Origin of the sequence: Paenibacillus sp. 1011MAR3C5, from assembly GCF_003591485.1 — a bacterium.
Classification (GTDB): domain Bacteria; phylum Bacillota; class Bacilli; order Paenibacillales; family Paenibacillaceae; genus Pristimantibacillus.
The window spans coordinates 230,171-345,513 of sequence record NZ_QZCF01000005.1 but is presented as its reverse complement, the minus strand read 5'-3'; the positions used below and the strand labels follow the sequence as shown (position 1 = coordinate 345,513).

The following is a 115,343-nucleotide window of genomic DNA, read 5'->3' as shown; positions in this document are numbered from 1 at the left end:
ACTCCTTCTATACGTACTCCGGCCTAGTAGCCGCCTTATCATCTTTCCCTGCATTCACCAATACCGGCAGCGACACGATCAAGAAACGGGAAGCAGCCGCCTTCCTGGGCAATGTCGCTCAAGAAACAGGCCATCTCCAGTACATCGTCGAGATTGACACAAACAACTATCCATTATACTGCGCCTCGAATGCGCAATATCCTTGTGCTCCAGGCAAGCAATACTATGGACGCGGCCCGATCCAGCTGAGCTGGAACTATAACTATGGCGCTGCGGGCGCGGCACTCGGCTTGCCGCTGCTGAGCAACCCGGATCTGGTAGCTCAAGATGCGTCTGTAGCATGGAAAACCGCACTTTGGTTCTGGGTAACGCAAACAGGCGCCGGCTCGATGACTTCACATAGCGCGATCGTCAATGGTGCAGGCTTCGGCGAGACGATCCGCACGATCAACGGATCGCAGGAATGTAATGGCGCCAGACCGGATGCCGTCAACAACCGGGTCAGCTATTTTACGAATTTCGCCAACATACTTGGCGTCTCCACGGGCAATAATCTTACCTGCTAATGTATGATGAGGAAATCCTTCATGAAGTTTGAAGAAATATCTAGGTTAGTGTGGTCTGCGTATATGTTTCTCCGCATATAGAAATGAAGTTTAAGTCGGACAGGCGCGCGGTCACTCGCTCAGCCGCATGCCTGTCTCTTTGTATGAAGTAACGAGGAAATCTGCAGTTTAATATGGGGGATTCTTCCTTCCCTTCTATAGAATATACAATATAAACAGAGGTTCTGTAAAACCATTGCCGGTTGAATAGAAATTAGAGGCTATCCCAAACAAACTACCCGGACTACGACTCCATGCTCTCATTTTCGAATAAGCTGGCTTCCCTGTAGTTGATGAACATACGCAATTTCCCGGTCATGGAGCGGTCGATCTCGCCTTGCTCATATAGCGATTGAATAACGTTGCGCTCGCTCTGAATAGCCTTCGCCTGCAGCTCCTTTTTCTGCTCCTGCAGCGCTTCATTCATAGAGGGCCTCACTTGATCGGATCTGAGCATCTCTTCAATCTGCCGGTAATGGGCAATGACGGACATCGCCGCTGTGCGATTGTGGTCATTGGTGCAGGCTTTAACTTTCTCTACTGCCTCATGTATGGATTGAAGCTTGAGCTCCTTGTATTGCTCGAGCTCTTCCCTGGTCCATTTGTGCTTGTACCCGGGATACAGGCTTTTCTTGATCAAATGGCGAACGGTCAGCAGCACTGCTGAAAACATGAACTTGAGCCGGTTCGTGAGCGCAACCTCCGTCTGCTTGAGCGCATATTTACAAGCAGCGGCAACTTCCTCATTAATCTCCCCTTGTTCCAGCTCCCGGCGCACGGTTTTCGCTTCCGCTCGCAGGGCCATCAGCCTGATCTCAACGGTTTTCTTCTGAATATCTTCGATCCTTCCCTGTTCCTTGCTCTTGAGCCAATGCAGCTCTTGCTGGTACTGAGACATAATGGACAACGCAGCCGCTCTATTGTCATCGTTCATTTGATCGCGCACGGTCTTCAGTCCCGCCTTCAGCACTTTGATCTGTGCCTGGTTCTCCGAGAAGCCATCTTCCGCCGCGACCTCTGCCACAGGCTCGCGAGATAAGACAGGGAGCAAGGCGCTGGCCAGAACGAGCGTCAGCAGAATGACGCCCGCGGACAGGCAAATAATCAAATCGCGCTGCGGAAAGGGCATACCGCCTGAGATAATCAACGGAATAGAGAATGCCCCTGCAAGCGTTACTGCGCCTCGTACCCCCGATAACGATGTCAGCAGCGCAGCCCGCAATTGCCGATCAGATGCGAACAAGTACACCCAAACGAATCTCAGTAGAAGCAGGACCGCCGTAATGAGCAGGATATACCCGATGACGATGCCATTCCGGTACGCTTCATCCTCTATAATGACGGACACCACGCTAGGAACCTCAAGACCCAAGATGACGAACACCAAGCCGTTCAGAATGAACAGAATTACGGTCCAGGTGCTTTCCGAAACAATTCTAAGCTCGGCCGACGCCGCCTGGATGCGATCCCGTTCAATGGCATGGACGATACCTGCCGCCACGACAGCCAGGATCCCGGATACACCTATCTCTTCTGAGACCAAATAGATCAAGAACGGCGTCATGATCATGATCAGCATATGGACAGTTACGTCTTCCATACCCAATCGCCGCAGGTAGACACGCAGCCATATGATCAAGAAGGCCATAATAGCCCCCGCTGCCAGACCTCCGACCGCAATAAGGAAGAAGCTCACCGTCGCGCCCATGGCAGAGAATTCCCCCGTAACGGCAGCCGCTATCGCAAACTTGAAAGCAACCAGGCCCGACGCGTCATTCATAAGCGCCTCTCCCTCCAGCAGCCTCATTATGGAGGAAGGAAGCCGGATGCGACCTGCCAACGAACCGACCGCTACCGCGTCGGTAGGCGAGAGTATCGCGGCGAGCGCAAACGCAGCAGCAAGCGGAATCTCCGGAATGAGCCAATGAATGAACGGGCCTGCGACAAGTACGGTTGCAAGGACGAGTCCCAGCGCCATCAGCAGAATTGGCGCCCGCAGCTGCCACAGCTCATTGCGCGGCGTTCGTCTGCCGTCGTTGAACAGTAGAGGCGCAATAAACAACACAAAGAACAGCTCCGGATTCAGCTCCAGATTCTCTACAACTGGAGAAATCGCGATTACCATACCAAGCGCAATCTGGATTAGCGGAATAGGTATAAAGGGAACGAAGCGATTCAGCACATTCGATAATCCGATCAAACCAAGCATGATGAATACGAGCAAAAACAGTTCCATATACCTGCTCCTTTGTATAGCAATCCCAACGCCGTATGTCCGAGATGGTTATTATTTGATATCCTGCCGTAATTATGCCTGTATTAAGCATCTCACATAAGCGAAGAGCCCCCGCTCCTCCTGACGGAGAATCGGGGGCCCTTCTTATTCATGAAGACAATTAAGGCTGCAGCTGCCACAGAGCCGGTACATTGCTTGGCTCCCACCCTGTCAGCGAAGTATGCCCCTGAATACATTTGTAGACATTGCCGTTATAAGAGACGAGAGCATTCACCGCATAAGACGTATTCGGCGCCCATGGCGTAGCGCTTGGACCTTGAGCCGTCGTTGTGGTAATGGCATTGCTGTTGCCGGATTCATTGTTCGACGGATCGTACGCTCTGACCGTGAACGTATATTGCGTGTTCGGCGACAAGCCCGTAACGAGCTTCTCCGTAGCTGTTCCCGTTACAGTAGCGATCACCGTGTTGCCGGAGTAGATCCGGTAGCCTGCAATACCGTTGGCATCCGTGGATGCATTCCACATGAGCGTTACCGAGTTGGAGCCCGGCGTACCCATCACATGCAGACCTGTCGGATTGGTCGGCGGTGTATTGTCGATCGGCTGCGCAACCGTCGTCACCGTAACGCTATTGCTCGCTGGTGAGCGGTTGCCTGATCCGTCGAAGGCCTTCACCGTGAAATTATACGTTGTGCCGGCGAGCAGATTGGTCAGATTCACGCTGGTCTGATTGCCCGGAACAGTAGCAATCGGTGACGAGTTAGAGCCGGAGTAGATCTCGTAGCCGGCTACGCTGTTGTTATCCGTGGAAGCTCCCCACGAAAGTGCAGCAGTCGTAATGCCCACTGTACCCGCTGTCAGGTTGGAAGGCGTTGTTGGAGCGATGTTGTCCGAAGCGCCGAATTGTGCGTCAATGGCGATATACCATGCGTTTGGCGTATCGGCAATATCCCATACCGCAAGAATAATATGATAGCCAGTTCTCGCAGGAACGTTACAAGTATGCGACAGCGTCGCCGGCGGCTGCTGTCCATTGCCGTTAACCGTACAGAACGGCGTCAGATCCAACTGCGCGCGAGTCAGAGGCGCATTCGGATTCCAGTCCGGCTTTGTGATGAAGTAACGGTAGCTCGTCGTTGCGTGACGGGCTGTGAACTTCCAAGTGAACGTATTCGTGCCGCTTGTCATATTGACTTTGTTCCAGCGTGTTGCCGATTGCTGGTCGAGGGCGGCGAAGCCAGCCAGCCCTGCGCTGGCAATTTTGCCGTCCGCCGGTCCTGCAGCCGGGAAGCCTTTTAGCCCTTCAAGGCTTTGCGGCTCATAGATAATCGGACCGCAATTCGTATTCAGACCGTTCTTGCACTGAATGGCCCGGCTCGCCGGATCATCCACATAACCATGGGCAGATACAGACTTGGCAAAAGCAAGCATACAGGCGAATAACAGCAAGAGACCACCGCTTACCATCAGAACGCGCTTTATGAGTGTCGAATTCATACGGACTTGAACCATCATCACATTACCTCCTTGGGTTTAGGTTGGTATGGGTGTCCACCTATCTCCTACACATCATGGAGTGCTTATTGCGGGCTGCCTCCTCTCTATGTCGCGGCCAAACCTAGCGGGAAAACATAACGAAATAGACCAACCCCCTTTTGCAACCGATTTATATAAACTCATGAAGAGCCTATATACGCATAGAAACCTCTGCACAATCGAGTTGAGACGGGTTCATCGCACGTACGCTTAAAGGTAAGCGAGGGTAGCTGTATGTAGCGGTGACGGGATGAACAATGCGCTATTCGAGTTGAAGGATACGTTGATGTGTCAATGATCACGATCATCTCTTGTAAACGCTATCATTCTAGTGCCGGTGTGAATATAGCGGAGCTGGGTACGGCAAAAAACGGAGTTGGTAGAATAGCTGCCTGCTTGTTGAGCAATATAGTCAGTGTCATAACAAGGGCTTGTCGAGAGTAAGGTCAGATGCTGGAGTGTTGATCGGTTCAAATGAAGTGGGACTGATGCATAGTCGCGGAAAAGAATGGGGTCGAAACTAGCTGAATCTAACCGGATTAAAGTAGGTTCCCGTTTGGATTTCGGCTGAGGATTAGAATAATTCTATTATAATGCAAATTCTACTATTTGTGTACTATTATTTTTGAAAAAATTTGGATATGCCCGAAAAGCTGACAAACTACCCTATAGCCCGACCAAATCAATCAAAAGCGCAATGACTTTGCTCGACTTGAATTTATGTCCCAGAAGGATGCTCATCCAATCCGCAAAGCCGAGCAGCATCAAGCTCGTCACTAGCACGATCTCTCTCTTTGCGGCGCGCTGCCGGATCATCATCGTCAGGCTGCCGCTCAATAGGACGATAAACATGAGGATAAACCAAATCATGAGGCAGACTCCTCCCGCCGCTTGCCCCTGCCCTTCCGTATCCATGACACAAGCAGCAGCAGGCACGGGATGAACACGCTGTACAGCAGGGTATATTCAAAATCATATCTTTGGCTGAATTCGATATTCTCGACCACATTATCATAACCGAGCGCAAGTCCAGAAATAAGCAGGATCAAGGCAAGCGTCACCCAAAACCGGCTTGTAATGCGGAACAGCTGGCATAAGCCCAGCACCGAGCAATAATAGGCGATGGAGAGCTTGATGAAGATCGCGGCAAGCAAGATTAACGCAACCGTCGATTCCAGATGCTCGAAGAACGTCCCAATATGCACCTCCTGCGCAATCACGAACAGCGGGTAGGTATCATGGGAAGCGCGAGTTACGCCCAATACTCCAATGGTAAAAAACGTTGTAATGCTGAGCATGGCTATTGCCGCTACAATCGCCAGAATAAAACTGCGTTTCACTTTGGATGGCACGAATGGGAACAGCATTAAAAACACCACAGACTCCAGAAATGGAAAGCCGAAGATATAACGTGTCTCCTTCACGGTCTCCCATATATTCAGGCGAAAGCTGCCCTGGAACCGATTCCAGTCCCACTCGATCAGCGCCATGCAGAAGATTAATATAAAGGTAAGCGCCATAATGATGAACAGCAATTCGGACGATCTGGCAATCGTATCAATTCCCTTCATGACGGCATAAGCCGTAATGATCAAAAACATGAGATGAAAAACCGTGAGCGGCGTAATCGGCATCAAGGTCTGCTTCATGAAGTCGCCCACATTGCGGGTTATGAACACGGTCAGCTGAATGAAATAAGAGATATACATAATTGCGAGCAGGCTGCCGATCGGCTTGCCTGCAACCTTGGTGCAAATCTGAATAATGGACATGCCCGGATACTGACGGGCAAGCTTCAGCCAGAGCAAAGCCGCGATAATGCCTACGGCGCCGGCCCATATCGGAACCATCCAGGCATCCTGCTTGGCTACGGCAATCAAGCCGCCTGGCACGAAGAAGAAGGAGGTCCCCGCAAGAAAGGATAGCGTCAGGACAAAAAACTGCCATACCGTCATACTATTCTTTTCCACTTGCCAGTCCCCCCTCGTACGGATTGATTATCTCCCCGACATTGTTCACCGAGCTGTTGACGGTCAGATTAAGTTTGGTCTCCTTCCAGGCCTCTGCTTTCCCCTGGATGGCCTTCCACGCCTTCCCTCGCTTGTTCTTGATTTTGTCCTCCAGACCGAACAAATCCCATCCCTTCTTCAGCGCCTTCTGATAGAGCTGCCCGGCGGTATCGCTGACCTCGCGATTGAATTCATCCGTTAGTCGGGACAGGTTCTCCCATGTCAGCTTCTCCGTCTGCTCGTTGTTATGAATGGCCAGATTGGCGGTGATCGTCACATTCCATACGGGAGCGCCGCCCGTCGTCGACAAGCTTTGCGTCACCTTGATTTTATTAGCGGACAAATCGATGTCCATATTGTCCAAAGTGATGGATTGAAAGAAGCTGCTGGTCTCGCCTTTTAATAAATTGTAATACCCGTTCTCCCGCAGCCCGATTTTCCCGATCATCCGATCCTGCTTGAACACGGCGGCTCCGCTTAATATCAAATTGCTGCGATTCGCTTCAATGGTCTCGAAGCGCTTCGTTGTCAGGAACGGCTTGGAATCCCGCAAGCTGATAATCGGGAGCACGGTACAGGTGGTAGACTCCATATTTTCCACAAGATCCTTTACCCTGGACTTCAGGCTGATTCGCCCTGTGGATTTATTCGTGTTATACACTAGTGATCTAAGCGTGCGTCCCGGCAGCTGCTCCAGCGGCGTATAGGTCATCATGACATCGGATAATTCGGAATCCGTGATGAACAGCAGCAGACTGGAACGCCGGTTATATTGCCGTTCATAGAAGTTGACGAACGGCCGCAGCCCCTTGCGGGCAAGCGACTCCGTAATAACATGAGTTTGATAATGATCGGTGAACAGCTTGCGAGGCAAGCTTTCGGCAGACTTATGTCCCATCTCGCCTCTTGATTTGCCTTCTACCTTATAGGTGTAGACCGGGGAAGTCCCGCCTCTCCCCGATTCTTGGGAGAAGGCTGCCGGATTGACGATTTGATAGTACACGATAGTGCTGCCGGTATCCTTATTCTCTTCTGAGCCGACCAGACCGACAATTGCCAGCTCGTTAATCTCTGTCCGGTCCCAGCATCCCGTCAGACAGCATGCCGCAAGTCCGGTCAGCGCCAGCTTCCGGAGCGCCGGTCTCATGGCCCCCTCCTTCTTTTCTTCGTCTGATTCGTTTGCGGATAGCTTTTCATCCACGGACGAGGCACACGGACGAGCACATCTTTCCAATCCGACAATACCGCCGGCGCCACGGGAGACAGATACGGGACATGAAAGGATTTGATCGAAGCCAAATGAACAACGGTGAATAACACACCGCATAATACGCCGAACAATCCCATAGCACCGGCCAACGTCAGATAGAAAAATTGAAGCAGTCTCTGTGTAATGCCGAAGCTGTATGATGGCGCGACAAAATTTGAAATTGCCGTGATCGCCACGACGATTACCATTGCCGTAGACACTAGTCCGGCTGTGACAGCCGCTTGTCCGAGCACCAGCGCACCGACGATCGAAATGGCCTGTCCGGCTATGCGCGGCATCCGAAGCCCGGCCTCCCGTAACACCTCGAAGGTGACCATCATAATGGTCGCTTCTACGAAGGCCGGGAAAGGAACGCCCTCCCGCTGTCCGGCTATGCTGATCAACAGAGAGGTCGGCAGCAGCTCCTGGTGATAAGACACGACAGCGACATACAAGGCCGGGACGAAAATCGAAAGCAAAAACGATAGAATGCGCACCCACCGAAGCAGCGTCGCGATATCGGCTCGCTGATAGTAATCTTCAGGGGCAATAAAAAATTGAAACAGAGTAATCGGCCCCACCAGGGCAATCGGACTGCCGTCCACTAACACCGCCACGCCGCCCTCCAACAAATGGGCTGTTACAATATCCGGTCTTTCGGTGCTTAGAAGTGTAGAGAAAGGCGAGAACGTGCGGTCCTGTATCCATTCTTCCACATAGGCACTATCAAGCACGCTATCTGCGTCAATGGCAAGCAGCCGATTGCGGAATTCCTCTATCACCTCATCAGAAGCCAGATTGTCTAGGAAAAGCAGCGCAACCTGATTTTCCGTCTCCGTTCCGACAATGATTTTCTCAATATGCAGATGCACGGTTTTAATTCGTTTGCGCAGCAAAGACAGATTGCTGGACAGCTCTTCGGTAAAGCCAAGCTGGGGCCCGCGTACAGTGGATTCCGTAAGAGGCTCCGATATGTCCCGGTGGCTGCTTTGCGACACCTTGATCATCATGATTTCCGATGCGCCGGATAAGGCGACTAGACAGAATCCTTTGAGCAGGCTATCCACACATTGCTTGAGATCGGCGGTGCAGGTAATCGAGCTGAACGGAATCCGGTTCTTCAGGATATCCAGTCTGTCATCCGGGGAAGGTGCATCTTCGAGAGAAGCTTTTTCGGTCAAAAAAGTCAGCAATTCCTGTTCAATCTTGTTCTTATCAGTCAACGTATCCAGAAATACGCAGTAGCAAAAAATATCCGGACTAACGACTAGCGAATGAATCGTGAGATCCGGCGGATGATGCAGTGTATCCTTTAGCCAATCGACAAGTGCAGACGGGTCATGGCGGTCATAGCAAGGTTCCTGTACCTGGCGCGGATCTTGATTGGACATACGCGAAGCTCCCATTCATTAACAGTAATCTTCTTCCAGTATGTCCAACCGGGTTCGGGATATGCACGCATGAGGGGCTCCTCCCCATACAGTGATATACCTGCTTATTTATGCTGATCGACTGATTGTATCCGCGGAAAATGGGTAAATTAGGTTTGACTTCTCCACGGCAGTATCATAATATATGAGTAAGTATTCATATATTGTTTATTGAAAGAAGGTTGCCTAATGAATGAATATCGAATTAAAGGACTTTCATGCGCCGGCTGCGCCCAGCGGATTGAAGATGAAATTAAAGGACTACAGCACGGCCAAGACGCCAAGCTAAGCTATAATTCCGGGAAGCTGACCCTCTCCTCCGACGTGTCCATGGCTGAAGTGAAGCGGATATTGAAGTCGGACGGCGCTTATATCGCAAACGCGCATGACCACGATCACTCGGGGGAGCATGGCGATCATCACGGACATGATCATAGCCATGCAGAGGGCAATTCGAGAATGCTCATGCTGCTAATCGGCTCTGGCGTAATCTATGCTGCCGCCTTGTTGCTGGAAGGTGTGTTGGATCAACAGGCTCTTATTCTGCTCTTCCTGCTTGCTACCGTCATCAGCGGTTATACGACCTTCATTCGCGGACTGAAGAATCTGTTCAAGCTTGTCTTTAATATCGATACCTTAATGACCATTGCCCTGATTGGCGCAATCGCGATCGGCGAGTGGAAGGAAGCTACATTAGTCGCTATCCTGTTCGGCCTGAACGAATTGCTTGAAGGCTATGGCATGGAGAAAGCCAGACGGTCCATGGAAACCTTGCTTCAGGTCGCGCCCAAGGAGGCCATCAAGCTGGAGCAAGGGCAAGAGCTGATCGTCCCGATCGCTTCGTTGCAGGTTGGCGATCTGGTGAAAATCAAGCCCGGAGAGAAGATTCCTTCCGACGGAGTGGTATCGGACGGCAGAAGCTCGGTGAACGAAGCCGCCATTACAGGTGAATCCTTGCCCGTTGAGAAAGAATCAGGCGAACCTGTTTACGGGGGCAGCATTAACAATGAAGGGATGCTTATTGTTCGTATCGAGAAGGCTTACAAGGACTCCTCTCTCGCCAAAATACTTCATCTTGTACAAGAAGCTCAAGAAACGAAGACACCGACCGAGCTGTTCATCAATAAATTCGCGAAATACTATACGCCGCTGATTATGCTCATCGCTGCGATTGTTATGGTCGTGCCGCCCCTCTTCTTCCAGGGTGAATGGATGGGCTCGCTCTATCAGGGTCTGTCCGTTCTCATTGTCGGCTGCCCATGTGCCTTGATCCTCTCCTCGCCGATCGCCATCGTATCCGGCATTACGCGAACCGCTCGCAACGGCATACTCGTGAAAGGCGGCGTCTTTCTGGAACAGCTTGGCAAGATCGATACGCTAGCCTTCGACAAGACGGGAACATTGACCAAAGGGGAGCCGCATGTTGCACAAATCGAAGTTTATGATGAGAAGCGCTTTTTCTCCATTGCCGGGGCTATCGAAAGCACCTCTTCCCACCCGTTAGCGAAAGCGATCATGAAGGAAGTCAAGCGTAAAGGAGTGACCCTTCCGGTTACGGACGAGATTAAGACCTTATCCGGCAGCGGCATACAAGCACGTATCGACGGACAGCCCTATTGGCTGGGTAATGAAAAAAGCATTGGCCATCTGTCCATACCGGATTCCGTTCAGGCTCGGATTAACCAGATGAAAGAAGACGGTCTGACGCTCGTGCTTGTCGCAGACGATCAGTATGTACTGGGTTTGTTCGGCATCGCTGACGAGATTCGGGAGGAGAGCCGCGCTGTTATTGCATCGCTGCATCAGCTTGGCATAAAACATACAGTTATGCTGACAGGCGACCACCCGAAGACAGCGGAGAAGGTTGCCGCAGCAGTCGGCGTATCCGACTATTACGGAGGGCTGCTTCCGGAGGACAAGGTCAATCGGGTGAAGGAGCTGTCGACACAAGGCACCGTCGCCATGATCGGCGACGGCATTAATGACGCCCCTGCGCTTGCATCCGCACAGCTTGGCATTGCGATGGGCAAAGGCACGGACAGTGCGATTGAAACAGCGGATATCGTCTTGATGCAGGATCACTTGGGCAAGCTGCCGGAAGCGGTATCGGTCGCCAAGCGCGTGAATCGGATTATCAAATTCAACATCATCGTTGCGCTGGGCTTGAAGGTGATCGCGTTGCTCTTGACCATTCCGGGCTGGCTGACGCTGTGGATCGCTATTCTATCCGACATGGGCGCTACCATCTTTGTCACTTTAGTCAGCTTGACGATCTTGATCGACAGCAAATCGCTTCGCAAGAATTAGCGATTCCATCCCCCTGCATTTGAATTAGACAAAATCACCAAAGAACCTTCAACGCCTGCGTAGGCTGTTGAAGGTTCTTTGGTCTGATACACGCCTCTTTCTAGTGATCCCGGCTCACCATGTAATGCAGCAGCTGCTTCAAGAATTCGCTGGGCCGCCCCATCTCGCTGAGCGCATCCATAGCCTCGCAATAATGCTCCCACATCTCTCTTCTGGCGGCATCCAGGCCAAGGACGGCCACGAAGGAAGATATATTGTTGTCTGTATCCTTCCCGGCAGGCTTGCCAAGCGTAAGCGTATCTCCCTCCGCATCCAGCAAGTCGTCCTTGATCTGGAAGGCGATTCCCGCATGATAGGCGAAGGCCTTCAGTCTCTCCATCTCAGTGTCATCTGCCTGTGCCAGAATAGCCGGCATGACCAGACAAGCTTCGAAGGCGATGCCCGTCTTGTAATAGGACACGGCCCGGAGCTGTTCCAGCGTCAGCGCCATGCCTTTGTACTGCAGGTCCATCGCTTGGCCCATGCTCATCTCTCCCGCCTTCTGGGAGGAGTATCTCATCAGGGACAATACCGCCTTCGGATCGAAATCCGTAAGAGACGCCTGCTCCTGCGTTGCTCTCTGAATCAGATACAATCCCGTCAACTCCGCTGTCGCACTGTCGTGCACCTGATGGAGGGTTGGCTTCCCTCTTCGCATCGACGCGTTATCCTGCGACGGAAGATCGTCGAAGATCAAAGATGCAGTATGCATATATTCAAGCGAACGTATAAGCGGCGTAAGAGAAGATGGCGGCAGCCCATACACTTGTACGCCCATCACCCAGGCTAATACGGGACGCAGACGCTTGCCGTCTCCCTCAAGGCTGTGGTTGGCAGCATCAATAAGAGAAATCTTCATCGGCGGAATAGCTGTGTCGGCGGGAATGAGAAGATGGTGGTTGATCCCCTCCCGCACGGATTCGAATGTATCGTAGAAAGCCTCTTTCTCCTGGCGATTGCGCTTCAACACATCAATCAACCGATCTCGTAGCAGCTTATCATAGAAATCCACGTCATCCGCTTTTTGTACCATGTGCTGAATTAGGCGGTTGAATTCCGGATGGCCGGATGTCAAGATGTCCATCATTTCATTATACTTATCCATGCCAATCCGTTCCTTGCAGCGCTTCAGCCCGTTAATCGCCCGATCCAGCATGACATCCCTCGTCTTGCTGTTGCCCTGGTAGACATGATGGATCAGATGAGCAGTGACGGTCCAATACAATTCGAACGGATTGATCAGATCCGGTCGCTGATCACGATACTTGAGGTAATACGTATATGGTGTGACAGCACCGTCTCGCATATCATCGAATACATCGGCAAAATCATCCGCCAGCTGATTATAGATGCCGTAGTAAAAGGTATGATGGTCGAAGCCTTCATCCTCGGAGGCACTCAGAACGGTTCTGACAATTAAGCGTGAGGAAGCGGATTTCAGAATGATGGGGTAATACAGCTCCTCATTCGTATAGGCCGGGTTGGTCAGCACCTTGCTTCTATCCATGTCCTGGGATTGAAAAAACACATAAGACTGTTCATAGAACGTCTGCAATCTCTCTGGCTTCTGATAATATTTAATGTAGTTAAATGCTTCGCGAAGCTCCGCATGAACGTATCGAACAAGCTCCCGGTTCGAGCCTGACCAGTCGCAGTGCTCAGGCACCGCTCCTTGCAGAAGCGAGACGCGAATCATCTCCGAGTACTGCTGCTTCTCCTTCGCATCAAGAAGACCGCAATCCAGCAAATCATCGATAAAGGGGTAGGTCAGGCCATAGGAATAGCCTATCCTGATCGCTTCATCAAGCCTTCTGGAACGTTCAACCGGATCCTCCTCCTCGTCCAGTTCATCCGTAACATGCAGGACGACTCCGACGATGATCTTGATCAGCTTGCGCAAGGCATGATCAGCGTTCATCTCCTCCGGCAATCTCGAGGATACGGTCTTCAGCTTATCCATGACCCAAATCGCGGCATCCTCGACACCTTCCTTCTGAGCCCAGCGATACAAGCTTGCCAAGCTTAACTCATCAGCTTGACCTCCCTCGCCCTGCTTCGAGGATCTGATCAGTTTTTCCTTAACCTCATTAACTACCTTGCGTATCTTCTGCTGGGTCCTCGGAGCATCAAGCGCCTGGCCCAAATCTCTCATATAAATATAAGAAACGCTTCGATCCAAATAATCATCCAGCTTGCCCGTGTACTTCAGCCACTGGATATAACGGTCATAATGACGGGAGTCCGGCTTGCGTGCGCTTCGCGCCATCAGCGACAGCACTGTTTGGTGGATCGGATTTCTTTTCCATTGGCGAATATCTTCTGTAAGTGCAGGTACATACGACTTGCCGGTCATCTGCCTGTGCAATTCAGCAAAGTAGTGAGCGGCTTTCTGTTCCGCCCGCCGATACCATGCATCGGCATCATCCATAATCGTCTCATTCATACAGTGGGTTCCCTCAACTTCTATTATGATAATTTGATCAACATGTTCCATTCGGACAGATGAGGTCGCCCCATAGACGGCCGGTCACGGCTATTCTGCCTTGACCGATCCGTCGGATCATGCTCACCACTATATACGTGAAGGAATCACTTGGGTTACGAACATATCAAGAGGGAATGAAAGGGCATTGCCGCTAACCCTCCATAATAAGGTTCCTTCTGTTACTTCAACATACAATTCTAATCGATGGATGTAAATACAGACTTCAAACTCTAATGGAATCACCGTCAAATATGCTCCAATACACGGAATGCCGCAATTGTCATCATTTACAATTGGAGTTATGAGAGCCTTGAGTGGCTCATTAGTATACATAGCTTCATCTTTTATATATAATATAGATGATGTAGGTTTACGTGGATAAGGTCTAAGGACTCTATTTCAATCTCCCTACTCTTTTTTATGTTGGGGCCTATTCTTATGCGGGAGGTGAAGTGTAGTGAAAGAGGATCTAGAACTATCCACACGAGAAATCATTATGAAAATGCTCAAAACCCAAAGCGAATTAAGTGCCAAAGATATTACCGAACAGCTTGGCATTACCGGAATGGCCGTCCGCAGGCATCTCGCCGTGCTGGAGAAGGAAGAGCTGATCGAATATACGACAGTCCGGCAGCCGATGGGACGCCCCGTATCCGTCTATCGCTTGACGGAGAAAGCCGAGGATTTTTTCCCGAAGCGGTATCATGCCGTTGCGCTTGATTTGCTGTCCGAGCTCAAGGAAGAAGCCGGCGAAGAGATGGTCAATCATCTGTTCGATCTAAGGCAAGTATCTATGCAGAAGCGATATCTGCCCAATCTGGACGGCAAGGACCTGGAGAGCCGGATTGCAGCCTTGGCCCAGATTCAGAGCAACAACGGATACATGGCCACCTGGGAGAAAACCTCGGATGATGTATACGAGTTAACGGAATACAATTGCCCGATCTATCAAGTAGCCAACAACTACAATCATGCCTGCACATGCGAGCTTCGGCTGTTCGAATCGCTGCTCGGCGCCGAGGTGAAACGGACGGAGTGCCTGGCCAAGCAAGGCAAGAAATGCGTATACCGCATTCGGAAGAAATCTCCATCCGATCATGTGCAATAGATGGACCACACCGGTTCCTGCGCATCTACTTTATATATAATAGTATTCACTATGTTGATTATATAGATTCGCAGCTCTGCTTAGTGCGACCTGGTTATTTACAACGAATGAAACGCTGCAATCCATCTGTTGGATCATGCGGGCGTCAACTTATGAGGAGTGTACAGAACATGGAATCAAACCAGCCTTACCGAATATTATTGTACTACAAATATGTAACCATTGCGGATTATGAGGCATTCGCAGCGGAGCATCTTGCTTATTGCAAGGAACTGGGGGTATTAGGAAGAATTCTTATCGCTGAAGAAGGCATTAACGGCACATTGTCCGGTACTGTGGAGCAGACGGATGCGTATATCGCCTATATGCGCAGCCATCCCCTATTCTCGGATATGGTCTTCAAGGTCGACGAAACCGATCAGCATGCCTTCAAGAAATTGTTTGTTCGTCCCAAGAAGGAGCTCGTCACGCTGCGTTACCCTACACCGCTCGACCCGAATGTCACTAGCGGCAAGCGCTTGTCGCCTGAGGAATTTTACGAGCAGCTCCAGCGGGACGACGTCGTTATTATCGATGGACGAAATGACTATGAATACGATCTTGGCCATTTCCGCGGAGCCATCCGTCCTACAGTAGAGTCTTTCCGCGAGTTCCCGGAATGGATTCGCAACAACCTGAAGGATGCCAAAGACAAGACCATCCTTACCTATTGTACAGGCGGCATTCGCTGCGAGAAGCTTACGGGCGTTTTGATGAATGAAGGCTTCAACGATGTTGCCCAGCTCGATGGCGGCATCGCCACTTACGGTAAGGACCCGGTCGTGCAGGGACGTCTCTTCGATGGCAAAATGTATGTATTCGATGAGCGCATCTCTGTCCGTATTAACCAGACGGAGGAAAACATCACTGTCGGCAAGTGCCATCACTGCGACAGTCCCACTGATCACTACATTAACTGTGCTGATGATCTATGTCATCATCAGCATTTGGTCTGTGAGAATTGTCTGGAGACGCATGAGGGCTACTGCTCCGACGACTGCAAGACGAATGACAGCCTTCGACAGCAAGCTCTTTAACCTACAACAACGGCGAGTTCCCGATCGGGAACTCGCCGTTTTCTTGTGCTATATAGGTCACTTCAGCTTCATATGACTGCTATGTCCGGGCGACAATCGCGCCTGTGGATCAATATACACCTTAGCATTGTTGACCGCCGTTGGCGCTTCGCCGAATCCGACCGCGATCAGCTTCAGCTTGCCGGGATACGTCGTAATGTCTCCTGCTGCGAAAATCCCCGGAATGCTTGTCTCCATTCTGGAATCTACTCGAATAGAGCCCTGTTGAACCTCGATTCCCCACTCTGCAATCGGTCCAAGCGATGAGACAAATCCGTAATTCACAATAAGCGAACTGCAGGAGAGCGTTATTTCCTCGCCAGTGCGGCTGCTCGCAACAGTCATCTGCTCCAACCGTTCCTCACCGGATAATTCCTTAACCTCCATCGAAGTCATGACCGTCACGCTGGACCTCATGAGCTGCTCCACACTATGCTCGTGGGCTCTAAATTTATCTCTGCGATGAATGAGCGTAACGCTCTTCGCAATCGGCTCCAGCATAAGCGACCAGTCGACTGCGGAATCCCCTCCGCCGCAGATCACTACATCCTGTCCGGCGAAAGCTTGCAGGTCGCTTATAAAATAATACAGCCCCCTGCCCGCGTAGCTCCTTGCCTCAGGAAGCTCCAGTTGTCTCGGCTCGAACGCGCCTACTCCGCCAGCAATAATAACCGTGCGGCCATAATGGACGCCTTTATCTGTAACGACTCTGAACCGCCGCTCCTCTTCCTTCACAACCTGCTGTACCTTTTCTTCCAGATGCACTTGTACAGGGAACAGGCGTAGCTGCTGCTCCAAGCGCGATACCAGCTCCCCGGCTGTAACCGCAGGAAATCCCGCGACATCATATATATTTTTCTCCGGATAAAGAGCGGCCAACTGTCCGCCGAGCTGCGGCATGCTATCGATAATTTTCATGCTGGATTGGCGCATGCCGGCATAGAAGGCGGCGAACATCCCCGCTGGTCCCCCTCCGATAATAAGCATGTCTACTATATCTTGTTCGTTCTCTATAATCATGACTTGCATTCCCTTCTAATACGATGTTGTTAACATTTCTTGGCGGTTCCTCTGTACGTTGCGGTCCGGAAGCTTGCTCCGCAGCCGCAGCTGGCTTTCACATTTGGATTGTCCATAGTAAAGCCTCCGGTCATCCCCTGCCTTTGATAATCGATCTTCAGACCCTCAAGAAACGGCATGCTTCTGGACTCCACAAGCATCTGAAAGCCGTTCATGGACAAGAAGATATCCTCTTCCGTCCGCTGATCGTCGAATCGCAGGTCATAGGACAAGCCGCTGCAGCCTCCATCGACGACTCCTACACGAAGATACATTTGCTCTAGATTCAAACTGTTCAGCATCTCAAGGATCTGCTCAGTTGCATTTTCACTAATCTCTATCATTTATCTCAACCTCATTTCCTATGGAATCCACACTTTTTATATGTATCTGTATAAAAACTATATAGGTAGATCATAATCGTAAATTCGCAAGGAGTCAATAAATAAACTTTTTAAACGATAATATTGACTATATTTTCATTCGTGTCTAAGATTAATCCAACGGAAATAGGACCGGCCCGGGAACTTCTGATCTTACCTGGACCAGTCCTTCTCCTGGAAGTATCGAATCCTCCGGCCTTATGCCCCCATTTTCAAGTCTCCTTCACTTTCGATGGATACTTCAAAGGTAATGTCCGTCTTGAGATGCGGCAAATAATCGGTACGCCATGCCTGCAGCTGATCCCGTGTCAGCTTGTTGCGGAATAGCTGGCCAAGTCCCAGAATGTCGGCTTGATCGGCCTTCATTTTCCGCAGCACGCTATTGAGCCTCTCCTCCAGATTCGCTTGCAGCTGTTCTTTGATCTGCTCTTTCGTCGGATTGCCTTTCATCTCCAGAAGCGTTACCTTCAAATGAATGCTGCTTCTCAGCACCGGAATGCCGTCTTCCATGGAGCTCTTATTGCGAATCCGGTTGCCTACAATTTGGACGGTCGCGCTGTTCATCACCTCGATCTTGCCCTTTACATCCAACCCGTTGAAGATATTGGCCAGCAATGTCTCATTCGCAGATAGCCGCCCCACCATCTTTCCATTCCTGATAATGCCGCTTCCCCTCGTCTCGATGACTGTGCCGCTGCCTGACTTGATGATCGGAATGGCTTCGTCATGTGTGTACGAGTGTATGCTTCGGAACAGCTCCCACATTCGCGACTGCGCCACCTGTGGACTCCATCCGGCGTTGAATTGGAAGAAATCCTCCAATATGGTGCCGTTATTTTGGCTATACCGTTTGATTTTTGAGAAGAAATGCTCGATTGGCTCATCGCAGATGACGGCCATCGTTCGCGGAGAAATGACGTTTGTTCGCATAAACGCGGACACGGCATCGTTAATGCCTTCCTCCGCATATCCCTGCTCAATTAAGATCACCTTCAGATGAAGGAGATCCATCTGTGTCTCCATGTTGGCGCCGATCCGGTCTACGATCTCGTTGATCGTACTGCCTGTTGATTGCACAAACCGGAAATCTGTGCCCATATTCGAGTTTTGGCTGGGCTCGGGAATTTGCAGGACGACGGTATACAGGTCTTCGGTCTTGGAGATGCCCATCACCACGGGAAGCGAGCGGTGATTGATGTCTTTGTTGTCCCAGCAGCCCGTCTGCGTCCCTATCCCTGCAATAAGCAGCAGCAGCGCCACAACGCGCCTGAGTCGATGCTTCCTCATCCGTTAGCCCCCGCTTTCCTCTTCCTCGTGTAATGGTAGCCCATCACTGCCAGAACGATTGGCAGAACGATAATCGAATAGATACGCGGAATCGCGTTCCACCAGAGCAATCGATCCAGCACATGCCAGTCCGGAATTAATAAACAAACCAGATAGATGACCGCAGCAAGAAGGAGCAGCGGCATCCAAGCCGGCGTACGGACCGCCATTCGCAGCATACGTACGATCATCCAGATAATGAGCGCAAGCAGAAGCATGATGAACGAGATCAAACACACCATAAAAAACATCGATACGCGATCGAACATCAGCCATGTAATCTCGACCGTCTCCGCTGTCTCCAGAAATGGCAAATTGAACAGCGCCGCAGTCGTTCTTCCGTAGGTCAATATCGGAATATAGACCGATACGAGCAGAACGGGAAGCATGCAGATGCATGCGATTAGCACCCTTGACGGCTTGTAGGATACGGCAGGCTGGATAAATCCGAGGAACAGAAATCCGCCGCTGAAGGAAAGCATGCTTTTGTAGAATGCGGTATGGCCCAGAAAGGAAAACGACAAGGCTTCCTTGTCCAGCAGCGGAAACACATAGTGCCAATCGGCATTCTGGAATGAGCTGAACAGAACAAACAAGACAATAGGAGCGGCTAGCAAGACGACAAGCAAGGCGGTGCGGAGTATCGCTTCCAGCCCTAGATAGGCAATATATACCGCAATTCCAAGAAGCAGCGCCATGATCGCCCAAAGCGGCGTGCTGGTGAGGAACAGCGCCATCACAACTTCGGCATACGCGCGGAGCGTAATGATGGACACGACGGTAAAGTAGACGGCGACCGGAAGCAGCATGGCAAGCGCGACGACTCTTCCTTTCTCTTGCAGGATTGAAATAATGCTTTTCTGACCGCCGAAGGATCTGATCCCTTTCAGATAGATTCCGACCATAATGTGAAAGAAGAGGAAGCTTACCGCAATGGGCAGCCAGTGACTGCTTTCGGCGCTTTCGATAATTAGGCTTGGATAAAAGAAAAAGATGATCCCGATATGGCTGAGCAAGAATACGGCTATGACCTGCCCTGTTTTAACCATTCGAATCACCGCTCGGTTTCATCACATGCACATAAGGAATGCCAAATGATGTAACGCTCGCCATATAAGCGCATATGAGAATAAGCCCCGCTACCAGTCCGAACAAGCCGAATCCGGCAGAGAGAAATAAGATCAAATATTTGAAAACGCGGATCGTGAGCGAATTATGATATCCGACCACAGTAGAGCTGGATATAGTCGTCGCAGCCAGCACAATAATGAGAATATTGCTGACCAGCTTGGCGCTGACGACAGCCTGTCCTAATATGATGCCGCCTACCATCGTCAGAGTAGGACCGATGCTCTTGGGCAGCCGGATGCTGGCCTCGATAATCAGCTCCAAGATGATGAGCAATAACAGCGTCTCGACCAGCGACGGGTAAGGCACATCCATCCGACTTCTCGCAATCGTCAAGGCAATCTCGATACGCAGCAAATCCGGGTTTACAGAAACAAGAGATACATACAACCCTGGAATAATTACATTGGTAAGTACACCGACAATACGAAGGAAACGAATCAAATACATGAACATGAGCGGGAAGTTTCGGTCATTCTCCACTACGAACATATCCGTGAGAAGGCTCGGTACAATAAGCGCGAACGGGAACCGATCCAACAGAAGCACTACTTTCCCTTTTTGCAGCGCCCTCTCCACCTCTTGTGGCAGCTCGGTCGAGTTGAACTTCGTCACACTGGTCCAAGGATTGAAACCGAGCATATTACTCAGACTTTGCAGGTTCTGCGTGTTCATGCCTATATTTGCTTCCAGCTTATGAATCACGCCCTTCAACAGTCCGGGATTGACGCATCTCTCCCGATACATGACGACGATCTGCTTCTGCTTGTCCTCACCTGTCCAATACGATTGCGTCCTCAAGTCCTCGGCAGCCGCATGCTTGCGAATCAGTCCGATATTCGTGTCCAGATCTTCGACAAATGCACTGATCGAACCTCGCACAACGTTTTCGGTCATCGGCGCTTCGATATTTCGAGACAATGTGCGGGCCGTTGGCGTGTAGCTGATGATCCTGTCTTTGGCTTCAAACCAAATCAGCAGTTGCCCGCGCATTAAGAGAGAAACCAGCCAGTCTGCTTCCGGATCGTCAAGAATCTCGCCTAATCCATAGATAAGCGGTGATGAATTTTCCCAATCGGTATCTGCGATTCGCGCTGATTGCGCTTGAAGATGGCGCAGTGTCTCGGCAAAATCGAAAAAGGTTTGATAGCCGAGCAATACCACCGACTCCCCTGCCATCCTGGTAGGAAACCGTATGAAGTCGGAATCTTGGCCTAAGCGCAGGATCACCTGGTCGATTACTTTCAAGGCAGATTCTCCTCATTCTTTTTCATACTATATTTTCCCGTTTTCTGGATAATATGCGCATATAGAGTTGCACCCGCGTTCCTTCGTCAACATGAAAACTCGCACCGATATGGTTCACTAGAATACAAGTTAATGGATCGCTTTCTATAAAAGCTATTATGAGAAGACGGCTAAGGAAAATGAAGGCAAGGCTTAAGTGAGAAATACCGTTCTTGCAGGAATGTTCGAGGCTGGTAAAAGCACGTTAGGCGTGTTGCTTGCAAAGGCTCTAGAATTGAAATTCGTAGATACCGATATGGCGATACAACAACATGTGGGTAGGTTGTTACAAGATATTGTGTCAGACTGATCCGACGAGCAGCAAAAAGGACACCGTCCTTTATCGTCAAATGACTTCCGGGACATGTCCTTTTAATCTTGCTGTAATAATTCTATAAGACAGTCAACGATGCCGATTAACCGCTATTCCGCATACAGCTTTAGCAGCTTCTCCGTTGTTACCGTCTCCTCCAGGTCTTCTTTTGTGATGATGCCTTTCTCTTCCCAGCATGCGATGCATTTCTCTTCCGTGTCGCAGTTATGCGCTTCCGGACAAGTGTAGCAGTATTTGATCATATTCTCCGTCACAACGTTAACCTTAATGTTCGTTGCCATATCGCATGACCTCCCGCTAGTATGACGCACTTAATGAAGACACTCACACTTTAGTCGAACTTGCTGAAAAATCTTTCGATTTCCACTTTGGCATTATCCACTGAGTCGGAGCCGTGAATGACGTTGGCTGCAACATCGAGTCCGAAATCTCCTCGTATCGTGCCAGGAGGGGCTTCCGCCGGGTTCGTCGGACCGATCAGGGAACGAGAGTTTTGAACGGCCCCCACGCCTTCAATAATCATGGCGAATACAGGCCCGGAAGTAATATACTCCACCAGTTCTTCAAAAAACGGCTTATGCCGCAAATGGCCGTAATGTGCCTCTGCTACTGCTCTATCGACAGACTTCAGCTCGGCTCTTACAAGCTTCAGACCTTTTTTCTCAAATCGATTGACGATTTCACCGATTAGTCCTCGTTCTACACCGTCTGGTTTGATCATCACAAATGCTTTTTCGCTCATCGTCGTTTCCTCCTTATTACCCTACATGCGGCAAACTTCCTTCGGGCAGTTCTCGCAATGGCATACTTCCCGCAAATAGGCGATATCCTTAATGACCATATGGCCGTGTTGATTGTAAATGACGTTATCCTTCTTCAGCTCGCTCAGCATGCGATTGACACTCTCGCGAGTCGCGCCGATCATGTCGGCCAGCTCTGTGTTGTTGATTTTCAGATCAATGATGATGCCGTCTTCTATCTCCTTGCCGTACGAATTGCTAAGTCTTATGAGCAACGAGCATAACGCTCCGGTTTTGCCGAACATAATGAGATCGCGAAACTTCGTCTGGGTCAGCCTGTGCATAAGGCCCATCCACTTCATAAACTCAATGGCTAGGTCGCTGTTCTGCCACAGCAGCACCTCAAGGTCCTTACGCTGAATGACACCAACCTGGACATCCTCCGTAACCTCGGCACTGAAGTTATGCACCGAGTCCTGAAACGGGTCCATCTGTCCAATTAAGTCGCCCTGTTGATGAAGATATAGGGTCAATGTCCGGCCATTGTCTGCCGACTTCGTGGTGCGGACACGTCCATCCATAATGTAATAGAGATGATTGGCCGCGTCGCCCTCCCAGAATAAACAACTGCCTTTCTCGAAGTGCCGGACATACATAATGCCTTGCAGCTTCTCGAAGCTCTCTTGCGACAGCAGGGGCGCAAGTCCTTCCGGTTGCCTCACCTTCATACCCATTTCGTTCCTCTCCCTCCGAGCGGTTCTTATATTCTTATCATACCTTCAGAGGGGTCAGGGGTACATCGGGGGTTTCACTGATCTTTTGGGGGAATTACCCCCTATATCTTGGAAGGGGTACTGCTATAATGATCAGGTAAAAGAACCAGCAGCATCCGTAATCTCCCTGGTTGCATTATGCGAGCAAAGCGCTTCGCTCCCTGGCGGCCTCGATGATCCCTTTGGCGCGGTTGACCTCCCGCTCCGTCGGAGACTGCACATCGTCCAGCGTATACTCACGACCAAGCTGCTGCCACTTGTATACACCCATCCGGTGATAGGGCAGAAGCTCCAGCTTCTCGACCGCTGACAGCTTGCCAACAAATTCGCCTAGCGCTTGCAGATCTGCTGCATGATCCGTCACGCCGGGGATCAGCACATGCCTGATCCACATCGGCTGCTTCCGGGCCGATAGCCACTGCGCAAATGCGATGATGCGTTCATTAGGCTGTGTGGTCAACCATTGATGCTTCTCTCTATTCATCTGCTTCAGATCAAGCAAGACCAAATCTGTGTAGCGCATCAGCTCTGCCGCATGGCTCGGCTCGCAAAAGCCTGAACTGTCGAGGGCTGTATGCAGACCGTACCTTTCCTTGCATGCCTTGAACAGCTCGGCGACGAAGGGGGCCTGTAGAGTAGGCTCCCCTCCTGTCACCGTTACGCCTCCGCCTGATGCCCGGTAATAGGGCAAATAGGGCTCAAGCTCCTGTAAGATGTCGTCTACCGTTACTTGTCGTCCGCTGGAAGTGTCCCAGGTGTCGGGATTATGGCAAAACCGGCACTGCAATGCGCAGCCCTGCATGAACAGGACAAAGCGAATGCCTGGTCCGTCCACGGTACCGAACGTTTCGATGGAATGAATCCGGCCTTTCATGCGGGTCACGCTCCTCTCATGATGACGTTCACGCCTCTTTACACCTCGCCGTGGAACGTACGGTTGATGACATCCAGCTGCTGCTCTCTGGTAAGCCTGATGAAGTTGACGGCATACCCCGATACGCGGATTGTCAGCTGCGGATATTGCTCAGGATGCTCCATGGCATCCAGCAATTGCTCGCGGTTGAAGACGTTCACGTTCAGATGATGACCGCCGCTTAAGGCGTAGCCGTCGAGCAAGGCTGCAAGGTTGGAGACACGCTCATCATCGGCTTTGCCCAGCGCCTTCGGTATGATCGAGAACGTGTTGGATATCCCGTCCAGGCTGTGCGTATACGGAATCTTCGCGACAGATGCCAGGGATGCAAGCGCCCCTTTGCGGTCACGGCCATGCATCGGATTCGCCCCCGGCGCAAACGGCTCTCCGGCTTTGCGGCCGTCAGGCGTGCTGCCGGTCTTCTTCCCATATACCACGTTCGAAGTAATCGTAAGCACGGACATCGTCGGAATCGCATTGCGATAAGCCTTATGCTTGCGAAGCCTGTTCATGAAGCCTTCTGCAAGTCCGACGGCGATATCGTCAACGCGGTCGTCGTTGTTGCCGTATTGCGGGAAGTCGCCTTCAATCTCGAAGTCTACCGCGATGCCCTGCTCGTTGCGAATTGGGCGCACCTTCGCGTACTTAATTGCGCTTAAGCTGTCCGCCACGACTGAGAGACCGGCAATGCCGCAAGCCATCGTCCGCACGATATCCCGGTCATGCAGCGCCATCTCGATCCGCTCGTAGCAGTACTTGTCATGCATATAGTGTATGACGTTCAGCGTGTTCATGTACAGCCTTGCCAGCCAATCCTGCACAATATCGAACTTCGCTTTCACCTCTTCATAATCAAGCACATCCGACGTAATCGGCGCAATGGCAGGTCCGATCTGCCCGCCCAGCTTCTCGTCTACTCCGCCGTTGACCGCGTAGAGAAGTGCCTTCGCCAGGTTGGCGCGTGCGCCGAAGAACTGCATCTGCTTCCCAATCCGCATGGCCGATACACAGCACGCAATGCCATAGTCATCTCCAAAGTGCGGACGCATCAGGTCATCATTCTCGTATTGGATGGAGCTAGTCTCTGCCGAGACGCGGGCGCAATAACGCTTGAACGCTTTCGGCAGCTGTGTCGACCAAAGCACCGTCAAGTTCGGCTCCGGCGCAGGTCCGAGATTATAGAGCGTATGCAGGAAGCGGAAGGAGTTGCGCGTGACGCGCGTCTTGCCGTTCAATCCCATGCCGCCAAGCGCTTCGGTGACCCAGGTCGGATCGCCGCTGAATAGTTCATTGTAATCCGGTGTGCGCAGAAACTTCACGATCCGCAGCTTCATGACGAAGTGGTCGACCAGCTCTTGGGCTTCGCTTTCCGTCAATGCGCCTTCTCTCAGATCGCGGTCGATATAGATATCGAGGAAGCTGGACACCCGGCCCAAGCTCATCGCCGCGCCATTCTGCTCTTTGATCGCGGCAAGATAAGCGAAGTACAGCCACTGCACCGCATCCTTCGCATTCTCTGCCGGTGCGGAAATATCATAGCCGTATGCGGCAGCCATCTTCTTCAGCTCCGCCAAGCTGCGAATTTGTTCGGAGAGCTCTTCCCGAAGCAGAATAACCTCTTCCGTCATGGCGTCCACTTCCAGCTGGAGCAGCTCTTCCTTCTTCGAGGCAATCAGTCGATCTACACCGTACAGGGCGACCCGGCGATAATCGCCAATAATGCGTCCGCGCCCATATGCGTCAGGCAAGCCCGTAATGATGCCTGCTCTGCGAGCGGCACGCATCTCTGTTGTATAAGCGTCGAATACACCTTGGTTATGCGTTTTGCGAATGGTTGTGAACAGCTCCTCCAGCTCTGGCGCCAGCTTGTAGCCGTATGCATCGCAAGCATCTGCCGCCATCCGGATGCCGCCGTACGGCTGAACCGCGCGCTTCAGCGGAGCGTCCGTCTGCAAGCCGACAATCTTCTCCTTGGACTGATCAATATAGCCCGGCGCATGCGACGTAATCGAAGACACCGTATGGACGTCGATATCATGTACGCCGCCTCGCTCGCGCTCTTCCTTGAGCAGTTGGCTAACCTGATTCCATAAGACTTCCGTGTTCTCCGTCGGACCTGCAAGGAAGCTCTCGTCACCTTCATAGGACGTAAGGTTGTGTTCGATGAAGGACGGAACGTCAACCCCCTTCTGCCAGCTTCCTACCACGAATCCGCGCCAGGCTTCAGGTGTGCCGGACCGGTCCGTGATTTGCTTCTCTGTCATTGCCATATGAAACACCTCCGTTATAAGGTAATCTTACGATGTTCCCGCACGCTTCTCTATGACATTGCTCACAGCAGGCTAACCTGTTTTCACTGTGCTGCGCACGATACGTTCATAATCTTCCTCCGTCTGAATCGATTGAACGAATCCGCTAGGGATGCCGTTCTCTTGGAAGAGCCACTCACTGCCCCTCTGCCACTTGATTTGATTGAGTAATGCGGACTTGCTGGAGTAACCGCCTTTAAGCAGCTTCTCAATCGGCTCGGCGCTGGATCGGTCATAGACGCCATGCAGCGGATAGGCTTTGCCCTTCACCCATGGAATAACGGCGTCCAGCCCTTCCTGCATCTGCGTCAAGAGCAGCTTGGCGGCGTCAGCGGATGGGTATGGCATATGACAGCCGAGCAGCCACACATGCCGGTGCCTTGCAAGCGCAAGCCCGGCATGCATGCCGCTCAGCAGCCCATGACCGATAAAGTAATCGGTTATGATGCGGATATCCCGGTCAACAACGCGAAGAAACGGCTGCGGATCGTTGGTGACAATTGTGATCTCGCTGCAGCAGGATTGCATCTCACGGATTTGCCGATGAAGCATAATTTCCCCGTCCACCTCCAGAAAAGCCCGGTTGCGACCGTTCATGCGGGGGTGATTGCCGCCCGCCAAAATTACGCCTGACATCATCATAATTGCTCCTCCCATCTGAAGTTGATGAAAAAGGAGCTGCCGATCTTAAGGCGATCGGCAGCTCTCCCTGTTCGCTTAGAAGTTGCCGTAGAATGCGTTGCGGTAGACGTCCGCAAGCTCCTTCACCAGCGGCATTCGCGGGTTCGCAGTTGTACATTGGTCCTCGAACGCCCGGTCTGCCAAATAATCGACCTTCGCCTCGAAGTCGGCCGGGTCAACGCCAAGCTCCTGGAATTTCTCCGGAATGCCAAGCGATTGATTCAGCTTGCGAATCGCTTCGATCAAGCTGTTCACGCCTTCCGCCGTCGTGCGGGCAGGTAAGCCCAACATGCGGGAGATCTCCGCATAACGTTCGTCGGCGACGAAATGGCTGTATTTCGGGAACGAAGCGAACTTGGTCGGCTTCTGCGCATTGTAGCGGATGACATGCGGCATCAGAATTGCATTCGTCCGTCCATGCGCCGTATGGTATTCGCCGCCCCACTTATGCGCCAAGCTGTGGTTAATGCCCAGGAAAGCATTCGCGAAAGCCATGCCGGCAATCGTCGAAGCGTTATGCATCTTCTCACGAGCAAGCGGATCAGCTGTATGATACGATTTCTCCAGGTTTTGGAATACAAGCCTGATAGCATGAAGCGCGAGTCCATCCGTATAATCGCTTGCCATCACCGATACATACGATTCAATCGCATGGGTCAGGACGTCCATGCCGGTATCCGCAACAGCGGTCTTCGGCAAGCTATAGACAAATTCAGGATCGATAATGGCGACATCCGGCGTCAGCTCGTAGTCGGCCAGCGGGTACTTGGTATGGCCTTCCTGCTTGTCGGTAATGACCGCGAACGAAGTCACCTCCGAGCCGGTGCCCGATGTGGTCGGGATCGCAACAAACTGGGCCTTCTCCCCAAGTCTCGGATACTTATAGACACGCTTGCGAATATCCAGGAACTTCTGCTTGAGCGAATGGAAGTCGGTCTCCGGGTATTCATAGAAGAGCCACATCGCCTTCGCCGCATCCATCGGCGAGCCTCCGCCAAGCGCGATAATACAGTCCGGCTTGAAGCCGTCCATCAGCCGCGTCCCGCGCTCTACCGTCTCAACCGACGGATCGGGCTCGACATCCGCGAACACTTCAATCGATACCGGGGTTACCCGCTTCCTCAAGTAATACTCCAGCTTCTCCACATAACCCAGTTTCACCATCATCTCATCGGTGACGACGAGCACGCGCGAGATGCCCGGCATCTTCTCCAGGTATTGGGTAGCGCCCTTCTCGAAATAAATTTTCGGCGGAATCTTGAACCACTGCATATTAACCGTACGATAGGCTACACGCTTAATATTGAGCAGGTTCACGGCCGTTACGTTCGACGTCGTGGAGTTATGGCCGTACGAGCCGCAGCCAAGCGTCAGTGACGGCAGGTTCGTATTGTACAAATCGCCGATCGCGCCATGCGTCGAAGGCGAGTTGACGATGACCCGGCCCGTCTTCAGCCGGTCTGCAAAGGCTTGAATCACCTCGTCATTCTGCGAATGAATGACCGAGGAGTGGCCTAGTCCGCCAAAGGCGACCACTTCCGCCGCCCGCTCAATGCCTTGCGCCGCCGTCTTCACTTTGTAGCAGGCCAGTACAGGACTCAGCTTCTCGGCAGATAGCGGGAACGCAGGCCCTACGCCTCCAAGCTCGGCGACCAGGATCTTCGTTTCTTGCGGCACTTCGATACCGGCCATCTCGGCAATCTTGACTGCCGGCTGGCCAACGATCACACCATTGACGGCGCATTTCTCGCTGTTAATGACCAGCTTCGAGACCGCTTCCGTCTCGGCCTTGTTCAGGAAGTAACAGCTATTGTCCTTCATCAGCTTGCGCACTTGGTCGTAGACAGGCTCTTCAATAATAACCGCTTGCTCGGAAGCGCAAATCATGCCATTGTCGAACGTCTTGGATAGAATCAGATCGGTAACAGCTTGCCGCAGGTCCGCCGATTGTTCAATAAAGCACGGTACGTTGCCAGGTCCTACGCCAAGCGCCGGCTTGCCTGTGCTGTATGCGGACTTCACCATCGCCGATCCCCCGGTGGCGAGCACAAGAGCAACATCGGGGTGATTCATCAGCTGCTGGGTCGCTTCCACGGAAGGTGTGGCAATCCACTGAATACAGTGTGCAGGCGCACCGCTCGCCACTGCCGCTTTCAATAACGTCTGGGCTGCGGCTGCACTGCTATTCTGTGCGGACGGATGGAAGGCAAAGATGATCGGATTGCGTGTCTTCGTAGCAATCAGCGCCTTGAACATCGTCGTCGATGTCGGATTCGTCACCGGGGTTACGCCAGCGATAATGCCTACTGGCTCCGCAACCATCCGGTAGTTTTCATAGGCATTCTCTTCGATGATGCCAACGGTCTTCGCGGACTTGATGTTATGGTAGATGTATTCGGTCGCAAAGATGTTTTTGGTCATTTTGTCTTCATAGACACCGCGGCCCGTTTCCTCTACCGCCATCTTCGCAAGCGGCATGTGTTGATCCAGACCGGCCAGCGCCATCGCTTGAACGATACGGTCGATTTGCTCCTGCGACATGGACAGATAGGCTTCCTGTGCGGCTCTTGCTCGTTCGACCAGCTGGCCCACTTCCTCAAGAACGGAACTTTGAACATCTAATTGGCTTGCTTTTACCGCCATAGGTTCCTCCTCCTTGGAGATCTCAATTTAGTTTCCCTATCTCCTTGATGACCTCATCTTAACGGAATGGCGCTTAGAAGACGGTGACATAAATCACGATAAATTGGAAATTTTAATATTTTTTATGAAAATAAGTAGTCCAGGTCGGTTAAAATCTCCTCCGCAAGCGGGAAGATCAGCTCCTCCTCCATTTCGAAGTGCCCGGTCAGAATCAGGCAGCCTTGCGTCAACTGGTCGCAGCCGTCCTTCAGCATCTTCATCAGCGTCAAATCCGGGCGGCCTTTATCCAACATCAGCATGCCGATCAACGTGCGGCTCGTTTGCAGGAACGAATCAAAAAATTGCAGCGCGAGCTCATGATCCTTCTCCAGCACCCACAAGGACGGCAAAATGGTCGGTTCGTCCTTCTGTTTGTAGTAGCGGGAGAATACAGGGAACAGCTCCTCGTCTTCCCACTTCGCGTGGCACTCCAACACTTGCAGCAGCTCTTCCGCTTGTGCCCGAAGCTCCTTCAACATTCGCAGCGTCCCGTAATCGCCGTTGCTGGCTGCCGTCCTTGCGCTAAGCTCGCCCAGCGAGACACAGCTTGCCTTTAATTGCTCGTGCTCCGTCTGAAGTCGAATGGTCAGCTGCATAAAAGCGCTTGGCCTTGCAGAATCATTGGGGTCCAATTTCACTGTTTTAGACGGGGTATGGAACATCATCTCCACCTCCAGTTATCGTTCTGTCAGCTCATTGTCCCCTGTAGTATAAAGGCTTCACGGCGACGCCGCTGTGAGATTTATCACCATTGCGCCATAAAAAAAGAAAGCTTTCCGTCATAGCGAAAGCTTTCTTTTCCAACAGAATCATATTCACCTTTTTAAACGTGTGAGGTGGCCGGGGATACTCTCCACCACACGTTGAAAACCGAAGTTGGATCTTCCACCTGTTAATGTCGTGCATGATCAGGTTATGGTCTACCTTCTCTATCAAGACCTATAGATTGCACACTCTTCCAGTCTTTGTTCCGTAATATCTCCGCTTCATCCCCGGCAAAAGCGGCCATCGCTTCACGGTCATCCATAAGCTGATACCTCATCCACGCTGTCAAATAACCTCTGTGTTTGCCGCCATCTCCCTCGATGGCGGTATGTGCCGCCCCTTTCGCCATGGCCATCATGACCGGTATGTTCGGGTTAGCGTTTTCCAGCGCCAGCTTATTGGATGATGTTGGCGATACGATAAAATCACGGGTTCCCCCCATAATGAAAAAAGGAACCTTCAGTGCCGATGTATTATAGATGTCCTCCGGGTCGCACCACTTTAAATCCGGCAACGCAATCGAGACCACGGTACGTATCGCAACCCCGACTTCATGATTGGTATGTGCGTTAATAACGCCAGTGGAGCCTTGAGAATGGCCTGCCACCGCAATTTGATCCGGATCGATTCGCTTATACAGAGGGCTTGCTGAATCGCCATTACGGGCCAGCATATAGCCGATCGAATTAGCAATTTCTTTGCCCGTTCCGGTCGTTGTACTATAACTATCTATAATAGCAAATCCCCAGGATGCCAGATGCCGAAACAGCTTATCGTAATTGTCAGGCAGCGCCCCTGTTCCGTTACCCCATGCAATAAGAGGATGTGCCTGTTGCGAGTTTTGCTGGTAATAAATCTTGTACAGCAACGCACCTTGATCGTCCTTAATCTCCAGCGTATCTACTTGATATTCGCCTGCTGTCGCATATTTAGCCTCAATGGTTCCTTCTGCATAGGATACCTGGGCTGAGTTCGCCAGAACGTACAGCAGCACGGCAAAGGCGATGATTAGCAGCAGGAGAAAACCTATGGTCCCGCGCGTCCATTTGTTTCCTGCGATCTTTTTCAATTGCAGCATACGCAGATGCAGCTCCCCGCTTTATAACGATTTCTAAGCTAACATGGATTGGTTAATTATGGATAGATTCATATTCAGCTTAATAGAATATCGGCTTTAAACAACTTTTATATGAACATATATTGATTTAGGAGTCGATATGATAAGATAAGTTCTGGCTATTTATTCTTCCGTCGGAGCTGATAACGTGTATATCTACTTGTTTGAGACGCTGCTCTACTTATCCTTCGCCGTTACTGGCGGCTATATCTTGCTCTTGTTTATACCGGAACGCTCCAAGCCGCAACTGAACATACCGCTTGATCTGTTTCAATACGGTTTATTAGCCATTCCCGTCTTCTCGTTTATGTCTATCTTGCGGACAAGCTTCATATTGCGTGAATTTGCAGAGACGATGCCCTATTACGAGCTGCTGCTCATTGTGCTGAAGGATTACAAGTACGGAAACGCATGGATCTGGATCTTGATCGGCGGGACGAGCATTTATGCCGTTACACAGCTGTTCCAGAAAAAAATCTTGCGCTTCAAATGGCCGCTTGCCATCATTTGGGTTCTAACCGTGCTGGCACACGGCTGGGCCAGCCATCCTGCCGGCTTCTCCAGTTGGGGCTTTGTCTACCAATCCGTACATGTTGGAGCTGTGTCAGTCTGGCTGGGCGTCTTGATTCTGGTCGCTTGGTATACAAGGGGCGCCTTGAACTGGAGACCTTTCGTCCGTTGGTACACGCCTTTGGCCATCGGAAGCATGGTTCTGATTCTTGCAGCCGGGCTCGCTATGATGTACATCCTGGTCGATGGCTATATCCGCTCATGGGGAATCAACTATGGCGAGGCGCTGCTGCTCAAGCATCTCGTATTTATACCGCTCCTGCTGCTTGCCTTTATGAACGGCTTTCTATCAAAGGTTACTGGACACGGAACAGATGAGCGCAAACTGATCTGGTGGCTTCGGGCTGAAACCGTTATCGCCGCCGCAATTCTGGCCATCACCGCGTACATGGGCATGCAAGAACCGCCGCATGAAGGCGAGTTCGAAGATCCTGCACCGTCCCTCTTGTTCACTTGGCTGCACGGCGATGCACCGCTGTTGTCCATGCGTTGGCACTGGAACCTTCCTTCGCTCGGACTTATCGTCGTGGGAGTTGCGGCATTAAGCTTGCTGATGGCGAGCTATAAGAACAATCGTCGCGGACCTTTCATCTGGCTTGCTGCTATCGCGGTTCTCTGTCCGTTCGCGGGGCTGCTGCTAGCTGTCTATTAAGGGGTGACAAATCGTGCTGATGGCGATTGATCCACCCTATCCAAGAAATCATAATGAAACATCCGCGCAGCCTATGCGCGGATGTTTCATTATGTCAGCCATTCGGCCTGCTCATGCTCGGATAGGACAGTGAGGCCTTCCCGTCATATTGCCTATCCTCTATTTCTGCATCAGCCTGCATATAAAATGCTTTTCATAAACTCCGTATCACCTTCTTGCAGTGCAAACCAAGATTCCTGCTCTCCATCGATAAGCTGTGCGCTGTTCCGATAAAGATGAAGCTTGATTTCCTCGCCATAATAATAAAATGTGAGCGCCAGCTCGGGCGGTGACGAATCAGCAGGCTTACCAATGACCTTATTCTCCAAGTGATAGAAGGCTTTTGCCATAGCCATAATCTTGCCGGGATGGGTCAAATAGATATCATCGTCCATTCTCACAAGTCCGCTATCGATCATCTTCAAGATTGTCGCCTGTTCTGCTGGGATATATAGCGGTCGATGCATAAAAGCTTTTGCTAATTGATAAACGTCTGAGTTGGCTACAAAATATTCATAGGGATAAATCTCTTCAAATTGAATGATATTCCGCTGTATGATTCGTGCGCGTATAACGCCCTGATCGGTGGTCAGCTCGAATTCCACCGGCTCAACATCGGGTAATGGCGGGCTGCCCGGTTGTATCATGGACTGCACTGCAAATAAATTCGACACAAAAGACAGAATTTCCGAATCCGTTATGGAAACTGCGCCTTGTTCATCAGTTATCTCGATCTTCTCTATTTCAGGAAGGTTCGCTAGAAAAGCCAGTTTCGGATATTGATCCGTTATGGAGAGCGCTGCTTGATTCGCTTCGAGCTTTGCCTTCCAAGCTGCTGCATTCTCCTCAGAGCCAGGAGCTCCGCTTGCAACTGTTCAAGCTGCGCATATAGTTGTTCTGATTCCGTCTCCAGCAGCGATTCCTTCGTGACCGATCCCTCTCGCCCTTCGGTACAACCGGATATCAACAGCCCGATTAGCATAGCACCGATTATCCATTGACGCTTCATCCACTCGCGCCCCCCCCCAGATTTCCTCACGCTACATTAACATCTTATACCAATAAACTCAATATGAGGATAAAAGGTTGCATCACTCATCCTTTTAAAACAAAATAAAAAGACTGCCGAACGGATATCCGACAGCCCGCACATATAGAGAATTGAAGAGTACGAATTTTAATGGATAACTACATGATACTAACCGCAATACCGACAATCAATAGCAGGCCCATTCCAAGCCAAACTTTCTTTCGAATCATCATATCCTCCCGCAGACTGATTTTAAAAGGAGAACACTTCTGACAAGGGGATAGTTGCATTCTTTCTCAAATTCCCCATAATAACATACAGTATTTTTAACAGATTCCACTGTACTCACAGGTCCTTCACACGACAAAAGCCAATGACCATAACGATCATCAGCTTTAACAAGTGTCGATTATAGATGAGAGAACTTGGAAAACATCTTGCCGTATCGCTTCTCAAGGCCTTTGGATACCAGATGGAACCCAAGGATTAATATCACATATGCGGCCAGTGGCACATAGAACATCCATTGATTGACGTAGAAGTTCATTCGGTTCTGGCCAATCAGCCCGCCCCATTCGTTTGTACGACTGTAGTATTCCGGCGGATCGGGATACATCGTTGTACCGCCAACGAATATTTGGAATATCGCTAACTGTCCGAACAGGGTCAGAATAAGAATAATTTCTTGTACGATTAAGATCAGGAAGCTTTCCTTCAGATGCGGGAGCAGATGGGAGCGAATAATCTTCCAGCCTCCCGCGCCAAGCGATTCGGAAGCCTGTACGAATTGCTTCTCGCGAATAACCAGCGTCTTCTCCTTCACCGTCGATGCGACAGACGGCACACCGATGATTAGCAGCACAACCGCTAGCAGCATCGACATCATGAACGGCGAAGCATTCGGATTGATGGTGATGCCGATCATGATCAGCCATACGATTAGAAAGATCGGAATCCCGTTCAGCATGCTCCAGAATGAATGGCCCTTTTTCTCCGTGCCCTGCTTGCCGTAATAGCCCAGCATCAAACCAATTAATCCCCCAATGACGACACGTGCAACCGCAATGCCAATCGCCAGGAAGAGGGTATACTTGGCGCCATGCAGGAGCTTTGTCAAGAGATCATAACCGTTTTTATCTGTCCCCAGCGGGTATTCGGCGCTTGGAGCAACGGGAGGCGCAATGACCATGCCTTCCCCGTCTTCGCCCACAATATATTCAATCTTGAGCTGATCCTCCAGCCCATGCGGAGCGAGAAGCGGACCGAAGAGAGCAATGAAGATCATCGTTCCGGTGATCATCAAGCCTGCAAGCAACGTCTTGTTCATCACTCGAACACCTTCCCTAATACAAATAGAAAAACTCTCAATATGGCATAGCCCAACCCGTAGAGGAGTAGAAACGACAACAGTCCGTTCACGACGATATCATATTGATATTCTCCACCAACGAAGGCATGAGCGAAGATAAGCATCGACACACCTTTATTATTGAACAGGTATTCCACGATAAACAGATTGCCCATCACAATGCCCATCAGCTTATGCAGATCGCCCTTCACATAAGGCAGCACATTCGGCAGACCGTGATAAAAAATGATATACAGCTTGCCCAAGCCCTTGGCTTTGGCGTTGCTGATATAGTCTTCCGTTAGCGTCAGCTTCATCTGCATCGCCACATTGCGCAGCATATAATTTGCCGGAATGATAATCATTGCCAGAAGCGGAAGCACAACCGCCGGATCATCTGCGCTTAATGTCGCCACCTCGAACAAAACAACGCCGGTTTCTTTGGCAATAAGCACAATGATAAATTGCAAGAGCAGCACGATCACAAAATCAGGCAGCGCGCCGATGAAATCGGCAAGGCTCTTCGCCCAGCCCGCCTTCGAGACGGCAAAGTAAATCCCGATGAATATGCCAATCAATGAACCTAGCATGCTTGCAGCCGTCACATAATAGAATGAAGTGAGAAAGTAGCTGCCGATGCGATCCCAGAAGTGATGTTCATTTTTGCCCGAATAGTAGGTGAATGATTCCCCTGTCCATAGACCTGCGACATAATCCTTGAAGCTTTGGTAGCCTTGTCCCCATGAAAATTGCAACCCGCCATCGCCGGGACCGAAGTGAAGGACGACAGGCATCATGGCGAATAGACATACGAAAAGGATTATGCCTGGAATAATAATCGTCATTTGTGCCGCTTTCGGCATAACGAATGTCCCTTCTCTCTCTTCTATCAATTGGATAAATTTATTATAGCTGTAACCTTGACCGTTTCATAAGTCCAAAATTTTACATAAAAAAATAACCGCCTAAGCCTACTTGCTGTTGGCTGAATCCTAATGGATAAGCCAAATGTAAATAAGGGAGATATCGGAACCAATTCCTTGTTTTTCACGTATTTCTTTGTAAAGGAGTTGATCAAATGTTCGTTTTTATTGGGTTAATCTTCATTGCATTTGGCGTCCTTTATCTCGTAAAACCTGACTTCGCTTGGTACATCAATGAAGGCTGGAAAGTGAAAGGCGACTCGGAACCGAGCGAAGGCTATCTGATGATGACCCGATTTGGCGGTGTCGTTCTTTTAATCGTCGGCACGATATTTTTATTAAGCCTATTTTTCTGACGAGTCTACGGGGAGCGGAGTTTACGTCAGCTTGCGATGAGCTCTGCACATGGCTTTTCTTTATATTGGAAAGGGACTGCCGTATCGAACCAGCACATGCCACAATAATTTCAGCTCTTGCAGCATAGCCTTAGCGCTACCCCGATCGCTCCATGCATCGGGATGCCTTACGACCTCCGCTGCAGCCGCTCCAATGGTATGGGCATTGATCCTTCCGTTCACCGCAATCCTCTGGGCCAAGGAAGGCATCGCTGGGCCTCGGAAATTAGAAGGCACATCCGCAACAGCCAGCGAATAGCCCATATGCCAAAACAGCCTGATGTCATATAGAAGGCATAAACGCTCCAGCAGCTCTCCTGTCTTCGTACCTTTAAAGGACGGGTCGGCGACAAGCGATTCCGCATCTTCTTTCAATGAAACAGTCCCGTGTATCTGTGCTTCAATATAGTGATTCAGATTGCGCATGGCAAGCCTATGCGACGGTTCGATAAGCGGAAGGCCAAGCTTGTGAATCAGATGCTCCAACAGCTTGCCGGGTGTCAGTTCTCTCTCCCCCAAGGCAGACTCGTTCTGAAAGGCGTCTCTCAACAAAGCGGCCAGAATCATGCTGAACTGAGCACTCGTTCCCTTCTCCTCCGGCTCCTGATGCGAATCCATATATGTGAACGTGCAGCGGCGGGTAACATTCGGTCGCAGTAGAAAATAACATGAGCCGAATCGGGGAGCAGGACCGTCAGGATGAAGCATCAGGTTTAGCGCTCCGTACTTGGGCCGCTCGGCATTCGTCGTCCCCTCCGTCTGGTAAGCCCCTCCGAACAGCCGCTCCTCCCATACATCCCTTTGGCCGCCAGGATAGGCGGAGACACTCCCATTAGATAGAAACGTCTCGAACTGGCTCTTATAGACGCCTTCCTCCAGCAGCGCCTCCGCAATACTCTTCATGGCCGGATTCAGACGGTCGGGATGAAAATGCAAGGCGACACGAGCATGTTGATTCATACTCGCCACTGCTTGCTCCAGCGTCTCGCCGTGTATATTGGACATCGCAAGAACTTCTTCTATGATCGACGCCGCATCGTCCTTGCGAGATTGCGCGTATGCTGCAATATGATCGATTGCCAGCTGCTGCGCTGGCGTTAAGCAGTGGGACATGTTGGTCTCTCCTATTCTAGCTGATCTGATCCTTGAATTGGATTAAATCATATTACCACAATAGCCGTTTTCGTGTGAAGGACGAGAATAAGCTATAGTTATTTTCGATTATATGGAAAGAAAAAGAGGAACAAAACGCCACGCGTCTGCTCCTCTATATGAACCCTATCCAATCGTTCTCTCTATCTGATGAATAGAACTTGTATTAAACCTGTACGGCATGCTTCTCGCGAGCAATCTGGGTAGCTTCTACCATGTTGCGCAAGGATGCTACAGTCTCTTCCTGGCCGCGAGTCTTCAGACCGCAGTCCGGGTTGATCCAGAACAGCTTCGGATCAAGTACGCGCAGCGCGCGGTCGATCATATTGGTCATCTCGCCGACACCAGGAACGCGCGGGCTGTGAATGTCGTATACGCCAAGACCGATGCCCAGCTCATACGTATTCTCCTCAAAGCTGTGAATCAGCTCGCCATGGCTGCGGGAAGTCTCAATCGAGATCACGTCCGCATCCATCGCTTCGATGGAACCGATCATATCATGGAATTCGCAATAGCACATATGCGTATGAATTTGTGTCTCAGGCTGTACCGTAGCCGTCGTCAAGCGGAATGCCTTGACCGACCATGCCAGGTATGAGGCCTGATCCTCTTCTTTCAGCGGCAAGCCTTCACGGACAGCCGGCTCATCCACCTGGATCATGCCGATGCCTGCTTGCTCAAGCGCTTCAACCTCTTGTCTAAGCGCATAAGCCAGCTGGTAGGCAATCTGCTCGCGTGTAAGATCATCTCGTACGAACGACCAGTTCATGATCGTAATCGGACCTGTCAGCATGCCTTTGACAGGGCGCGCCGTCTTCGATTGCGCATACTTCGTCTCTTCAACGGTCATCGCTTGCTCGAATGCCACATCACCGAAGATGATTGGCGGCTTCACGCAGCGGGAGCCATAGGATTGAACCCAGCCATATTGCGTGAACGCAAATCCGGCCAGCTTCTCACCGAAGAATTCTACCATATCTGTACGCTCGAACTCGCCGTGCACCAGAACGTCCAGTCCGATCTCTTCTTGAAGCTTAATCCAAAGGTCAATTTGCTCTTGGATAAATGCTTCGTATTGAGCCTCGCTCCATTCTCCCTTGCGCCACAGCTGACGCGCTTTGCGAACCTCCGCAGATTGCGGGAAGCTGCCGATCGTCGTTGTAGGCAGAATAGGAAGCTGCCACTTATTCTGCTGCGCAACATGACGCTCCGCGAACGGCAAACGGCTTGGCTCACCTGCGCTAATAGCCGCAACAGCTTGCTTCACATCATTGCGGTTGCGCTGGCTCGACTCGCTAAGTGCAAGTAGATCTTTGTCGCATTGTGCGATTTCCCCGGCAATTGAAGCTTCGCCGGAAGTCAAAGCTTTCGTCAGCAATACAAGCTCGACCAGCTTTTCGTCTGCAAAAGCAAGGGCGCCCTTCAGCTCAGGCATAAGCTTCGCTTCCTTGCTTACCGTTACCGGCACATGCAGCAGGCTGCAAGAGGATTGTACAATCAGTCGGTCTGGGGACACGAGTCCAGCCAGCTCTTGTGCCAGCGCCAGCTTCTCGCGAAGCGACGCTTTCCAAATACCGCGGCCGTCAATAACGCCAGCACCCAGCACCTTGTCCGATGGGAAGCCGAACTGCTTGATCGCTGCAAGATTCCCCTTCAAGCCATGTACGAAGTCAAGGCCGATGCCTTGAACCGGAAGCTGAACGATAGCCTCATAGTTGTCGACCGATTCAAAATACGTTTGAAGCAAAATGTTCAGGCCGGGAACGGCTTTATTGAGCGTCTCATAGATGCTGCGCAGGCGCTTGATATCCGCCTCATCTGCTTTTGTAACCAGGATCGGCTCATCGATCTGAACCCACTGAACGCCTTCTTGCGCCAGTTCTGTCAGAACCTGTACATACAGTGGAACCAAGCGATCCAACCATGCGTCTGTCTCGAAGGCCTCATAACCTTTTGACAGCTTCAGGAATGTAAGCGGGCCTACAAGGACCGGCTTGCCTTCGATGCCCAGCTTCTCCTTCGCTTCGCGGTAAGCGTTCAATGGCTTGTTCTCCGTCAGCGCAGGCGAAGCGCCGTCCAGCTCAGGCACGATATAATGATAGTTCGTATTGAACCATTTTGTCATTTCACTTGCAGTCGCTTCCTTCGTACCGCGAGCCATGCCGTAATATACCGAAAGCGGTACAGCGCCGCCCTCGTAAAGGAATCTCTTCGGCACGATGCCGAACATAGCCGCTGTATCCAGGATATGATCGTAATAACTGAAGTCATTGACCGGAATCAGATCGATGCCTTGCTCCTTCTGCTTGCGCAAATGATTCAATCGAATATCTTGAAGCTGGCTCTCGAATGCCGATTCCTCCAGCTTGCCTCCCCAGAATGCCTCAAGCGCCTTCTTCCACTCGCGATCCGCTCCGATGCGCGGATACCCCAATACACTGCTCTTCACCATTCTCGCAACACCCCTAAATGAATTGTTACAAGAAAGATAACATGGATTTGTGGATATAGCATAACTGGATTATGCTATGACTAGTTATAGCCATTAGCTATAACAAAGCGCAAAAGGGTTGACAGCCCCGTTAACGTATGACTATTGTCCAATCGCTTGCTTCAGTGCCTCGACATATGACGTGCCCAGCTTGGACAAAGCTACGTTCTTATGGGATATCCACCCCACATTAATGCTTTCATTCACATCCAGCGGAACCGGGATAATTTCGTTGCCATTCAGATCGGAGCTGAGCACGCCTGTAGAGATCGTATATCCGTTCAAGCCAATGAGAAGGTTGAACAGCGTTGCCCTATCGTTCACCCGTATGCTCTTCTTATGAATTAAGGTACTAAGAATTTCCTCGGAAAAGTGGAACGAGTTGTATTCGCCTTGATCGAACGAGAGATTCGGGTAGGGCTGCAAATCCTCGATCTTGACAATGGATTGCTTGGCAAGCGGATTTTTGATGCTGACAAAAATATGCGGCTTGGCCGTGAACAGGCTGGTGAACTGAAGATTGGCGGACTTTAGCAGCTTGTTGATCACTTTTCCGTTGAATTCATTCAAATACAGAATGCCGATTTCGCTGCGCATGCTCTTGACGTCCTCGATAATCTCATAGGTTTTGGTCTCGCGCAGTGCCAGCTCGTATTCGTCCTGGCCGTACTCTTGCACCAAGCTTACAAAAGCATTAACGGCAAAGGCATAGTGCTGAGTGGATACAGAGAAGTGCTGCGGAGAAGGCTTCGCATTCAGATAGCGGCTCTCTAATAATTCGGCTTGCTCCACCACTTGCCGGGCATAGCTGAGAAACTCCGCACCTTCCTTGGAGAGCGAGATGCCCTTATTGGTACGCTCGAAGATGGAGATGTTCATCTCCTCTTCCAGATCCTTGATCGCATTGGACAAGCTTGGTTGGGAGATGAAGAGCCGCTTGGCCGCTTCATTAATGGACCCTCGATTGGCCACTTCTATCACATATTTCAACTGCTGCAGAGTCAAAGAATAGCCTCCTCTTTCCGTGCGTATGCGCCTAAAACTCGGTTTTCCCTATTATACCTAATATGAGGCGCAATAGACGATCCCCTCCATCTGCAAACACTAATACAGTTCGACGTACGAAACTTTATAATCGATAAAATGGAAGACTTTGTTGCGCATTTCATTCAATTGGGAGTCAACCAGCTTTTCTTCTCAAACCTCTGAAATATGGTCAAGGGAAACTGCATTTCGAGCGCGCTCCAACGCCTCTCCAATCCGCAGGAGTTCCTTCCGGAGCGTTCTCCGTTCCGTATATTCCACCATGCCTTGCTCGGCATCCTTCCCGATGACGATCCTTACCGGAATGCCGATTAGGTCAGCGTCCTTGAACTTGACGCCTGGTCGCTCATCCCGGTCATCCAGCAGCACTTCGATTCCCTGGCTCAATAGATGATCATATAATTGTTGCGCTACCTCCATATGACGATCATTCTTGATCGATATCGGGATGAGATGCACATGATACGGCGCGATTGAGACAGGCCAGACAATACCCCACTCATCATGTTGCTGCTCTATGACAGCAGACAGGATGCGAGATACACCAATGCCATAACAACCCATAATGAAAGGCTGATCTTGTCCCGATGAGTTAAGAAACCGTGCATCCAGCTTTTCGCTATATTTGGTACCCAGCTTGAATACATGACCTATCTCAATTCCCCGATGGAACATTAATGTCCCCTGCTTACAACGCGGACAAGGCTCCCCCTCTTTCACATTGCGGAAATCCCCCATTCGGTCATTCGCCAAATCCCGCAGCGGATTGACATGCCGGTAATGATAATCCGCCTCGTTGGCTCCGGCAACTGCTGTCTCCATCCCAACGACAGCACGATCGATCAACAACGGCAAGGACTGACCTACAGGTCCCAGAAATCCAACTGGTACACCTGAAGCAAGCGATATTTCCTCCGAGTCGGCGAGAGTCACATCGGTCGCCTTAAGATAATGCTTCACTTTCAGTTCATTAATTTCATGATCTCCGCGAACGACTACCGCAACCAGCTGATCATCAGCCTTTATGACAAGTGTCTTTATTATTTCTTCTGGCCGAATCTGCATAAATGCTGCCAGTTCGTCGATCGTACGTATGCCGGGCGTGTGCACCTTTTCAAGAGCTTGCGCATCTACCGAGTCTGCTACAGACTTCTCCCTTTGCGGGCCTGATTCTGCTTTCTCCAGATTTGCCGCATAATCGCAATGCGAACAGGCGGCTATCGTATCTTCTCCGATATCAGCCAGCGCCATAAATTCATGTGTGCCGCCCTCGCCGCCAATGGTTCCCGCATCCGCTTCAACAGCGCGGAACCGAATGCCGCAACGATTGAATATCCGGTTATATGCCTCGAACATTTGCCAATACGAACGATCCAGTCCATCTGCATCCATATCGAATGAATAAGCATCCTTCATCAGAAACTCACGTCCCCGCAGCAAGCCATATCGCGGACGGCGTTCATCGCGATACTTCGTCTGAATTTGATAGAGGGTTAGCGGCAGTCTGCGATAGGAATTAATCTCGGACCGAACGAGCGTCGTTATGACTTCCTCATGAGTCGGGCCAAGCGCAAAATCCCGGTTGTGGCGATCCTGCAACCGTATAAGCTCCGGCCCATATTGAGAGTATCTTCCCGACTCCTTCCATAGCTCCGCCGGCTGCATCGCTGGCATGAGCAGCTCTTGCGCTCCCGTCCGATCCATTTCTTCCCTGATTACTTGCTCAACCTTACGCAGTACCCTTCGGCCGAGCGGCAAATACGTGTAAATACCAGCAGCCAGTTGACGTATCATACCAGCTCGCAGCAGGAGCTGATGGCTGACAGCTTCGGCATCCGCTGGCGCTTCCCTCCCTGTCGTGGATAATAAGCGGCTTTGACGCATCCAACATGACCTCCTTTTTATTAAATAGGCAAACGCAAAAAGACGCATTCGTCAGGGACGAATGCGTCGTGGTACCACCCTATATTCGACCGCGGCATGCATCAGCGGTCCTTCTACTGATAACGGCCCAAGGCCGGCAACCGTGCATGAACTCACAATTGCAGCTCGCAAGACAGGTTGGCGTTCTTTCGCAGCGGCAAACCTTTCAGCCTAAGGGTTTCCTCTCTGGAGAGCGAATGGTTGGAACGCGTTGATCTTGGTCCACGCTATTCGGTATCTTTAATTTACATTACTTTACATGAAACAGATAGATACGTCAAGCTGCAAGACAGCGGTGAACACTCTGCTTTTAAGTCTGCCCACTGTTAGTCTTTTGCTGACTCTATAATGATCTTATAGACTGCCGTTAACGCATCTTGTGCTTCATAGCGATCCATGCTGCGAAGGTAGGATTGCTTGTTGCGAGAGATGTCTTGCACAGATGCAAGCAGCGATTCCGAATTCAGTCTCTCTTCATGCAGCACTTTGCAATACCCGCTTCGCTCGAACGATGCCGCATTCAGCAGCTGGTCACCCCTGCTCTGTTGCTTGGTGAGCGGAATAAGCAGCATCGGCTTCCTTAAGGATAGAAACTCAAAGATCGAATTGGAGCCTGCCCGGGAAATGACATAATTGCTCATCGCCAATATATCGGGCAGTTGTTCATTCACATATTCGTATTGGCGGTAATCTGGATACGCAATTCTCTGATCCAGCTGGCCTTTCCCGCACAGATGAATGACCTGATAAGCCTTCGCCAGCTCTGGCAAAGCCTGGCGCACAGCTTCATTGATTCGCCTTGCGCCCAGGCTCCCGCCCATAACTAGAAGCGACGGCTTTCCGTTATCCGGCAGTCCGGTAAAGGACCGCCCGCGCTCCGCGCTGCCTTGCTTTAAGCTCTCGCGGATTACAGCCCCTACATATCGGCTCTTCTTCTCTCCAATCGCGCGCGCTGTCTCTGGAAAGGTGGTGCATATGACCGTAGCGAACGGGCTGGCCAGCCTGTTCGCCAGCCCCGGGGTAATATCGGATTCATGAATGATGACAGGCACTTTATTCATCCAGGCCGCCATGACAACGGGCACGGATACAAATCCGCCTTTGGAGAACACAACATTCGGCTTTTCCTGTTTTAAAATCCGGTAAGCTTGGAAGATGCCTTTGATTACTCGGAACGGGTCCTTCACGTTTTGCCAGGATAAGTAGCGTCTAAGCTTGCCTGTCGATATAGGATGATAGCTGACCTGCGGTAGCTCAGAGACAAGCCGTCTCTCAATCCCGTCGCTTGAACCGATATAGGCTGCGGACCAGCCCTTCTCAGCTAGCTTCGGTATTAAAGCGATGTTCACAGTGACATGGCCCGCAGACCCTCCCCCTGTAAAAATAATATTTTTCATACCGTCACCCGACTATGATTTTTAACCCATTATACTCGATTGGCGGTCATTGTTGCACAGAAGTTCAGTCGTACGCTTCTGCAAGGCATGCCAAAAAACCGTAATATTTGCAGTTGCCATGGAAGATGGGAGATGATCGACAATAGCCTGACAGACCATCATGTGCGGACCATGCTCCTCTCCTTCAGCTTAGCAATGACCTGTTCGAGCCCCTTGTTCTCTTGCTTGAAAAAATCGCTCATTGGACAGGCCATGCGAGTTAGCCGATCCAGAACATACGGAATGTTGAAGGTGCGAACCGATAACTGCTCATGAACCTCCTCCCAATAAAGCGGTGTTGCGACAGTCGCATCTTCGTTCCCTCGCGTCGAGTAAGGACTGATGATCGTTTTGCCCGCAGCATGCTGAATGTAGTCGATGTACAGTCTTCCACCCCGATTCTTCTTCAATCGCTCAATGGTAAAATCGTTCGGAAACTGCTCAACCAAATAATTTGCTATAAAAGACGTAAACACTCTGGCATCGTCATACGTCAACTGGCTGTTTGGCGATATCGGGATATGAATTTGCAGACCCTTTCCGCCCGAGATCTTGGGGAAGCTGATAATGCCGAACGAATCGAAGATGCGTTTCATCTCCGCAGCAGCTTTCACCGCCAGTTGGAACTTCTCGCGGCTTGGCGGGTCCAGATCCAGCACAATTTCGAGCGGACGTTCATTTCCGATCGCTTGAAACGGGATATGATATTCGATCGCCAGTTGATTACCCAGCCAGCATAGCGTAGACAAATCCTTGCAAACGATATACGATTTGTCGCCTTCTTGTTCGGTAGCGATAAAGGAAGGCGCGTAATCGGGGCAATCCTTCTGAAAAAAGGATTCGCCAGGTATCCCCTGTGGATAACGGATTAGCGTTAACGTCCGGTTCCGCAGAAACGGAAGCATATAAGGCGAGATTTGAATGAGGTAGGCGAGATAGCCCTCTTTGTCGATATGAAGGTCCTTCCACACCAGCTTCTCGGGATGCGTAATACGAACCTCGGGATGAACGATAGTATTATCCCTGATCAGCTTATCCCATGTGCATTCCGAAGAAGGAACAGCCAGTTGAAACGAGGTAAAAGCCGGATCGATCAGCTCGCGCTGCACGACGGCTTGGAAGGATAACTCGACGCAGATGGCTGGTGCGACAGCGATAAACGCCCCTTCAGACTGAATTTGATTTTGCAGAATGGTCTGCCTCAGCGTTTCTTTGTCCTTGACATTCAAGCCCTTAAAGAAGTCCCCCATCGGTACGATTGTACGCCCTTCGTACAGGCCCACCGCAAAGGAATCGTCTGTAGAATTCAGCCCCAATATGAAAAAAACGCCTTTATAATGTTCCCTTTGCCGCCGCTTAGGGAATGGTTGGAGAAGCCCGCTGCCCATTTGGTGATGCCCGCCTTTCATCTGGGTTCATTTGGCAATAGCTTGTCCATTCCCGCTGTGAATATCCAGATGGCTGCAACCACGAGAGCCTTAAAAATTGCTCCTGCCGATGCTGACTATTCTTCACTCTCTATCCCTTATAGCTTAAATTGTACGATGTGTTGAAGGCATACGGTCTCAAATCCCAAGGACCGGTACAGTCGAATCGCGCTTGCATTACCCTCTACAACGTTCAAATAAACATGCCCGCTAATCGCCTTGCCTGTGCGTGTCAGCTGTGCGCAGATCCTCCTTCCATATCCGCGATTCCGCCAGTTCGCATCCGTGCCGATATTGCCCAGCTCCACATAGTCCTCTGAGTAAATATGATAGCCGCCAAGTGCGATTAGCTCCTCACCCGACCATATGCCGTAAAAAGGATACTCCAGCTCTTCTCTGGTAAAGGCCATCGTGTTCCATTCAGCCAGCCTCGATTCGATCCGGCTGTAGCTCCCCGGCTCAAGACGTACAACTTGCTCATCCGCAGGCGGAAGCGCCTGCGGGTGGCGATGCTTCATCAGCATAATCGGAGCAGCAGGGCTTACGGTTTCCAGCTGCTCTTCCAAGACGTGCTTGTCTTCTTCATTCACCATACAACTCCCGACTGCTTCTTGGGGCAGCTTTAATCTCTCTTGCATATCGATCATAAGCGGCTTCAAGCGGAAGGTTTCATGCACCGGATAGACAGAAAAGGCATGAAAGGGCATGCCCCTCAAGTAAGCAAGCACGCCCAGCAGCAGTTCACCATTCGCGGAGTAATGACCCACTTGAATCGTGCGAGATCTGCGTGTAGTTAGATAAGAGTAGTATAGAAAGTGCCTCTCTCTGTCAATGGCAGCCAAGATGGCATCCATCTCTTCGAGCTTTAATAATCGAATCATTAGTCTTCTCCTTAGAGTGTTGCTTCATAAATATGATAGTCACTTCGCTAGTCAAAACAGCGAATTGGTGTCAATCGCGGCTATCTTCATTTAACCATAGACCGGTAAGAGAATATAGCTTCCCATGCAATAGAAAGAGGAAGAGCTTTAATGAGCTCTTCCTCGTTCCGTACCTGCTTGATTACTGAATGGTCAAATTGAAACTATTTTGAATCAAGTACACATTCGGATGTGCAATGTCATTTGTCGTCAAGTTATTGAACGTAGCGGAGCCATTGCCTGTATAGGTGTAGATAGCAGCGCCAGGATGCGGCGACGTGAAGCGCGAGGTCAAGATACCGTCCTTGCCAGTGCCGTTAATATTGATATTGTTGAATACGATATTCTCGAAGCCGCCGCCGTAGCCGAACTGTATGGCGCTGCGCTGCGTATTGATGATATCGATATTCGTGAACGTCACGTTTTTGATCGGATCATTGGACGCTTCCAGATCGATCGCACCGCGTTCGCCATTGTATAGATCTTTGCTGGTTCCGCTGTTAATAATGGTCGTATCCGAGAATAGGATGCCGGTATTGTTCTGGAAGTGATAGCCCGGGAATACCGTATTCATTCGGATCGCCGAGCCGCCCACCGTGTCAACGATCAGATTATGCGTCGCTTTGTGGCCGCTGCCGCCGAAGAAAGCGATCGCTGCTGCGCGCCAGTTGTTCTCGATCGTATTGTAGGAGAACGTATTGTTTACGCCTGCAGGCGCAGCATTTACGTTACTCGTCCATACAGCAAGACCGTCATCGCCGTTATTGCGGATGCTGCTGTTGCGTACAGTGGAATTGCTGGTGCCTTGCGCGAAGTTAACTCCGTCTGCCAGGTTGTTGCGGATACGGCTGTTCTCGATAATCAGGCCGTTCGCAATAATCGCCGGTGTATGAGCATAATCGCCTACCCAGAAGCCGCATTCGAAATGCTCTACCCATACGTTGTGAACCTTGGAATTGGTGCCGAAGTTATCCATAAAGCCCTTGTAGATCGCTTGCTCGCCATAACGGGAGCGCAAATTGGAGTTCATATAAATATGGCTGAAATCCAGCTGGCCTGTCACGCGGAATGAGATGCCGCCTGAGGCCTGATTCGGATTCGTGAACTGGATATTGGTATGCCAGATGCCTGCGCCTAAAATCGTGATGTTGTCGATTTTGTTGGCTACGCTGCCTACTTTCCACATGTTGCCGAGGTGGAACGTACCGGCAGGAATGTACAGGATTTTGCCGGAAGAGACTGCCGCCTCTACTGCTGCTTCGAATGCCGCAAGATCGTCTTGGCCATCGTTCGCGACTGCGCCGAAGTCGGTCACGGAAACCGAATTAGTCGGACGGGCAATAGCCGTCGGTACGGATTCGATCTCAAGGAAGTCTACGCCATACTCCAGACTGTCCGCGTTAGATTTCTGAATGCGAATGGTGTCTCCTGGCTGTAATGGCGTATCCATCTTCCAGTGAACCTCATCGAACCGGAAAAGCGGGCGACCGCCAGCCGGCGTATCGGCCGGATGATCGCTGGAGAAGTATTGCCAGCTGTAATAGGATGTGAGCGGCACTGTCTTGGCTTTGACACCATTGACGTATACATCCAGCGAGCCATTCAAGCCCATGCCATTAGCGGAGTCCGGCATCGTGAATCTCATCGTAACGCCGTCCCCGCCCTCTCCCGGCCGGATCGTCCACTGCGCATAGGAACCGTTCGAAGGAAGCGCGATATAACGTTGTCCGGATGCTTCCGATGCGGTCAATGCTTGATCGAACGTAGGCGCGGATTGCAAAGTAGCTCCGCCGCCTCTCGTAGCATCATCCGTGTCGTAACGGGTATATGGCATGCTGGCTCCGCGCTGGGAATAGACCACCAGGTTCGTGTTGCTTACATTATTGGATTGTTTAATCGGCAATTCATTCCCATCGGCTGCAATTGTTGTGGTCAAGGTATAGCTGCCTGGTGTTGCTGTCCAAGTACCCGGCAAAGTCACGTTAACGGAGGCGCCCGCAGCCAATACGCCGCTATAAGATCCGCTAAACGTTTGGAGCGTGGAACCAGCCGGGTTTTTCAGGGCGACTGTAATGCCATGAGCACCGCCAGCTGAAGCCATATTGCCCTGATTCTTCAAGTTGACGGTCAACGACACGGCATTGCCCGCTACCGGATTGCTTGGCGTCCAGGACACGGTGCCGACCAGGTCGGAGCTCGCTACTGGAGCAACTACAAGCGGTGTAGAATGGGTGTAGCTGTTGTTGGATTCATTCAGTTCGATGACTGAATGGTTCTCATCCACCTTTGCGCCAACGGCATAGGATGCCGCTGTCTTATTGCCTGCATTCAGCGATACTGTCGTGGAGGCACCCGCTGCCAGCCCGTTTACAGGAGCGGAGCCAGCCAGCGTATTGTTCAGGTAGAAGTTGACGGTAGTAGCACCTGAAGGAGCGGTACCGTTGTTTTTGACTGTAGCGTTAAGCGTAATAGCATTGGTCTCAATCGGAGAAGCCGGTGACCAGGACATGCCCGTAATAACCAGATCCGGGTTCGCAGATGCCGTACCGAAAACCTGGAACTCCGCCAATTGGCCGGCCGGCGCGCCGGAATTCGCCGTGAAGTTCAATTGCAGGCGCTTCACGGTCGCAGTAACCGGAATCGTTACTGTATTGCCTGTCGCAGGATTGAAGGAATAGGACTGAGCCGATACCAGATTGCTTAAGGTAGTTGTCGACTGGTTATGGCCCAGCACTTGAATCGTTTGGTTGCGCGAGCTCCATGCCGACGCAGGATTCAGCTTCAGTACAATGGATGTAATGTCATGATTCGCACCTAGATCAAGCGTCAACGTGCTCGGACTGCCTCCACCCTCCCAATACGTGTCGGTGCTGTTGTCATTCGCATTGGCAGGCACAAATGTGAATGTGCTGGAGGATGCGGTAATCGGCTTGCCAATCGCGATATTGCTGCCTGGAGGCGGCGTTGGCGTTGCGGTTGGTGTTACAGTTGGTGTTACAGTTGGTGTGGGTGTTGGTGTTGGTGTTGGTGTTGGTGTTGGTGTTGGTGTTGGTGTTGGTGTTGGTGTTGGTGTCGGTGTTGGTGTCGGTGTTGGTGTAGGCGTGGATGTCGGCGTCGGTGTTGGAGTTGAGCTTGCCGCCTCTACTGTAATTTGATCAAGGTTAACATTGCCGGAATCGCCCGGATCATATTGGTATGCAATGGTGTTCGCCCCAGCATTCAGATTGACGCTCTCCACCTTATTGCCCCATGTATCCCAGTTGGCGAGATTAGGCAGGCTGGTTTGGCGAAGCTTCGTACCGTTCACGTAGAGGCTAAGCGTCTTATCGCTCCCGCTCGCATTGGCGTATTTGAGCGTCACATTATGATTGCCGCCCGCTTGCGCTTGGACGGTAAAGGTTGTAGTCGCCCCTTGAGTCCAATAGCCGTCAACGAAGCCCGTCCCGGAGTAACCGGAATGATCCGTATTCACTTTGGCTCCGCCGGATAAGGCAGCCGCTTCCGCTTGATATGTGCCTGACGGCTGCGTAGTCGCAGTAGGTGTAGGCGTCGGTCCACTTGTGCCGTAGATTTCGAATTCGGAGAGCTGTGCCGCAGGCCAGCCTGTATTGTTCGTCACTTGCAGACGGACATACCGTGTGCTTGTGGCATCAAAGTTGATTGTAACGGAGTTGCCCGCTACAGAAGGATTAAACACGTAGTTCGAGGAGCCGACGATCGTCGAATATGTCGATCCGTTCGTGCTGCCTTGAACGGCGAGCGTCTGCGTTCGTGACTCCCAGTTGGCCGGAAGCTTCAGCACGATCTGATCGATGCTAGTGCTTGCTCCAAGGTCCACTTGAATCCATTGCGGAAATGCGTTATTCGTACTTTCCCAATAAGTCCCTTGATTGCTGTCCTTTACATGATCCGGGCTGTAGGTTTGAGATTGGCCGCTTGCCGTAATGTTTTTGCCTAACGTCAGATTAGGGCCTCCTGCTGCTTCCGCCGGCTCGACCGGTCCAATCGATTGGAACAACGTCATGAACAGCAAGGCAGCAATAAGCGACCATGCAACATACTTGGTGCGCATTTTATTCCTCCTCCAACTTTTTTTGGTACGAGAAAAGGGTGAAGCCTACTTCTAGTTTTGGAAGCGATTACAATTCGCCTTAGTTCAAGGTATCGATATATCCACCTCTCTCCTCCTCCCTTCAGACGATTAACAGGCACAGCCTTGCTTGTCATACATTTTCATTATAGAAATGGATTCACCGAAGCTATAGAAGCATTTCTACGGAAAATGTATGCGTTTCCAAGATGATCGAATTTCATTTCCTATGTTTGGAAGTAATAGCTGTACATCTCCATAAATGCACAGAGCACAGACATCAAGCTTAGACTTGTACCGTCGAAGGATAATATGAGCGTTCGCGATGCACCCTATTGGCGTTGGGGGATCTTGGATGCCTCAGTAATTAAATCGAAACAAAGGAGCTATGTTCATGAAAGCTGTACGGGAATTAATGTCCACCAATTGTAAAACGGTAACGCTGCAAGACAATGTTCATGAAATTGCCGTCTTAATGGCTGAGAATGATATCGGATTCGTGCCGGTAGTCGAGACAGAAGACCACAATAAAATTATTGGAGTCGTAACTGACCGTGACCTGGTGCTTCGGGGGTATGCGCAGAAACGTCCGGGCTCCTGTCCGGTGCAGGACGTCATGAGCGGTTCTTTGATTACCATCTCGCCGGATCAAGATGCAGAAGCAGCAGCAGATCTGATGGCTCAGCATCAAATCCGCAGGCTCCCTGTGGTGGACAACGACAAGCTGGTTGGCATTATTACGCTTGGCGACCTGTCGCTCGGCAGCACAACCGGACGCGATGCCGGTATCGCCTTAAGCGAAATTTCTGAGGATCATCATTTTCTTCACTAGATAAGCGGCGTTCGAAAAAAAGGAGCTCCTGGCGCGCTTGCGCTCGGAGCTCCTTATATGAAGAACCGCATTAATTATGCGGTTCTCCCTGAAAACATGTGCAGGCTGTCCTGCTTGTTACATGCTATAACGCCTTGCTCTTCTTTTAATAATCGTACTTAGAATCGCCATGAACACGAATCCGCCAACAAATCCTCCCACATGGGCATACAAATCCACATTCGGAACAATTATGGAGTAAACGATACCGACAATTAGAATAATCGTGACCGTTTTGGAGCTGTCCGCATCCAGTACATCTTTCCTGAAGAGCGACAGGAACAAGTACGCGCCGTAGATGCCATAGATTCCTCCCGATGCCCCCGCCCCGATATACAAATCATGATGAAGGAAATAACTGAAGATGTTGCCTACAATACCGGAAGCCAAATAGAGCACGGCGAATTTCCACGCACCGAGCATCCTCTCCAGTGGCGCCGCAAATACGTATAGCGAGAAGCTGTTCATCAGCAGATGCATAAAGCCAATGTGCAGGAACATTGAGGAAATGAAACGCCAAAGCTCCGGCTCTATCGCCCATCCTCCGAACATTGCACCGAAGCGGTACAACGTTTCAACTTGTGTAGAACCTCCCGACAATTCCAATAGGCCAAACATGACCAGATTAATAACAATAATGATGCTGATTACCGGATACAGCCTCATATACTCACGTAAACTTTCTCTTCTTAGAAACATAAGCCAACCGTCCTCTTCTCGCTCACATACGCGTATGATGTTGTCATTCCCATGCAGCATGGTCATTCGTTAGGTGTGTACTGTCCATTATAGTTCAAACTGAATAAACTGTTCAAATGAATGCAGGCAAGAATAACCAACTGAATGACAAAGAACCCCTAGTCAAACAGGGTTCTTTTGTAGTCGTCTCCTATTGCTTATCCTGGCTAACTTAATCGCGAATCCTTCGCGCCAGCACTAAACCTTGGAATGACCATTGCGCATATCACTTTACACGATGAACTTGAAGATAGCCATTCATATTGCCCCGGATGTGGACATCAATCTCCTCTCTTTTTACCGTGCCATTATTGTAATGTGCTGTAAAAACGAACGTCAGCATACCGTTTGGCAGGTTCTCGAAGGTTGAATCCCAAAGCTCGCCCGTCCATCTGGTATGGACTGTCCCAGATGCTTTTAGCTCTGTCCGAAATGCACCCATCGTTGCCTCAACGCGCTCCGCTCTTGTGGCTGTTCCCGTAGCTGTCGTGCCCGCTTCGAGCATAAACTTCTCTCCTGCCCAAAATACATTGTAACCGCGCGGAGACTCCTTGTTGCCGGATTCTTTCATATTATAGGCTTGGCGATGCTCATTCCACAGATCCGTATGCTTCACAGCCCCGGTAACGCCTAGCGGCAAAACTTGCAATGTTTTCGTAACGATGACAGGAACTGCTTTCCCGTCGCTAACGGTTAACTTCATCGACCACGTCCCTAGCTGGGTTAATCGTACAGCAGGCCCAGTCACGGGATAAGGATGATTGAAGGTATAGCTGTAAGGAATCTTGTTGCCTGAGGGACTGATGAGCTCGTACTGAATGGACAATACATCCTTGTCTTCGTCGCTGACATTTGTTCTGAAGGACACCGTATCTCCTTCATAGAGGGGTTGTGGCGACCATGTAAAGTCGGCAACCGGCGGTCGATTCAGCATAATATAGAAATACTTAGGTGCTGAATAAGGACTCCATTCATAGCCGTCATAGACCTGCACCTCTGCCCGGTATCTTGTATGTTCTACAAGCCCTGCGCTTGACGGCACGTCATGATAATTCCTCGACGCCGTAACCGGTTGAGTATCATAGATGAGCGCTCCATTCTCACGCTTGATCTGCAATCGGTATCGTTGTCCGGTATGACCGTCCGGATCGCTCATCTGCCAAATGATACGCGGCGTTAACGTATTGAACTCGGTGGCAGTCGCGCTCGTTGCGCCGCTTGGCGTTGTAATCACAACGCTTGGCGGTCGATTGTGAACCATTAAGCTCTGTGTAATCTCGGCAATCGCTCCATCATTGTCTGTGACCATTTGACGAATATGCCATTGTCCGATTGAGGCAAAGATACGCTCAAAGTCTACCAGCTGCGTATATGGACTCTGTATACCGTTTGGAGGCGTTACAAAGTATTGATGCTTATCGATATAGCCATCCATATCTGTAGCTGTGCTAGTGATCCTTACAATCGTATCGATAAAAGCAGGTGTTGGCATCATCGTAAATCCAGGTATCGGCTTTTGGTTGACGATATGGATTTCTCTCGAATCAATTTCACTCACCGCGCCTAGTTGATCAACCGCCCAATTCTCAAGCAGATACTTGCCTTTTTGCTCAAAGGATATTGATATATTTTGCTTATCGAACGTCCGAATTTGGCCGTCTGGAGCCGTGAGCTTCCAATATGACTTCAAGCTGTCCACGTCTTCCGTATCCTTATCAGAACGGGTTGATGTGTAGGTGTATGGCTCATAGATATAGCCTGTCCATGTACCACTCATAATGGTCGATATCGGTACATGGTTGAGCACATCGAAGGAATGGGTTTCGTAAGTCGAAGCTCCATGCGGATCGGAAGCTTTGAGCTGCAGCATCCATGTGCCAACCGCCGTTTTGCCAAGCCCTCGATCACGTATACGGAATGACAAGTCCCTCGTGGTTCCCATAGCAAATTCCTTCGAGCCATACATGAGTCTCCATTGATAGCTGACAGGATCGCCGTCCCGATCAGGGTTAACGGTTCGGTTAATGGCCGTGTTCAGATCGTCCCGATAGGTCGGCTCCAGCGGATCGAATTGCGCAATTGGCGGATAATTTACGATATCAAGAAATTCCGTATGCGTGTTAGACCATAACGGTTCTGCCACGCGCGGGTTATCCTTTACGCGGAGCGATATGGTGTACTTGCCAAGAGCCGTCAAGCCTTGCTGCGCTGCGTACTGTTTAATGAGCGCGCCTGAAGGTTTGTTTGCGCCTTGGTAGAGCTGCACGTTGCCTTTCTTTACCGTCCATACCCTTTGCCCGATCGAATCATTGTCCGGGTCATAGGACTGGTCGGTGAATGTCGCCGCGCCATTTAACGATATCGTCTTGTTGTCGATCGTAAATAGCGCCACAGGCGGTCTGTTGAATGGATTCGTGGACACGAACCGAATCGTCTCCGGCGACCACGCGCCGTCCAAGTCCTTTACCCTCAATGAAATGAGGTAGTCTGTGTTCGGGTTTAGCACGCTTGGCGCTTGGCCGTCTGTCCAACTGGCATCGTCTACCCGCTTCCACTTCCACACCTTTTGAATTACGCCCCGATCAGGATAGGAATAACGATCAAGATCATAGGATAGGTCTGTAACCGTTAGCCTGCGAGTTGGATCGACAATCGCTTTGAAGTCGGCGACAGGCGCTCGATGTACGTACACAACCATTCTCGAAAGTGAATCCTTGCTCCACTGACGATATTCATCAAATAGCGGATTCGTAGACGGATTGTCTTGTACCTGGGCTACAATTTCATACATGCCGACTTTGGTAAAATACTTCATAGGCTCCAGCATATATTGGCCTGTCCCTTCGAGCATCCCCATGTTGTTCTCGTAGATTTCCGGGTCATGCGTGGTCCGCCAGCGTTCCGTTCGCTTCGGATCGGATTCGACATCCTCGTAATACGTCTGAACAGTAATTTCTGATGAATACTCCCCTGTCGCTGGATCTGCATTCAGCACGATATAATTCGTCAGCTTCTTAACGTTCGTAATTGCCGTATCCTTGATATAGTTCATCGTGCTTGTAACAGCAGAAACTAGATTGATGTTGTCATAGAAAGCTCCCAATTTGTTGTTGGAAGCGACGATGTTATTGAGGGTCGTTCGATTCGTCGTGCTGCCAATGCCTAAGAAGTGAGCGCTGTACTCTTTCAGTGTCGTGATCGTATCATCATAAACGAGCTCATCGTTCAGCTCTGGCATCAGCGGGCTGTGAACATAGACAATGTAGTTATTCTTGTTGTAATCCCAATGCGCCAGATATAGCAGCTCTTGCAAATTCTTGCGATCCGCCTTCATGACCTGCATGTTTATGCGAATATTCGTACGTCGAAGGTCGATTAGGCGTTGGTTGAAACGATCGCGTATTTCCTGTTCCGTATATGGCGTTTCACCGATAATCACATGCAAGTTGACTTCTCTCCGGACGGTGATGAAGCTGCTGAGATCGGAAAATGCCGTTTTCATATTCCCATTATTCAGGAAGGTTCCGTTGTGACCAATGTTCTCTAGCAGTTTATAGATTTGATCCTGATTGGATGCTGTGCCAAGTCCGATGAAGGACATATTATGCTGCGCGAGCAAGGCAGCAATCTCCCCCATGCCGCTTGCTCGGGCAATAGCGTTCATGGAAATATCGTCTACCCGAACGTAGATCTTTTCAGCGTCAGGCCTCAATGGAGCATCGGCGATAATATCCTGGATCGTGCGAGTGTTCGGATTGTACCAATTTGGATACTTCATAATATTATCAATAGGATGCGTTGTCATTTGTTTCTCTTCGCCGGTATCGATATTATACAGCCGTACGCCATCGCCGCTATTGGGTGTAAATAGTACGTTTGATCCATGTGTTCCATTAATTCCGGCTATTCGTTTTGTGGGCGAGTAAAAGGATGGTGTAATTTGCCGAAGTGAACCTGGATCTTTAAAATCCTCCAATATCGAATAAACCCAAGTGTTATTATTCACGTAATTTTCGATTAAGACGCGGCCGTCCTCAAAAACTGAGTACCTAGCACTACTAGCCAGCTTTTCAATGATTAAAGTTTTTGAACCGTCTTCGGGGTTGTATACCCACAAATCGCTTGTGGCCATACTTCTTCCCGAACGTTGCAACCAGAACAACGAACCATCGCGTGATATTTGTAATGGCTCAAAGCGATTAAAGATTGAGTTGCCAATTTGAACGCTTTGTTGCTGAGGAGTATTATAGTTTTTCACTACCGAATAATCGACGTACTCTTCTCGATAATTGTTTAAAAGATATCTAGTGTTGTCTTTTGCTATTGCAAAATAATATCCATTATCTGGTATCCCGTAAAAGAGCTTTTCATAATCTGTATATTTTATTGGAGTCCATGTGCCAGGTGTATCATCAAACTCAACTGTATGGGTGTTAATTCTCCAAAATCCATGTGTTGGTGCGAATGAATCATCTCTGGAATATACATATAAATTCCCGTCCTCGGCTAATGAAATACTGGTTGATCGATCTGGCTTGAGAGCGCCGTTAGCGTTTTGCCATGAGAACCTGGGAGCTGCACGTACTTTGGTATCGAGATGAAGCACCCAAAGAGCGCCATTGTGATTTAAATAAATGAAACCATCTGGAGAGATGATGCCTGGTCCACTAGAAGCATTTCCTAGAAAGAGCTCGGTTTCTCCAGTAATTAAATCATACTTATACAGATCACTGTAATATCCTGTTCCAAGCTCTGGGTTATACCCTGTATAATAGATCGCATTGTTTCCTTCATTGGATTCATCGACTGTAATTTGATAATCGATGCCCGAAGCTTGCAGGACTGGGGCAAGAAACTCGTTAACCCTGCTCTGCACCTCGTTCTTTTTATACTTGGTATTGCCTACGTCCACGATTACGTCAACTTTCTTTTTTTCCTTCACTTCAAAATCGACGAACGGAGCCAGGTTCTTGACCTCTGTATCTATAGGGCTTGCACTTATGGGAGGCAAAAATAGCGTAATAATTAATATCCCTATCAGTATAAGTGTAAAAGAAAAGGGCCTGCGTTTAATCAGACCCTCCTGGGCAAGTGGTTTATACATATGATCTCCTTCATTCCCATGTATGGCTTCGGCGGCGGTCTTCTACCGTAACAAAAGCTGGAATGGTCTCTTGACCAAACTCTTCTATGGTTTCTTTATGAAATTGATACTTACCTACATGATCAGCATAGTAGATTACTTCTTTTGCATCACCTTCATAGATTAGCACTCGCTGTTCTCTGAATATTCCGTCATTATTTTCGTCAAAGATGACATACCACCTTCCCCAAGCGACAATATCGCCATCAGGAGAATAGGAAGTATCCCGTAAAACGAACTTCGCCTTATTCATGTACTTGGGATCGCGATATTCAATCATGGACTCAGCAGATATGACCGTAACAGGCGGCAAGTCTGGCTTGATGGTCACGATTCGCGAAGTGGTATCCTTGTAGCCCGCTATATTTTCGACGCTCAGAGTCACGACATAATCTCCTGGCTGCTTGAATAGTACGTCGAATTGACTTTTTCCATTTAAGTTGCCTTGATACTTGATCATGCTCTGAGGGATATCATCGTACACTGGTTTTATTGTCCATTGGTTTTTACTTGCAATGACCGGATAGCGTGAAGAGGTAAAAGAGAATTCGGAAAAGGTGACCTTTCGATTTTCTTTTAGCGTCCCCGACTGAAAGATGTTTGCCTTAACGAATGGTTCGGTAACGACTAGACTATGCTGCCCACAGTCTCGTTCACCGTCATTATCCCAAACACAAAGCTGCACTTTCTGTGTGCCAAGTTTGTTGTAGTAGACTTCTCCAACGGGCACATCCACAAGACTGCCTATTGCATTTGGCGTATTCCATACATACTTCTCGATCGTGCCGTCGGGATCGTAAGAGCTTGTACCATCCAGCGTGATATCGTCACCAAGCATGACTTCGGTTGGCGCATTGATAATCGCGACTGGTCCCATGCCCTTAACAGGCGGATCAGGTGCTTTCTCTTTGTACACGTTGGTGGAAGCATGAATTTTACCCGTGTCCATACATTTACCGTTTACAGGATCAACATAGTAGGAACTTGGTTTATAGCAAGCTCTTACACGCCCTACATACACTTCGTCATGTGAGTTCTTATTTGTCATCCTAGAAGCTGGTATGACAAAATCAAACGTCCTACTGATCTTCATGTTTCTGTTTGCAGGAATCGCTTTAGCTTCAAACTTTTGATCACCAAGCTCGTTGTTTAAATAAACATCGTAGTAATCAATTGCTCCGGGATCTTTGATCTCGAAAATTTCTGAGCTAATCGTAACCTTAACCTTGACGTCTTTTCCATCAAAACGCTCACTCACCGGATCAGGCTTAACTTCGCCTGCGATTACGCCACTAGCAAACTTCGAGTATTGGAACGTAATAGTTCCACCGTAATGATAGGCTTCATATTCAGCTTCAGCTTGAAGAAAATACTGAAGATTAAAAGGATAACCGTAACATTGCGCATGGCCTGTATAGAAAGCTGGATTGGATGCTGGTATCTGATTATTGGCTGTAAATATTACATGCTCCGCTTTATATTGGAGTGCCAATCTTGGCTTATATGGATCATAATCTTTTAAACCCAATGCTGTATAAGTTTTTAAAGAAGAACTGTGAGATCTTGATAGTATCTGTATTGTATTATTTTTTACTTTATTTGCTTCTACAGTATCTCCAGCGTTATTTACCCATACAGCAGGATGATCTGTTAAATCAATGTTCATATAACCAACTATTTCCGACATTTGAGAATAAGGTGGATACATAGTCGGTAACGTAGCAGAACTTTCTCTGAAATAATCTTTTCTATATTGCGAATGTGTGTCTGTACTAAAACTGTTTATCTGCCACTTTCCACCATCACTATATCTACAAAAAGCATTGCCTGGAGTTTTTGAAAAGTTATATTTTACACCAAGTGCATATCGTTGATAACCTTTTACTTGTTCTTTAACTTGCTTTTTTTCTCCAGAAATTACAACTTTATTTTTTTTGGTCTTATCATCTGACTTAACCGAAACAATAGTTCCTTTCCCTTTATAGGAAAATCTATTTGGAATTATCATTGCAGCTTCTGTCGGCCAATCAAGTGTGACTTCTATTTGAGACTCCGAGGTAGATGAAGTTGTCTCTACTAAGAAGGTACTTGACAATGCGCTATTAGCTTTAACAACGGGTGTCTGTAATACTATGTCAAATAAAAGTACGCTTAATAGAACTATACTTAAAAATCTTTTCATAACAATTCTTCTCTTGCAGCAAGTATCTTCATCGGTGAAACTGACTTATTGGTTACAGCCACAGCAATTAAATCTATACTTTCGGATAGATAATCAATTTGAGCTTCCCAACTTGTTATACTCTCACCTGGTTTTAATACAAATCCATTTAATACCTCTGTACCATTCATTTTGTCTACTTTAATAGAACTCGAATGTAGTAAAATTACGCCTACATCCCCACTACCAGTGAGCCATTCGATTTTTTGATTCATATCTAATCCATCATACCTTACAGTTTCCTTAGTATTATTTTCAAGAGTTACCTTGCTCCATACTAAATATTTAGCTCGATAAAACTCCTGGAAATCATATTTTCTTTGAAGATCTTTAGCTTCCTTAGAATCTGCTTTATATAAATATGCTTCATGAACGGTTAGTTTCAAACCATTTGCATCTAGTACAATTGGAAAGTTTTCAAGCACCTTCAGTTGTTTATAAGAAGCAAAATTATGCTTCCCCACCGAAGGATCATCCGTCGTAATCAAAACCGTCCTCGTCTTATCATCAAAATCAATTTCAGCCCCAAGAGATTCCGCGATAAAACGCAACGGTATAAACACACGACCGTTCTTCAACTCCGCAACGGTATCCATTGTGACTGTCTTACCATTTACACTGAGATCCTGCTGCCCCACTGTAATGACGATAACCGTCTTGTTTTTCTCCATGGTCACCGTACGGGCTTGGTCATCCCACTCGATATTGTCATCAAGCACGCCCAGCGCGTTACCGACCAGACGTACCGAACCCATTGTGCGATAATCTTTATTAATATAAGGCTGGGGCTCTCCAGCGGGTGTCACAAATACGGTTCCGTTAATCTTGATCTGCGGTACCTTGCCTGCTGCACCTGCAGCGGGAACCATCAGTACGCTCATTAATAGGAAAAAAGCTACTACATACGTCATCTTCTTCATGTCATACACTCCAATCGTTAAAATGATGAATGCTCTCAAATTCGCATGTCACGCCCAAGGAAAAAACACTAGTCCTTCTATATCGACATAATGTTCCATCATTGTCAATCCTCAGCGTAAATCCTCTCGTATTTACTCTCTACTAAATCTCACAAATCACTCATCAAAAACGCAAAAAAGCACCAAACACATAGGAAAATAAATCCCTATCCGCTCGGTGCTTCCGAAATCGACTTAGTAGATAATCATTGACGATATCATAACACTTATGGAGAAATTTGTCGATAGTGAGTCAGCCATTTATTTGAATGTGGTAGAGCTCTTCACGAGTATAGAATCATATTGATGATAATCCATTCTTCTCTCAAACATTTTCTCTTTATTCAATGTAAAGCTATCCATGCGCAGCCCCTTGCCTTCCTCCAACAATACAATGGCTTTGTGGGAACCGCGGTTTTCTATCCAAAACTTAAGCTTGCCGCTCAAATAATTGTTATATAAAAAATAGGTATCATCGCCGCGCATAACGACCAGCTGCCAATGATGTCGTTCGTTCCACAAGTATTGGCCCGGCTTGCTCTGGTCCTCAACAGGTGCCGGATCGATGTACATACGAATCTGCTCCAGTTCCCCGTCGCCATCCAAGTCCTGATGCATGCTGTCCGCCAGGAAAGCTCCTTCATTAATTGGTGCTAACTCTGCTTTAATTTTCACACTATCATTGGAAGAATTAGAGGCGGCACATCCAGCACTTGTGACAAGAACAAGCAACAGCATCGCCAGCCTGGACACGATCTTCATCATCTTCCCCCTATTCCCTATTAAAATCAGTTTCAATATAGATACAACATATAACTTTATTGTATATGATCGGTCAGCTCATTTAGAAGAAACACGTAGCAAAAAAAATACCAATGCATCAGTACCTCAACCTTTCAACCGATCCCGCCATTTCGCCAATACGATGAATCCATCCTGCTCCGCTTCCTTGGCTTGCTGGAGCAAGGAAATGGCTTTCTCGACTGACTGCTCGCTCTTCGGATCACCACCCATCGGGAACGGGAATAAGATCGACAGCTCATTCAGCGCATGGGCAGTTAACTTGTAGCAGGTCCACGCACTCTCTAGCAACTCACGGTCCTGTTCAAAATCCGTTTCATTCAACAGACCATATAGGAAATCCCTGGCGAAGCCGCGAAGCTCCGCGTATACAGCTGCGTTGTAGGCATTGAAGAACGGGACAATCCGGTCCCCACGAAAAGCCTCCATCCATGCATCAAACGCGGCAAGCCCGCGCACAAGCTCGCCATCACCAGAGCTGCGCAATTCCTCCGTATACCCTTGCTCAAGAATGGCATCCAGTAGACGCAGCAGCGCCATTTTACGATCGATCGGACGATCCTTTTGAAAGGCGATAAGTCCGATCTCCGATGTTTTTCCTTTGCCGATCTGCTCATATGGCACTTCGCCTTCCTGAAGCTTATCGAGAGCAGTCAGCTTCTGCTCATGATCATCATAGCCATAGACCATGCCATATTCCGCATGAAACAGATCCCAAACAATAACCGGAATTCCGCGATCAATTGATCTGTGAACCGTTTGAATGACATCCGTGATGGTATTAGGCTGCGCCGGTAGATAGGTCAGCACCTTAAATTCATGTCCTAAATTCGTCAGCAATTGATGAAATGACGGTTCGCCCGCAAGCGTGAACGGACCTCCGATATGTACGGTTTCCTTTATAATATGGAGACTGAACGCTTGACCCGTCAACGCGTTCACTTCCGCAAGCGACAGATTTTTTTGGTCCGTATACTGCAGCATTCCCCATAAGCAATACGTAACCGACGGTCTCGCACCAAGAAAATGGCTGTCGCCTATCCGCTGAGTGTAGATATTCGGTCGTTCCAGCATTTTTGATGAAGAAGCCTTCTCGTCTCTCCGCCTGGTCAAATGCTCCTGTATGTACACGCGAATACGCTCATCCTGAAGCTTCTGCCGCGTTCTTGCAATCGATTTGTAGACACTGCTCATGGTCATATCGAACAAAGCCGCAATTTCCTGCGGAGAGAGCTGCCGAAAGAAATAAGCTTCGAAAATACCGCGTTCCCGGGGCTTGAGACAGGTAAAAAGATTCAAAATCGTCTCCATGGTCTCCTGGCGGACGATTTGCTCCTCTGGATTAGAAGTCGAGCCCTCCTCCTGCAGTCTGACGCTCATCATGTAGGTCATGATGCTCTCCACATCTTCCCAGTCCACTTGATCGGAATAGGACCGCCTTGCCAGGCTCGTGAAAGGCTGCTCATGGCGATATGGACCGCCACGCCGCAGCTTCATCATCGCCTGGTTGCGCACAATGCGGTGAAGCCAGGGAAGAAAACGAGTGACATCTACTAATGTCCCAAGATGTACAAAAGCTTTCATTAGCGCTTCCTGAACGATATCCTCCGCAAGATACGAATCCTGAGCAAGACCATACGCCCAATTATGGGCTTTCGCGCGATGGCGGCGAACCAGTTCGCTGAAGGCGTCTTGATCGCCGCTCTTCGCCCGCTCGATTAACTCACTTTCGTTATCTTCCTTATGCAAGGACGCTCCGATTACAATTTCCTTCATGGTCATGCCACTCCTCATCAAGATTTGGCGATCTATCTGATTGATGCCATAAGAGCAACCAGTTGGACATAACCAAGCTATTAAATAACCTTATTCGTCTTTTTCTTCCAAAAATCCTCTTTTGGCTAGTCATTTCGAATGGGAGTCAGTCCCCCCAATCCTCCATCGTTCTCCGACTATTTCCGCGCGATCGGGAAGTTTTCGACGCCGTTTGTTTCTTATCCCGCTGCCGCAACGTGGCATTCTCCTTCCGGGCCAGTCTTGCCAACTCCCGCTCCGTTTTCTTGTAATTGCTGTATCTGCCTCCATCCAATTCGCCGCTGCTAATAGCTGCCTGAACTGCACAGCCTGCTTCCCCTTCATGCTTGCAGTCCCGGAATCGGCATTGGCCAGCCAAGTCTTCAATATCTGAAAAAGCTTGCTGCCAGCCTTCCTCGGAATCCCAAAGATGAAGCTCCCGCATACCTGGTGTATCCATCACTAACGCCCCGCTAGGAAGCAAGAACAGCTCGCGGTGTGTCGTCGTATGTCTGCCTCTCGCATCGCTTTCCCGAATGCCTGAAGTCGATTGCCATTCATCCTCCGCCAGCCAGTTCAGAAGCGTCGACTTGCCGACTCCCGAGGAACCCGTTACAGCAACCGTCTTGCCAGGCTTCAAATAGCTCAGTAGCGCATCCTTTCCTTGATCCTCCAAAGCACTAACCATATGCGCAGATACGCCCGGAGCAATATCCTCCACCTCTGCTATATACTGCTCGGGATCATCGCACAGATCCGACTTCGTAAGCAGGACAACAGGCGTTGCTCCGCTCTCCCAAGCGGCGATCAGATAACGTTCCAGCTTGCGTAAATTAAAGTCCCCATTCATGGCTAATGTAATGAACAAATAGTCCATGTTTGCGCCGATAATTTGTTCATCCGGGACCGAGCCGGCAACCTTGCGTGCCATCGACGATTGACGCGGCAATACGGCTTGAATGACAGCACGCGGCGGTGATTCATCAAGCATATCGGCCATTACCCAGTCGCCCACAGCAGGGAAATCTCCTTTGCCCATTGCCTGAAATTCGAAACGTCCAGATACATTCGCCAGTCGTTCCCCGCTTGATGTGATCACCTTATAGGCATGGGAATATTGAGCAATGACCCTTGCCGGCGCTGCATTTCCAAGCTTTTCGGAGCAGGCGGCGCTTTTATTGCTCCATTGTTCATTCCAACCGAATGCTTGCAAATAATCGGTAAGTTGAGTAGTCATTTCATTTCTCCTTTTAGTTAAAATAAACACGAAAAAACCGCAGGAAATACTCCTGCGGCAGCATCAAAAAAACCGCAGTTAGCCTAATTTCGGCTCTCCTGCGGCTGTTAGCTTAAAGATAAGTAGAATCCATTGCTCTTGATGGATACGAGCAACAAACGACGGTCTTTTTTAGCTAATAGAATGCATTGATCTGTAGGGGCCGAAGCATATTGAGTTTCTGGAACGAACGATTGTCATGTTCATGTTTCTCATATTTAACAGCCTCCTCTTGTTTCGTTGATTTTTATTATAGGTCTGCAGCCCGCTGATGTCTAACAACAACATAGCTATAGTTATTCTTTACCAATGAACATCAAAAAAACCGTGATAACCGCGGTTTTTTTGATCATGATGTATGAGTGCATAAAGAAGTCCGTACGTTCAGGCAAAATTAGAACGCTGCAGCAACCTTAGCTGTTTCAGCCAATCCGTCCGCAATAATTTCTGCCGTTTTGTCCTGGAATTGATTGTGGCCTTCAATCACGACTACTTCAGGTTTTATGCCGAACAATCCGAAAGCACCGAGAAGCGGTCTGACAGCTGACTCTACTTCAGCCATTGGGCCGGAGGAGTAAACGCCGCCACGAGCATTCAGCAACGCTACTTTCTTGTCGCTGACAAGTCCAACCGGACCTTCTGCCGTGTACTTGAACGTTTTGCCTGCTTGCGCAATGTACGACATGTAGCTGGTCAATGGTGCAGGAGCAACATAGTTCCAAAGCGGGAATGCAATTACGACTTTGTCCGCAGCCAGGAACTGCTCCAGAAGACGGTTCGCTGTCTCCGCTGCCGCTTGCTCGCTAGGTGTCAAGTCAAAGCCTTGGTTTTGCTTGAACGTTCCTGTAATCGCCTCATTGCCGTAGTATGGAAGATGCTCCTGGAATAGATCCAGCTCGGAAACCGTATCCGAAGGATTAGCTTCTTTGTAAGCTTTCAGGAAAGTATCATACATTTTCACGCTTACCGCTTGCTCGCTCGGGCGGTTGTTAGCCTTAATAAAAAGAACGTTTGCCATGGTTATCTACTCCCTTATAATAAGTACCTATAATTGTGCCTATCCAAAGCACATTATAAAACATCGATTTTCTAATTGCAACTGGTTAAGGCACACTAATTTAAGGAAAGTAGCTATTTTATATTTATTAACCGAGTTTTCGTCATATTTTCGTCATAAAATGCCTCTGAAATACGAAAAAACGCATCTGCCACCTGGGCAAATGCGCTTCTCAAAGCGTGCAATGATCAATTCGTTTTGCTACGTCTTCGATCGTATATTTCCGCAAATAATTAATGGTATGTTGTTCAGTTTCGAACAAGATTTTTTCAAGCTCAATATCCAGTTGTTCTCCCGCATCACCGCATTGCATCTCCAATTCAGTCTCCGCCGCTTCCTGATTGACAGCATAATAGATATCCCCGAGTGTAATTTGGTTCGGGCATTTGAGCAGAACATAACCGCCCTCTCGCCCTCCCTTGGACTCGACAATGCCGGCTGCAGCAAGTGATTGCAGCACTCTGCGCATAAAGGTCGCATGCGATTTGACCAAGCATGCAATTCTGGCGCTGGATAACACGCCGCCGCTCTTGGCAAGCCAAATGACCGCATGAACGGCTATCTTGAATCGTGGCGGTCCAATATGGATACCGCGGTTCGTAATACTCATTCTCCTACGCTCCTTTGTCACGCTAATGCACCTGATGGCATGCCATTAGTTCTTAATCCCTATTATATAATGGAATGACTATGATAGCTATCTTCGTGATACCAATATTACTTTTCAAACGAAAATGAATACAAATGATGTGGAAACTCCGGTGGCTTCATTTCATTTCATTTCCATTGCACCATCACCTCGTACAATAAAAATGACGATTATTTAATCCAAAAGCTTTGGATCACGGAACAGCTCTATCTTATCTATCTTGTAGTAAAACCAAGTGTTCGGAAATAACTCTTCTTTAAAGACAGCATCACCGAAATGCGTATAAGAATATAGAAGGTTTGTCGATCGTTTAAATCGAATACTTTCAATCTGTCTTCCATCCGAAATAACAAGGCTATATTGGGAGAAATCTACGTTTGGGAGGGAAAGGTTATTCAAAGTAACGACTGTATCTTAAGCATGATGGATGGTCGTCCACCTTCCCCCTATTAATCGGGCTTCTGTTGATGCACTATACTCTTCAAGCAGATGTACAGATGACGAACGACGTTCTTTTTCGATTACAACTATAGAAATAATGACGATTAATATAAAAATCGAACCTAAGACAAGACCTTTTTTCATATCCACACCTCTGCTACTTTATTATCAAACATCTGTTTTGTGCGGTTTCTATTCATTATCTAGCTGTCATTCTCTCTACTCAGATTCTACTTCAGTATTCTATTTCCTTTTCTCCATGTAAAAGAACCTTTTCAAGACCAGCCTCGGCAATGAGGAGGCGGATTTTCGGATGCGTATAGTGCATCCCCTGGTCGGAATGGAAGATGGCATCGGAATGATAGATACGCCCACTGACCACTGCCATGGCGAATGTTTAATGACCAACGCACCGACTTTACCGTTCAACGCTTCAAAATGATCCTTCCACTTGCTTGCGTTACCCATGTGCTAACCCATTTTGTCTGAGCCTACATTTATTTGTGGGCTCTTTTTGCATTCACATAGCTTGATATAATTTGCTGATATTATCTCCGTTATCTTTTAAATCAGAATGCACCTCCTAAGTGTTGCACTTCGGTGTGAAAATGGAGATTTTTCTATCCGACCGAATTTCAATATAAGGGACGGATGCCTGAACTAGTGCTCCGCCCCCTTTTTATCATATTAATTTGCGACTGCCGCTAGAAGCTTTTGAACAAGCACAGGCATTTCTCCTCACTCAACATACTGTGTAAAAAAGATAAGTTAAAGGATAAAAATTTGTAACTAAAGACATTCACAAAGCGTCCTTATAATAAGGCTTCCTTCGATTGGTATGGAGTTGTTTTCAAATCAAAATGGATACACTTGAGCTTTTCTTTTTTCATTTACTAATTCACATGACTTATGCAGTTCAACTCAACCTGATGGGAATATCACAAGAATCATAGTAAAGTTGAAAAATATCAAGAAAACATCTTGACTTTCTTAAATCACCTCAATTATCAAGAGGAATACCACACTAATCCGGTGTATCTTAGAGAATTTTAGGTATTTTTATATGAAGGGAACACTTGAACAACCATAATTTCGTGAACTGATTCAAGGTCAATGTGCAGAGGCGCCGTATTGCAATCGCTTTGGGAACGTTTTGATTTTTCTATACTGTTAATGCAATCTGGCATTGTTAAACGTAACGATGTTTCCTCTTGGACGCTTTCGTTTATGCGTATGAGATTGGTTTCATTTCGAATTGTTCTTCTGTTAACCAGATGTCCTATTTGGCTGCTAAGGATACTCTGTTGTCTTTGATGTTCAAGCCCTACAATCTGGCGCAATATAAATTAAGTGGATTTCTTACTACTCTGCCTGGTGGCGGTTTATCTTAGCATAGATTCTCACAATTATTAGTTAATTCCATGAACTGCTTAAGTTATTTTTACTAGAGCCGATTATATGATCTTTATTAAAGTCGCTGTTGCTATAACTCATATTTTTTTCTGTTAATACGTGAAATGAATAAACGGAGTATTTAGTACTATCGCTTTATTATTCTTATCTCGCAGCTTTAAACTAACTTAAGTTAAGAGATTACTTAGCTCTTAGCGGAGGAGGAATATTATGAAGAATTTTTTCGGGTTTTTTTTCTTTTAATATTACTATTTACCGTATTGGCTTGTGATAACTCAACAGTTTCAACACCACAAATGAATGAAGGGGTCCTTAACGATATACCTCGGATCACCATTCAGTCGGGTGATTCCGAAATACCCTTTGTTTCAAGAGTGGTAAATAACAGTGATAATCCTGATGATAGGTCCGATGCATTCGAGACGCTTATAAATAATAAAGTTGAAATTCCTTACCTGCAAATCAGAGAAAAAATACAACTGATACTTGAGAAAGATGCACCAGTATCACAGACTTTATATGATGAAATATTAAATGAAAACGGCACTATAAAGTATAATGAGTTGTCTACAAAAGAGGTGGTCTTTCATTTTAATGATAAAATAGGTACATTCATTTTAGCTCCGAATTTGGCCTCTCAACTAAGTTCTAATAGTCAGGATTATGAACCAGGTAAAAGCATACGGGGATTTACATTAATTTGTAATTGGGAAAATAAATCAATACAGTATTCGTTTATTGTAAGATCGGACGCTGAAATAAGCTTTTAATTTGTTACTACTTAATACCCAAACAGATTAAACCATTGGAAATTGAAACGAGTTAAAATAGAATAGAAACCTTCTACACTATCATATATCGTATAGATTATGTTAACGCTCACGTAAATTGTCGGTGCATTTTTCGCCGCCAATGACGTGAGCGCTTGTGTGTCATTTACGTTATTCTGACGAGTGGTCAATCGCCATTCACGCGAGGAAGCAGTTGGCATTTCAAAATTCACGATATAAAATACCCCTCTTTTATACTCAACAGTATTAAAATTGGAGTGATTGTACCAGAAAAAATCATACCATTGCCAAAATTTATTCCAGGTCTATTCATAACTCTAGTACTAACCATTGTGAGAGAACAGACTCATAAAATAACATCTCTGCTCTGAGCAATAACAACACAGATTCTATTAATATTTGCATTCTCCTTTATCTGTCTAAAGAACATTCCAACTTCGTTCTCTAGATAGAAAAAGTTCTTCTTTCACTCACTCTTTATTTATACTTAGGCAGCCAGTCGCCGTGCGCCTCGATAAGATCGTCACACATGGCTACAATGTCATCCAGCGACAGTTCGGCTGACGTGTGGGGATCAAGCATAGCCGCATGATAGATATGCTCTCGCTTGCCTGTAATAGCAGCCTCAATCGTAAGCAGCTGTGTATTAATGTTTGTCCGGTTCAAAGCAGCACATTGCGGAGGCAGATCGCCTACATAGGTTGGCGTTACGCCATTGCGGTCAACAAGACATGGCACCTCTACGCAAGCTTCCTTCGGCAGATTAGTAATAAGTCCCGTATTCATGACATTGCCGCCGATTTTGAATGGAACATCCCTCTCAATCGCTTCAAAAATATATGAAGCATACTCATGCGTGCGGTCATGCTCCAGATTTTTGTCGTGAACAAGCGATTCTCGCATTTCGGACCAATGCTTCATTTGATTGATACAGCGCCGCGGATATTCGTCCAGCGGGATGTTGAACCGGTTGATCAGCTCCGGATAGCTCTTCTTGATGAAATACGGATGATACTCGGCGTTGTGCTCGGAGGACTCCGTAATATAGTAGCCGAACTTAAGCATCATTTCGTAGCGTACCATATCATGATGCTTTTCCTTCTGCTTCTCTGCTGCACGGCGTTTCAATTCCGGATACAAATCGATGCCGTCTTTGCTCACTTCAAGCAGCCATGCCATATGGTTGATGCCTGCGATTTTCCACTTTACACCTTGCTCCTCCATGCCGAGATCCTGAAGAATGCGTGGTACGCACACTTGAACGCTATGGCACAGACCAACGGTATTCACACCGCCATACGTATTCATAACATTCGTCAATACGGCCATAGGATTCGTGTAGTTGAGGAACAAGGCATCCGAACACACTTCATTCATATCGCGTGCAATATCAAGCATGACCGGAATCGTACGCAAGTTGCGGAAAATACCGCCGATGCCGACCGTGTCGGCGATCGTTTGACGCAAGCCATACTTCTTCGGAATTTCGAAGTCTGTAATCGTACAAGGATCATATCCGCCGACTTGGATGGCGTTGACGACATACTTGGCGCCTCGAAGCGCCTCTTTGCGATCGGAATAAGATTTAATGCTGCATGTGCTGCCGCAGTTCTTCTTCATATGAAGCAGCATCATCTCGGAATCACGCAGTCGCTCGGCATCAATATCAAATAAAGCAATTTCAAACCCTTGCAGAGCTGGGGTCAGCATTACGTCGCCTAGGACGTTTTTGGCGAATACGGTACTTCCCGCTCCGATAAAAGTAATTTTGGACATGGCGGTTCGTCCTCCTCATATGGCTAATCGTAGTTAACCTGTAGTTCTCTTAACACTTTTAGTATAAGGACAGCAGCCGTTGATTCATATGGAAGGAAGGAGAAATATTATGGAGTAATGTTGCATGATTAGCTACAATAAAGAGAAACAATAGGCGGAGGCATGAACAATGGACGCGACACATTATCAACATTCCAATACGATTAACGAGGCTCCGTTAAAGGGAGAAATGTCCCTCTTATTCAGCGGAGAGGGAGAACCCCGAGAGGGCCACTACATAGGACCAGCCGTTCATGACTATTATTTAATCCATGTTGTATGGGACGGAGAAGGAACCTTCGAGACGCTGGGAGAGACACACAAACTTGGGGCTGGCGATGCCTTTGTCATTTTCCCGGATATTCTTGTAAAATATCAGGCGAGCATGGAACGGCCTTGGAAGTACATGTGGATTGGTTTCTCGGGCGATCTCGTTGAATCAGCTCTCTCGGAAGTAGGAATTACACCGGATCATGCGGTCATACGAGGATGCCGGCTGTCCTGGATGCAACGCCGATTCAAGAGATTGCGAGCCGCCTTGGAAGGCAATCAGCGGCCGGCGCTCGGCAACCTTGAGGCATCGGGGTGGCTGCGGCTTATTTTACATGAGCTGGGCAAGACAATGTGGGTAGAAAGAGGTTCAGAGCAGGGAGCAGGACGGGATCGAGACCAGCGGAGCCATCCACTGCCTTACCGTCGTATTGACCAGGCGATTCGTCTCATGACGCTGCAGTATGCACATCCGTTGACCATAGATGGCATTGCAAGAACGCTAAGCTACCATCGCTCGCATCTGACAAGGCTGTTCAAGGAAGCAACAGGCATGTCGCCTATGCAATATTTGTTCAAAGTGAGAATGAAGAAGGCAGCGGAGCTGCTGGTGGGCGATCTGACCATCGCCCAAGTTGCCTCATCCGTTGGCTATAACGATCCGCTCTTCTTTACCAAGCAATTTCGCAAATGGAATGGGATGTCACCGACGGAATATCGTAAGGAGAAGCTACATAAGCTTACCGACTAAAACAGGACTCATGACTCCATTATCAGTTGAACTCGACTCTGCATTAGCCATGGTCTTCAAGTCTGAGAAATAAAACACTCGTAGCACCTAAATTGGAAAAATGCTTTGGAACCTTCAGGCACAAGCTTCGACATCTCTGGCACCCGACCCAAATTCCGACGGTCATACAAACTTGCATGATTTAGACTCATTGCCACATTCACTTTCCTTAGTCGTCTTTGGGGATCCACTGGAACAACGTGCAGTTCCCTCCAAGTCATGGTAATATTTAGATATCGCCATTTAAACCTATTTTGGAGGTGAGTAAATGAACCTGGCTAATAAAATTACGATGATAAGGATCGGGATGATTCCATTCTTCATACTGGCATTGCAACAGTATCCGGTCTGGATGACAGAGCAGTTTGGCTTTCTGAACCATCTGAATCAGTATGGCTTATATTGGGCAGTTGCCCTCTTCCTGATCGCGTCTGCTACAGACAAGTTAGATGGATATATTGCGCGCAAATACAATCAGATCACGAATTTCGGCAAGCTGTTAGACCCGCTAGCGGATAAGCTGCTAGTATCGGCGGCTTTGATCATGATGGTTCAATTGCATCTAATTCCTTCGTGGATAGCGATTGTCATCATTGGCAGAGAGGTTATGGTGTCCGGTATTCGAATCCTTGCTGCCGCAAGAGGAGTAGCGCTAGCCGCAGACAAACACGGGAAGCTGAAGCTGGTGCTTCAAGTGGCTGCAATCACTGCCGTATTAGTAAGCAATTATCCGTTTTCCTATTTCACAGATGTTCCGATCGACTTCATTCTGATGATAGCAGCGGTAGCGATGACCGCCTATTCGGGATACAACTACGTCAAAAATAACTACGATATACTTCAGTTGAATGTTTAGCTGATGGAAAAGATGCTTTCACATATCTCCCGCACAGCCTCCCATCCGAATCAGGCCTGTCCTCAAGATGTTGAACAATGCCCTTTTGCCGTTCAGAGCAATATGAGCTGGTTAAGCAAAAAAAAGGGAGGCAGCTCGCGCTACATCCCCATAATATGATAACCTGCATCGACATGCAGTACTTCGCCCGTAATGCCGCGTGAGAGATTACTAAGCAGAAACAAGGTCGCGTCCCCTACTTCATCCTGGTCGACATTGCGTCTAAGCGGCGCTTTTTCCTCGATTGTCGTCATAATGGCATTGAAGCCGGATACACCCTTCGCGGACAAGGTGCGTATTGGACCTGCCGATATCGTATTGACCCGAATGCCGAGCTTGCCGAGATCCTCCGCCAAATATCGGACGCTGGCTTCCAGCGCTGCTTTCGCAACACCCATAACGTTATAATTTTTAACGACGCGCTCTGCGCCGATATACGATTGCGTAACGATGCTTCCGCCTTCCGTCATGATAGGGCTTGCCGCCCTTGCTATCGCAACGAGCGAATAAGCGCTGGAATGTTGGGCGAGCATATAACCCTCACGCGTCGTATCCACATATCCACCCTTCAAGTCCTCCTTGTCTGCAAAAGCGATGGAATGGACAAGTCCATGAATAATACCGGACTTTTCTTTGATTTCCTGAAACGCGCCCTCGATGCTTTGATCATCATTGGCGTCACAGGAAACGCACAAAAACGGCGTGATTCCCTCCTCTTGCAGAAGGTCCCGCAGCTTCTGATAAGAACGTTCCTTCCTATACGTAAAGATGAGATTGGCGCCTTGCGCATGCAATGCCTTGGCCACGCCCCAAGCCAAGCTGCGGTTATTTGCTACGCCCATCACAACAATAATCTTTCCATTCATTAGTCCTTGCATCATTATGTACCTCCTCTGATCCTAGTGACCAGATTTAATTAGTACCTAGTACTAATTTTATCGTAAAGGTTTTTGGATCATGTGTCAATTCACTGTTTGATCATGACAAAAACCCGCTGCCACCAGGCAACGGGTTACCGCTTTAATCAACTATCGATACATATCAGCCAAGCCTGGGCTATGTTCATTAGGCATGTCAGGCATCTGCGGGACGGGGAATCCTGCTGGAGGGGGCGTCACTGACAGCTCTCCGCCATTCCGGCTAGGAGTTTGACCCTGGAATATTTCGGCTATGCGGGTCTGATCTAACCTGTAATTGAATTGAACATTGTGGTAGCCCAAATCAACATACTTCCGGCACTCCGGGTATTTATTAATATCGTAATTCGGAACCGGGAACAGCTTACCCCACTCCACGCCTAACGTTTCCAGCGCTTTGGCGAACGCATTCTGATGCGCATTGTCCCGTACAATCAGAAAACCAAGCGTCTCCCGGAATGCCTTATTGGAGCTCATCTCATATATCCTCGTCTTCTGAAGAACACCGGTAGATTCAAGCACCACGTTGTTCAGCATATCGCTAATTAAATTGCCATGACTGTATACCCATGATCCGTTCCAGGGGTTCCCGCCTGCATCAACGGGCAGCGAGCTTTGCGCACCCATAATGAAGTGATGCGGGTTGGCGTGCTTGATCGCTTCATCAATCGGCGCGCCATCTACGCCAGCATTTCCGGGCGCAGACTCACCCGCCCCGTTCAACAGCTGATTAATCGTGTTCTGCACAAGCTCCACATGTGCGATTTCTTCCAAGAACACGCCTCTCAGCAGATCCCGGAACTGCTTTTCTTTACCCCGGAAATTGGAGCTTTGGAAAAAATACTGCATCATGGTGCGCATCTCGCCAAACTGGCCGCCTAGTGTTTCCTGCAATACTTTCGCCGCAGCCGGATCAGGCTGATCCGGTTCAATAATATTGATCAATTCCTCTTTGTAATAATACACGTGCAACGCTCCTCTTTTGTTGGATCTTTATGCAGAAACCTGAAGCTCCTCATTAAACACGTAACGATGAAGGAACCATTCAGCCAACCCTAGAATCAACGAAATGGTCACAATTTCACCCATGCTTAAGGTCCAATTGAACATATAAGCTACAGCATAAAGATATACAGCCGCTAGCAGAAAATCCGCGATGGTGGCGAACAAGTTATTGGTTGCGCGAAGCAGAAGTTGATCACCTATAACATATGCGATAACCGTTAACGCCGTTGCGGTACAAACCGCGCCCCAGAACGTTGCTTCGGAATAATAAAGCAGTAACGCAACCACAATGGCTCCATTCACTAGCCACTTCAACAAAAACTTTACCATTGTTTTAATCCTCCTTTCACTTTTTCCTCCCCAAAATGTACCTTGTATAGCGTCCCACCGATTGTTGACTTTAATTCTGTTTTCATACAAAAAAAACCTTAAAAAAGGCTTCTTGCAACTAATGAATGGCTAAAGAACTTCTCATTCCGCGCGCAGCCTGAAAAGAAGGCATCCCATCAGATGTCCCCAATTCTGTTTAGCGCTTACTTTTGCTGAATGTTGTACAATAGAAAGATAAAGATGTGATCGGTAATCTCATTGGAGCCGTGATCATAACGTGAAGGAGGATACAGAAATGGAAACGGGCATTTATATCGTTACAGGAGCCATGGCAAGCGGAAAATCGACCGTAGCGGAGCTGCTGGCACGCCGCCTGGAGCGAGCCGTACATTTGCGAGGAGATACCTTTAGAAGAATGATTGTCAAGGGCCGGGAGGAAATGCTTCCCGAACCATCGGATGAGGCGCTCAGGCAGCTGGACCTGAGATACCGACTGACAGCTTTAGCGGCTGACGGCTATTACGAGGCGGGATTCGCCGTTATCGTTCAGGACATCATCGTTGGACCTGCGCTTATGTCATTTATCTCCAACATCAAGAGCCGTCCTGTCTACCTGATCGTATTAGCACCGAATGAAGAAGCGATTGCCCGGAGAGAAGCCCAGCGCAGCAAAAAAGGCTACGGCGTCTGGACCATCGAAGGCTTGAGCCGCCTCTTGCAGCAAGATACGCCCAGGGTGGGACTGTGGCTGGATTCGTCTACGCTGACACCTGAACAAACGGCAGATGAAATCGAACGCCGCGTTCAAACGGAGGGCATGGTGCATCCCGCTCCTCAGTAGTCTCACCCTCGATTCGCAGCGTCAGACATACCCATATTGCAATGCAGGCGCCGACAGATTCATAATCTGTCTGACGGCATGGATAGCAGAATGCTGCTGTCTGCTGCTCCCTGCCTTCTCTCTCATCGTTTGCAATATTGCGGGATTCTCCATCATTTGCTGGAGCTGCGCTGGAAGACGATCATCCTGACACCACACCGCAACGCCTTTGCGGGTCAAATAATTCGCGTTATCCCGTTCTTGTCCAAGCGTCGATTCGAACAAGATCATAGGCAGCTGGAGCGCCTGCGCTTCGGATGTTGTTAGTCCGCCCGGCTTCGTAATCAGAACGTCCGCGCAAGCCATCCAATCCTGAATGCCATCGATATAGCCTTTCAACAAGATGTTATCTCTCCCTTGCAGCGCCTCGCTCATCCGGTGAAGCAGCTTCACATTCCGGCCGCAGACGAACACGAATTGTACATTGGAAGGAAATTGATTGGATTTTAATTGCTCGACAAAGTTCCCCTTAATCATTCCGAAGCCTCCACCCATAACCATCACGACAAAAGCCGCGGGATCGAGACCCAGCTTCTCGCGCAGCTGCTTCTTGCAGCTGGACTGATTGTAGGAAGGGCGAACCGGAATGCCTGTTACGACGATTTTATGAAGGGGTACTTGTTTTTTCAGCAGCGCTTCGCCTACCTCTTGCGAACCAACCAAATACAAGTCCGTATGAGGGTGAATCCAATAGCTGTGATCCGAATGATCCGTAATGATCGTTACTGCGGTCAAGGATGTCATCCTTTTTTCTTTCAACAAAGAAAGTGCAGCGGACGCCGGCGGAAACGTGCTGACAAGCACGGAAGGCTTCTCCTGCCGGATCAGCTCAAGGAGGCGGTGCAGGCTGGATTGGCGGAATTTCTTCATCCACCCGATGAGCGGATTGTCCTCGCGCGTTTTTTGGTACAAGAATCCATATAGCGAAGGAAGATGCTTCACCCCTTGCAAGAAGCAATAACGTTCAATCACATGCATGCGGGGGTGAATCCATTCCATTAAATCAATGACTTTGACCGACATTCCAGGCTTGCAAATCTCTGATGCCTCCACAATCGCTTTTGCCGCTTGCATATGTCCGTCGCCCAGCGTCCCGGACAAAATCAATATTTTATCTTGCTGCATGATCATTCGTCCTCCTAAATGTCTGATGAGAGCTGCCAACACGGACGCATCTTGGAGCCGGGCGCCGTCTACATTCCTCTTTTGAATAGCTCTTATTCTATCAATATGGTCATTATATCTGATACATGATGATCTCTTAACAGGCTAAGGTATTGTTTTTCCCTCAGACCTCGGACGGAGGAGCTCCGTCCTTCAGGCTTAGGAACTGACTTCCTGCCCTTGCTGCTCCTGTTGTCCCTCTTGAAGGATAGCCGTTTGATCGGCTTTTCTTTTTTTACGCTTCCGGATGAGTACAATAATAAGCACGATTGGAACAACGCCCAGCAACAAGTACAACGACACGTCCTTCACCATTCCCTCGGCGGATCTGCCGTACAGATAGAACAACAAGCCTACAATATAGAACTTGGCCGCCCGCCCTATAGCTGCATATGCCATCAATCGCCATAACGGAAAGTTCAGACACCCGGACAAAATTGTAAATACCTTAAAGGGAATCGGCGTAAAGGAGCCTATCAGAATCGCAGCCTCCCCGTTTTTCTGAATCATACGACTGGCGGCATCAACCCAGGATTTCTTAAGCATCCTGTTCATGACAGTGTGCCCTAGCCCTTTCCCGATCCAATAACCAAAAGGCGTGCCAACCAAACATCCGATAAATCCAAGTGTCGCCAGCCACAGCGCATTGGACGGGTCCAGCAAGCTTAACGAAACTTGTGTAAACAATGCCGGTATTGGAAAAATGACCGCATCGGCGAATGAATGAATAAATAAACCCCAATCGCCGTAATTCAATACATAATCAACAATATCTTCAATCAATTGGCCGTTCCCCTATCCTGCAGTCAGTCGATGACTCTATTTTTAGTTCTGCATGTTTCCCCGTACATATTTCTACTCTAATCCTATATGTATAATGGCAATCCAACAATTGGTGGAGGTCTAGTTTACGTCCCAGACTTAAGGCCAGTCTCGCTCCCATCGCGGGTCGGTTATCAAGGCTCCAGTCGATCGGGTATGCTTACCAATATAGGCATACGATGCAAAAGGAGCTAAGGCAGTTGAAGTTACTCGAAATCGTCGAACAATTATTTGCGGATTATGGATACCTTGTATTGTTGATGGGTCTTCCGCTGGATGCCATCGCCCTTCCGATCCCGCCAGGGAATACGACCTTGACGTATACCGGCTATTTAGCCTACAAAGGCGTACTGCACTGGCTGCCGGCGGTAGCGTCAGCTTATGTTGGTGCAATCATAGGCATAACCATCACCTATTGGATCGGATATAAATTCGGCCAGCCTCTCTTCGATCGTTATGGCGATCGGCTTTTATTAAAACCCGTACATATGGAGAAAACCAAAAAAGCTTATGAGAAGCACGGGAACAAGCTGCTGCTGTTTTCATTTTTCATGCCGGGTATCCGCCAATTTATCGGTTATGCGACGGGTATCATTCGCGTACCCTTCCGAACTTTTGCGCTGTACGCCTATACGGGGGCTGCATTGTGGGTCATTGTGTTCACCGGCATCGGTTTTCTATTCGGCGAGCAGTGGAAGCATGTTTTGGTGTGGGTGGAGCAATCCTTGCTATATGTCACCATTGGCGTTTTCGGCGCCCTCACCGTCTTCCTGATCGTAAAATGGCGCAAACACATCAAACAAAAGGGAGCAGCCAACCAAGCAATCGATCGTTAATGGCCTATCCGCTCAAAAAAACCAGCCTAACTCAGCAAACGCTGAATCAGGCTGGTTTTTGCATTGAGTATTAAGCAAGCGCCTCCCCATTGATTTTGAGACTGGTCAATATGGCATTGCCCAATTGGGAAATGCCAGACTCGTCCAGCAATCGCTGAATGAGACTGGCGCTACTCTTGTATACCTATTTTGCAGTTATGACGAGCGTGAGGTTCCCGTCGTCCTTCGCCTCCACTTCAGCTTGGGACTAACCGCGTTGATCACCATAACAAGAATGAGCACAATGCCCCAGATAAAGTCCTTGAAGAAGTTGCCGACATGGAGCGCATTGAGGCCGCTGGACAGGAATTGCAATGTCAGAACGGCCATGACGACGCCTGCAATCTTCCCGAACCCGCCGTTCGGATTGACCCCGCCAAGCACAACAACGAGAATCGCTTGCAGGATGTACGATGTGCCATAGTCGGCCTTGGCTGAGTTGGTCAGCGCGATCATGACGAGACCGGCAATTGAAGCCAGCAGACCGCTAAGCGCATACGTCTTCAGCAGCACCGCCGTATTGTTAATGCCGCCGTATCGTGAAGCAGTCGGGTTGCTGCCAAGCAATTGCAGCTTCATACCGTATGGGCGGCGATTCAGCAAGAGATAAGCAGCGACCACACAGACCGCAAAAATAATAAGCGGCACAGGGATGCCGATCAGACTTCCGTTCCCAATAGTGGAGAATTGCTCAGGCAGCCCGACAATCGCTTGCCCCTTTGTAATCACGATCGCAAGACCCATGAACAGCTGCATGCTGCCGAGCGTAACAAGGATCGGCGGGATACCGATCTTCGCAACGGCAAATCCGTTCAGCAAGCCACACAACACGCCGACGATCATCGCACATACAATTCCAAGCAATATATAGAGCATGCTGGTTCCAGCCGGTGCGCCCTCCGGTATGAGCCGAACGATAACCATGGCGGCCAGGATCGAAGTTAAATTAGCAATGCCGACGATCGATAGATCGATACCGCCGGAGATCATTGTCAGCATCATCGCAAGCGACAATATGCCAAGAACGGGAAATTGAAAGGCCATCGAGCTAAAGCTGTCCAGCGTCAGAAACGTGCGCGGGCTGAGAATCGTCATCGTCACGAATACCAAGACCATAATGACGAACAGCCGGGTCAGGTTTCCGTCCGAGGACAGCCAACGCTTCAAGGAGAAAGACAGATCATCGTATGACGAATCCGGTCCCGTTCGTTTTGTAGATTGATTGGTCATAAGTACCTCCTTAGACTGTCGTCAAGTTAAGATGGATGATTGGCTTGATGACGAACGCTTGATTTGGTAAGCTGCAATACCTGTTCCAATCAGAATGAGCGCGCCGATCACGAAGCGTTGCCAATATGACGGAATGCCGACCAGAATCAGGCTGTTCTGAATGGTCACAATGAGCAGCAAGCCGAGCAATGCGCCAATTACCGTGCCGTGACCGCCTGTAATCCTTACGCCGCCCAGTACAACCGCTGCAATGATCAAGAGCTCCGTTCCCAGCAGATCGACCGGATTGGAGCTTCTCATCATTGTCGTCTGGATCATGCCGGCGATACCCGCCAGAAATCCGACGAATCCGTACACGAAGCATTGTAGAAACTTCGTATTGAAGCCGACACGCTCCGCCGATACCGGATCGCCGCCAAGCGCATAGATGCCGCGTCCGATCATCGTATATTTCATCATAATGGCTACTACAATAATAACCGCTGCTGTAATGAGGACGGACATAGGCAAGCCAACCGTAATACCCGCATCTGTCATAAATTTAATCACCTGCGTCTTGCCGAATTGCTCCAGCGGAGCCGGCAGATTGCTAATCTGGCGGCTGCCGACGAAGGTGAGTAGGAAGCCGCTGAACATCGATGACGTGCCTAAGGTGACAATGAGCGTAGGCAGCTTGAAGAATGCGATCAGCAAGCCATTGATTAATCCCAAGCCCAGCCCGATGATGCCCGCCAGCAGGAACGCCGCAAATACGGGAACATCGAAACCTAACAACAAGATGATTTTGGTAGCCGAGAACATGCTGAACGTCGCAATAGCCGGGAACGACACATCAATGCCGCCGGATATAATCACCATCATCGTACAGATGACGAAGATGCCCGGAACGATGCTGCTCCGAATCAGGTCGAACATATTGGCGGAGCTGAAGAAAGCGCCGTTCTGGCTGCCGATGGCTGCGAATAGGACCAAAATAATGATCGCCACATAAAATTCGCTTGTTTTTGTCCATTTTCTCATGCGGTGCTCCCCCTGTGCTCTGCGTAACCTGCTCCACCTTCATGAGCGTCATGCAATTGCGACCATACTTCCTGTGTGAACGTCTTCCCCTCGGCCTCCCCAATGATTCGTCCGCGCTTCATGACCAATACGCGATTGCAGCTTTGCCGCAGCTCCGGCAGATCATCCGAGATCATCAGGACACCTAGTCCTTCCCTTGCCAGCTCCCGAATAACTTGATGAATATCTTCCTTTGAACCAATGTCGACGCCGACCGACGGTCCGTTCAGAATCAGAACCTTGGGTCCCGCAGCGAGCCATCTGGCCAGAACGACGCGCTGCTGATTGCCGCCGGAGAGCGTCTTCACCGGAGAGAGCGGCGAATGCGCGACAATACCCAGCTTTTCAATCCAGCTCCGAACGGTCGACTTCACCTTGCGCCTGTCGATCATGCCCCATTTGTCCTTCTGCTTGTCGATAACGCTGACAACCATGTTGCGCTCAATCGATTGCTCCAGGAATAGCCCCTCTGTAAGCCGATCCTCCGGTACATAGGCGATTCCGTGTTCCTCGGCGTCCTGAACCGACCGGATGCTTACAGGCTCGCCGTCGCGGCAGATCTCTCCCGAGGTCGCCGGAGTCAGACCAAACAGCGCTTCCGCCAGCTCTGTCCTGCCGGAACCAAGCAATCCGGTTAATCCGACGATTTCGCCGGGATGAATGCTGATCGATATATGATCAAAGCAGCCCTTTAACGACAAGTTGTCTGTTTTGAGCAGCGGCGTGCCTGATTGCTTTCCGACCTCATAATAGCTTTCGTCAATTTGTCGGCCAGTCATATAATAGACCAGCTTCTCGCGGTTCAATTGATCCGCGCGTTCGGAGATGACGTTTTTTCCATTACGCATAATCGTAATCCGCTCCGAGAGCTCAAACACTTCTTCCAGCTTGTGGCTTACGAACAAAATCGAAATACCGTCTCGCTTCAGTCCTTCAATGACACGAAATAAAGCGCGTACTTCCTTCTGAGTAAGCGCAGTAGTCGGTTCATCCATCACGATCAGCTTAGCTTCATTCATTAGCGCTCGCGAGATCGCAATCAACTGCTTGTCGGCTACCGACAAGTGCTCCACCTTCGCGTTCAGATCCAGGTCGACGCCAACCTTATCCAGAGCTTGCCTCGCCGTTTGACGCATCTTGCCCCAGTTAATCCATTTCTTCCTTGCGGCAAGCTCGCCATTCAGCGCTATATTCTCGGCAACCGTCAAGTTGGGAAAGATAGAGAAATCCTGATAGATGACTTGAATTCCGGCATTAATCGCTTCAATCGGGTTCAGCTGACTGCGCAGTTCTCCATCGATTCTTATCTCGCCATGGTCCGGCGCATGAACGCCGGACATGACTTTGATCAGAGTGGATTTCCCGCAGCCGTTTTCCCCAGCCAAACAGTGGACTTCGCCATAATCGATCCGTAGCGATACATCCTTCAAAGCATGGACGCCAGCGAACGATTTGTTGATATGGTTCAGTTCGATCAGGGTTTTAGGCATGTTCGGGTCACCCTCTCCTAGAAATCGTAATCGGTTACATTTTCTTTCGTAACGCCCACCCATGCAGCGCCGTACAAATATTTGCCGTCCTTCACAATCAGCTTCTCATAACCAGGTACGCCGAGATCGAAGCCTTCTTTAATCTCGTCTGCTTTGCCTTCCAGCACCTTTACAGCTAGGGAGTTCATCGCTTTCGCCGCTTCGGCCGGGTCCCAGAATCCGATCATCGACATGGCGCCGCTCTCCAGATACTTCTGCGATACGGACGGTACGCTTGTGCCGACCACATTCACCTTGCCGATCAAGCCGGACTCTTCAATCGCCAGCGCCGCGCCTGCCGCATCGTTGCCGGATGCGCCTTGGAAGCCTTTCAGATTAGGGAACGCCTTGAACGTCTCGCGCAGCTTCTCGCTCGCAATCTTCTGGTCATCGTTCGTCTCCAACTGGCGGGCAACCGCTTTCATATTCGGGTATTTTTCCTGTTGACGGTTATAGGCTCCTTCTTCCCACTGCATGTGGGATTTGGTCGTCAAGCTGCCCACAGTCGTCATATACTCCCCTTCCTCGCCCATTGCCTTTGCGAGGTTATCCATCAGGAATGCACCGTATTCCAGATTGTCGAACGCTTCAATATTGAAGTCCGTATTCACCATGCCGTCCGCTTCATGCGTAATGACGACAATGCCCTTATCGCGGGCTTTCTTCAGCACGGGCTCAAGCGCTTCTGCGGAGAACGGCACAACCGTAATCGCATCCACCTTCTGGGCAATCAAGTCTTCGATAATTTGCACTTGGAGAGCCGCATCCGCTTTCTGAGGGCCTTGCATGAACGTGTCATGTCCCGTCGTCTTGCCGAATTCCTTTACGCCTTCTTCCATCCGGTCGAACCAGGCTACGCCGGTCAGTTTAACAACGGTGGCAATTTTGTACTTCTTGCCGTCTTTGCCGCCATTGCCCGTCCCACCGCTTTCATTGTTGCTTTCCGAATTGCTTCCGCCGCAAGCGGTGAGGATCATCATGCAAAAGATAAGTAACATAGCAACTGCAGACATCGAACGTTTCTTGACCATTGATTGCTTCCCCCTAAAGATGATTTTAAATTTATGTCAAAACGCTCAGCAGCGGAGTTACCGCTGCCTGAACGCCTTCACATCATCCATAAAAGCTTTCACTCTAGCCTGGTCCACATGATTTTCGAATTTTCCGTCTATTTTGAAGGCAGTTCCGACTACAGCACCGTCGGCAATAGACAATTGCTCTACCAGATTTTCACGGCGAACGCCAGTATTAGCCAGGACGACCGTGTTCGGAACCGAATCTTTTACTTTCTTCAACATTTGCGAGTCCGTCTGTGCCCCGGCAGTCAGACCAGATACGCATAACGCATCGGGGCGGTTGTTGAATACAGTAGATTTGGCGACGCTCTCGATGTCGCGGTCCGCGACGTACTTGGCTGCCTCAGGCACGATGTTGAACAGCAGCTTGACGTTGCCAGCGCCGATGCGCTGCTGGTGGCGTACCGTCTCGCCTACGTTCGTGTTCCAGAGACCGAAGTCGCTGGCGTATACGCCGGTAAAGATTTCACGGATGAACAAAGCACCGGTCGCCGCTGCCAGATCAAGCGATTTTTTTGCGTCCCAAAGGACATTGACACCGAAAGGAATTTGAATATCCGACTTTAATTCGCCAACAATGCGGGCCATTGCCGCTACCGTCTCCGTCTTCACTTCTGTCAGGTACGGCAGGCTGAATTCATTGGAGAACATCACAGCGTCCACCCCGCCGTCCTGCAGCGACTTCAAGTCTTTTCTAGCCATCTCTACGACGTAGTCCATCCCTTTTTCGCTATTGAAGTAAGGATCTCCGGGCAATGCCATCAAGTGGCACATTGCAATAACCGCTTTCTCCGTACCAAGTACATCCTTCAACCATGTCATATCGTTCATCCTCCCCAGAATGTGTCTATCTCATCTCGTTGATTGATTTCCTGCTATTAGAGCTTGATTAGAGCTTGCCGACTGCCTTATCCCCGGCTAAAGTCCACGCTGCCGTCAAAAGTATGCACCAATTGCTCCAGCAGCTCGATCAGCTTGCTCACATCGTCCAGATCGACGGATTCCACCGGCGCATGCGTATAACGCGCAGGATAGCCCAGATCGACTATTGGCAAGCCGTCATTCTCTAATTGGCTGAACGAAGCATCCGTCAAGATGCCCATAAATACGGCAGGCTGAAGCGGAATATGGCGGCTAGCGGCTGCTTGCTTAATGTGCTTGACCAGCTTCGGATTCGGAATCAAGCCGCCAAGCGTCCCTCTTCCATGGAACGTATACATCCCGATGCTTGGGCCGCCGCCAAGCGCAATGTCGCCCTTCGATTTCAAATCCGGTGTGTCCGTTGCAATTGTAATGTCAAGCGTAATCGCCAGATGCGGATTAATGCGGCGTACAGCAGGCAGTACTCCCCGCAGATTGAATTCCTCCTGGACCGAAAATACGAGGTATAGCTCGCATGGAAGATCCCTGCCTTTCACCCGGTCTGCGAGTTCCAGCAAAGCGAGACAACCCACGCGGTTATCGAGCGCGTTGGAAAACACACGCGAACCGTTATCAAAATATTGCCGTGCGTACATGATGGGCATGCCGACTTCGAAACCGGCTTCTTCTGCTTCCTCCCGTGACCGGAACCCGAAGTCTGCGAATACTTCGTTCACCGGAAGCACGCGATACTTCTCCTCTGAAGGTGTCACATGATGCGCTTTTGTTCCAATGATGCCGTTCCACGACTTCCCGCTCGCCTCGGCCATGACCGTCTGACCTGCCAGGCTTTTCTCAGGAATGCCGCCAAGTCTTTCTACGCGAAGAAACCCGCTGTCCTCGATTTTGTTTACAACCAGCCCGAGCTCATCCATATGGGCAAAGATCATCACGCGGTATGGTTCTCGGCCTTCGATCTTGTTCATTTGTACGGTCACATTGCCAAGTGCATCGACCTGAATGTCTTCCCCTGTTGTTTTCAATTGTTCCGTCACATATCGGATGACTGGATCTTCATAACCAGATACTGCCGCAAGCGAGGTTAATTCCTGCAGTCGCTTCTTCATGTGCTCCATCTGCTGTTTCATTCGCTAGCCTCCCAAGCCGAACTGTCTGTTTTCTGTGTTTCGTTACAAGTCTTTCATCAGATCCTTCGTACGCTCGTACAAGCGATGATAGATGGCATAATGCCTTTCATACACTTCCCGGTCATTAACCCCCGGCTCAATATGGCGAATAATGTTCACCCATTCGTCTATTTCCTCAAGGTTATCGTGCCAACCCAGTGCCATTCCACAAATGTAAGCGTTTCCATAAGCGGCACCAACCGTAATCTCAGGAATCGCTTGACGCACCTGACAGATATCGCTGACACTTTGCAGCCATAACTCATTTTTGACGCCTCCGCCTACGGAGACGATTCGCTTAACTGATGCGCCAAGCTCTTGCATAACATCGAGATTATGGCGTATCGAAAACGAGATGCCCTCGAGCAGCGAGCGGTACATATCTGCCGTCGTATGATTCAGAGATAAGCCGAACATCATGCCCTTGGCCGAGGCGTCGTGGACCGGCGTGCGTTCCCCGCTGAAGAACGGCAGCGTGATCAGTCCGTTCGACCCAGGCGGACTTAGACCGGCCTGTTCGGACATATAGGTATATGCCTGTTGGACCGACCAGTTAGACGCTTCCCCGCTTCCCATGTCTCGTCCGAGACATTGGTCGACGAACCACCGGGTAAGAGAGCCAGCCGTTGCCGTGCCGCCTGTCAGCGTATTCGCGCCCGGCACAATATGCACATTCGGCCATAGCTCCTTGGTTTTCATAATGCGATCAGTAGTCAGGATGAAAAAAGTGGAGCTGCCGTACATCATCATCAGATCGCCTTGATGAATGGCGCCAATGCTGATCGCCTCCGACATAGCATCCGCCGTACCGGCAATCACTCTTGTACCCGGCGCCAATCCCGTCTGTTCTGCCGCTTGCCTTGTCACCGTACCTACAATATCCGTGCTCCAAGTCAATGCCGGAAGCTTATCGGCCTCTGTCATATGGGAGACGGATTCGTCATTCCACTCCAGCGTATGAATGTCAAACAACGGCGCGTAATTGACAGCCGTATAGCGGTCGATCACGCATTGTCCCGTTAATTTGTAGACCAGATAACCCGAACCGCATAGGAACTTGTAAGTCTTTTCGTAGACCTCAGGCTCATGATGCTTGATCCACTTCATCTTCGGCCCCGCTGCCTGGGATGACAAAGACTGGCCTCCGATTTCGAATACCCGCTCTTCCCCGATTGCTTCATTCAATGCCGCAATTTCACGTTCCGCCCGGGTATCGACACCGTACAGAATCGCTTTGCGAAGCGGAGTCCCGTCTCTGTCGATAGGCAGCACTGCTGGAGCGATCGAGCTGACGCCTACAGCCTCGATCTCATCCGCCGAGATGCCGTAATTCATTCGCGCCATATGGATCAACGACTTTGACAATTGCTTGAAGTCATGCCACCATGTCGCTTCCGCGTCATGCTCCGCCCAGCCGCGATGCGGGATTTCCAGCTTATGCGGCACGGCGCTTTGCGCCACGAGCTTGCCATTGCGATCCACCAGCACGCCTTTGGATTCGTATGTTCCAATATCAATGCCGAGTACGTATGACATGCGATGTCCCCCCTCAGTCGGCGTCACGAATCCTTCCTCTACCTACAGCTATACAAAAGTAATCTTTCCTTGGAAACCGAGGTCCAATACCGGTTGCCCGTTTTCCTCATCGCTTCGGTTCGTAATAATTTCACTTAATTGGTCAAATTCGCATACTTTCAATAGAGAGGACGCACCTACCTTTGTACGGTCCACCAGCGCAATCACTTCCTTGGACTGGGCGATAAAGGCTTGCTTCACTTCCGCTTCCTCTACGCTGTAGTCCGTTAAGCCGCGCTCCTTGTTCACTGCGGCAAGGCCTAAATAATAACGATCGAAGTTGAATTTTTTGATGGTTTCAATCGCAACGCTTCCTACCATAGACATTTCATTAAATCGGATAAGCCCGCCTATCATGTAGACTTGGAGATTGCTCTTGGACAAGATGGATGCCACTTGGAAGGATGAAGTAAATACAGTGATGCCTCTCCTCTTGACGAGCGCTTTCGCAAGCTCGGCCGTCGTCGTGCCTACATCCAGCGCGATAACCTCCCCTTCGCGTATTTGGTCAGCCGCATATTGGCCAATCTTTCGCTTCAGGTCATGGTTCTTCTTCTCCCGCTGGACGAACAACGGCTCTGCCCCCTGATCAGGTAGCGCAGCCCCGCCTCTCCGCCTTGAGATGACGCCTTTCTTCTCCATTGCGACCAGATCGCGCCGCACCGTCACTTCGGATACGTCGAGATGTTCAGCTAGCTCTTCAATGGTAAGCGGCGAATTCTCATGCAATAAGCTGATGATTTCCTTCTCTCTTTCAGTTGACATTCCAATCAATCTCCTTATTTGTATATTATCACATCAGTCAAATTCAAATCAATAATTATCATAAATTGATCAATATAAATCTTACAATGATCATAAACAACTATTCGTGAAAAGTAAACCCTTTCATTGCTGCTTCAACGATATATTCCTCTTAAAGCGACAATTTCAGGTCTATTCTCCCTTTTATGAACACCGGATTCGTTGTTTTTCCCTACATTTAAAAGAAATAAACAGGAGCTTGTCGATCATAATAGATCTACTCCCCCTTTATGCAATAAAAAGAATGATCATATTGTTTATCAATTTGATCATTCTTATAAGTTTTGATCATTCAATTTGAGCAATAGCGCATATGCATTAACCCGATACCTTTTCCAGCCAAATATCCTTGAAGTCGATCCAGCCCAGCGAGTTTACACCGATGCCTTTAATATGCGGATTGTAGAACATTTGATATTTCTTGTGAAGCAAGAAAAGTACATGCGTCTCATCACGAAGCTTATTCTCAATATCCTTGAGCTCCCTCCAACGCTTATCCGTCTCCTTGCATGCCAGCGCTTTATCAATCTTCGCCTCTACCCACTGCAGCAGCTCCGGGTCCAGATGCTCGCGCAGGAAGTTCCCCGTCTGCTCGAACAGCTCGATCATGCATACCTCATCCTCGGCAAATACGACGCAATACAGCAGACAATCCGCGTCTTGCAGCACCTTCTGCTCACGGATGCTGAGCCAGTTCGCCCAGTGGACCTCCACCGCAATACCGTGCTTGGTCAGCTCTTGCTGCAACCAGCGCGCATCCTTCTCATGGATGCTGTAGGTCGCAATCTTGATGGGTTCTCCCTGATAGCCCGATTGCCGGAGCAGTTCCAGAGCCAACTCTACATTCTGGCAAGTGGCCCCTTTATAGGACGCTTCACCTGGATAGAAGCCGCTGGCGGGATGCATCCGATCTTCTCCAAGCTCGGTAACCATCCGGTAACGATCGATCAAGAGATCGACCGCCTTGCGGAAATACGGCGATTGTTGGGGTCCGCTCTTGCAGCAATTCCAAGTGAGCAGACTGCAGCCGTTGGAGACGCTCTCGACCTTCATCCAGCCTTGCGCCGGCATTAAATCCTTAGAGTCATGATCAATCAGCAGTTGATCCCAGTTTTTTGCGAAAGCCGCCGTATCCTCCGGCATAATGACGATAATGACCCCGTCCAGATGCGCCCTGCCCTGGAAGTAATGCGGGTTGGCCTCCATAATGAAGCGATCTGCTGTCCACTCGACGAAGCGGAACGGTCCCGTCCCGACCGGACGCTGCCAAAACTGTTCATTCTGTTCGACCAGATCATGCGGCACAATAGACATGCCCGGCGAGCACAAGTAACGGAGCAACAGCCAATTAGGTTTTTCCAGCTTCACCGTCACTGTACGAGGCCCTCGCTTTATAATCTCGGTAATCGATCTGACAAACCAGCCTGACGCGGCGCTGCCTCGCAGCCGTTCAAGAGAATAGATGACATCCTCTGCCTCCAGATCGCGTCCATGATGGAACGCGATGCCTTTCCGCAGATGGAAGGTCCACTCCTTGCCCTCCTCGTCATGCTCCCACGCATGTGCAAGTGAAGGGATGATCTTCTCGGTCTCGCGGTCATACTTGACCAGGCAATCGAATAGCTGCTTAACCATATGCGCGCTAAAAGCAAAATACAAATCCTTCGGATCCAGGGTCAGAATCGGACGATAGACCGGCAGCCGAAGTAAATCCGCCTCCAGATCATCGATCAGCTCCGTTCTGTATCCGAAGTGGCTGTTCATCCATTCCACGAATTGATGCCGCACTCCCGTACCTTCCCCATAACGGTCAATCAACTCGAACGCTTGCTTGTACTCGCCCTTTGACGCATAGAATTGAGCCAGCTCCAGCAGCTTCTTCTCCTTCGGATAGAGAAAGGTTACCTTGGAGCGGTTCCCGCGTCCGCGGCCCGCTTGCCAATGAATGAACCCTTCCTCCTCCAGCTTGCGGACGATAAACTTTACATTGCGCTGCGTACAATACAGCGCTTCAGCAAGGCTCTCCAGTGATACTTCGATCGGCTTGCCCGAGCCGACTGAATCTGCCACCTTGCTATACATCATCAAATACCGTTCTTCGCTAATCATGAGGATGCCCTCCTCCGCCAGAGGCCTTAGTATGTAAAAGGGGAAATAATCACCTACGATTATACACTTTTTCTACCCCTTTTGCGAGTGCATAATGAGAATCATAAACAGGAGAACAGGAGTGGTGACGATGCTGTGGCATGATTATGTTCCAGGTCAACTATGGAAGGACCGCGTAGCGGAGCAGGAGAGGAAAGCGAAGCTGGAAGCGATTGAGGCGGAACACAAGAAGCAGGATACGAGCTTGGGCAAAAAGGACGCCTCGAAGCCGGCCAACACTTTTCTAAAACGGATTGGCTTCATATAATAGAAATGGAAGAGTAGAGAAGACCAAGAGCAAAGGAGCCGTACGCATGCATACATCGCCATCGATTCAATTGCTGTCCCAGCTCACTCCCGAACATATTGCCGGACTGTCGGGCATGATGCAAGACGTCGTAGAAGACGGTGCCTCCATCGGATTCCTCCCTCCCCTATCACGTGAAGAAGCTGAGCAATACTGGCGGAGCGTTCCTGAACCCGGTGTATTCTTATGGGCAGCTGTCTGGAACGGCAGAATAGTCGGAACGGTTCAACTGCAGCTTGCCATGAAGAAGAACGCTGCGCATCGGGCAGAGATCGCCAAGCTGATGGTCCATCCTTCCGCGCGGAGGCACGGCATCGCACGGTCGCTGATGCATACGGCTCACGAGCAAGCAAAGCAGGAAAGCAGAAGCTTGCTCCTCTTGGATACGAGAGCGGGCGATCCCTCCAATGAACTGTACAAAACGCTTGGCTATACGGAAGCTGGACGTATCCCCGGATTCGCCCGCTCGTCCGAAGGCGGATTCGATGCGACGATCATCTATTATTTGAATCTTTGAGTCGGAACAAGGACTTGATCGACATATCAAGCTGTTGCCATGCATAACCCTCCACCCCAAGCTCATCCTAAACGGATGGAGGTGAAAAGCATGTCTGGAAGAAACAACAAGCCCGACAATGACGGCCCTGCCGCAAGCCCGTCAAGACTAGACCAATTTGGCGACAAACTGGCTGACGACACCAAGGCGTCTCCAAAGCAGATCCACAATAACGAGAAGCCTGCTAATTAACAGGTAACGAAAAAAAGGAGTGCCGTTCAGCGTAAGGCTGCGGCACTCCTTTTATATCTTTCATTCATGGCTTATCCGAAGAAATAGCTGATGTAGATCATCACGAGCAAGCCGGCAATAAAGGAATAGGTGGCCGGTCTTTCATACCCGTGGCTGTGCGATTCCGGAATTAGCTCCTTGTAGACGATGAAGAGCATCGCCCCGGAAGCAAAGGCCAGTCCGTAGCCGATAAGCGCTTCGACGTAGCTGGCGGCAAAGTACCCGACAATAGCGGATACAACCTCCACGAGACCTGTCAGCGTCACAATCAACATCAGTTTAAGCTTGCTGACTCTGGACTGCGTAAGAAAGATGGCCAGCACCAATCCCTCGGGCATGTTCTGCGCGCCAATGGCAATTGCGACCATTGGTCCCAAGCCTTCATTGGAGCTGGCATAGCTGAATCCGGTACTGAGTCCTTCTGGGATGTTATGAATAAATAACGCGATAATGACAAGCAGCGATTTGGAGTCAAAGGAGCTGATTCCTCTTTTCTGCTCGATATCGATATGTGGAATATTTTTTTCCAGCAGGTCAAGCACAACCACCCCGATAATCAATCCGATCGTAAGCGGTATTAATCCCGATTCATTCAATGCCTGCGGCAGCAGTCCGAATGTGGAAGCAGATACCATAATCCCGGCTGTGAAGGCGATCAAAATGTCCTTCCATCTCTCTGACAACGAGCGGACGAATAAGAGAGGCACGGCGCCGAGCACCGTGGCCATTGCAGAGATAAAGCTGCCTAGAAGCGCTGCTGTCATGATGTATGGCTCCTTATCGATGTAATTGCTTCAGAAAGCATAGGTCGCGTTCATGGATGAAACGTCCTTCATAGGTGGCGGGCTCATGCTTCTCCAGAAGCTGGATGGCGTCCTTCAAGGAACGCCAGCTAATCGTAGCGCCTGCCTCTTCGTTCGCAGGATTGTCTTCTTCTTGTTCATGGTCACGAATTTGGCCGATATAGCCGTAAGAGAATTGCAGCAGCTCCCGTTCATCCTGATACTCGATTACGAGGCCAATGTCATCTGTCAGCTCGATCTCCGATCCCAACTCTACTCTGGCTTCCCGCTGCATCGCCATCTGCAGGGTCTCCGACGCTTCGATGCCGCCGCCGGGCAGTTTATAATAGTTCCCGTCTTTCCTATGTAACAAAGCAACCTCATAGCGGGTGTTAAAAATAATGCCTCTGACGGCTCGGCGCATCCAGAAGTTGCCGCCATGCCTGCGCGAGGTGGCATCGCGCCCGCTAAGACCCAGATCACGTTCATAGATTTCCCGCAGTAGCTCCATCCCATACAGTTCCTTCCTGTTGATCTCTATCCTATGCAAGGATTAACGCTTCATGCCATCCGCCACCATACTCAGAAAGTACGGCAAATGCTCTGGATGGCAAGCTATCAGACAGGGCTGATCGGCTGCTCCTGAGAACGGATTGCCCCCGAAGTCAACGACGGCAGCCCCTGCCTCCATCGCAAGCAGAATGCCGGAATACAAATCCTCGCCTTCCGAATGATAGACCATAATGGCATCGAGATCGCCTCGTGCCAGCATGCTCCATTGCAGAGTCGGTGCCCACAGGCGCATCATTCGTTTCGTATGTACATCGATATAATGCCGAAGCTGCACAGCCTCATCGCGCTGCTGGACCGCATGGCCCTGAATCCACCCGACTCTCGCCTTGACGAACGCCCGTGCCGGATTCATAGACACCGGACGTTGATTGCAATTTGCCCCTACGCCAACGATTGCTGTGTACAATCGATCGGTTATCGGCTCATAGATGACGGACAGCACCGGCTCGCGCCGCCGCATTAGCGTGATCGAGATCCCGAATAAAGGCAGTCCCACCGCAAAATTGTTCGTGCCGTCAAGCGGATCGACGAGCCATTGCCACTCGCTCTGCTTACCGTCATCGCCCGCTTCTTCCGACCGGATGGCATGGTCCGGGAATACACTGTGAAGCTTTGCCAGAATAATAGCCTCCGCCTCATGATCGACCTCCGTCACCAGATCGCCGTGCTCGTCTTTCTCCTCTATTCGGATGATTGAACCAAATCGTTCCTTCATATATCTTCCTGCCTCGTAAGCGGCTGCAACCGCCACTTCTTTGGCTATGTTTATCATCATTCGCCCTGCTCCTTCTTCTCTGAATAAAAGTGCAGCCGATTGCCGAACGGATCCGTGACTTGAACCGCATTCCATTCCTCGGAGAAACCCGGACGCGCATAACTGTATTGCTTGGCTAATAAGTGCTCTTGCCATGCCTTTGCATTCTCTACTTCTATTCGTATTGCCGATCCAGGCGTACAATCGCCGTGATGCTCTGACAGATGCAGCACGCAGCCGCCCTTGGACACTTGAGCATATAAGGGGAAATCAGCTTCATAACGATGCTCCCAATCCAAGCTGAATTCCAGAAAAGAGAGATAAAATTCCTTCGCTTTGCGTTCGTCAAAAATGCGAAGAATCGGTATAGTACCTTTAAATTCCATTAGCGGCTCCTATCTAACGGCAATGCCGATTGGGCTGTATTCTATATGCTTCCACGATTATACATCTTCTTGAGCAATCAAGAAAGAACCAATCAAACGCAACGAACCCCTCCGGAGCTGCAAGGCTCCGAAGGGGTTTTCATTTGCTTGAACTAGATCGCCTAAGCGTTTGCGCAGCTCAACCAGGTTAGCGATAGGTTAACCCGATTCCAGATACCGAACGCTTTCTCCTCCATGACCGAATTGATTTTGAAGCCGATCGTGAACATGGCCAGAAATAGCGTAAATCCAAAAAACAGCTGAATGCTCATATCGTTGCCGGCAAGTCCTGCCGTCCGGACGGACTGCATTCGCATGCAGCGGAGTGAGGAAGCGGAGCTGCGGTTGCGACACGCGCAGAGCGCGGGAGGCGGGCAAACGTCGGCATCAGCGCACAAGCCCCATGCCCAGCGCACAGATCCGCCATGGCATATCCTGCAAAGGCTCCCCATGTCCGAACATAGCCAGTCCCCATACCGCTAGCAGCATGGCAAGCCAAATCCAATTGGATCTCATCCATGCCCACCTCCCTATGTGCACAAAATAAGAAACGACCGACATACATGCTGCCGGTCGTATTGATTCGTTATAGGCATCAGGATTGCTGTCGCCCTCTGCTGAACGCGACAACTTCCTCATACGGCAGTTTCCCTCCGAATATATCAAGCGCGCTGCCGATCGTCAAATCCAACTTGCCTCCGGAGAGCGCTAAGAACCGCTCCATATCAGCAATGGATCGGGCTCCGCCCGCATAGGTTGTCGGAATTGCAACCCATTGCGCCAAATCACGGACTAGCGACTCCTGAATGCCGCTCTGCTTGCCCTCGACATCCACCGCATGAATCAAATATTCGTCGCAATAGCCTTCCAGTTCCCGGATATTCGCTTCGTTCACTTCAAAGTCGCTGAATTGCTTCCATTGATTCGTGACGACGAACCACTTGCCGTCCTTCTCCTTGCAGCTTAGGTCAATGACCAGCCGCTCTTTGCCGACTTCGGAAACCATTCGGCGGAGATGATCCTCGTTCAATTGTCCATCGCGGAAGATATAGGAGGTCACAATGACATGCGAACCGCCTTGCTCCAGATAGGATGCCGCATTGTCGGCCGTAATGCCGCCGCCGATCTGCAAGCCTCCAGGATAACGGGCCATCGCTTGCTCTGCCGCCGCTTCGTTGCCGGGTCCTAACATGATAACATGTCCTCCCGTTAATTCGTCCTTCTTGAACAAGTCGGCATAATAACCGGAGTCATGCGCGGAAACGAAATTTTCAATGATGGCGTCGTTAAGCGTCTCGCCTACGATCTGCTTCACTTTGCCAGCGTGAAGGTCGATACAGGGTCTGAATTTCAACGTCGTTCCTCTATTCTTCTAGTATGATATAAGCAACAGCTTGTCTCAGCTTCTTCTATTCTGACATAGAGTACCGCATCATCGCAATAAATAGTTCCGCCATCCGGTTAAGCATATTGAATGACCCCGCCATGGAAGGACAGGCTGAAGATCGTTTTCTCTTGCTGCAGAATTCGCTCTTCTCCGCTGAATCGGCTGATATCGCCGCTCCAATTACATTGATATTCAAACCGCGTATCGCTCCTATTCGCGGGTCCGCGGAATGGAGCCGTCTCGTCCACTTCCCTTAAGCACGCATTCAGAAATGCCGGAAATCCCGGCACAGGATCATGGGTATAGCCAAAATAGTTCATCGACCACTTGGCCTCCCCGTTACGCCAAACCATCTCCTGGCCCGGACGGCTTCTCCAGGGCATTGCCGCTGGAAGCATACGCGCTGCGTTTTGCTTCCACAATAAAAAGAATCAGTTCCTGTTCATGCGCCATCTTCCGCACCTCACAATAGGTATCCAATCACGTTCATCTAAATCCAATTGTGATCGGTCATATAACCCCTTACGGCGTTTGTAATCTCAAGCAGCAGTTGCCGCTGCCGCTTCAACAGCATTCGATCCTGATGAGCACCAAGCAGGAAGTCCAGCTCATGGATGAGCGGCTCCGGGCAAAAGGCAAGCTCCGATAGCTGCTTCCCGATCTTCTTATCGCCTTTAAAATAAACTTCATTGGCCGCCAGCAACACTTGGAGCAGCGAATGGAAGGTTTGCTGCGCAATGCCCGACGCATAGACAAAGTCCCCGCGCTCAATCGCGCTAAGATAGTGAAAGTTGTCCAGCCAAAACGTCGATTTCCACCAAAATTGCTGGATGATGGCTTTCTTAAGCTTCTCAGGATAGACGCTCACATGCCCCTTCCAATTCGTCAATAGCCCCACTTCATCTATCAGCGGCTGTACGAAGCTCACTTCTGACAAACAAATGTAATTATAATAGCCGCTCAGCGTCCAGAAGGTTGGTTCCACAAAAATTTTGCCATCAAGGCACTCCCGAATCGCCTGCTCGTATACGGCGATGGATTTTACGCTTGTCTCGACTTTCATTCCGCTGTAATAGAAATCCGCACAGCCGCCCCATAACGTGCCTTCGATATGCTCGTCGATATGACAGGACTGATCCGCATCGGCAATGGCTGACAGAATCGACCGGCGCTCCTCCAACGGCTTAACCCCGTCCGTATAGACATAGAAGTCAAGATCGGAGTGCTCATCCATATACCCTTTGGCATAGGATCCGCCCAAAGCAATCGCATAGCGTCCTGTCAGCATTCCCTGTAGTACAGGTATAATCTCTTCAATCCGTTGAGCCACATTTATATGTTCACGCATTTCGCTTAACCCCGCTAATCATGGATTGGATGCATCATCAATCGATCATTCAGCAACAATACAATCGGAATCACGACAACAAGCTCGCCATTTTGTTTCCCGGTCATGCAGCATCCCCCCCTTGCACAAAGAAACGATGCTATAATTATACATTTTTACATCATGAAAGGAATAGTAGATAATCTATCAATTCTTATCATTTTCAGATGTTTATGAGGCGCGTTCCCACATTGTCGCATCCTTCAATTGATAATCCGAATATACCGTTTCGTCCGACAATTCGTAGACGCGCAAGCTTCATTTCCTCCGGGAACGACTGCTGAGGATGGACGGAGGATGAACTAGGTGTAGGGGAAACTGGGGAAGCTGACGGAGCCTGTCCGATTTTCTTTACCTTTCGCGCTCCTGCCTGGCTTGGATAGGAATTATTGACTCCTCCGTTAATCCAGTACTGAACACGGTCCCCGACTTTGTAGCGAGAGGAATAGGCATTCAGCCAGATCGCAGAACCTTCATAATCCGTGAGAATATCATTCCAAGACAAGCCGAGATAAGGTTCTGCCGAATAATCGAGTACGAGAATCTGCTTGCCGTCTGTGTGGAAGACGACACCTTCTCCATCGGGAGAAGATGACGCACAACCCGCCAGAGCGATCAAAATAATCATACAAAACCAGAACCGATTATTCATCCGTAATCATCCGCCTTTCTATCGGCAGCAGGCTGCAGCCTGCTAGTGTCCCTCATCGGGATACGGGCTCGAATCATAGCAATTCTTTAGGTGGAGTATCGGTAGAATGTGCAGGAAAGCCGGAAGTGCCCGATACGAATCGGGACAGCATCCGTTGTATCTCATGGTGCAAAGTGCACAGCTGGCAGAAGGATTGATGTGGGGTGAACGGATGCATGTCATGATCAGGAACTGCAACTTGATACGTCCTGCATGTATTATTTATTTCAGCGCCATGGGAACAAGATGCCGGAAGATCAGCTCTCTTGCCCATTTGGCGTCATTGCGCTTCGTGATTTTTTTTCGAATAACGATCGTGAGCCCGAGCGAGGGGATATTCATTAAATGCTGGCCGCCATGGCCGAATGCAAAGTAGCAATCGGCACATCCATTGAAGGACGCCGGAGAAATCCACCAATGATAGCCGTATCCGCCATAGATTGGCGGCTCATAATGAAGCAATCCGCGGTGATGAAGGGCAACAGATTCTTCGATCCATGCGGATGATACAATCTCCTTCCCGTTCCACCTTCCATTCTGTATATACATCAGTCCGATTTTGGCCAGATCATGCCCGTATAGGGATAATCCGGTGCCGCCTTCGCTGATCCCGTTTTTCTCTGACCAGCGTGCCGCCTCGAAGCCAAGCGGCTGGAATAGCCGCTCCTTCGCATATTGGACGGCCGGCTTCCCAGTTGCCATTGTCAGTATAGCGGACAGAAGATGCGATCCGCCGGAATTATAGGTGTACGCATGACCAGGTTCATGAATAACCGGTTTTGCGAGCGTATACGCAACAGGATCGGCCGATGCGCGCATCTCCTTGTAAGGCTTGTCGAAGTCCGGCCATTCAAAGCCCGGCGTCATTGTGAGCAAATGCTTAATCGTAATCTTCCGGCGTGACTGCTCATCCAGCAGCGAAACGTCCAAATAATCGCCGATCGGCTGATCCATGCTCCCAATCTCCCCCCGATCCTGCGCAATTCCAATCAACGCAGAGAGAACGCTTTTGGTACAGGAGTACAACGGGGCTAGTGAATCAGCGCCTCCGTCATGCCAGTCCTCCAGCAGTTCCCCGTTACGGTAGACGATTACGGACTTGATCCGCCATTCCTTCGCAAGCTGCTTGATATCATCATCCATTAACATTGCCATTGCGTCCTAACCTTTCTGCGCTAAGCGTCATGATGCGTGATTGCCGGCCTGGAGCGGTTCTTCCTGTGCCTGCTTCGGCGTAATGAAGGATAGCAGCAGGACCCCGACCGATAGCCATGCGACCCAGACGAAGATATGATGCAGACTGGTTTGCAATAATCCCGGATCGATATCATTAGCCGTTCCTGTATGCAGCATCAGGCCGAACACCGTAATGCCGATGGTCTGCCCCAGCGTACGGATGAAGTTATTGCTGGCGACCGCTGCGCCGCGCAGCTCCCTGCCGACAGCGGAAGTGACCGCAACCGTCAGCGCTGTCAGCGTCAGCCCAAAGCTGATGCCGGACAGGAAGGTATAGAAGACCAGCAGCCATATGGATGACGTGCTGCCTACCAGCGCAAAGCCCGCATTGCTTACTAACAAGAAGCATGCCGAGATCATACATAAGGTACGCAGTCCCGTCTTGGCTATCAAATTGCCTGCCAGAATCGAGCCGAGCGGCCAAGCGATTGATAATGGAATCATCAGAATGCCGGAATAGGTAGCCGTCTTGCCATATACGCCTTGGAACCATAACGGCAAATAGAAGATAACGGCTACGTTAATGACACAAAGCAGGAAGCTGATCAGATTCGCCATGGAGATTAGACGGCTTCGGAATAGCTGAAGCGGTATGATCGGCTCCGGCGAACGCTTTTCAATCCAGATAAAGAATGCAAGCAGCGCGGCGGACAGGCCAAATAGCGCCATCGTTCCCCAGCCCCCTTGAGAATCTCCACCCTCGCCCCGCAAGAGAGACATGGCATAGAGGAAGAAGAACATGCCCGCGCTGAATACAACGATGCCCGGGTAATCGATATGGCGCTTTTTCTTTTCGATCTTCTCTTTCATGAATAGAGAGAGCAAGACAAGAGCAACAACCCCGAAAGGCAAGTTCATGTAGAAGATCGCTCTCCAGGATACATAATCGACAAGAAGACCGCCTAAGAGCGGTCCTGAAATGCCGGCAATCCCCCAAATGCTGGACATCCAGCCTTGGACCTTCGCACGCTTCTCGAACGGGTACAGATCGCCGATAATCGTATAAGGAATCGTAGTTAATGCGCCTGCTCCTAGCCCTTGCAGCGCGCGAAACCAGATCAGTCCCGTCATGGATTGGGCAATACCGGACAGCATCGAGCCCGCCAGAAAGATAAGCGCGCCAATCATAAACATTCTCTTCCGGCCGTACAAGTCCGACAGTTTGCCGTAGATTGGCGTCGTAATAACGGTTGCCAACAAATAAATGGAGATGATCCAGCTATATTGCTGGACGCCTTGCAGTTCGCCTGTAATGCTGGGCATGGCTGTGCCGACGATTGTGCCTTCAATTGCAGCAAGAAAAGTCGCCACGAACAAGGCGACTGTAATTTTGGTGCGTGATGATTCTGTTACTTCTTCCTTCATTGGGTATAAGTCCTTTCGTTACGACACGCAGGTCGATGCCGCTTCCGAGCGCATGCCTCCCTTAGGAATCATACAGATGCCGAAGCATTGACGCATAATGTAGCTTTGACGCTGCGGCTCTTCCCTCTTCCAAAATTCCGGATCCTGGAATAACTCGGCGAGAACCCGCTTCGCGGCCTCACATGCGGCTGTCTCGTCGCCAAGCATCGATAAGCATATCGTATATGTAATGGATTCACAGCTTCGCAGTGCTGCTACTTTCTGCTGAAATTTCAACATTTTCCCCTTCGCTCCTTCATCCTGCACGTAAGCTAACCCTAATTATAGCGTTGCTTCGACAGGAAAAAGTTACGAAAAGGTTAAATTCGAACAGTTAAATCCGAAACGTTCAAATTTCGAGCGCGTATGTGATATATGAAATCAGTCCGATTTGTGGTACTCTTGTACATTAGATTCCCATACTCACGAAACTATAGGAGAATAGGAAGCGTGTCTCTAAAATGGCTTATGACTTATTGCTGTCTATTATCGAACAGGTTGGCTATGTAGCTCTGTTCCTTGTGCTCTGCCTCGGTCTGATCGGCTTGCCTATTCCGAACGAAGCCGTCGTTATGACTGGCGGCGCACTGTCCGCTGCTGGAGCTTTATCCCCAGCTCCCGCTTACTTCATGACTTTTCTTGGCATATGCTCAGCCATGACGTTCGGATACAGCATCGGCCGATTCTCGGGCGCTAAGCTGTCCAACTGGTTTCGTCGAAAAAAAAACATCTCGAAGTTCCTCGAGAAGTCGGAAGAACTCAGCGAGAAATACGGCGGCTATGCGCTTAGCATCAGTTTATGCTTTCCATTCTTGCGCCATGTAACCCCTTATGTCATGGGACTTAACCGAATGAGATTTATACGATTCATGCTGTTTGCGTACCCTTCGGCTTTTGTATGGACATTGATTTATTTTATCCTCGGCGCTTTTGTCGGGGACAAGGTTCAAGACCTCTCCAATGAAATCTCCTCATACGGCACTTGGATACTGGTTGTATTGTGTGTCGTCGCAGCAGGTTATATCGCATACCGTTACATCAAGAGCAAGAATAAGAAGAAATTTATTGATCATTCCGCTTAACGGCACTCCGCCGGACGAAGAAGCCCATGTCCAGAGACGAATTTCTCGGACATGGGCTTTCATCATTTTGGAGCCAGCTTATCCTTCGCGGCCTGCACCAACTGATCGAACAACTCGTCATTCTCTTCCAGCTCGTCCTCCACCTCTTCCAGCTGCTCTTCTTTACCGGATTGGTTCAAAAAGAAAAGTCCGTAGCCCCACTCCGTTCCACGCTTGCTATGCAATGTAATCTCATAATCATGCGTATGCCCTTCGACACTGAAGTGCACCCTCCCGACATAACCGCTTTCCTTGGAATATGTCATGGCCGCATCCATGATGTTCACCGTAATCATTTTATGGTCATCCTTTCCGATCTGGCTGTACAAGACGAATCTCGTCCATATCGTTAGTAGGATAGCATAGCCTACCTATAGGCGCAACCGGATTCATGACAAGCTGCGTCCAGTTGAACGCCTATGTCCATCCCTGCATACATTACAGTACGATAGCCGGTACTCTGGCTACGTTGCATGCTGGGAGGATGATCGCGTATGGTTATTCAGTTAGCAGCGGTTCACTGGGTTTATCTCTTATTTGTAGTGGCGATCATAGGGTTTATGATCATGCGCAGAGACACCACGCTTGTCTGCATCGCAGGCATTCTAGGTATCGGCATTCTGGCTACCACTTCAATTGAAGGCTCTATCAGCGGAATTTTTAACAGCTTTATCTATGCCATAAAGGAATTAATCGGTACGATTCTTATTATATCCATTATCGTCGCCATGAGCCGAATTCTAATCCGAACGGGCATTAATGAAGTGATGATCGCTCCGTTCGCAAAATTCATGAGAACGCCTACATTGGCTTTTTGGGGTATCGGTCTCATCATGATGGTTACATCGCTTTTCTTCTGGCCGTCGCCTGCGGTCGCTCTAATCGGAGCTGTCCTGCTTCCTGTTGCGCTTCGAGTAGGCCTGCCCGCGCTTGGAGCAGCTGTGGCCATGAATCTATTCGGTCACGGAATTGCGCTATCCGGCGATTACATTATCCAAGGCGCGCCCAATCTCACCGCCGCTGCGGCAGGCATACCCGTGAGCGAGGTAATGCAGGCCAGCATTCCGCTTGTAATCGTCATGGGGGTTGTCACGACGGTGACAGCCTTCTGGCTGATGAAGCGGGATATACGGTACGGGCGATGGAATGACGGTTTAATTGAGCCAGTGAATGACACGGGGAGCGGAACTGTCCAGCAGGATGATAGGGAGAACGATATGCTTTCTGTTGCTTCCAAACGAATATTGGCTATCATCATTCCCATTCTCTATGCGCTGAACGTCGCGGCGATGTTCGCCCTTAATCTGCAAGGCGGGGATGCTACCGCACTGATTGGCGGCACCTCCATCCTTATTATGCTTGTTATTACGATGATGACGCATCGCGGGAGAGGACTGGAGAAAGCAACTGGTTATTTGATTGATGGCTTCCTGTTCGGATTCCGTGTGTTCGGGCCTGTCATTCCGATTGCCGCTTTCTTCTACCTTGGTGATTCGGGCTTCTTCGCGATGTTCGGTGAGAAACTGCCTGAAGCCTCGAACGGCATCGTGAATGATCTGGGCGTTGCGCTTGCGCATGAAGTGCCGGTCAATGGCGTCATCGGCTCCATTACGTTAGCGGTTGTAGGCGCAGTGACAGGACTCGACGGTTCAGGCTTCTCCGGCATCTCCCTTGCCGGTTCCATCGCCCAATTGTTCGGCCATGCGATCGGCTCCGGTATCGCTACGCTAACGGCGCTTGGTCAAGTCGCCGCAATCTGGGTGGGCGGCGGCACAATTGTACCGTGGGCGCTCATTCCCGCCGCAGCGATCTGCGGAGTTAGCCCCTTCGAGCTGGCCAGGCGCAACTTGAAGCCGGTTGTCATTGGTCTAGTCGTCACAACCATTGTTGCCATGCTCCTTATATAATCCTGGATCGAACTTATCTTTAGGCTGACAGCATCTTCGCCTTACATGCTCGTCGGCCTTCTTTTCCTTCGATGACGTATGATGATAATTGCAGCAACCAGGATGACGGCAATACCAACCCACAGCACCCACCAAAGTGAGCTCGCAGTTCCTGGATGCTGTCCCGCCTGTGACTGCGGCGGCACGCTGCCTATGCCCAGCTCGGCCAAGTCCTGTCCGGCCGCGCTATGCAAGGCGGTTCGACTGCATAAGCTGACATCCAGCGATTCACCTGAATTTCTCGCATAGACGACATACCTGGAGCCCTCCTGAAATTCATAGCCGCAGCTCGCGCTGGACTGGGCAGAGGTTACCGCAATCGTCGGCGACACTTTTCCCTTCCATATCTCATGAACCTCGAAGGTCCATGTTACCGGATCAGCTGATGATTTGGAGAACAATCGCACTGGCTCCTTCTTAACCTTGACCGTGCCGTCAAACACGACATCATTGTTCTGCTTGGCTTCGTTGACGCTTCCTAGCAACGCACAGCTGCAAGCGCTTGCCCTCTCTGGTCCGATCGCGAAGCTCCCAAGCAACACTGCAATCAAGATACTTATCCATAAGAACTTCCCTGTTTTCATCCGTGTACCCTCCTCTTTCTCTATCCATCACGGTTTATTAGAGAGACGTTCGAACGTAGAAAAAAGTTTCAATAATTAAGATCATTTTCCTAAATCCACCCATACAAAAATCGGCCCGATGCGACATATTTGCCGCATCGAGCCTTCCTTTTGCTTCGGTGCAAATCAGGTCATGAGGGCCATATGAATCGCCAACGCCTCACCGGAGTGCACCTGTTCTTATTTATACTGGACTTGCTTCGCGTCTTCTGCAGGTATGGCTTTGCTTGGCCAAAAAGCGTGTTTTCCCAAAATGGCCGTAATGGCCGGTACAAGAAACGGCCTAACGATGAAGGTGTCCATTAAAACCCCGATCGCTGTAATGAGGCCGAATTGGACGAGTACCTGAATCGGCAAAGTTGCCAATACGGCGAATGTCGCTGCCAGTATCAAGCCGGCCGAGGTAATGACGCTGCCTGTCTCGCTTACGCCCTCCCGGATCGCTTGCAGCAGCGGCATCGTTTTTCGTTTCTGCCAGATGCTGGAGATCATAAAAATGTTATAGTCCTCGCCAAGCGCAATGAGGAATACGAAGGCATAGAGCGGAATCGCGCCTTGAATCGCGTCGAAACCCATTACATGATGAAGAATAAGCCAGCCGAGACCTAACGCCGCTACATAAGAGAGCAGGACGGTGCCAATGAGATACACCGTTGCAGTAACGGATCTAAGGTACAACAGCAGCAATACGGCGATAAGTCCGATCACAACCGGCATAATGACCCGGTTGTCCCGGTCGGTCAGCACCTTGGTATCATACTGCTCGGCAGTCTGTCCGCCGATCCATACCTGCTCTTGCGCTGCGGCAACGCCCGCATCGCTTAACGCCTGCTCCGCTGCGGCTCTAATATGGGGTATCGCGTCCATTGCGGCCTGCGAATATGGATTAATGTTCAATACAACACTGAACGACGAATATGCGGCATCGATCTCGCTCACTGTTGGATCTGCAACATGATCGACCTCGTTCAGTGCAGTCAGCTTGCCTGCAAGATCGGCCGTTTCTCCATCGCGTACCACTACAGTGACAGGAGCCAGCTCGCCTGGCGCATAATTATTTTGAATAACTGTGAAGCCTTCACGCGACGGCATATCTTCCGGGAAGGAAGAGAGCAAATCATACGTATATTTGATGCCGGTCGAGCTTGCAGCGAGAACGCCGAGTACCGCAATGCACGCAATCGTTACTGTCCAAGGCTTGCTTACAACGACCTTGCCTACTCTGTCGCTGATCGTTTTGCGTTTTGCCTTAACCTCATGAGCCTGCCCTTTCTTCGCTGCTCGTTCCTTCTCCATCTCCTCCGTACGTGGAATGAACGGATAGAAGGACTTCCTGCCAATGACCGACATCAACGCAGGAATTAACGTCAGGCTGGCAATCATCATGATTAGAATAGCAAGGCTGAACGGCACAGCAAAACGGTCATAAGCGCCATACTTCGCAATCAGCAGCGCCAACAAGGATAGCACAACCGTGAAGCCGCTCATGGCAATCGCACCCGAGGCTCCCTTGAATGCGCGTACCAGCGCCGCAGAACGGCTGCTCTCCTTGGTCAGTTCTTGCCTGAATCGAGTAATAAAGAACAGGCAATAGTCCGTACCCGCTCCGAACAACAGCACGGTCATGATCGCGATCGCCTGCGAATCCACCGTAATCCATCCTTCGCCAGCCATCCACCCGAGCAGCGGGCTTGTTACCGCGTAAGCGAATCCGACACCGACAAGCGGAATAATAGCAAGAATCGGTGAACGGTAGATGAGAAGAAGCAACACCAGCACCAGCAGCACCGTCGCCGCCATCAAGACAAAGTCGGCATTCTGGAACAGCTCCGTTGCGTCGATGGAGATGCCGACCGGACCGCTTATGCGCGCGCTAAGCTCGGTTGTCCCCTCAATCGGAACCAGGAATGGATCGGCTCCTGCGGCAGCCGTCGCCAATTCTTTGATCTTCTCCATATTTTCCTTCAGCAGCTCCGTCTCAGTCGCCTCTGCGAAAGCGACAGGCTGCACAAGCGTCGAGCCATCCTCTGAGGAGAATTGCTGTAAAGCCGTCAGCGGCATGAAGTGCAAGGGGATGAGCTCTCCTTGCGCTTCCAGCGGATTATCGGCCAGTTCCTTGGTCAATGCCTGGATCGATGCATAATCCGCATCGGTAAGACCGCCTTCGCGATGCCATACAATAAGTGCAGGCACGCCTGCGCCACTTGGGAAATATTGTTTGATCATCTCGTCCGCCAGGACAGACGGGCTATCAGCCTGCAAATTAGGCGCGTTGTTCTTCTCCATCTCTCCGACAGGCGGCAGCGCGATCGTCAAAATAGCCGCAGCTGCAACCCAGATCAAGATCGTGACCCACCTCGTGTATTTTCCCGCAAAAAAAGTTGCCAGCTTGTTGAACATTGCCTACTCCTCCGTTTCGTTCCTTCCAACTTAACGTTATAATAAAGTGACGTACTGAATTAATTATATATACCCGAAGGTTAATTAATCAACCTATCGTTTTGTATTTTTTTTGAATGGAGGATACGCATTTGCAACCCACACCGCCCAAGCGCAAACCAGGCCGTCCAAAAGCGACCAGCACCCCGCCAACGATGGGACAAATCTTGCGTACAGCTTCACAGCTGTTCATGGAACAGGGATTCGAGAACGTATCGCTCGAGAGCGTAGCGCAAGCCTGCGGCGTTACGAAAGCCAGCGTTTATTATTATTTCAGCAACAAAGCCGTTCTCTTCACAGAATGCCTTCTCTTCGTACTGAAGATCGCCCATGACCAGACCGCAATCATCGTGAACGGTCCCGGCACACTGAAGGAACGTCTGCTGGAGGTCGCAAGCCGCCATATGCGCAATGCCCATATCGATTTCGAGTCAATGATGAGAGAAGCATCTCCGGGACTTACCGATGAGCAAGTCGCCCGCATTCGCGATGGCGAACAAGCGCTTCACAGGCTGCTCTCAGGCGTATTCCAACGCGCAATGACCGAAGGCGAGATTGAGAACAATGACCCGATGCTCCTCTCTCACGTATTCACCGCGATGATGACTGTCCGCAACCGCAAGGAGATTGTGAACGATTTGCAAACTGTGGAACAAACCTCCTCCTTAATCGTACAATTGCTATGGGACGGTCTCGCGCCACGCCGGGAACCAAGCCCATGAGATGACGAACCGGAGGTACGACATGTTAAAAACCGCAATCGGTAGACTACGAGTAATTGGAATATTGGAAGGGCTGTCCTTCTTGATCCTGCTTTTCATCGCCATGCCGCTCAAATATTGGGCCGACTCCCCTGGAATGGTCGCAATTGTCGGCAGCTTGCACGGCCTTTTATTTGTTCTTTATATCTTGGCCGTCATTCACGTTACCTTAAAGCATCGCTGGTCATTCTGGAAGTTTGCGGCCGCTTGCGCCGCTTCCGTATTGCCGTTTGGTCCATTTGTCGTTGACCGCAAGCTGCTGCGAGACTAGCCCGCAGATCATAAAGGCATCCGCATGCTCCCCCGTGGGAGCTGCGGATGCCTTTTGTTGCATTTCTCTGCCGGGACCATAAGAGCAAGAATGAGGACGAAACACTCCCCTTTGCCCTGATAAGATGGTATCGTATTGATGCGAGATACTAAGAAAAATTAATGGCTAGTCATCAACGGAAACAGGAGGACAAGACATGGCCCCGTTATCCTTCGAAGAAATGTGGTCGCGCATAATAGCATGCGACAGCAACTATGACGGTTTATTTTATACCGCCGTGAAAACAACCAGAATCTACTGCCGCCCTTCTTGCCGATCCCGCAAACCAAAAAAGGTAAACGTCGAATTTTACCTTCATATGAACGAGGCGGAGAAGGCTGGCTACCGCGCCTGCAAGAGATGTCGGCCGGAGAGCCAGCATTCCCCGAATGTCGGCGTTGTCCGCCAGGTGAAGGCGTTCCTGATTCAACAACACAAGCAAAAGCTGGAGCTGCGGGATATCGCCGATCATGTCGGACTGAGCGCCTTTCATTTGGAGAGATTATTCAAACAAGAGACAGCCGTAACGCCGCGTGTGTTTCTGGAACAGATTCGGATTGATCGAGCTGCGCATCTGCTTTTGCATACCGAGATGTCCAATCTCGATATTTGCTATGAGACCGGATTTTATAGCCCTTCCAGCTTCTACAAGGCGTTCCGGCAGGTCAAAGGCAGTTCGCCTTCCGAATACCGCAAGATGGTAAAGCCGTTACAGGAGGATATAACGCAATGACAATGTACAAGCTGGATATCGCCACCCCTATCGGGGTGCTGGAGATTATTGGAACCCATCATGCGATTGTTTCGATCCTATTTGTCGAACGGGAAACACCCGCCTATCCCTGTCTATCCGATACGCCGGATGCGCTGCAGCAATGCGCGAGGGAATTGAACGAATATTTCAATGGCGATCGGTCTGCCTTCACTTTTCCTTACAGCTGCGAAGGAACTGCCTTTCAATCACAAGTATGGAATGCGCTGAAGAGCGTTCCGTTCGCCCAGACCGGCACCTATCAAAGCTTGGCCCAAGCGATTGGCAATGAGAAGGCGGTCCGCGCTGTCGGCAGTGCGAACGGCAGGAATAAGCTGAGCATCGTCATCCCTTGCCATCGCATCATCGGCTCGAATGGCACGCTAACGGGCTATGCCGGCGGCTTGTGGCGCAAGGAATGGCTTCTGCAACATGAGCAGTCTGTCGCCCAGAACCGGGCGAATCAAGACAGCAGCAAGCCCGGCTGACGAATCCTAGTCCTTGAACGGCAGAAAGCCCGGATTCACGCTCGTCAAGCGTAGATCCAGGCTTTCTGCCATGTACAGAGACGAATTAAAGAATGATGAAGAAAAATAATGCCGCAAGCGCGAAGCGGTAATACGCAAAGTAACTGAGACGAAGCTTCTTCATCATGTTGATGAAGGTAACGACAGCGATCATCCCCACTACGAAAGCGGAGATTAGCCCGATCAGGAACAGGGGCAGATCCGCCATCGTCAGAAACTCACGGCTGCCAATCAAGTCAACCGTGCTGGCGCCTGCCATAATCGGCACGGACACGATGAACGTAAACTCGGCCGCCGCCTTCTGGCTTGTTCCGACCAGCATACCGCCGGAGATCGTCGATCCGGACCGGGAGAAGCCCGGCCATAGCGATAGAATCTGGAAGCAGCCAATAATGAAGGCTTGCTTGTACGTAATATCGTCGAGTTCCTCTGCGACGATCTTCCTCTTCGACCTGTCGGCGACGATCATCAAGATACCGCCTAATACGAGACCAACGAGCACTGTTGTCGGACCGAATAAGTACTTTTTGATAACGCCATGCAGCACGACAGCCAGCACGGATGCCGGCAGCATCGCTAATGCGACATGCATCGCATTTAGTCCGCTGCCTTTTTTTAAATTGAAATTTAGCAGCTTCACGAACCTTTGTCTGTACAGGACTAGAACCGCCAGTACGGCGCCAAGCTGAATAACAACCTCGAACGTCTTGGCGCGATCCCCTGTGAAGTTCAGCAGCTCCCCTGTCAGAATCAAGTGTCCCGTCGACGATACGGGCAGGAATTCCGTCAGGCCTTCCACAACGCCCATAATAATCGCCTTAATAATATCTTCCATCTTGCTCACTCTCCCCAATCATTTACCACGGCAGTCCGGCTTCTCTTAAAGCTTATGCATGTCCATACTGGCTCATTTCACTTTCGGACGAATCGGTATAAATTTCAATCTTCCGGATGCGGTGCTCGTCCCGTTCCTTCATGACGAAGATCGCATTGTCGTAGCTCCATCTTTCGCCTTCAGGCAGATCGGGCTGCTGCATATAGAGCCAGCCGCCGATCGTATCCGCTTCGTCACTCTGAAGCTGCAGACCCACCGCTTCATTCACTTCGCTGAGGAGCGCTTTTCCGTCTACCAGATAATGCTCTTGTCCCAGTCTCTCAATCTCCAGCTCCTCATCCTCGTCGAATTCATCACGGATTTCTCCCACGATCTCCTCGATCATATCTTCAATCGTAATCAATCCGGAGGTCCCGCCATATTCATCGAGAAGAATGGCCAGATGGACCCGCTCCAGCTGCATCATGCGAAGCAGCTGATTGATCGGTATCGCGTCCGGCACGGAAAGCGGAGGCTGAATCATTTTTTTCAACTCCGATGCGTCGCTGTTGTTAAAGTCGTGCAAGAATAGATTTTTAGTGTTGAGAATACCGATAATATTGTCCTTGTCCCCTTTGGCGACGGGGAATCTCGTATACTGCTCCTTCTTGATAATGTCGATGTTTTCTTCTTTGCTGTTCTCGATATACAAACATATCATGTCGGTACGGGGTACCATAATTTCACGTGCGAGTCTCTCGTCAAAATCGAAGATACGGTTCACATAGCCGTATTCGTTTTTGTTGATCTTCCCGCTCTCATAGCTGTCTGACAGTATCATCCGGATCTCTTCCTCGGAATGGGCATCATGCTCGCTGGCCGGATGAAAGCCCATCAGCCGCACCAGCTTGTTCGCGGAGCCGTTCAGCAGCCAGATGAACGGGTACATCGCTTTATAGAACAGAATGATATAGGGAGTCGTGAATTGGCTCACCTTCTCTGATCTTATAATAGCGACCGTCTTCGGCGCAAGCTCTCCAAGCACCACATGCAAGTAGGTCACAAGCATAAAGGCAATTACAAAGGAGAGGACGGTTGCAAGCTGTCCTTGAATGCCCGCCCAATCGAACAAAGGATGAACGAGCTTCTCTATCGTCGGCTCGCCTAACCAGCCCAGACCGAGTGCTGTAATGGTGATGCCTAGCTGGCAAGCGGACAAGTATCCATCCAGATGCGTGGTCACTTGCTGAACCGCCTTGGCGTTTTTGATGCCCTCGTCTACCATCTGCTGCACGCGGCTTGCTCTCAACCGTATAATCGCAAATTCCGTCGCAACAAAAAATGCCGTGAACACAAGCAGCAGGGCAAAAAGAATAAGATTAATAGCCATGGAGCGTCTCCTTTCAGGTGGCATAGATACGTGAAGAAGCCTTCACGGCTTCTCCACTTATACAGCCTTGCCCGTATTAGATACCCTCATACTCCATGACAATGCGAGCTATACAGACTTCCTTACCAAGGCGGGGAATCGTCTTCCCCGTCTCCGCTTCGGTAGCCGCCGCTTGCAGGGTCAGCCTCGTCCTCATCCGCCGGACGGCTGGTCCCGATGATTGGCAGCACCTCCGACAGATCGCGCGGCTGCAGCAGCTCGACAGGGGACATGCCCCTCTCGAACTGGAATCCGTCGCCTTCAATAACGACAACATATTTGCCGTTATGCTTCGCGAAGTGAATGCTGTCGCCGAAGTCCGACAGCAGTCCTTTGACCGTAACTCCGCCTAACTTAAAGGTGAACGGCAAATCCGGCTTTTGCTCGACGAGCGCTGCTGATGCATGCTCTACCTGCTCCTGCGACCACCATTCCTGCAAGTCCCGCTTCTCGCTCGCAGCCCATACCTCTACCGCATTCTCTTCTTCGCTGCGTTCCGAGCCCGTCTCTTCCTGCCATTTGTCGGCAATGTATTGATGCACCATCTCTACGACCTGCTCGCCGATCACTTCCGGCAGCGGCTTCTCGTAGGAGACATATTTCAGAAAATCCTCAAAGTATCTGGCATGAGATGCCTGATGAATTTTCAGCTCCCAATGATCAAGCGAACCTTCTTCATGCATATGAGGATATTGAATCGACTTGATGCTGCGTGCGCTGATCGCCATATCCACTTGCGCGATAAGGCTGCGCTCATCCGAGATACGGGCAATCTTCGGCTCAAAATCGCATTTCAGCAAAAAGAGGAACGGCTCATTAAAATACGTATTAAGCGTGGACAGCGCAATGATGAATGCGCCGCCGCGCACTGCGCTCGTATCCATATAGATGCGGACCAGCTCGTCGGCGATGCCGAGGAAACGGTCCTTCGAATCTGCGTCTCTCAGACGCTGGAACAAATTATAGTTCTGATTGCTGCCAAGCTCATAGCCCGGCTCGACCATAAAGCGGCCAATCTTCGTTGGCGCGTTCGCCGTATTCGGATTGCGTTCTACCTTCCGCTTTACAATCCGCACAAACTCATCATCCAAAAAATGTTTAAGCTCGCTCTGCTCATAATCATCGCCATCCAGCGTCTGATAATGCTTGAACCGCCTGCCCGACGAAGCGGCCGATGTCTCGCCATCGGTATGAATAACGAAAAAAGATAAATAATGCATACGAAAATCCACGTCTATCATTCCTCCACGATTGCTGGTGTCATTGTTATAGATTAGCACATCCGAACGCGTAGAGGATACTCGATTATGAGGAACGGGTCCTGTCTTACATGCGGCTGCCTAATATTGGCGTTCGGGTGACAATTCGGGAATTGCCAGCCCGCGGTCTGTAATCGTATCCGCCAATATGCGGATAAAGTACGGGTCGCAGCCGTATCTTACCGCTTCGCAGTAGCATTGAATCAGCTCGTTGTTCGGCAGCTTCGTTTGGTGAATGGTGTATCGCGAATCCATAACCATGTCTCTTTTCCAAGTTATTTTTTGAAACCTTCGCCATAATTCGACATTTCAGACTTCATTATAAAGATGCAGACTGAAAGTAAGCTGAAATTCCCGGCGGCCGAATAAAACGAGAGATATTGCATAATCTTTGACTCCCCAAAGCAACACGGATCTGCCAACCCTCGCTCGGATATATTCGCGCATACGCAAAAAGACCCGGCCAGCAGCCAGGTCTTCACGTTATGTATGCATATATTTTTCCGGGTTAACGGCTACTTGCCGAAGTGTAAAGGAAGGAGGATCGCCTAAATCTTCTTGGAATAAGCGGGATATTTTATCATAATGCGCTTCAGCAGCCAGAGGATCATGCTCCAGCAGATGCGCTGCAATAATTCGGGCCTGATATTCTTCGTGATACGGATTAGAGGCAACCATCTGATACAGATACGGCAGCGCGTCGGCATAATGCCCGCCGCTCAGCTCATAATGGATAACAGCTTCCAGCATGGCATGAAAATCAGATTCAGCCTTCAGCTTCGCTGCGGCTGCCCATTCCCAGTCATGCTCCTTCAGAAATCCCTCATGATATAGCTGCACGGCTTCCCGCGCAAACCGTATATTTTGATCCGTTCGATAAGTTCCGCATAAATCGGCAAACTGGGTCCATTCATCACGAAGAGGCGGAGCTTTAAGTCGGTAGCTGCCGCCTTCACCTTTATCTTGCTCTACGATGTCTAATAATCCATGCTGTTCCAAATCCTTGCGAAGCTGATAGACGGTGGAGTGAAGATTGACCTGCGCTCGTTCGACATCTTTGCCGGACCATAATGCTTCAATAATTTTGCTTTTGCTGACCGGGGAACCCCGGTTAATAAAAAGAAGCGCCAGCAATTCTCTCGATTTTGAATTGCGAAATTTGACAAGAACGCCATGCTCCGTCTCGACTCTGAACCAGCCGAAACATTTAATGACCGCTTTCATCGTTCTGCTTGGCATGGCAAGCGACTGACGGGCTACAAACCGGTTCAAAGCTCTTCCGATGCTTTCTTTGGTGACCGGCTTCATAATATAATCGAGCGCTTCAACATCGAAGGCTTGATGGGCGTATTGCTGAAAGGCGGTGATGTATACGATCTGCACCTTTGGCCGAATGGCATATATTCGCCGGCCAAGCTCCAATCCATGCATGACGGCCATCTCCATATCCAGCAGCACCAGATCGAACTTCCCGGCTTCCGCTTCCATAAGAAGCAACGCCGGATCGGTATGTATGCCCTCGATGGAGACCTTGTCGTAATCGGAGAGCACTTTGCAAATGCGCTTTAAAGCCGGAGCCTCGTCATCTACAATTCCTACCCTGATCTTCATTTCTTCACCTCAACAACCCCCTGCCGCATCCAATCCGAATTACGATCTAATAGACGTGACGAGCATCCCGGAATGCTCCCACAATGCGATTTTGCGCTTTACATACCTCCCCGGCCCTTTATGCGGGCTGTCGTTATTATCGCGTCAGGTCCGTCCCGAGACTGCTTGCTTCGCCCGAATGGACATAAGTTTTCACAAAGATGGAGTACATAAGCGGCTTTGCGGATGCTATATCGCTGATGTCTACCCAATAATATCCCGGCTCATAGGCGTCTCTGACAGATATCGGCTGTCTCTTGCCGGACTTCAGCATAGTAACGACCAGCGGCAGCTCCACACCTTGTACGCTAGCCTCGTGAATTAAGTGGAGAATACACTCGCCAAGCTCATCCGTCAACGTTTTGCCGAACGGCGGCATTATGACCGGGCCGCCGCCCCCGATTGAGCGATTGAATCTAAGTTGGTCTACGACAAGGCCAGCCAGCAAAAGCATGAATTTTGCAATTTTATAGCTCTTCTCATCTTCTGTGCCAACCGCTATTTTCGGGACGTGATCCGATAATCTTGCTCCATATTGCTGCATCTGATTACCCCTTTAAACGTAATGCATGCGCTCTACCGCCTATTTTGACGCTATTCGTCATAGTTCGACAGCACTATTTTCATTATAAGGCGCTTGACTGAAAGCAAACTGAAAAGGGAACCTGCACAGCTTTGTGTCACGACTAGTCCGTTTCCTGCTCCGGGATACGAATCTCGACTCTTGTCCCTTTCCCTGGCTCGCTCCATATGTTCAAGCCTTGCCCATAGATGAGCAGCAGCCTTTGATGTATATTCATCAAGGCCATTCCGCTTAGTCTCGCATCCGATCGCAGCAACGTTTCTGCCCGTTCCAGCGCCATGCCCGCTCCGTTATCTTCGACGATAATCATCAGATAACCACGATCGGCTCTGGCCGTCAGCTTAACTTTTCCCCCTTCCTGTTTTTGAGTCACACCGTGCTTAACCGCATTTTCCATAATTGGCTGAATAATTAATGGAGGCACGGTAATATCCAATGAATCGTCAATATCGTATTCAATATCCAATCGATGACCGAACCTGGCCTTTTCGATGTACAAATAAGATTTCACCAGCTCGATTTCTTCGCTGAGGCCGATGAACTTGCTTGTATCCTTCATTTGAAAGCTGTTCCGCAAGTAATAACTGAGCCTCAGCAGCAGATCATGCGCCTTCTGCGGCTCCTCCAGCGTGAGCGTAAGCGCCGTGTTCAACGTATTGTACAAAAAATGAGGCTTGATCTCTGCCTGCAGCATCGCAATTTCGGATGTTGCGGCCGACTCTGCAAGCTGCTTCATCTCCAGGAACAAATCGATCCGTGCATGAAGTTCATGGGCCTGGAACGGTTTGAGCAAAAAATCATTGACCCCTGCCTGAAAGCCCTCATGCATATCCGTCACGCCTTCTTTAAAGCTCATCATGATGATCGGAAGCTCCGCATGACTGTAGCGGGCTCGAATTCGGCGTACCAGCTCGATGCCGGACATCCCCAGAACCGAGCCGTTCAGCAGCACCA

At 49.7% G+C, this 115,343-nt stretch carries 101 protein-coding genes (2 of these 101 running past the window's edge); 21 read left to right on the top strand and 80 right to left on the bottom strand.

The features are described 5' to 3' along the window. Positions 1-566, top strand: partial view of a chitinase gene (locus D3P07_RS17470; RefSeq protein ID WP_119801528.1) — the end only. The gene continues 679 nt to the left of window position 1, outside the view; the window shows 566 of its 1,245 coding nt (coding positions 680-1,245); the start codon falls outside the window, past its left edge; its stop codon occupies positions 564-566. Positions 567-849: 283 nt separating this feature from the next. On the opposite strand, the gene D3P07_RS17465 is transcribed toward D3P07_RS17470, so the two are convergent. The 6 genes from D3P07_RS17465 to D3P07_RS17440 all read right to left on the bottom strand — a co-directional run bounded on the left by D3P07_RS17465 (position 850) and on the right by D3P07_RS17440 (position 9,027). Continuing rightward, positions 850-2,841: a Na+/H+ antiporter gene (locus D3P07_RS17465; RefSeq protein ID WP_119801527.1), complete on the bottom strand. Its 1,992-nt coding sequence runs from the start codon at positions 2,839-2,841 to the stop codon at positions 850-852. A gap of 160 nt (positions 2,842-3,001) precedes the next feature. Then, positions 3,002-4,354: a lytic polysaccharide monooxygenase gene (locus D3P07_RS17460; protein WP_119801647.1), complete on the bottom strand. Its 1,353-nt coding sequence runs from the start codon at positions 4,352-4,354 to the stop codon at positions 3,002-3,004. Positions 4,355-5,044: 690 nt separating this feature from the next. Further along, complete coding sequence (locus tag D3P07_RS17455; RefSeq protein ID WP_119801526.1) at positions 5,045-5,248, bottom strand: hypothetical protein; 204 nt, start codon at positions 5,246-5,248, stop codon at positions 5,045-5,047. Next, positions 5,245-6,348 (bottom strand): GerAB/ArcD/ProY family transporter, encoded by a 1,104-nt coding sequence (locus tag D3P07_RS17450; RefSeq protein WP_182914373.1) that lies wholly within the window; start codon positions 6,346-6,348, stop codon positions 5,245-5,247. Before D3P07_RS17450 ends, D3P07_RS17455 begins: the two co-directional genes overlap by 4 nt. After that, positions 6,335-7,534, bottom strand: a complete 1,200-nt coding sequence (locus D3P07_RS17445) for a Ger(x)C family spore germination protein (protein ID WP_119801525.1) — start codon at positions 7,532-7,534, stop codon at positions 6,335-6,337. The genes D3P07_RS17450 and D3P07_RS17445 overlap by 14 nt, the downstream gene beginning before the upstream one ends. Next, positions 7,531-9,027 carry a spore germination protein gene (locus D3P07_RS17440; protein WP_119801524.1) on the bottom strand — a complete coding sequence of 499 codons (1,497 nt, stop codon included), beginning with the start codon at positions 9,025-9,027 and terminating at the stop codon, positions 7,531-7,533. Before D3P07_RS17440 ends, D3P07_RS17445 begins: the two co-directional genes overlap by 4 nt. A 228-nt stretch (positions 9,028-9,255) precedes the next feature. Between D3P07_RS17440 and D3P07_RS17435 the strand changes: the two genes are divergently transcribed. Then, the gene (locus D3P07_RS17435; RefSeq protein WP_119801523.1) at positions 9,256-11,373 is read left to right on the top strand and encodes a heavy metal translocating P-type ATPase; all 2,118 of its coding nucleotides are present in this window, start codon (positions 9,256-9,258) and stop codon (positions 11,371-11,373) included. A 100-nt stretch (positions 11,374-11,473) separates the two neighbouring features. On the opposite strand, the gene D3P07_RS17430 is transcribed toward D3P07_RS17435, so the two are convergent. Further along, positions 11,474-13,855 carry a polyprenyl synthetase family protein gene (locus D3P07_RS17430; RefSeq protein WP_119801522.1) on the bottom strand — a complete coding sequence of 794 codons (2,382 nt, stop codon included), beginning with the start codon at positions 13,853-13,855 and terminating at the stop codon, positions 11,474-11,476. 499 nt (positions 13,856-14,354) lie between these two features. On the opposite strand from D3P07_RS17430, the gene D3P07_RS17425 reads away from it, so the two are divergent. Both D3P07_RS17425 and trhO read left to right on the top strand, forming a co-directional pair. After that, on the top strand, positions 14,355-15,005 hold the full coding sequence (locus D3P07_RS17425; RefSeq protein WP_119801521.1) for a helix-turn-helix transcriptional regulator: 651 nt from the start codon (positions 14,355-14,357) through the stop codon (positions 15,003-15,005). 170 nt (positions 15,006-15,175) lie between these two features. Then, positions 15,176-16,081, top strand: a complete 906-nt coding sequence (gene trhO, locus D3P07_RS17420; protein WP_119801520.1) for an oxygen-dependent tRNA uridine(34) hydroxylase TrhO — start codon at positions 15,176-15,178, stop codon at positions 16,079-16,081. Between the two features lie 57 nt (positions 16,082-16,138). Here the strand turns inward: trhO and D3P07_RS17415 are convergent, their stop codons facing one another. The 5 genes from D3P07_RS17415 to D3P07_RS17395 all read right to left on the bottom strand — a co-directional run bounded on the left by D3P07_RS17415 (position 16,139) and on the right by D3P07_RS17395 (position 21,264). Continuing rightward, the gene (locus D3P07_RS17415; protein ID WP_119801519.1) at positions 16,139-17,140 is read right to left on the bottom strand and encodes an NAD(P)/FAD-dependent oxidoreductase; all 1,002 of its coding nucleotides are present in this window, start codon (positions 17,138-17,140) and stop codon (positions 16,139-16,141) included. 29 nt (positions 17,141-17,169) lie between these two features. Then, the gene (locus tag D3P07_RS17410) at positions 17,170-17,523 is read right to left on the bottom strand and encodes a HesB/IscA family protein (protein ID WP_119801518.1); all 354 of its coding nucleotides are present in this window, start codon (positions 17,521-17,523) and stop codon (positions 17,170-17,172) included. 237 nt (positions 17,524-17,760) lie between these two features. Further along, the gene (locus D3P07_RS17405; protein ID WP_119801517.1) at positions 17,761-18,849 is read right to left on the bottom strand and encodes a Ger(x)C family spore germination protein; all 1,089 of its coding nucleotides are present in this window, start codon (positions 18,847-18,849) and stop codon (positions 17,761-17,763) included. Beyond that, complete coding sequence (locus tag D3P07_RS17400; protein ID WP_119801516.1) at positions 18,846-19,937, bottom strand: GerAB/ArcD/ProY family transporter; 1,092 nt, start codon at positions 19,935-19,937, stop codon at positions 18,846-18,848. Before D3P07_RS17400 ends, D3P07_RS17405 begins: the two co-directional genes overlap by 4 nt. After that, complete coding sequence (locus D3P07_RS17395; RefSeq protein WP_119801515.1) at positions 19,930-21,264, bottom strand: spore germination protein; 1,335 nt, start codon at positions 21,262-21,264, stop codon at positions 19,930-19,932. The genes D3P07_RS17400 and D3P07_RS17395 overlap by 8 nt, the downstream gene beginning before the upstream one ends. 220 nt (positions 21,265-21,484) lie before the next feature. Between D3P07_RS17395 and D3P07_RS17390 the strand changes: the two genes are divergently transcribed. Beyond that, complete coding sequence (locus D3P07_RS17390; protein WP_119801645.1) at positions 21,485-21,613, top strand: shikimate kinase; 129 nt, start codon at positions 21,485-21,487, stop codon at positions 21,611-21,613. A 113-nt stretch (positions 21,614-21,726) separates the two neighbouring features. Here the strand turns inward: D3P07_RS17390 and D3P07_RS17385 are convergent, their stop codons facing one another. From D3P07_RS17385 to D3P07_RS17340, 9 genes are all read right to left on the bottom strand, one after another. Further along, on the bottom strand, positions 21,727-21,918 hold the full coding sequence (locus tag D3P07_RS17385) for a hypothetical protein (RefSeq protein ID WP_119801514.1): 192 nt from the start codon (positions 21,916-21,918) through the stop codon (positions 21,727-21,729). A gap of 50 nt (positions 21,919-21,968) precedes the next feature. Beyond that, positions 21,969-22,379, bottom strand: coding sequence for a nucleoside-diphosphate kinase (gene ndk, locus D3P07_RS17380; protein ID WP_119801513.1), 411 nt, complete (start codon positions 22,377-22,379; stop codon positions 21,969-21,971). Between the two features lie 21 nt (positions 22,380-22,400). Then, on the bottom strand, positions 22,401-23,111 hold the full coding sequence (locus D3P07_RS17375; protein ID WP_119801512.1) for a Crp/Fnr family transcriptional regulator: 711 nt from the start codon (positions 23,109-23,111) through the stop codon (positions 22,401-22,403). Between the two features lie 175 nt (positions 23,112-23,286). Then, entirely contained in the window at positions 23,287-24,024 is a 738-nt protein-coding gene (gene pflA / locus D3P07_RS17370) for a pyruvate formate-lyase-activating protein (RefSeq protein ID WP_119801511.1), read from the bottom strand. A 38-nt stretch (positions 24,025-24,062) separates the two neighbouring features. Continuing rightward, positions 24,063-26,333 carry a formate C-acetyltransferase gene (gene pflB / locus D3P07_RS17365; RefSeq protein WP_119801510.1) on the bottom strand — a complete coding sequence of 757 codons (2,271 nt, stop codon included), beginning with the start codon at positions 26,331-26,333 and terminating at the stop codon, positions 24,063-24,065. A 72-nt stretch (positions 26,334-26,405) separates the two neighbouring features. Next, entirely contained in the window at positions 26,406-27,014 is a 609-nt protein-coding gene (mobA, locus tag D3P07_RS17360; protein ID WP_259391557.1) for a molybdenum cofactor guanylyltransferase, read from the bottom strand. Positions 27,015-27,089: 75 nt separating this feature from the next. Continuing rightward, positions 27,090-29,696: a bifunctional acetaldehyde-CoA/alcohol dehydrogenase gene (gene adhE / locus D3P07_RS17355; RefSeq protein ID WP_119801509.1), complete on the bottom strand. Its 2,607-nt coding sequence runs from the start codon at positions 29,694-29,696 to the stop codon at positions 27,090-27,092. 122 nt (positions 29,697-29,818) lie between these two features. Further along, the gene (locus tag D3P07_RS17350) at positions 29,819-30,400 is read right to left on the bottom strand and encodes a hemerythrin domain-containing protein (RefSeq protein WP_119801508.1); all 582 of its coding nucleotides are present in this window, start codon (positions 30,398-30,400) and stop codon (positions 29,819-29,821) included. Positions 30,401-30,648: 248 nt separating this feature from the next. Further along, on the bottom strand, positions 30,649-31,578 hold the full coding sequence (locus tag D3P07_RS17340; protein WP_119801506.1) for a poly(ethylene terephthalate) hydrolase family protein: 930 nt from the start codon (positions 31,576-31,578) through the stop codon (positions 30,649-30,651). 187 nt (positions 31,579-31,765) lie between these two features. Between D3P07_RS17340 and D3P07_RS17335 the strand changes: the two genes are divergently transcribed. Continuing rightward, a complete protein-coding gene (locus D3P07_RS17335; protein WP_119801505.1) occupies positions 31,766-32,839 on the top strand; it encodes a copper resistance D family protein in 1,074 nt (357 codons plus the stop codon). 170 nt (positions 32,840-33,009) lie between these two features. Here D3P07_RS17335 and D3P07_RS17330 read toward each other — a convergent pair whose 3' ends face one another. The 4 genes from D3P07_RS17330 to D3P07_RS17315 form a co-directional block, all read right to left on the bottom strand. Continuing rightward, complete coding sequence (locus tag D3P07_RS17330) at positions 33,010-33,552, bottom strand: hypothetical protein (RefSeq protein WP_147384533.1); 543 nt, start codon at positions 33,550-33,552, stop codon at positions 33,010-33,012. 113 nt (positions 33,553-33,665) lie between these two features. Then, the gene (locus D3P07_RS17325) at positions 33,666-33,887 is read right to left on the bottom strand and encodes a hypothetical protein (protein ID WP_119801503.1); all 222 of its coding nucleotides are present in this window, start codon (positions 33,885-33,887) and stop codon (positions 33,666-33,668) included. Between the two features lie 430 nt (positions 33,888-34,317). Continuing rightward, complete coding sequence (locus D3P07_RS17320; RefSeq protein ID WP_119801502.1) at positions 34,318-35,235, bottom strand: ABC transporter permease; 918 nt, start codon at positions 35,233-35,235, stop codon at positions 34,318-34,320. After that, positions 35,235-36,119 (bottom strand): ABC transporter permease subunit, encoded by an 885-nt coding sequence (locus D3P07_RS17315; protein ID WP_119801501.1) that lies wholly within the window; start codon positions 36,117-36,119, stop codon positions 35,235-35,237. Before D3P07_RS17315 ends, D3P07_RS17320 begins: the two co-directional genes overlap by 1 nt. Before the next feature lie 215 nt (positions 36,120-36,334). Here D3P07_RS17315 and D3P07_RS17310 point away from each other — a divergent pair, with 215 nt between their 5' ends. Then, complete coding sequence (locus D3P07_RS17310) at positions 36,335-36,535, top strand: DUF6199 family natural product biosynthesis protein (protein WP_119801500.1); 201 nt, start codon at positions 36,335-36,337, stop codon at positions 36,533-36,535. Between the two features lie 60 nt (positions 36,536-36,595). Here D3P07_RS17310 and D3P07_RS17305 read toward each other — a convergent pair whose 3' ends face one another. The 8 genes from D3P07_RS17305 to D3P07_RS17270 all read right to left on the bottom strand — a co-directional run bounded on the left by D3P07_RS17305 (position 36,596) and on the right by D3P07_RS17270 (position 51,039). Beyond that, positions 36,596-37,687 (bottom strand): DUF3626 domain-containing protein, encoded by a 1,092-nt coding sequence (locus D3P07_RS17305; RefSeq protein ID WP_119801499.1) that lies wholly within the window; start codon positions 37,685-37,687, stop codon positions 36,596-36,598. A gap of 205 nt (positions 37,688-37,892) precedes the next feature. After that, positions 37,893-40,178: a 5-methyltetrahydropteroyltriglutamate--homocysteine S-methyltransferase gene (gene metE / locus D3P07_RS17300; protein WP_119801498.1), complete on the bottom strand. Its 2,286-nt coding sequence runs from the start codon at positions 40,176-40,178 to the stop codon at positions 37,893-37,895. Between the two features lie 141 nt (positions 40,179-40,319). Further along, on the bottom strand, positions 40,320-41,222 hold the full coding sequence (locus tag D3P07_RS17295) for a LysR family transcriptional regulator (RefSeq protein ID WP_119801497.1): 903 nt from the start codon (positions 41,220-41,222) through the stop codon (positions 40,320-40,322). Between the two features lie 192 nt (positions 41,223-41,414). Further along, on the bottom strand, positions 41,415-43,145 hold the full coding sequence (locus D3P07_RS17290) for a proline--tRNA ligase (protein ID WP_119801496.1): 1,731 nt from the start codon (positions 43,143-43,145) through the stop codon (positions 41,415-41,417). A gap of 365 nt (positions 43,146-43,510) precedes the next feature. After that, a complete protein-coding gene (locus D3P07_RS17285; protein ID WP_119801495.1) occupies positions 43,511-44,581 on the bottom strand; it encodes an undecaprenyldiphospho-muramoylpentapeptide beta-N-acetylglucosaminyltransferase in 1,071 nt (356 codons plus the stop codon). A gap of 158 nt (positions 44,582-44,739) precedes the next feature. After that, on the bottom strand, positions 44,740-45,936 hold the full coding sequence (gene ligD / locus D3P07_RS17280) for a DNA ligase D (RefSeq protein ID WP_259391556.1): 1,197 nt from the start codon (positions 45,934-45,936) through the stop codon (positions 44,740-44,742). Positions 45,937-46,145: 209 nt separating this feature from the next. Further along, positions 46,146-46,928, bottom strand: coding sequence for a GNAT family N-acetyltransferase (locus D3P07_RS17275; RefSeq protein ID WP_119801493.1), 783 nt, complete (start codon positions 46,926-46,928; stop codon positions 46,146-46,148). A 181-nt stretch (positions 46,929-47,109) separates the two neighbouring features. Continuing rightward, on the bottom strand, positions 47,110-51,039 hold the full coding sequence (locus tag D3P07_RS17270) for a galactose-binding domain-containing protein (RefSeq protein ID WP_119801492.1): 3,930 nt from the start codon (positions 51,037-51,039) through the stop codon (positions 47,110-47,112). A 412-nt stretch (positions 51,040-51,451) separates the two neighbouring features. Between D3P07_RS17270 and D3P07_RS17265 the strand changes: the two genes are divergently transcribed. After that, on the top strand, positions 51,452-51,889 hold the full coding sequence (locus tag D3P07_RS17265) for a CBS domain-containing protein (protein ID WP_119801491.1): 438 nt from the start codon (positions 51,452-51,454) through the stop codon (positions 51,887-51,889). A 117-nt stretch (positions 51,890-52,006) separates the two neighbouring features. Here D3P07_RS17265 and D3P07_RS17260 read toward each other — a convergent pair whose 3' ends face one another. The 10 genes from D3P07_RS17260 to melA all read right to left on the bottom strand — a co-directional run bounded on the left by D3P07_RS17260 (position 52,007) and on the right by melA (position 70,987). Continuing rightward, entirely contained in the window at positions 52,007-52,627 is a 621-nt protein-coding gene (locus tag D3P07_RS17260) for a rhomboid family intramembrane serine protease (RefSeq protein WP_119801490.1), read from the bottom strand. A 265-nt stretch (positions 52,628-52,892) separates the two neighbouring features. Then, positions 52,893-56,471 (bottom strand): fibronectin type III domain-containing protein, encoded by a 3,579-nt coding sequence (locus tag D3P07_RS17255; RefSeq protein WP_119801489.1) that lies wholly within the window; start codon positions 56,469-56,471, stop codon positions 52,893-52,895. Between the two features lie 1,309 nt (positions 56,472-57,780). Next, the gene (locus D3P07_RS17250; protein ID WP_119801488.1) at positions 57,781-59,991 is read right to left on the bottom strand and encodes a PKD domain-containing protein; all 2,211 of its coding nucleotides are present in this window, start codon (positions 59,989-59,991) and stop codon (positions 57,781-57,783) included. Then, positions 59,988-60,950, bottom strand: a complete 963-nt coding sequence (locus tag D3P07_RS17245; protein WP_119801487.1) for a copper amine oxidase N-terminal domain-containing protein — start codon at positions 60,948-60,950, stop codon at positions 59,988-59,990. The genes D3P07_RS17250 and D3P07_RS17245 overlap by 4 nt, the downstream gene beginning before the upstream one ends. Positions 60,951-61,250: 300 nt before the next feature. Next, positions 61,251-61,754 (bottom strand): hypothetical protein, encoded by a 504-nt coding sequence (locus D3P07_RS17240; protein ID WP_147384532.1) that lies wholly within the window; start codon positions 61,752-61,754, stop codon positions 61,251-61,253. A 123-nt stretch (positions 61,755-61,877) separates the two neighbouring features. Then, positions 61,878-63,566 (bottom strand): RNA polymerase sigma factor, encoded by a 1,689-nt coding sequence (locus D3P07_RS17235; protein WP_182914372.1) that lies wholly within the window; start codon positions 63,564-63,566, stop codon positions 61,878-61,880. Positions 63,567-63,711: 145 nt separating this feature from the next. Then, the gene (gene rsgA, locus D3P07_RS17230) at positions 63,712-64,821 is read right to left on the bottom strand and encodes a ribosome small subunit-dependent GTPase A (protein WP_119801484.1); all 1,110 of its coding nucleotides are present in this window, start codon (positions 64,819-64,821) and stop codon (positions 63,712-63,714) included. A 433-nt stretch (positions 64,822-65,254) separates the two neighbouring features. Further along, on the bottom strand, positions 65,255-65,878 hold the full coding sequence (locus D3P07_RS17225; RefSeq protein WP_119801483.1) for an FMN-dependent NADH-azoreductase: 624 nt from the start codon (positions 65,876-65,878) through the stop codon (positions 65,255-65,257). Positions 65,879-66,089: 211 nt separating this feature from the next. Beyond that, on the bottom strand, positions 66,090-66,527 hold the full coding sequence (locus tag D3P07_RS17220; protein ID WP_119801482.1) for an RrF2 family transcriptional regulator: 438 nt from the start codon (positions 66,525-66,527) through the stop codon (positions 66,090-66,092). Positions 66,528-69,688: 3,161 nt separating this feature from the next. Next, entirely contained in the window at positions 69,689-70,987 is a 1,299-nt protein-coding gene (gene melA / locus D3P07_RS17210) for an alpha-glucosidase/alpha-galactosidase (protein WP_119801480.1), read from the bottom strand. Between the two features lie 169 nt (positions 70,988-71,156). On the opposite strand from melA, the gene D3P07_RS17205 reads away from it, so the two are divergent. Next, positions 71,157-72,047, top strand: coding sequence for an AraC family transcriptional regulator (locus D3P07_RS17205; protein ID WP_119801479.1), 891 nt, complete (start codon positions 71,157-71,159; stop codon positions 72,045-72,047). Positions 72,048-72,354: 307 nt separating this feature from the next. Then, positions 72,355-72,942, top strand: coding sequence for a CDP-diacylglycerol--glycerol-3-phosphate 3-phosphatidyltransferase (gene pgsA / locus D3P07_RS17200; RefSeq protein WP_119801478.1), 588 nt, complete (start codon positions 72,355-72,357; stop codon positions 72,940-72,942). A 140-nt stretch (positions 72,943-73,082) separates the two neighbouring features. Here pgsA and fabI read toward each other — a convergent pair whose 3' ends face one another. From fabI to D3P07_RS17185, 3 genes are all read right to left on the bottom strand, one after another. After that, complete coding sequence (fabI, locus tag D3P07_RS17195; RefSeq protein WP_119801643.1) at positions 73,083-73,859, bottom strand: enoyl-ACP reductase FabI; 777 nt, start codon at positions 73,857-73,859, stop codon at positions 73,083-73,085. 150 nt (positions 73,860-74,009) lie between these two features. Then, complete coding sequence (locus D3P07_RS17190) at positions 74,010-74,864, bottom strand: manganese catalase family protein (protein ID WP_119801477.1); 855 nt, start codon at positions 74,862-74,864, stop codon at positions 74,010-74,012. Positions 74,865-74,891: 27 nt separating this feature from the next. Continuing rightward, positions 74,892-75,233, bottom strand: coding sequence for a DUF2512 family protein (locus D3P07_RS17185; RefSeq protein ID WP_119801476.1), 342 nt, complete (start codon positions 75,231-75,233; stop codon positions 74,892-74,894). Positions 75,234-75,528: 295 nt separating this feature from the next. Between D3P07_RS17185 and D3P07_RS17180 the strand changes: the two genes are divergently transcribed. After that, positions 75,529-76,074 (top strand): AAA family ATPase, encoded by a 546-nt coding sequence (locus tag D3P07_RS17180; RefSeq protein WP_119801475.1) that lies wholly within the window; start codon positions 75,529-75,531, stop codon positions 76,072-76,074. Positions 76,075-76,095: 21 nt separating this feature from the next. On the opposite strand, the gene D3P07_RS17175 is transcribed toward D3P07_RS17180, so the two are convergent. Continuing rightward, complete coding sequence (locus D3P07_RS17175; protein WP_259391555.1) at positions 76,096-77,238, bottom strand: MGDG synthase family glycosyltransferase; 1,143 nt, start codon at positions 77,236-77,238, stop codon at positions 76,096-76,098. Positions 77,239-77,436: 198 nt separating this feature from the next. Then, complete coding sequence (locus tag D3P07_RS17170) at positions 77,437-78,060, bottom strand: YqaA family protein (protein WP_119801473.1); 624 nt, start codon at positions 78,058-78,060, stop codon at positions 77,437-77,439. Positions 78,061-78,299: 239 nt separating this feature from the next. Here D3P07_RS17170 and D3P07_RS17165 point away from each other — a divergent pair, with 239 nt between their 5' ends. Then, positions 78,300-78,935, top strand: coding sequence for a DedA family protein (locus tag D3P07_RS17165; RefSeq protein ID WP_119801472.1), 636 nt, complete (start codon positions 78,300-78,302; stop codon positions 78,933-78,935). A 195-nt stretch (positions 78,936-79,130) separates the two neighbouring features. On the opposite strand, the gene D3P07_RS17160 is transcribed toward D3P07_RS17165, so the two are convergent. From D3P07_RS17160 to D3P07_RS17120, 9 genes are all read right to left on the bottom strand, one after another. Continuing rightward, positions 79,131-80,204, bottom strand: a complete 1,074-nt coding sequence (locus D3P07_RS17160) for an ABC transporter permease (RefSeq protein WP_119801471.1) — start codon at positions 80,202-80,204, stop codon at positions 79,131-79,133. Between the two features lie 21 nt (positions 80,205-80,225). Then, on the bottom strand, positions 80,226-81,224 hold the full coding sequence (locus D3P07_RS17155) for an ABC transporter permease (protein WP_119801470.1): 999 nt from the start codon (positions 81,222-81,224) through the stop codon (positions 80,226-80,228). Beyond that, positions 81,221-82,753, bottom strand: coding sequence for a sugar ABC transporter ATP-binding protein (locus D3P07_RS17150; RefSeq protein WP_119801469.1), 1,533 nt, complete (start codon positions 82,751-82,753; stop codon positions 81,221-81,223). The genes D3P07_RS17155 and D3P07_RS17150 overlap by 4 nt, the downstream gene beginning before the upstream one ends. A 17-nt stretch (positions 82,754-82,770) precedes the next feature. Then, positions 82,771-83,823: an autoinducer 2 ABC transporter substrate-binding protein gene (locus D3P07_RS17145; RefSeq protein ID WP_220482031.1), complete on the bottom strand. Its 1,053-nt coding sequence runs from the start codon at positions 83,821-83,823 to the stop codon at positions 82,771-82,773. Positions 83,824-83,880: 57 nt separating this feature from the next. Then, positions 83,881-84,690 (bottom strand): BtpA/SgcQ family protein, encoded by an 810-nt coding sequence (locus tag D3P07_RS17140; protein WP_119801468.1) that lies wholly within the window; start codon positions 84,688-84,690, stop codon positions 83,881-83,883. An 86-nt stretch (positions 84,691-84,776) separates the two neighbouring features. Beyond that, on the bottom strand, positions 84,777-85,877 hold the full coding sequence (locus D3P07_RS17135) for a M42 family metallopeptidase (RefSeq protein WP_119801467.1): 1,101 nt from the start codon (positions 85,875-85,877) through the stop codon (positions 84,777-84,779). Between the two features lie 42 nt (positions 85,878-85,919). After that, entirely contained in the window at positions 85,920-87,452 is a 1,533-nt protein-coding gene (locus D3P07_RS17130) for an FGGY-family carbohydrate kinase (RefSeq protein ID WP_119801466.1), read from the bottom strand. 48 nt (positions 87,453-87,500) lie between these two features. Beyond that, complete coding sequence (locus tag D3P07_RS17125) at positions 87,501-88,256, bottom strand: DeoR/GlpR family DNA-binding transcription regulator (protein WP_119801465.1); 756 nt, start codon at positions 88,254-88,256, stop codon at positions 87,501-87,503. A 357-nt stretch (positions 88,257-88,613) separates the two neighbouring features. After that, positions 88,614-90,404, bottom strand: a complete 1,791-nt coding sequence (locus tag D3P07_RS17120; RefSeq protein ID WP_119801464.1) for an SgrR family transcriptional regulator — start codon at positions 90,402-90,404, stop codon at positions 88,614-88,616. A gap of 130 nt (positions 90,405-90,534) precedes the next feature. Here D3P07_RS17120 and D3P07_RS17115 point away from each other — a divergent pair, with 130 nt between their 5' ends. The 3 genes from D3P07_RS17115 to D3P07_RS27120 all read left to right on the top strand — a co-directional run bounded on the left by D3P07_RS17115 (position 90,535) and on the right by D3P07_RS27120 (position 91,498). Next, entirely contained in the window at positions 90,535-90,711 is a 177-nt protein-coding gene (locus D3P07_RS17115; protein ID WP_182914371.1) for a hypothetical protein, read from the top strand. Between the two features lie 46 nt (positions 90,712-90,757). Beyond that, on the top strand, positions 90,758-91,267 hold the full coding sequence (locus D3P07_RS17110) for a GNAT family N-acetyltransferase (protein WP_119801462.1): 510 nt from the start codon (positions 90,758-90,760) through the stop codon (positions 91,265-91,267). Positions 91,268-91,357: 90 nt separating this feature from the next. After that, a complete protein-coding gene (locus D3P07_RS27120; protein ID WP_182914370.1) occupies positions 91,358-91,498 on the top strand; it encodes a hypothetical protein in 141 nt (46 codons plus the stop codon). A 71-nt stretch (positions 91,499-91,569) separates the two neighbouring features. Here the strand turns inward: D3P07_RS27120 and D3P07_RS17105 are convergent, their stop codons facing one another. The 13 genes from D3P07_RS17105 to D3P07_RS17050 form a co-directional block, all read right to left on the bottom strand. Next, on the bottom strand, positions 91,570-92,301 hold the full coding sequence (locus tag D3P07_RS17105; protein ID WP_119801461.1) for a ZIP family metal transporter: 732 nt from the start codon (positions 92,299-92,301) through the stop codon (positions 91,570-91,572). A gap of 13 nt (positions 92,302-92,314) precedes the next feature. Further along, positions 92,315-92,830 carry an NUDIX hydrolase gene (locus D3P07_RS17100; RefSeq protein WP_119801460.1) on the bottom strand — a complete coding sequence of 172 codons (516 nt, stop codon included), beginning with the start codon at positions 92,828-92,830 and terminating at the stop codon, positions 92,315-92,317. A gap of 42 nt (positions 92,831-92,872) precedes the next feature. Then, complete coding sequence (locus tag D3P07_RS17095) at positions 92,873-93,667, bottom strand: inositol monophosphatase family protein (protein WP_119801459.1); 795 nt, start codon at positions 93,665-93,667, stop codon at positions 92,873-92,875. Beyond that, positions 93,664-94,032, bottom strand: a complete 369-nt coding sequence (locus D3P07_RS17090) for a glyoxalase superfamily protein (RefSeq protein WP_119801458.1) — start codon at positions 94,030-94,032, stop codon at positions 93,664-93,666. Before D3P07_RS17090 ends, D3P07_RS17095 begins: the two co-directional genes overlap by 4 nt. A 161-nt stretch (positions 94,033-94,193) precedes the next feature. Next, positions 94,194-94,382, bottom strand: a complete 189-nt coding sequence (locus D3P07_RS17085) for a hypothetical protein (protein WP_119801457.1) — start codon at positions 94,380-94,382, stop codon at positions 94,194-94,196. A gap of 76 nt (positions 94,383-94,458) precedes the next feature. After that, positions 94,459-94,587, bottom strand: coding sequence for a hypothetical protein (locus tag D3P07_RS27620; protein WP_259391554.1), 129 nt, complete (start codon positions 94,585-94,587; stop codon positions 94,459-94,461). A gap of 79 nt (positions 94,588-94,666) precedes the next feature. After that, positions 94,667-95,425, bottom strand: a complete 759-nt coding sequence (hisA, locus tag D3P07_RS17080; protein WP_119801456.1) for a phosphoribosylformimino-5-aminoimidazole carboxamide ribotide isomerase — start codon at positions 95,423-95,425, stop codon at positions 94,667-94,669. A 107-nt stretch (positions 95,426-95,532) separates the two neighbouring features. Then, positions 95,533-95,778: a DUF5680 domain-containing protein gene (locus tag D3P07_RS17075; RefSeq protein WP_119801455.1), complete on the bottom strand. Its 246-nt coding sequence runs from the start codon at positions 95,776-95,778 to the stop codon at positions 95,533-95,535. A 170-nt stretch (positions 95,779-95,948) separates the two neighbouring features. Further along, on the bottom strand, positions 95,949-96,806 hold the full coding sequence (locus D3P07_RS17070; protein WP_119801454.1) for a nucleotidyltransferase domain-containing protein: 858 nt from the start codon (positions 96,804-96,806) through the stop codon (positions 95,949-95,951). A 202-nt stretch (positions 96,807-97,008) separates the two neighbouring features. Beyond that, positions 97,009-97,497: a DUF3221 domain-containing protein gene (locus D3P07_RS17065; RefSeq protein WP_119801453.1), complete on the bottom strand. Its 489-nt coding sequence runs from the start codon at positions 97,495-97,497 to the stop codon at positions 97,009-97,011. A gap of 261 nt (positions 97,498-97,758) precedes the next feature. Continuing rightward, positions 97,759-98,685 (bottom strand): serine hydrolase domain-containing protein, encoded by a 927-nt coding sequence (locus tag D3P07_RS17060; protein WP_182914369.1) that lies wholly within the window; start codon positions 98,683-98,685, stop codon positions 97,759-97,761. Between the two features lie 33 nt (positions 98,686-98,718). Further along, positions 98,719-100,137 (bottom strand): MDR family MFS transporter, encoded by a 1,419-nt coding sequence (locus D3P07_RS17055; RefSeq protein ID WP_119801451.1) that lies wholly within the window; start codon positions 100,135-100,137, stop codon positions 98,719-98,721. A gap of 18 nt (positions 100,138-100,155) precedes the next feature. Continuing rightward, positions 100,156-100,416: a hypothetical protein gene (locus D3P07_RS17050; RefSeq protein WP_119801450.1), complete on the bottom strand. Its 261-nt coding sequence runs from the start codon at positions 100,414-100,416 to the stop codon at positions 100,156-100,158. A gap of 221 nt (positions 100,417-100,637) precedes the next feature. Here D3P07_RS17050 and D3P07_RS17045 point away from each other — a divergent pair, with 221 nt between their 5' ends. Continuing rightward, positions 100,638-101,258: a DedA family protein gene (locus D3P07_RS17045; RefSeq protein WP_119801449.1), complete on the top strand. Its 621-nt coding sequence runs from the start codon at positions 100,638-100,640 to the stop codon at positions 101,256-101,258. A gap of 62 nt (positions 101,259-101,320) precedes the next feature. Here D3P07_RS17045 and D3P07_RS17040 read toward each other — a convergent pair whose 3' ends face one another. After that, a complete protein-coding gene (locus D3P07_RS17040) occupies positions 101,321-101,593 on the bottom strand; it encodes a hypothetical protein (protein WP_119801448.1) in 273 nt (90 codons plus the stop codon). A gap of 198 nt (positions 101,594-101,791) precedes the next feature. Here D3P07_RS17040 and D3P07_RS17035 point away from each other — a divergent pair, with 198 nt between their 5' ends. Further along, positions 101,792-103,204 carry a hypothetical protein gene (locus D3P07_RS17035; protein WP_119801447.1) on the top strand — a complete coding sequence of 471 codons (1,413 nt, stop codon included), beginning with the start codon at positions 101,792-101,794 and terminating at the stop codon, positions 103,202-103,204. 41 nt (positions 103,205-103,245) lie between these two features. Here D3P07_RS17035 and D3P07_RS17030 read toward each other — a convergent pair whose 3' ends face one another. Together D3P07_RS17030 and D3P07_RS17025 are read right to left on the bottom strand one after the other, a co-directional pair. Continuing rightward, positions 103,246-103,827: a hypothetical protein gene (locus D3P07_RS17030; protein ID WP_119801446.1), complete on the bottom strand. Its 582-nt coding sequence runs from the start codon at positions 103,825-103,827 to the stop codon at positions 103,246-103,248. Positions 103,828-104,046: 219 nt separating this feature from the next. Continuing rightward, positions 104,047-106,266, bottom strand: a complete 2,220-nt coding sequence (locus tag D3P07_RS17025; RefSeq protein WP_119801445.1) for an MMPL family transporter — start codon at positions 106,264-106,266, stop codon at positions 104,047-104,049. Between the two features lie 131 nt (positions 106,267-106,397). Between D3P07_RS17025 and D3P07_RS17020 the strand changes: the two genes are divergently transcribed. The 4 genes from D3P07_RS17020 (at position 106,398) to D3P07_RS17005 (ending at position 108,615) form a co-directional block, all read left to right on the top strand. Further along, a complete protein-coding gene (locus D3P07_RS17020) occupies positions 106,398-107,027 on the top strand; it encodes a TetR/AcrR family transcriptional regulator (protein ID WP_182914368.1) in 630 nt (209 codons plus the stop codon). 22 nt (positions 107,028-107,049) lie between these two features. After that, the gene (locus D3P07_RS17015; protein WP_119801443.1) at positions 107,050-107,337 is read left to right on the top strand and encodes a DUF3817 domain-containing protein; all 288 of its coding nucleotides are present in this window, start codon (positions 107,050-107,052) and stop codon (positions 107,335-107,337) included. A 196-nt stretch (positions 107,338-107,533) separates the two neighbouring features. Then, positions 107,534-108,109, top strand: coding sequence for a bifunctional transcriptional activator/DNA repair enzyme AdaA (locus tag D3P07_RS17010; protein WP_259391553.1), 576 nt, complete (start codon positions 107,534-107,536; stop codon positions 108,107-108,109). Further along, positions 108,106-108,615: a methylated-DNA--[protein]-cysteine S-methyltransferase gene (locus D3P07_RS17005; protein ID WP_119801442.1), complete on the top strand. Its 510-nt coding sequence runs from the start codon at positions 108,106-108,108 to the stop codon at positions 108,613-108,615. Before D3P07_RS17010 ends, D3P07_RS17005 begins: the two co-directional genes overlap by 4 nt. A gap of 85 nt (positions 108,616-108,700) precedes the next feature. Here D3P07_RS17005 and D3P07_RS17000 read toward each other — a convergent pair whose 3' ends face one another. The 7 genes from D3P07_RS17000 to D3P07_RS16970 all read right to left on the bottom strand — a co-directional run. After that, complete coding sequence (locus D3P07_RS17000; protein WP_119801441.1) at positions 108,701-109,489, bottom strand: undecaprenyl-diphosphate phosphatase; 789 nt, start codon at positions 109,487-109,489, stop codon at positions 108,701-108,703. Positions 109,490-109,541: 52 nt separating this feature from the next. Then, positions 109,542-110,858: a hemolysin family protein gene (locus D3P07_RS16995; protein WP_119801440.1), complete on the bottom strand. Its 1,317-nt coding sequence runs from the start codon at positions 110,856-110,858 to the stop codon at positions 109,542-109,544. A 122-nt stretch (positions 110,859-110,980) separates the two neighbouring features. Continuing rightward, a complete protein-coding gene (locus D3P07_RS16990; protein WP_119801439.1) occupies positions 110,981-112,129 on the bottom strand; it encodes a DUF3900 domain-containing protein in 1,149 nt (382 codons plus the stop codon). A gap of 108 nt (positions 112,130-112,237) precedes the next feature. After that, positions 112,238-112,411: a sporulation histidine kinase inhibitor Sda gene (sda, locus tag D3P07_RS16985; RefSeq protein WP_182914367.1), complete on the bottom strand. Its 174-nt coding sequence runs from the start codon at positions 112,409-112,411 to the stop codon at positions 112,238-112,240. Positions 112,412-112,639: 228 nt separating this feature from the next. Continuing rightward, complete coding sequence (locus D3P07_RS16980; RefSeq protein ID WP_119801437.1) at positions 112,640-113,767, bottom strand: response regulator; 1,128 nt, start codon at positions 113,765-113,767, stop codon at positions 112,640-112,642. Positions 113,768-113,903: 136 nt separating this feature from the next. Beyond that, the gene (locus D3P07_RS16975; RefSeq protein ID WP_119801436.1) at positions 113,904-114,350 is read right to left on the bottom strand and encodes a hypothetical protein; all 447 of its coding nucleotides are present in this window, start codon (positions 114,348-114,350) and stop codon (positions 113,904-113,906) included. A gap of 142 nt (positions 114,351-114,492) precedes the next feature. After that, on the bottom strand, positions 114,493-115,343 hold the final stretch of the coding sequence (locus D3P07_RS16970) for a histidine kinase (protein ID WP_119801435.1). Its footprint extends 1,540 nt past the window's final position; only the last 851 of its 2,391 coding nucleotides appear in the window; its start codon lies beyond the right edge, outside the window; the stop codon is at positions 114,493-114,495.

Coding starts and splice junctions, on each gene's coding strand:
- D3P07_RS17025 (WP_119801445.1), bottom strand. CDS start 106,266: ATGTTCAACAAGCTGGCAACTTTTTTTGCGGGAAAATACACGAGGTGG.
- D3P07_RS17140 (WP_119801468.1), bottom strand. CDS start 84,690: ATGACATGGTTGAAGGATGTACTTGGTACGGAGAAAGCGGTTATTGCA.
- pgsA (WP_119801478.1), top strand. CDS start 72,355: ATGAACCTGGCTAATAAAATTACGATGATAAGGATCGGGATGATTCCA.
- D3P07_RS17285 (WP_119801495.1), bottom strand. CDS start 44,581: ATGAAAAATATTATTTTTACAGGGGGAGGGTCTGCGGGCCATGTCACT.
- D3P07_RS17390 (WP_119801645.1), top strand. CDS start 21,485: ATGTTCGAGGCTGGTAAAAGCACGTTAGGCGTGTTGCTTGCAAAGGCT.
- D3P07_RS17000 (WP_119801441.1), bottom strand. CDS start 109,489: ATGGAAGATATTATTAAGGCGATTATTATGGGCGTTGTGGAAGGCCTG.
- D3P07_RS17315 (WP_119801501.1), bottom strand. CDS start 36,119: ATGCCGAAAGCGGCACAAATGACGATTATTATTCCAGGCATAATCCTT.
- D3P07_RS17325 (WP_119801503.1), bottom strand. CDS start 33,887: ATGAAGCGTCAATGGATAATCGGTGCTATGCTAATCGGGCTGTTGATA.
- D3P07_RS17160 (WP_119801471.1), bottom strand. CDS start 80,204: ATGACCAATCAATCTACAAAACGAACGGGACCGGATTCGTCATACGAT.
- D3P07_RS17350 (WP_119801508.1), bottom strand. CDS start 30,400: ATGATGTTCCATACCCCGTCTAAAACAGTGAAATTGGACCCCAATGAT.
- D3P07_RS17415 (WP_119801519.1), bottom strand. CDS start 17,140: ATGATTATAGAGAACGAACAAGATATAGTAGACATGCTTATTATCGGA.
- D3P07_RS17005 (WP_119801442.1), top strand. CDS start 108,106: ATGACAATGTACAAGCTGGATATCGCCACCCCTATCGGGGTGCTGGAG.
- D3P07_RS17090 (WP_119801458.1), bottom strand. CDS start 94,032: ATGGAATTTAAAGGTACTATACCGATTCTTCGCATTTTTGACGAACGC.
- D3P07_RS17130 (WP_119801466.1), bottom strand. CDS start 87,452: ATGTCATACGTACTCGGCATTGATATTGGAACATACGAATCCAAAGGC.
- D3P07_RS17400 (WP_119801516.1), bottom strand. CDS start 19,937: ATGGTTAAAACAGGGCAGGTCATAGCCGTATTCTTGCTCAGCCATATC.
- D3P07_RS17030 (WP_119801446.1), bottom strand. CDS start 103,827: ATGAAAACAGGGAAGTTCTTATGGATAAGTATCTTGATTGCAGTGTTG.
- D3P07_RS17240 (WP_147384532.1), bottom strand. CDS start 61,754: ATGATGAAGATCGTGTCCAGGCTGGCGATGCTGTTGCTTGTTCTTGTC.
- pflA (WP_119801511.1), bottom strand. CDS start 24,024: ATGAAAGGCCGGATTCATTCCATCGAAACGTTCGGTACCGTGGACGGA.
- metE (WP_119801498.1), bottom strand. CDS start 40,178: ATGGTGAAGAGCAGTGTATTGGGGTATCCGCGCATCGGAGCGGATCGC.
- D3P07_RS17035 (WP_119801447.1), top strand. CDS start 101,792: ATGGTTATTCAGTTAGCAGCGGTTCACTGGGTTTATCTCTTATTTGTA.
- D3P07_RS17430 (WP_119801522.1), bottom strand. CDS start 13,855: ATGAATGAGACGATTATGGATGATGCCGATGCATGGTATCGGCGGGCG.
- D3P07_RS17405 (WP_119801517.1), bottom strand. CDS start 18,849: ATGAGGAAGCATCGACTCAGGCGCGTTGTGGCGCTGCTGCTGCTTATT.
- D3P07_RS17175 (WP_259391555.1), bottom strand. CDS start 77,238: ATGCAGCAAGATAAAATATTGATTTTGTCCGGGACGCTGGGCGACGGA.
- D3P07_RS17010 (WP_259391553.1), top strand. CDS start 107,534: ATGGCCCCGTTATCCTTCGAAGAAATGTGGTCGCGCATAATAGCATGC.
- D3P07_RS17445 (WP_119801525.1), bottom strand. CDS start 7,534: ATGAGACCGGCGCTCCGGAAGCTGGCGCTGACCGGACTTGCGGCATGC.
- D3P07_RS17085 (WP_119801457.1), bottom strand. CDS start 94,382: ATGCAGTCCGTCCGGACGGCAGGACTTGCCGGCAACGATATGAGCATT.
- D3P07_RS17340 (WP_119801506.1), bottom strand. CDS start 31,578: ATGCTGCAATTGAAAAAGATCGCAGGAAACAAATGGACGCGCGGGACC.
- D3P07_RS17120 (WP_119801464.1), bottom strand. CDS start 90,404: ATGATTAGCGAAGAACGGTATTTGATGATGTATAGCAAGGTGGCAGAT.
- D3P07_RS17070 (WP_119801454.1), bottom strand. CDS start 96,806: ATGCGTGAACATATAAATGTGGCTCAACGGATTGAAGAGATTATACCT.
- adhE (WP_119801509.1), bottom strand. CDS start 29,696: ATGGCGGTAAAAGCAAGCCAATTAGATGTTCAAAGTTCCGTTCTTGAG.
- D3P07_RS17455 (WP_119801526.1), bottom strand. CDS start 5,248: ATGATTTGGTTTATCCTCATGTTTATCGTCCTATTGAGCGGCAGCCTG.
- D3P07_RS17245 (WP_119801487.1), bottom strand. CDS start 60,950: ATGAAGAAGATGACGTATGTAGTAGCTTTTTTCCTATTAATGAGCGTA.
- D3P07_RS17265 (WP_119801491.1), top strand. CDS start 51,452: ATGAAAGCTGTACGGGAATTAATGTCCACCAATTGTAAAACGGTAACG.
- D3P07_RS17180 (WP_119801475.1), top strand. CDS start 75,529: ATGGAAACGGGCATTTATATCGTTACAGGAGCCATGGCAAGCGGAAAA.
- D3P07_RS17225 (WP_119801483.1), bottom strand. CDS start 65,878: ATGGCAAACGTTCTTTTTATTAAGGCTAACAACCGCCCGAGCGAGCAA.
- D3P07_RS17095 (WP_119801459.1), bottom strand. CDS start 93,667: ATGATGATAAACATAGCCAAAGAAGTGGCGGTTGCAGCCGCTTACGAG.
- D3P07_RS27620 (WP_259391554.1), bottom strand. CDS start 94,587: ATGAGATCCAATTGGATTTGGCTTGCCATGCTGCTAGCGGTATGGGGA.
- D3P07_RS17185 (WP_119801476.1), bottom strand. CDS start 75,233: ATGGTAAAGTTTTTGTTGAAGTGGCTAGTGAATGGAGCCATTGTGGTT.
- D3P07_RS17275 (WP_119801493.1), bottom strand. CDS start 46,928: ATGATTCGATTATTAAAGCTCGAAGAGATGGATGCCATCTTGGCTGCC.
- D3P07_RS17310 (WP_119801500.1), top strand. CDS start 36,335: ATGTTCGTTTTTATTGGGTTAATCTTCATTGCATTTGGCGTCCTTTAT.
- D3P07_RS17105 (WP_119801461.1), bottom strand. CDS start 92,301: ATGACAGCAGCGCTTCTAGGCAGCTTTATCTCTGCAATGGCCACGGTG.
- D3P07_RS17125 (WP_119801465.1), bottom strand. CDS start 88,256: ATGTCAACTGAAAGAGAGAAGGAAATCATCAGCTTATTGCATGAGAAT.
- D3P07_RS17205 (WP_119801479.1), top strand. CDS start 71,157: ATGGACGCGACACATTATCAACATTCCAATACGATTAACGAGGCTCCG.
- rsgA (WP_119801484.1), bottom strand. CDS start 64,821: ATGACTACTCAACTTACCGATTATTTGCAAGCATTCGGTTGGAATGAA.
- melA (WP_119801480.1), bottom strand. CDS start 70,987: ATGTCCAAAATTACTTTTATCGGAGCGGGAAGTACCGTATTCGCCAAA.
- D3P07_RS16975 (WP_119801436.1), bottom strand. CDS start 114,350: ATGCAGCAATATGGAGCAAGATTATCGGATCACGTCCCGAAAATAGCG.
- D3P07_RS17465 (WP_119801527.1), bottom strand. CDS start 2,841: ATGGAACTGTTTTTGCTCGTATTCATCATGCTTGGTTTGATCGGATTA.
- pflB (WP_119801510.1), bottom strand. CDS start 26,333: ATGGCAATGACAGAGAAGCAAATCACGGACCGGTCCGGCACACCTGAA.
- D3P07_RS16980 (WP_119801437.1), bottom strand. CDS start 113,767: ATGAAGATCAGGGTAGGAATTGTAGATGACGAGGCTCCGGCTTTAAAG.
- D3P07_RS17305 (WP_119801499.1), bottom strand. CDS start 37,687: ATGTCCCACTGCTTAACGCCAGCGCAGCAGCTGGCAATCGATCATATT.
- D3P07_RS17435 (WP_119801523.1), top strand. CDS start 9,256: ATGAATGAATATCGAATTAAAGGACTTTCATGCGCCGGCTGCGCCCAG.
- D3P07_RS17040 (WP_119801448.1), bottom strand. CDS start 101,593: ATGATTACGGTGAACATCATGGATGCGGCCATGACATATTCCAAGGAA.
- D3P07_RS17385 (WP_119801514.1), bottom strand. CDS start 21,918: ATGGCAACGAACATTAAGGTTAACGTTGTGACGGAGAATATGATCAAA.
- D3P07_RS17055 (WP_119801451.1), bottom strand. CDS start 100,137: ATGAAGGAAGAAGTAACAGAATCATCACGCACCAAAATTACAGTCGCC.
- D3P07_RS17255 (WP_119801489.1), bottom strand. CDS start 56,471: ATGACAACGCATCCTATTGATAATATTATGAAGTATCCAAATTGGTAC.
- trhO (WP_119801520.1), top strand. CDS start 15,176: ATGGAATCAAACCAGCCTTACCGAATATTATTGTACTACAAATATGTA.
- mobA (WP_259391557.1), bottom strand. CDS start 27,014: ATGATGATGTCAGGCGTAATTTTGGCGGGCGGCAATCACCCCCGCATG.
- D3P07_RS17135 (WP_119801467.1), bottom strand. CDS start 85,877: ATGAAACAGCAGATGGAGCACATGAAGAAGCGACTGCAGGAATTAACC.
- D3P07_RS17115 (WP_182914371.1), top strand. CDS start 90,535: ATGCTGTGGCATGATTATGTTCCAGGTCAACTATGGAAGGACCGCGTA.
- D3P07_RS17440 (WP_119801524.1), bottom strand. CDS start 9,027: ATGTCCAATCAAGATCCGCGCCAGGTACAGGAACCTTGCTATGACCGC.
- ndk (WP_119801513.1), bottom strand. CDS start 22,379: ATGAGCGAAAAAGCATTTGTGATGATCAAACCAGACGGTGTAGAACGA.
- D3P07_RS17145 (WP_220482031.1), bottom strand. CDS start 83,823: ATGGTCAAGAAACGTTCGATGTCTGCAGTTGCTATGTTACTTATCTTT.
- D3P07_RS17250 (WP_119801488.1), bottom strand. CDS start 59,991: ATGAAAAGATTTTTAAGTATAGTTCTATTAAGCGTACTTTTATTTGAC.
- D3P07_RS17235 (WP_182914372.1), bottom strand. CDS start 63,566: ATGAAGGAAATTGTAATCGGAGCGTCCTTGCATAAGGAAGATAACGAA.
- D3P07_RS17460 (WP_119801647.1), bottom strand. CDS start 4,354: ATGGTTCAAGTCCGTATGAATTCGACACTCATAAAGCGCGTTCTGATG.
- D3P07_RS17050 (WP_119801450.1), bottom strand. CDS start 100,416: ATGTTGAAATTTCAGCAGAAAGTAGCAGCACTGCGAAGCTGTGAATCC.
- D3P07_RS17150 (WP_119801469.1), bottom strand. CDS start 82,753: ATGCCTAAAACCCTGATCGAACTGAACCATATCAACAAATCGTTCGCT.
- D3P07_RS17065 (WP_119801453.1), bottom strand. CDS start 97,497: ATGAATAATCGGTTCTGGTTTTGTATGATTATTTTGATCGCTCTGGCG.
- D3P07_RS17075 (WP_119801455.1), bottom strand. CDS start 95,778: ATGAACTATTTTGGCTATACCCATGATCCTGTGCCGGGATTTCCGGCA.
- D3P07_RS17110 (WP_119801462.1), top strand. CDS start 90,758: ATGCATACATCGCCATCGATTCAATTGCTGTCCCAGCTCACTCCCGAA.
- D3P07_RS17260 (WP_119801490.1), bottom strand. CDS start 52,627: ATGTTTCTAAGAAGAGAAAGTTTACGTGAGTATATGAGGCTGTATCCG.
- D3P07_RS17015 (WP_119801443.1), top strand. CDS start 107,050: ATGTTAAAAACCGCAATCGGTAGACTACGAGTAATTGGAATATTGGAA.
- D3P07_RS17290 (WP_119801496.1), bottom strand. CDS start 43,145: ATGCGTCAAAGCCGCTTATTATCCACGACAGGGAGGGAAGCGCCAGCG.
- D3P07_RS17155 (WP_119801470.1), bottom strand. CDS start 81,224: ATGAGAAAATGGACAAAAACAAGCGAATTTTATGTGGCGATCATTATT.
- D3P07_RS17100 (WP_119801460.1), bottom strand. CDS start 92,830: ATGGAGCTACTGCGGGAAATCTATGAACGTGATCTGGGTCTTAGCGGG.
- fabI (WP_119801643.1), bottom strand. CDS start 73,859: ATGCAAGGACTAATGAATGGAAAGATTATTGTTGTGATGGGCGTAGCA.
- D3P07_RS17220 (WP_119801482.1), bottom strand. CDS start 66,527: ATGAGTATTACGAACCGCGGTATCCATATTGGACCGCCACGATTCAAG.
- sda (WP_182914367.1), bottom strand. CDS start 112,411: ATGGATTCGCGATACACCATTCACCAAACGAAGCTGCCGAACAACGAG.
- D3P07_RS17270 (WP_119801492.1), bottom strand. CDS start 51,039: ATGCGCACCAAGTATGTTGCATGGTCGCTTATTGCTGCCTTGCTGTTC.
- D3P07_RS27120 (WP_182914370.1), top strand. CDS start 91,358: ATGTCTGGAAGAAACAACAAGCCCGACAATGACGGCCCTGCCGCAAGC.
- D3P07_RS17410 (WP_119801518.1), bottom strand. CDS start 17,523: ATGATAGAGATTAGTGAAAATGCAACTGAGCAGATCCTTGAGATGCTG.
- D3P07_RS17375 (WP_119801512.1), bottom strand. CDS start 23,111: ATGGGTATGAAGGTGAGGCAACCGGAAGGACTTGCGCCCCTGCTGTCG.
- D3P07_RS17060 (WP_182914369.1), bottom strand. CDS start 98,685: ATGTTAATGGATGATGATATCAAGCAGCTTGCGAAGGAATGGCGGATC.
- D3P07_RS16995 (WP_119801440.1), bottom strand. CDS start 110,858: ATGGCTATTAATCTTATTCTTTTTGCCCTGCTGCTTGTGTTCACGGCA.
- D3P07_RS17320 (WP_119801502.1), bottom strand. CDS start 35,235: ATGAACAAGACGTTGCTTGCAGGCTTGATGATCACCGGAACGATGATC.
- D3P07_RS17045 (WP_119801449.1), top strand. CDS start 100,638: ATGGCTTATGACTTATTGCTGTCTATTATCGAACAGGTTGGCTATGTA.